The following is a 112,896-nucleotide window of genomic DNA, read 5'->3' as shown; positions in this document are numbered from 1 at the left end:
AGTCGCTGCCCGCGGGCGCCGCCCGCGAGGCGCTCGAGGAGCTCGGCGTCGAGGTCGCGCCCGACGCGCTCGAACTGCTGACGCTCATGCACCGCACCGACGGCTCCGGGCGACCGATCGAGCAGCGCTTCGACGTGTTCTTCCAGGTGCGCGAGTGGTCGGGCGAGGCCCGCATCATCGAGGCGCAGAAGGCCGCCGCCCTCGAGTGGTTCGCGCTCGACGCGCTGCCCGAGCCCGTCGTGCCGCACGAGCGCCAGGTGCTCGAGGCGCTGCGCGACGGACGGCTCGCGCCGGTCAGCCTCTTCGGCTTCACGGAGGCCTCGAATGCAGGGCAGTGACCTCGCCTTCATGGGCATCGTGGCAGGCGGCGCGATCGCGCTCTTCGCGGTCATCATCCTCGTCGGCGTGATCATGCGCGCCGTGAAGGCGCCGCGCGGGCAGCGGATGCGCGAGGCCTTCGGCCCGTTCGCAGGCGCCGGCGAGAAGTACCAGGAGCTGCACACCGGCCAGGAGGGCCTGCGCGACTCGATGATGCGCACGATCCAGGAGCAGAGCCAGCAGGGCGGCGAGCGCGGCGACTCGGGCGACCCCGGCACCGGCACCGGCACCGGCAGCAGCCCCACGGCGAACGATGAGGATGCCTCCGGCGCGGCCGGGGATCCCGATCGTCCATCCGACGCCCCCAGGGCCTAGCACCCCGACCTCGGCGGCTCATCGTCCACCACGTGGCCCCGCCCACATGCCGACCCACTCTTCCGGCCCCAGATCCCTCGGCCGTCGGCGTCCGAGCGCGCGGGTCCGGCCGCCGAAGACGTCGGCGACCCACGCCTGGTAGTCACGCCGGCGGGCGACCGGCACGAGCGGCCGCCGGCGCCGGCGGATCGTGAACAGGCCGCCGTCGACCGAGGGCGCCGGCCGGAACGCCGCGCGCGGCACTCGCCCGTCGAGGTCGAACTCGTACCACGGCGCCCACTGCACGGTCAGCTGGCTCGTACCGCCGACGCCGCACCGGCGACGGGCTGCCTCCCACTGCGTCAGCAGCACGGCCTCGGTCCAGCGATGCCGGGCGAGCAGCATCCGCAGCATCGCCGTCGTGACGTGGAATGGGATGTTGCCGACGACGACGTGCGGCTCGGCGGGGTAGCGCCAGTCGAGGGCGTCGGCGGTGACGATGCGGGCGCGGCGGCCGAGGCGCACCCGCAGCGCCTCGGCCCGCGCGGGATCGATCTCGATCGCCGTCAGCGGGCGATCGAGCGCTGCGAGCCGGTGCGTGAGCGCACCGCCGCCGGCGCCGAGTTCGACGATGGGTCCGTGAGTCGCCGCGACGAGCGCGACGATCCGGCCGACGACCTGCCGGTCGACGAGGAAGTTCTGGCCGAGTTCGTGCCGGCCGCCGACCGGCGCGGTGTCGCCGGATGGACGGCGCGACGGACGAGACGGTGTCCCGCCCGACGAACGACGTGATGAATGAGACGACGATCGAGGGGTGTGCACTGCAGCTCCGCTGGCGAGAGATCCGAGCGGCCGGGCACGACGAAGGTGCGCCGGCCAGGGTCACTTGGCTGGCTGAGGCGAAGGGTCTCGGAAATCGGTCGACGCTCCGCCTCAGGCGGTGCGGGGCCGAATCACCATCGTGGAGAACATGCAGGACACGGTCGAGCAGCCTAGCAGCGGCTCGCGCCCCACGGCCAATGCCCGAGCGCGCCGACGACGCGGGGCTGGCGGGGAGCGGGCGGCGCGGACTACCGTGAACCCGACGACCTCGTCACGGTGCGTCGCAGAGGAGCGCCCAATGGGCAAGGTGGTCATGTACGGCTCGGTCTCGGTCGACGGCTTCATCGCGGACGACGACGACCAGCCGGGTCCCCTGTTCGACTGGTTGACCAACGGCGACGTCCCGTTGGACGAGAGCGGCGTGCTGAAGGTGTCGCAGATCTCCTTCGACTACACCCGGCCGTACTGGGACCAGGTCGGCACGACGGTCGCCGGCCGCCGCGTCTTCGACCTGACCGACGGCTGGGGCGGGCAGCCCCCGAGTGGAATCGAACACGTGGTCGTCGTGACCCACCGGCCGGCGCCCGAGGGCTGGGACGCCGAGGCGCCGTTCCACTTCGTCGACGGCGTCGAGGCCGCCGTCGCCGAGGCCCAGCGGCTCGCGGGTGACCGCATCGTCGAGGTCGCCGCCGGCGACGTCGGCGGCCAGGCGCTCGCCGCAGGCCTGGTCGACGAGGTGCGAATGGACGTCGCACCCGTCGTGTTCGGATCAGGCAAGCGGTACTTCGGGTCGGTCGACGCGCAGCAGCTGTTGGAGGATCCGGATGCGGTGATCCAGGGCGACCGGGTGCTGCACCTGCGCTTTCCGGTGCGACGTCGTTCGATCTGAGCGCACCCCTTCGGTCTCGCTCCGGCGTGATTTCTTCCGCCGATCGCTCAGGTACCCGTCGGCGGCGACGCCAGCAGCTCCACACGATCGGCGAGGTAGCTCGCGGCGTCGGCGAGCGCGTCGGGCTGCGTCGGGTTCCAGCGCACGAAGGCGGTGTCGCCCCGCAGCACCAGCGGCCCGGCCGCCCCCTCGCGCGCGAGCGCGTCGAGGTCGACGGCTGCGGCATCGAAGTCGACGGTCTCCCCCGGGGTGATGCCGCCCTTGACCGCCGCGGCCTGCCATCCACGGTGCTCGGCGACACTGTCGGCGAGGACGCTGCGCCGCGCGGGCAGCTCGGCCCGCACGACGTGCCCAGTGGCGTACGCCGATCCGTCGGGCGCGACGAGCAGCACTCCGAGCCGCCACACGCGGCCGAGCTGCGCCATCCGCGGTGCCCGCGCGACCCCGAGCACCCGCCGCGGCTCGACGAGCTCCGCGAGCACCTCGGTCCGCGCCCCCGCCTCGGCGAGCCGGGCCGACGCGGCCTCGAGGTCGCGGCGCAGTCGTGCGACCGCGGCGCCGGCGAGCTCCCGCTCCGTGGCATCCGTCATGGCTCAATGCTGCCGCGCCCGCGCCGCGAACGGTAGTCGGCCGCGCCCGCCGCTCAGGCGCGCTCGGCGGGGTGGGGCACGACGCGACGTCCGGGTGCGACGCCGACCCGCACGTACTCCCCCGTCGACGCCTCGGCGAGCGCCACGTCGAGCTCCTCGAGCCCGTGGGTGATGCCCACGAGCTCGTCGAGCGGCAGCGACATCCACGACCGCTCGAGAAAGGCCACGGCCCGCTCGAGCTGCGCGCCCGTGTAGTTGTGCACCCCCGTGATCGTGACGAGCCCGCGCACCAGCCGCTCCGGGTCGAGCCGCAGCTCGGTACCGGGCGACACGCTGCCGACGAGCACCACGACACCGCCGACGCCCACGGCGCCGATGGCGCCCAGCACGGCGGGCGGCGCCCCGGAGGCTTCGATCGCGACGAGCAACTCGGGGATGCCTCGGGCGGCGAGCCGCTCGAGCACGGAATCGAGGTGCTCCTCCGCGCCGCGGGCGGCTCCCGGGTCGACCGCGATCGCCCCGAGCCGTCGCGCGAGCGCCCGCCGCGAGGCATCCGGTTCGGAGACGACGACCTCGGCGCCCGCCTCGCGTGCGATCGCCGCGACGCTGAGCCCGATCATGCCGCCGCCCGTGACGAGCACGGCCGCTCCCGCGAGCGGCACGCGCTCGGCGGCCGCGTCGAGCGCCGCGACCGCGGTCGCGGTCGCGCACGAGGCCGGTGCGGCGACGAGTGCCGGCACCTGCTCGCCCACCCGCACGACGGCGGTGCCCGCCCTGAGCTGCACGTGGGTCGCGAAGCCGCCCGAGAGCTCCCATCCGCGATGCACCTTCTCATGCCCGTACTTGGCGAGCGATCGGCACTTCTGCTCGAGTCCGCGCCGGCAGCGGTCGCAGTCGCCGCAGCTCACCGCGACCGACCAGACGACCCGGTCGCCGAGCTCGAGCGCCGAGCCGTCGGCGCGCACGGCGCCGTCGCCGACCGCGACGACCCGGCCGACCTGCTCGTGTCCGAGCACGAGCGGCGCGGGTGCGGGCCGGTCGCCGCGCACCGTGTGCACGTCGGAGCCGCAGACGGTCGCGAGTTCGACCTCGACGAGCGCCTCGCCCTGCGAGAGCCGTACGCCGGGGGCCGCGAGCGCCTCGTGCGGTCGGCCCGGTTCGTACCAGACCATCGCGACCGGAGCGGGTCGTAGCAGCAGGTCGGGCCCCGCGGCCCGCACGACGGTGTGCACCCGTCCGCCCTACTCGCCGTGCAGGCCGAGCAGCGCCGGCAGTTCGGCGACGCTGGCGATGACCGCGTCGGCGCCGGCTGCTTCGAGCGAGTTCCGGTCGTGCGCCCCGCTCAGCACCCCGACGACGAGCCCGGCCCCTGCGGCGACACCCGACTCGATGTCGCTCACGGTGTCACCGACGACGACCATCGCGTCGACCGCGCTCGTCGCGGTGCGCAGCAGCGCGGTGAGCGGCAGGTCGGGGTGCGGGCGCCCGCGGCCCGCGTCGACGGGCGAGAGCGCGAGGTCGGCGAGCCCGTTCCAGTCGAGTGCGTCGAGGAGGGCGTCGCGGGTCGCCGGCGAGAACCCGGTGGTGAGCACGACGGAGGCGCCCGCGTCCCGCAACCGCTCGATCACGCGCGCGGCGCCGGGGATCTCGGCGACGCCCTCGCTCGCGACGAGTTCGGCGTAGGCGCCCTCGAACTCGGCGTTCGCATGCTGGGCGGCGTCCTCGTCGCCGCCCGAGAGCACGCGGAAGACCTCGATCTTCGACTGGCCCATCGTGTCGCGCACGTACTGCAGCGCCTCGTCGAGATCGTCGCCCGCGGCGATGATGCCGCTGCGCTCGGCGGCGAGCACGAACGCCCGCTCGACGATGCCGTCGTCGACGACGGTCGTGCCGGCCATGTCGAGCACGATGAGCTCGATCTCGCCGTCCTCGTCGTCGAGGTCGTCGGGATCGGCGAGCTCCGCCGCCTCGTCGAGCTCGGCGAGCCCGTCGTCGGTCTCGTCGCGGAGATCGCGGACGTCGTCGGTCTCGATACGGGTCTCGATGGTCATGGTCGGCCTTCCTGGGAGGTGGTCTGGGTCGCGGGATGCCTCGGCGCCGGCGCGCTCGGCAGGGTCGCCGCGGCGGCGAGCGGTGCACCGGCATCGTCCGGCTCGCCGTCGAGCGCACGGCTGACGACGTGCTCGGCGAGACCGAGCCCGCACGTCATGCCGATGCCGGTCGTCGCGGCGACGAGGTGCACGCCCGGCTCGACGCGCTCGACGAGGAACTCGTCCGGTGCCGATGCGTAGACACCCTGCCAGCGCTCGATGACGCGCGGCCGACCCGTGCCGAAGAGCTCGGCCGTCACCTCGAGCAGCGCCTCGAACGCCGCCTCGCCCTGGAACGGCTCGATCGACTCGCCGCGGTAGTGCGTGTCGCCGACGATGAGCGACCCGTCGGGCAGTTGCGTGTACATCTGGTTGAGGTCGAGAGCGGCGAGATCGGGTCGCTCGGCATGCAGGCGCGCACGGAGGCGGGTCGCGGCATCCGTCGCCGCGAAGGCGCCGTACCGCACGAGCGACCAGCCCGTGAGCAGCGGTGCCGCGAGGGGTGCACGAAGGCCGGCGGACACCCGAAGCATGTCGAGCCCGCACCGCACGATGCCGCGCGCCTCGGCGAGCTCGGGGTAGAGCAGGTCGACGTCGTGGTTGACCGCCACGACGACCTCGCCCGCGTCGATCGGCCCCCGGCCGGTCTCGACTCGGGCGGCACCGCCCAAGGAGTCCGCGCCCCGCACGCGGGCGACGTTGGTGCGTCGACGGAACTCGACCCCCGCCGCCTCGAGGTGCGCCGCGATCGCTCGCAGAGCCTGCCGCGGGTTCGCCTGCAGGTCGTGCGGCAGGAACGCCCCGCCGGCGAGCACGCCGGGCGCGACCGGCATGCGGCGCCCCGCCTCTGCGGCGTCGAGCAGCTCGACCTCGTCACCGCGGAGTGCCGCGAGCTCGGCCAGCACGGCCGTCTCGTCGTCGCTCCGGGCGGCGACGAGGGTGCCCGAATCGCGCACCCAGACACCCGCGTCGCGCGCGAGCCCGAGCCAGAGCTCGCGCGAGGCGAGCGCGAACTCGCGCGCGCGGCCGTGCTGCGGCGTGAAGCAGAGATGGCCGAAGTTGCGGATCGACGCGCCCGTCGGCTCGCTGCCCCGCTCGATCACGACCACGCGCCGCCCGCGCCGGTGCGCGGCGAGTGCGGCCCCGAGGCCGACGACCCCCGACCCGACGACGGCGACGTCGAACGCGCGGCCGCGCCCGGCGCCGTCGCGCTGAACGCCCTGCGCCGCCCCGCCGGTCACCGTCCCGCGCGTCATCGGAACACCCGCCGCATCCACATCGCGACGCCCTCGACGACGAGCACGGTCACGAGCAGCATGAGCACGATGGCGGTGACCGCCTGGTAGTTCGAGCCCTGGCCCGCATTGAGCAGGTAGTAGCCGATGCCGCCGCCGCCGACGATGCCGAGGATCGTCGCCGCGCGCACGTTCGTGTCGAGCAGGTAGAACCCGTGGCCGAGGAGCGCCGGCGTGCCCTGGGGCAGGGTGGCCGAGGCGTACACCTGCGTGCGGGAGGCGCCGGTGGCCGCGAGCGCCCGCTCGGGCCCCGCCTTCACCTCCTCGAACGAGTCGGCGATGAGCTTGCCGGCGAGGCCGATGCCGCCGAAGGCGAGCGCGAGCGTGCCGGCCTGCGCCCCGAGTCCGGTGATCACGATCAGCACGATCGCGAGGATCACCTCGGGCACGCCCCGGATCACGACGAGCAGGAACCGCATCGACGTGCGGACGGTGCCGTTCGGGGCGACGTTGCGGGCGGCGAGCGAGCCGACGACGACCGAGACGACGAGGGCGAGCAGGGTCGCGGCGAGCGCGATGCCGATCGTCTGGCCCATCGCACCGAACATGGTGGCGGCGTCGTAGTTGCCGAAGCTGGGCGGCCAGAACTGCACGGCGACCGCGGGCATCTTCGCCCACACCGTGACGAGGTCGCCCCACTGGATGTCGCAGATGAGGATGCTGCCGACGACGACGGCCGCGGCGATCCACCCCCACGCGGTGCTGCGCACCCGCGACGCGGTCCAGGGGCGTCGGAGCGCGGCATCCGGGGTGGTCGCCCGAAGCGGCCCGCCCGAGGCGCGGCCGCCCGTGAGCATCGCCTTGCGCACCGCGCTCGAGACGACCTCCATCGCGACGCACAGCGCGAACATGACGATCGCGATGCCGATGCCGAGCGAGTAGTTCAGCGACTTGAACGCGAACGACATCTCGAGGCCGAGGCCGGCGACGCCGACGTAGCCGAGCACGACCGAGCCGCGCAGGTTGATGTCGTTGCGGTGCAGCACGGTGGCGACCCACGACGGCAGCACCTGCGGCAGGATGCCGCTCGTGAACTCCTGCCACCTCGAGCCGCCCGCCGCACGGATGGCGAGCCTCGGCCCCTCGTCGATCTGCTCGATGGCGTCGGCGAAGAGCTTCGAGATCATGCCGATCGAGTGGATGCCGATCGCGAGGATGCCGGGAAGCGTGCCGAGCGAGAACATCAGCACGAACACCATCGCGAGCACGACGTCGGGCACGGCACGGGTGAAGACGCCGACGAAGCGCCCGAACGCCCGCCAGCCGGGCCCGGGCGTCGTGTTCGCCGCCGAGAGGTAGGCGACGGGCACCGAGATCACGGCGGCGAGCAGGGTGCCGCAGAGCACGAGCCCGACGGTGAGCGCGGTGAGGTATGCGAGCTCGGCCGGCTCGGGGAAGGTGATCGGGCCGACGCGGGCGAAGAACCGCTCGGCGTTGTCCCAGCTCTCCACCATGCCGGTGATCGAGATGCCCGACTGGGCGACGGCGACGACGGCCATGCCGACGAGCGCGACGAGCGTCAGGGCGGCCGCGACGCGCTCGGGCGACACGATGCGGCGCGGTGCGCGCTCGGCGATCGAACCCGGCGGGGATGCCTCGGCCGGACGTTGCCCGGAGGCGAGGAGCGCGGTCATCAGCGGGCCGGCTCCGGCTCGGCCGCGACATCCGCGAGCTCGCGTTCGATCGCCTCGAGCTCGGCGGTCGCGGTCGCGACCCGGCCGTAGATCTCCATGACCTCGGCCTTGGCGAGCCCCGATGCCGGGGTGTCGAGCACGACCTCGCCGTGGCGGAGCCCGACGATGCGGTCGCCCCACGAGAGCGCGAGGTCGACCTGGTGCAGGCTGCAGACGACGGTGAGCCCGGCGTCCATCGCGATCTCGCGGATGAGGGCCATGACCTGCTCGCTCGACTCGGGGTCGAGCGAGGCGACCGGCTCGTCGGCGAGCAGGATCTCCGGATCCTGCATGAGCGCCCTCGCGATCGCGACGCGCTGCTGCTGCCCGCCCGACAGGGTGTCGGCGCGCTGGTAGGCGCGGTCGAGCAGGCCCACCCGGTCGAGGTGGGCGAGGGCGGCGAGCTTCAGCCGCCTCGGGTAGCTCCAGAGGCCGAGACGCGGCCCGCGGAGCTCGGCGAGCGCGCCCGTGAGCACGTTCTCGAGCACGGTCAGCGAGGGCACGAGCTCGAACTGCTGGAAGACGAAGCCGATGCGGCTGCGCAGGGCCCGGAGGCGCCGGCCGGACAGGCGCGGCACCTCCCGGCCGAGCACGCGCACGGATCCGGACGTCGGGATCTCGAGGCCGTCGAGGTGCCTGAGCAGCGTCGACTTGCCCGAGCCCGACAGTCCGAGCAGCACGACGATCTCGCCGCGGGCGACCTCCAGCGAGGCATCCCGCAGTGCGACCGTGGTGCCGAACCGCTTGGTGAGGCCATCGACCTCGATGAGGGCGCTGCCCTCGGTGACGGCGGTCTCGCTCATGTCCTCGTCCGTTCCGTGTCCGTGCGCATCGGTGACGGGCGTCAGCCCTGGCACTGCTCCGCTTCGGTCTTCTCGCAGATGTCGCGGATCGTGTCGTAGTACTCGTCGTCGACGGGCACCGTCGCGTAGAACACGCTGCGGAAGGCGTCGCTGTCGGCCGACTCGACGCCCGAGGCGATGATGTCGTCGATCGTGACCTCGCCGAGGATGTCGGTGAGCTGCGACTTCAGCTCCTCCGGGAGCGTGTCCGAGACGACGATCGGGGCGCCCGGCACCATGGTCTCGGCGATGACCTCGACCTTGTCGCTCTTGGCGACCTCGCTGTCCTCGGCGAAGCCCGCCTCGCACTCGACGCCCTCGCCGGTCTTCGTGACCGAGACGTCGTGCTTGCCCGCGAACACCGGGGTGACGTCGGTCTCGGGGTCGATGCCCTCCTCGAGCAGGTTGTAGCTCGGGAAGAGGTAGCCCGACGTCGACGACGGGTCGACGAAGCAGACCTTCTTGCCCGCGAACCCGGCGAGGTCGGTGATGTCCGAGCCCTTGGGCACGATCGCCTGCGAGTAGTAGCCGGGCTCCTGGCCCTCCGCGGTGACGATCGACGAGATCGGGGTGATCGCGGCGCCGTTGTTGGTCGCGGTGACGTAGGTGAAGCCCGAGAAGCTCGCGACGTCGATCTTGCCGGCGACGGCGGCCTCGATGAGTGCCGCGTAGTCGGTCGACTCGTGGTACTCGACGGTCTTGCCGGTCTCGGCGGCGATGTAGTCCATGAGCGGCTGGTAGTTCGTCTCGGTGTCGACCGAGTCGGGCACGACGCCGAAGACGAGCGTGTTCTCGTCGACCGCGAACGTCGCGTCGCCCGAGCCCGACGCCGCGTCGCCCGACCCCTCGGAGGCGTTCGCCGAGGTGCAGGCCGCGAGGCCGACGGTGAGGAGGGCCGCTGCTGCGACGGCCGTCCAGCTCTTGGTGGTGAGTTGCATCGGAGACCTTTCGTGAACCCCGGCCCGGATCTCGGGCGCAGGCGGTGCGTGTTCCGATGCCTCACGGTAGGCAGCGGGCGCCAACGGCACGGGGCGCCGCGGTTACCGGCCGGTGAACCCGGTGGGGCGGGTCGGCGACGGGAGGTCGTGGGCGGCGGATGCCCCGGCTCAGCGCCGCAGGCGCGAAGGGCCCGACGCGGCGCCCAGGCCGACGACGACGATGCCCGCGAAGAGCCAGCCGTACCGCCCCGAGACGACCCCGATGACGCCGAGCACGAGCCCGACGGCGACGAGCACCCGCGAGACGACGAGGCGCACCCGCGGCCTCGCGAAGAACCGCGGGCGGGCGCCGCCGTCGCCGTTCATGCGCCGAGGGCGAACGTCGTGCCCGTCGCCCCTTCGGCGAACGTCCAGAACCGTGCCGCGATCGCGGCGTCGGTCGAGGTGCGCGTCGGCGTCTGCAGGGTCGGCGGGCCCTTCACCGCGTAGCGCGGCCCCCAGAACTGCCCGCCCTGCGCCTCGGGTGCGGTGAGCGCGTGCAGTGTGATCTCCGCGCCGCGATGCTTGCCCTGCGCCCACGCCGCCTGCAGGGCGTCGGCGAAGCGTGCGCCCGCGGTCGGCTCGTTGACCCCGGGCACGCGTGGCGTGCGCCCGCTGATGGAGTAGCCGGGGTGCGCGACGAGGCTCGAGATCGGCAGCCCGGCCGCGCGCAACCGCCGGTCGAGCTCGAAGGCGAACACCTGCGTCGCGATCTTCGACTGCGCGTAGGCGCGCCAGAAGTCGTAGCCGCGTTCGAGCTGCAGGTCGTCGACGCGGAAGGTCGACAGCCGGCTCGACAGCGAGCCCAGCGAGACGATGCGGGCGCCGTCGGCCAGGTGCGGCACGAGGTCGGCGAGCAGTGCGAAATGCCCGAGCACGTTCGTCGCGAGCACGAGCTCGTTGCCGTCGGGCGAGGTCAGTCGTTCGCCCGGGGTGTGCACCATGCCCGCGTTCGCGACGACGCCGTCGAGCGGCGGGCGGTGCGCGAGCCGTCGCGCGGCGACGCGCACCGAGGCGAGCGAGGCGACGTCGACGACGAGCGGTTCGACGGATGCCTCGGGTCGCGCCGTCCGGATCGCGGCCATGGCCGCCTCGAGGCGCTCGGGGCTGCGCCCGGCGAGGAGCACGTGCGCACCGGCGCCGGCCAGGCGTGCGGCGGTGAAGAAGCCGAGGCCCGCGTTCGCGCCCGTGACGAGGTACCGCCTGCCGGCCTGCGGCGGCAGTGCGGTCGGGTACCAGTTCACCGGTCGCCCGCGATCACAGGTCGCGCTCGCCGCCGCCGTTCGCGAGCTCCTCGTGGTGCTGGATCACTTCGGCGACGACGAAGTTGAACCATTTCTCGGCGAAGGCCGGGTCGAGGTGCGCGTCGATCGCGAGCGCCCGCAGGCGGGCGATCTGGCGCTGCTCGCGGGCGGGGTCGCTCGGCGGCAGGCCGTGGGTCGCCTTCAGCCGGCCGACCTGCTGCGTGAACTTGAAGCGCTCGGCCAGCAGGTGGATGAGCGCCGCGTCGATGTTGTCGATGCTCGAGCGGATGCCGAGCAGCTCGCTCATCGCGGCGTCCCGGTCGTCGAATGCGGCATCGTCAGTCATGCTTCGAGCGTACTTCGCGTCGGTCGGGTCGCGCGAAGTCGCGGGACGCACGATGTCGTTGGAACCGGACATGGCGCAGCCGGGTGCCGCAGGCGTAGCGTCGGGCGTGGAGGTGGTCGTGATGGGTGATCGGAGCGGCAGCGGTGCGGTGGTCGGCGGGGGCGCGATCTACGGCCTCGGCATCTTCGGGGCGTGGTTCTACTTCTTCGGCCAGGCCGACGAGTTCTGGGAGTTCGTCTGGGCGTTCTTCCAAGGGCTGTTGTGGCCGGCGTTCATGGTCTTCGACCTGTTCACGGCCCTGAACTCCTGACCGCCCGGGCCACCGGCCCGAGCGATCAGGACCAGGTCAGGATGCCGCGGCCGAGGTGCGCGCGAGCATCGGCCGCGTCGCGGCGAGGCCGAGCCAGACCACGCCGATGCCCGCCGCGAGCACGGCGGCGATCACGACGAGCGCGAGCGGCTGCACGATCAGTGCGGCGCCCGTGAGCGGCAGCATGACGAAGGCGGCGATCAGCGCCGACCCGATCGCGGTGATGCGCAGCGGCGACATGACGGCTCGCCGCCGGGCGGCGTCCATCGTCGCCTCCGGCATGCCGAGCATGTCGAGCGAGCGATACAGGTCGCGCCGGTCGAGGATGCCGGCCGCCTGGTTGACGCCCACCGAGCAGGCGACCATGAGGAACGACCCGACCACGGTGATGAGGATGCCGGTGCGGATGTCGGTGAACAGCTCGAGCGACTCGCGGTCGACGCCGGCGCCCGCGAGGTCGACGATCGCGAGGCCGACCCCGGCGAAGACCGCCATGAAGCTCGTCATCGCGACGCCCGACACCTGGCGCCAGGCCGCCTTCGGCGACTCGAGCACGGTGCGTGCCGCGAGCAGTTGCGCGGGGCGCTTGGCGCGCCTGGCCTGGCCCTTCGCCACGAGCCGGATGACCCACGGCCCCACGAGGTTCAGCACCGCGAGCGTTCCGCCGAAGCCCGCGGCGAGGATGGCGATGAGCACGATGGCCGAGCCCGCGACCTGCAGCGCACCCATGAGCGCGAACGAGACGAGCACGACGACCGCGCCGATCGCGAAGCGCAGCCACGAGAGCTTCGGCGCGTCCTGCCTGGTGCGCACGCCGAGCGGCGAGATGACCACCCTGCGGAGGCCGAGCACGGCGCTCACCGCGGCGAGGGCGACGATGCCGGCCGTCACGCCGGCGAGCACGGGCCACCCGAGCAGCACGCCGTCGATGCCGAGCGGCTCGCCGCGGAACGGCACGAGGGCGAGCAGCGGCACGATCAGGAAGTAGAGCACCACTCCGCCGACCGCGCCGGCGAGCGCGAGCACCGCCGACTCGACGACGGCGAGGGCCGACACGGTCGCGGGGGTCGCGCCGAGCAGGCGCAGCGTCGAGAGGCGGTCGTCGCGCCGGCGCGCCGACAACCGTGCGGCCGCCCCGCCGAGCGAGGCGAGCGGCACGACGAGCAGCACGAGCGCGACGACCGCGAGCAGCTGGTAGGTGAAGGCGATGTCGTCGGTCCACGTCCAGAACGTCTGCGCGCCGCCGAGCACGGTGAGCAGCAGGCCCGTCACGATCGCGAACGCCGTGACGGGCAGCGCGAGCGTCGCGACGCCCGCCGAGCCGGGGCGGGCGAACAGCCAGGCGACTCGCGCGATCACGCCCGCACCTCCGATGCGGCGCCGGTCGAGGCATCCGCCCCGGTCGCAGCCGCCGCCTGCGGAACCGAGCCCGCGGCGCCGGCGGGCACCCGCTCGCCGACGATCCGCCCGTCGCGCATGTCGACGATGCGCGAGCATCGCCCCGCGACATCCGCATCGTGGGTGACGACCACGAGGGTGCGCCCCTGGCCGGTCGTCGAGTCGAGGAGCGCCTGCATCACCTCGGCGGAGGTCGCCGAGTCGAGCGCTCCGGTCGGCTCGTCGGCGAAGACGACGGTCGCGCCGGTCACCTGCGCCCGCGCGATCGCCACGCGCTGGGCCTGTCCGCCCGACAGCTGCCCGATGCGGCGCTCTTCGAGACCGCCGAGTCCGAGGGCGGCGAGCCAGCCCCGGCCGTACTCCTCGGCGCGGGCCCGAGGCATCCCGTTCAGCATGAGGGCCAGCGCGACGTTCTCGACCGCCGTGAGCTCGGGGATCAGCAGGCCCTGCTGGAACACGAAGCCGAACGCCTCGCGACGCAGCCGCGAGCGTTCGCGCTCGCCGAGCGCGGTGACCTCGACGCGTCCCGCGCCCGAGAGGAACGACACCGAGCCGGTGTCGGCCGGCACGATGCCCGCGAGGCAGTGCAGCAGGGTCGTCTTGCCCGATCCCGAGGCGCCCATGATGGCGAGCGACTCGCCCGTGCGAACGCGCAGGTCGACGCCCCCGAGGGCGCGGGTCTGGCCGTAGGTCTTGACGAGGCCGGATGCCTCGAGCACGAAGGAACTCATACCCTCGAGCCTGCCCGGCACGGCCGCGGGGGCGCGTCGGGCGCGAGTCGCATCTCGCGCCCGACCCGTCATCCCTCCGGATGATCTGCGACGGTCCGCAGCACGCCGAGGACCAGGCGGCGCATTCGCGCCTGAGCGACATCTTCCGAGATTCGGCCGCCGTCTCGCAGCAGGCTCCAGGTGCGCACGTCGAGCGCCGTCGCGAGGAGCTCGGCGGTGTCCTCGCGATCCGACTCCGCGGCCGCGGCGAGTTGAGCCGCGAAGGCGCGACAGACCCACTCCCGGTGGTATCGGCCACCGCCTTCGAGACCTTCGGCGATGAGCGGATTCCGATCGGCGATGGCGATTCCGCGCATCACCGCGGCCCCGGCCACCTCGTATTCGGCGAACACCGCGGCCACGGCGGCGTCGATGTCGCCGTGCGGCGGGACTCCGCGGAGTCCTGCCACCCAGGGCAGGAACCGCTCCCGAGCGACGGCGGCGAACAAGCCGCTCTTCGAGCCGAAGTGGTTCACGACGGTCTGGGTGGAGACGCCGGCCTGCTCGGCCGCGGCCGCAAGCGTGACCGCGTCGAAGCTCTTCTCGTTGAGCGCCATGACGGCGTCCAGGATGGCCTCGCGAGTGCGGGCGAGCCCATCCTCTCGAACCCGAGACCGGTACGACCGCTTCGGAGCAACAGATTCTCTTGCACGAGCCACAAATCAATTGTACGCTATTCAAACGACCCGAACATCGACGCTCCTCCGGGAGGCCTCATGTTCTCGATACTGCTCGCGGCGCATGCCCTCGACGGCCACACCGGACCGATGCTTCCGCTCGCGCAACACCTCGCCGATGCCGGACATCGCGTGCGGTTCCTCTCCGGCGAGCGGTTCGCGGAGCGCATTCGGCGCGCAGGGGCGGAATTCGTGCCCTGGCCGCGCGACGCGTGCGCCGACCACGAAGGACACCTGCGCACCATCGAAGCCGAGGGCCGTCGCAACAGGGGCGTGCGACAGCTCGCGCGCGACGTGGAGGTCGAGTTCCTCGCGCCCGGTCCAGGGCAGTACCGGGCCATCCGCTCCGCCATCGCCGCCGAGCCCGTGGACGCCGTGATCGCGGAGAACATGGTCGTCGGAGCGACCCTCCTCGCCAGAGACCCGAAGCCGCATCCACCCGTCATCATGTGCGGCATCTCGGTGCTCGGCTTCACCAGCCCCGATGCTCCGCCGGTCTTCCTCGGCCTGCAACCGCGCGACGACTGGTTGGGCCGGGCGCGCAACCGACTGCTGTACACGCTGATCCAGAAGGTGCTCCTGCGCCACCCGCAACGGGTCGCGGAACGCATCCGCCACGACGTCATCGGGCTCGACACCGGCGTGTTCTTCATGGACTCGGCGCGCTTCGCGGATCGATACGCGCAGTTCACCGTTCCCGGGTTCGAATACCCTCGCCACGACCTTCCGCCGAACGTGGTCTTCACCGGCCCGATGCTCGGTCTTCCTGCCCGGGCAGGCGAGCTGCCGCCCTGGTGGGGCGACCTGGACGGTCGAACCGTCGTCCACGTGAGTCAGGGCACGCTGGCGAACACGAATCCCGAAGAACTGCTCGGCCCGACCCTGCGGGCGCTCGCGGACCGCGATCTGCTCGTGGTCGCGACGACGGGCGGGCTCCCGGTCGAGTCGCTCGGTACGCTGCCCCGGAACGCCCGTGCCGCCGAGTTCATCCCGCACGACGCACTGATGCCGAGAACGTCGGTGTTCGTGACCAACGGCGGGTATGGCGGCGTCCATGCGGCGCTCGCACGCGGCGTGCCCCTCGTCGTCGCCGGCGACACCGAGGACAAGAAGGACGTCGCTGCGAGAATCGCGTGGTCCGGTGTCGGCATCAACCTGCGCACCGGCCTGCCCGGGGAGTCGTCGATCGCGGATGCGGTGGAGACCGTGCTGCAGACCCCGTCGTACCGGGAGCGGGCGGAGGCCATCGCGGCCGAGATCGCGGCGTCGCCCGGCGCGGCCGGAGTCGAACGCATGATCGCCGAGACGGCCGCCGCCGGGCGCGGGCCTGAGGATGCGATCACCTCGCTCGACGAGCCGTGATGTCAGCGCGGCGTCGCCCGGCGCACCACGAAGTACCCGGCGATGCCGACCACGACGGCCAGCACGAGCACGATCCCGAAGAGTCCGCCGAGGCCGATGGCGGCGAACCATGAGGCGACCGCGGGGCCCGACCCGGTCAGCGTGATCGCCGCGACGGCCGCGAGCACGAGCGCGAGCACGCTGAAGAGCAGGGTCATCATGCCCTTCATCCGCCACCGCATGTACACCGTGGTGACGGCGGCGCCGATGAACAGCACGAACAGCTGCAGCGAGAAGGTCGTGTAGAAGTCGAACAGCCAGCCCGACTGGCCGTACCAGAGGGCATCGAACATGCCCGCGCCGATCCACCAGCCGTCGGTCGCCTGCTCGATCTGCACGAGGGTCGCGATCGCGACCGCCATCTCGGTCGAGACGAACAGGAACATGATGCTCATGCCAAGCCAGTAGTCGCGTCGAGTCGACCCGAAGCCGAGCGCGAACGAGAGGGTGTAGGCGACGGCCTGCACGCCGACGACGACGAGGTACCACTGCGGTGAGAGCACCGCCCAGCTGTAGCGCATCCCCTCCTGCATCTCGTCGACGGGTGCCCCTGCCGCGTGGGCGATGAGGGCGATCAGCATCGTGACGACCCAGGCGCCGCCGAGGATCATCCACGGAACGCCGAAGAAGACGGTGGGATTGACGGCGAGCAGGCGCACGATGCGCCAGATCTCGCCTGGCCGCACCCGGTCGGCCACGAGGGCTCCTCGCTCGGCGGCGGCGGTGGCGACGGCGGTCATGCTGCGGCCTCCTGTTCGGTCGTACCGGCGAGATCGGTGCCGGTGAGGTGGACGATGAGCTGCTGGAGCGAGACCGGCGCGAGCTCGAGCCCGAGTTCGGCGGCACGCACGCGTTCGGCCTGGTCGAGCCGTTCGTCGATGGTGACCGATGCGAGCCCGCCGAGGCGCTCACGCCCGATCACGAGGCGGTCGGCGACGAACTGCTCGACGACGGCGCTCGCGCCGGCGATCGTGGTCGCCGATCCGCGCACCTCCTCGGCGTCGCGGTCGAGCAGGATGCGGCCCTGGTCGATGAGGATGATGTGCTCGAGGAGGTTCGCGACCTCGTCGATCAGGTGCGTCGAGAGCACGATCGTGCGCGGGTGCTCGGCGTAGTCCTCGAGCAGCCGGTCGTAGAAGATGTGCCGGGCCACCGCGTCGAGGCCGAGGTACGGCTCGTCGAAGAAGGTGAGCGGTGCGCGCGAGGCGAGGCCGACGATGACACCCACGGCGCTCAGCTGGCCGCGGCTCAGCTTCTTGATGCGGCGCTTCACCGGCAGCCGGAAGTCGGCGATGAGCCGCTCGGCGAAGTCCTGGTCCCAGTTCTCGAAGAACCACGGGGCGGCCCTGAAGACGTGCTTCGGCGCGAAGTCCTCGGGGTAGCGCTGCGCCTCGGCGATGAAGCAGAGTCGGCGCAGCACGTCGGCGTGCTCGGCGGGCGTTCGGCCGAACACCTCGATCTCGCCCCCGTTCGGGAAGAGCTGCCCGGTGAGCAACTGCATGATCGTCGTCTTGCCGGCGCCGTTGCGACCGAGCAAGCCGTAGATGCGATGCTCATGCAGCTCGAAGTCGACGCCGTCGATGGCGGTGAAGTCGCCGTAGCGCTTGGTGAGGCCGGTGGCGCGGGCCACGGTGGCGGTCATGATGCGGTCCTCTCGGATCGGAGTGCGGCGAGCATGCCCGCCAGGTCGTCGACGTCGATGCCGAGCTTCTCGGCCTCGACGAGGAGGGGTTTCAGGTACTGGGCGCTGAACTCGGCCCGCCGTCGCACGACGAGGCGCTCGCGGGCACCGGCGGTCACGAACATGCCGATCCCCCGTCGCTTCTCCACGAATCCGTCGTCGACAAGACGACCCACCCCCTTCAGTGCAGTGGCCGGATTCACCCGCAGGAAGCTCGCGAACTCGTTGATCGACGGGATCTGCGACCCTTCGGGCAGCGCCCCGTCGATGATGTCGTTCTCGAGCTGTTCGGCGATCTGGATGAAGATCGGACGCGAGTCGTCCATTCCGGCCCATCTGGTGCGTCTGCGAACATCGATTCGCATGTTGGTTAGTTACTACAGTAACTAACCAATCATCCTCACCGGGATCTGTCAACCCCCGGTCGGCCGAGGAGGCGTGCAGCGCCATCCATATCGAGACCACACGACGCACCCCGTCGGTCGAGGAAGCGCGCAGCGCCATATCGAGACCACACCCTGCGACCGCGATCGCACGGGGCGGTGTTCCCCTGCAAGACGTGTGCACAAGTGGACTTGTCGACAACCAAGGTGTGCACAAGTGGACTTGTCGACAACCAAGGTGTGCACAAGTGGACTTGTCGACAACCGCCCAGGAGAGTTCCCTCCCGGTCGAGTACCGCGCACCGCCGCCGCCCCTTCGCCCGCGCAGCGCGCAGCGCGCAGCGCCGTATCGAGACCACGCCCCTGCCGGAGGTCTCGATACGCGCTCTGCGCTACTCGACCGACCGGCGCCGTCCCAGGCGCAGCCGCCCCGGCGCGAGCAGGATGCCGACGAGCACGAGCAGCGCCCCGAGCGGCTCGTGCCAGCTGAACCGCTCGCCGAGGAGCAGCACCCCGAGTGCCACCCCGACGACCGGGGTCACGTACGTCACCGTCGAGGTGCCGGTCGGCCCCCAGGCGCGCAGCACGTTGATGTTCCAGATGTAGGCGAGGCCCGTGCCGAGCACGCCGAGGGCGACGAGCGAGAGGCCGACCGCCCAGTCGAGCTCGATCGGGCCGATCGCGAGCCATGGGGTGAGCGCGAGCATCACGACCGCCGAGACCCCGATCGACAGGAAGGCGAACGTCGCCGGCGCGATCGGCCGATGGCTCAGGAACTTGCGCTGGTACCCGAACGTGAAGCCGTAGCAGGCGGTCGCGACGAGGCAGGCGAGCTGCCCCGCGAGGCTGCCGGTGAGCGCGTGGTACTGCCACGGCCCGATCACGACGACGACGCCGAGGATGCCGACGCCCACGCCGACCCACCGGCTGAGCCCGAGCCGCTCGACGCGGAAGACGAGCGTCGCCATGAGCGCCGTCATGATCGGCGTGGTCGCGTTGTAGATCGACGCGAGGCTCGACGACACGTACTGCTCGGCCCACGCGAAGCAGAGGTACGGGATCACGCACGTCGTGAACGACACGACGAGGAAGTGCACCCACACGATCGGTTCGCGCGGCAGCACCGGACCGGCCGCGCCGTCGACGCCGGGCACCCGCGGCCTCGTCACGGCCACGATGACGCCGAGTGCGAGCGCGCCGAGCACCACGCGCGACCACGCGACCTGCCCGAACGAGACCCCGCCGAGCGCGACCTTCATGAACAGGAAGCTGGCACCCCACACGAGCCCCATCGCGAGGAACTGCAGCCATGTCGACAGCCGGTTCGGCTTCGACGGCGCGGATGCCTCGGCGGCGGCTTCGACGGACGCGGTGGTGCTCACCCGACGAGGCTACGGCGGCCGGAAGGCCGCCGGAACCGCTGCGGAACGCGCTGTCCGGAATCCGCCGAAGAACGGCAGCCCCGAGGCATCCGGCACCCCTCGTCACCGAGCGCGCGCGGGCATAGGCTGGCGCCCATGAGCGAATACGACGTCGTCCTCCTCGGCGCGGGCCCCGGCGGCTACGTGGCCGCGATCCGTGCCGCACAGCTCGGCCTGAGCGTGGCCGTCATCGAAGAGCGGTATTGGGGCGGCGTGTGCCTCAACGTGGGCTGCATCCCCTCGAAGGCGCTGCTGCGCAACGCCGAGCTCGCGCACATCTTCCACGACCAGGCCGCGACCTTCGGCATCTCGGGCGACGTGCAGTTCGACTTCGGCGCCGCGTTCGACCGCAGCCGCCAGGTGTCGGAGAAGCACGTCAAGGGCGTGCACTTCCTGATGAAGAAGAACGGCATCACCGAGATCGACGGCCGCGGCGTCTTCCGCGACGCGAACACGATCGACGTGACGAAGGCCGACGGCTCGGTCGAGACGGTCTCGTTCCGCGACGCGATCATCGCGACCGGCTCGCAGGTGCGGCTCCTGCCCGGCGTTCAGCTCTCGCAGAACGTCGTCACCTACGAGACGCAGATCCTCACGCGCGAACTCCCCCGCTCGATCGCGATCGTCGGCGCGGGCGCGATCGGCATGGAGTTCGCCTACGTGCTGCGCAACTACGGCGTGCAGGTCACCGTCATCGAGTTCCTCGACCGCGCCCTCCCGAACGAGGACGCCGAGGTCTCGAAGGAGATCACGCGGCAGTACCGCAACCTCGGCATCCCGATCCTCGCGTCGACCAAGGTCGAGAGCGTCGTCGACAACGGGTCGTCGGTCACCGTCGCGTACACCGGCTCCGACGGACAGCCGGGATCGATCGAGGCCGACAAGGCCCTCATCTCGGTCGGCTTCGCACCGAACGTCGACGGGATCGGGCTCGAGAACGCCGGCGTGCAGCTCACCGAGCGCGGCGCGATCGCCATCGACGAGCGCATGCGCACGAACGTGCCGCACATCTACGCGATCGGCGACGTCACGGCGAAGCTCATGCTCGCCCACGTCGCGGAGGCGCAGGGCGTCGTCGCCGCCGAGACGATCGGCGACGCCGAGACGATGGAGCTCGGCGACTACCGGATGATGCCGAGAGCGACCTTCTGCTCGCCGCAGGTCGCGAGCTTCGGGCTCACCGAGCAGCAAGCCCGCGACGAGGGCTACGACGTGGTCGTCGCGAAGTTCCCGTTCTCGGCGAACGGCAAGGCGAACGGCCTCGGCGACCCGGTCGGCTTCGTGAAGCTCGTCGCCGACAGGCAGCACCTCGAACTGCTCGGCGGACACCTGATCGGCCCCGACGTCTCGGAGCTGCTGCCCGAGCTCACGCTCGCCCAGAAGTGGGACCTCGGCGCGCTCGAGCTCGCCCGCAACGTGCACACCCACCCGACCCTGTCGGAGGCGCTGCAGGAGGCGTTCCACGGCCTCGCCGGCCACATGATCAACATGTAGCGCGGTCGGTCGGGCAGGCGCGAAGCACCGTATCGACACCACCGCACCTCACCAGAACGAGAGGCATCTCCATGAACTGGGTACTCATCATCGTCGGCGCGCTGCTCACCCTCACCGGCGGTGTCTGGCTGTTCCAGGGGATCGGCCTGCTGCCGGGTTCCGTCATGACCGGGGCGACGCTCTGGGTGATCCTCGGCGCGCTCGTCGCGGCCGTGGGCCTCGGCCTCATGGGGTGGGCCATCGCCCGCCAGCGCCGCCCCTGATCGAAACGAGCGGGGCGGATGTCTCGGCACTCGGCCGAGGCATCCGCCCCTGTTCCATCGACGCGACCGGGCAGGCGGGCGGGGTCGCGCCGAGCTGTTCCGGCGGCGGGCCCCCACCCGCCGCCGGGGTCTCTAGTGCTGCGTCGCCTTCTCGGCGCCGACGCCCGTGAGCGAGCGCACCTCCATCTCGCTCTGCTTGAGCGGGTCCTCGGTGCCCTTGTCGAGCACGGTGCCGAGCCAGCCGAGGAAGAACGCGAGCGGGATCGAGACGATGCCGGGGTTCGACAGCGGGAAGATCGCGAAGTCGATCGCCTCGGTCTTCAGCATCGAGGTCTCGGAGCCCGAGACGACCGGCGAGAAGATGATGAGGATGATCGCCGACGCGAGGCCGCCGTACATGCTCCACAGGGCGCCCTTCGTGGTGAAGCGCTTCCAGTAGAGCGAGTAGACGATCGTCGGCAGGTTCGCCGACGCCGCGACCGCGAACGCGAGCGCCACGAGGAACGCGACGTTCTGCCCGTTCGCCCCGATGCCGCCGATGATCGCGACGATGCCGATGATGACGACCGTGCGGCGCGCCACCTTCACCTCGGCACCCGGCTCGGGCTTGCCCTTCTTCACGACCGACGCGTAGATGTCGTGCGCGAACGAGGCGGCCGCCGTGATCGTGAGGCCCGCGACGACCGCGAGGATCGTCGCGAACGCGATCGCCGAGATGAGGCCGAGCAGCAGCGGTCCGCCGAGCTCGAACGCGAGCAGCGGGGCCGCCGAGTTCGGGCCGCCGGGGGCACCGGCGATGACGGCCGGGCCGACGAGGGCGGCGGCGCCGTAGCCGAGCACGAGCGTGAACACGTAGAAGATGCCGATGAGCCAGATCGCCCAGACGACCGACTTGCGGGCCTCCTTCGCGGTGGGCACCGTGTAGAAGCGCATGAGCACGTGCGGCAGGGCCGCGGTGCCGAGCACGAGGGCGAGACCGAGCGAGAGGAAGTCGATCTTCGAGACATCCGAGACGCCGTACTTGAGGCCCGGGTCGAGGATCGCCGGGTTCTCGGCCACCTCGACCGCGTTCTCGAGCAGCGCCGAGAAGTCGAAGCCGTTGAGCGCGAGCACCCACACGGTCATGACGCCGGCGCCCGCGATGAGCAGCACCGCCTTGATGATCTGCACCCAGGTGGTGCCCTTCATGCCGCCGATGAGCACGTAGAGGATCATGAGCGCGCCCACGACGGTGATGACGACGGCCTGGCCCAGCTGGTCGCCGACGCCGAGCAGCAGCGAGACGAGCCCGCCGGCGCCGGCCATCTGCGCGAGCAGGTAGAAGAAGCAGACCACGAGGGTCGTCGTCGCCGCGGCGATGCGCACGGGCTTCTGCCTGAGCCGGAACGAGAGCACGTCGGCCATCGTGAACTTGCCGGTGTTGCGCAGCAGCTCGGCGACGAGCAGCAGCGCGACGAGCCACGCCACGAGGAAGCCGATCGAGTAGAGGAACCCGTCGTACCCGGTCATCGCGATCGCGCCGACGATGCCGAGGAACGACGCCGCCGACAGGTAGTCGCCCGCGATCGCCGAGCCGTTCTGCCCGCCCGTGAACGAGCGGCCGGCGGCGTAGTAGTCGGCGGCGGTCTTGTTGTTCCGGCTCGCGCGGAACACGATGATCATCGTGATCGCGACGAAGGCGCCGAAGATCGCGATGTTGAGCCAGGGCTCGCCCGGCGAGGCGGCGGGTGCGGCCTCGGCGGCGACGCCGGTCGAGGCGGATGCCGCGGCGGATGCGGTCAGTGCGGTGAAGCTCATCGTGCCGTCTCCTCGGTGGCCGGGGCGAAGTCCGCGTGCTCGATCTCGTCGCGCAGCTTCTCGGCGCGCGGGTCGAGCTTGCGGTTGGCGTAGCTGACGTACCAGGTCGTGACCGCGAAGGTCGTGACGACCTGCGCGAGGCCGAGCAGCATCGCGACGTTCACGTGCCCGAACACGGGCGTCGACATGAAGTCGTGCGCGTAGCTCGCGAGCAGCACGTAGCCGAAGTACCAGACGAGGCAGGCGCCGAGCACCGGGAAGACGAACTTCCGGTGCGTGGAGCGCAGCTCTTGGAACTCGGGGGATCGTTGGACTGCGGGGTAGTCGACGGGAGGGGCCGTCTCCTGCTCCGCGCTCAGGGCGTCGTTGCCCATGGCGTCTCCTTCATCGGGGTGGTGTTCTCAGGTGTTGCCGTGGCCGAGTCTCGCGCGACGTCGGTGCCGCGTGGGGCGCCCGCCGTTCGTCGTCGACGAACGGCGCCGACGGTGCGACGAACGGCGCCGGCCGCGACGACGAGCGCACGACGAGGCGATTACGCTGGCCGCATGCCCGAGTCGATGCTGCTCGCCGCCGCCGTCGGCGTCGCCGCGGGCGCGCTCGCGGTCGGGCTCGTGATCTTCCTGCGGCGCATCGTGCTCGCCTCGAAGGAGCTCGGCACCGACGCCGAGCAGGCCACCTACCAGACCCTGCATCTCGCCTCGCGGGCGGCCGAGCACCTGCGCGGCGGGCTCGAGGGGCCCGACGCCCAGCGCGCGGGGAGGCACCTGCGCGCCCTCCTCGGCTGCGACAGCCTCGCCCTCGCCGACCGCACCGGCGCGATCGCGATCGACGGCGACGACGCCGTGCGCCCCGCCGCCGAGCGGCTCGTCGCCGAGGCGCTCGCGAGCGGCCGCCCGGCAGTGCAGCGGCGCATCCCGGTGGGCGCCTGGGAGACCGACGCGGTCGCGGCGCCCGTGGTCGGCGGCGCCGGCACGGTCGGCGCGATCGTCGCATTCGCCTCGCCCGTGCGGGCGGGGCTCGTGCGCGCCACCGGCGAGGTCGCAGACTGGGTCGCCGCACAGGTCGAGCTGGGCGAGCTGGATGCCTCGCGCGCGGCCCTCGCGGAGGCCGAGGTGAAGGCGCTCCGAGCCCAGATCAGCCCGCACTTCATCTACAACTCGCTCAACGCCATCGCCTCGTTCATCAACACCGACCCGCAGAAGGCGCGCGACCTCGTGCTCGAGTTCGCCGACTTCACCCGGTACTCGTTCCGCCGCCACGGCGACTTCACGACCGTCGCCGAGGAGCTGCGCTCGATCGACGGCTACCTCAAGCTCGAACGCGCGCGGTTCGGCGATCGGCTCAAGGTCACGCTGCAGATCGCACCCGAGGTGCTCTCGACGGTGGTGCCGTTCCTCTCGATCCAGCCGCTCGTCGAGAACGCCGTGCGGCACGGGCTCGAATCGAAGGAGGGCGGCGGGCGCATCACGATCGAGGCCTCCGACTCGGGCGCCTACGCCGAGATCACCGTCGAGGACGACGGCGTCGGCATCGACCCCGCGCAGCTCGCGGCGGTGCTCGCGGGCGGACCGGCCGACGGCGAGCACGTGGGTCTGCGCAACGTCGACGCCCGGTTGCGGCAGGTCTACGGCGACGAGCACGGGCTCGTCGTCGAGACGAACCTCGGCGCCGGAACCCTCGTGCGCATGCGGGTGCCGAAGGCCGGCCCGCGCCGTGATGGGAGGATCGCACCATGATCTCCGTGCTCATCGCCGACGACGAGCAGCCCGCGATCGACGAGCTCGCCTTCCTGCTGCGCCAGGACCCGCGGATCGGCACGATCCACCAGGCCTCCTCGGGGTCCGAGGCGATCCGGCTGCTCGCGCGCGAGCCGGTCGACGCCGCGTTCCTCGACATCCACATGCCCGGGCTCACGGGGTTCGACCTGGCCCGGGCGCTCGCCCGGTTCGAGCAGCGCCCGGTGCTCGTCTTCGTCACGGCCGACGAGGAGGGCGCGCTCGAGGCGTTCGACCTCGAGGCCGTCGACTACCTGCTGAAGCCCGTGCGCACCGAGCGGCTGCACCGGTCGGTCGGGCGCGTGGTCGAGGCCATCACCGCCGCCGGCGCCCGCACCGCGGGCCGGCCCGCGCCCGAGGCATCCGCCCCGCCCGAGATGATCGCCGTCACGCTCGGCGGCACGACGCGCATGATCCGCCGCGACGACGTGCGCTACGTGCAGGCGCAGGGCGACTACGCCCGGCTGCACACCGAGGAGGCGAGCTACCTCGTGCGGGTGCCGATGGCCGATCTCGAACGGCAGTGGGCCGACGCGGGCTTCGTGCGGGTGCACCGCTCGTATCTCGTCGCACTCGCGCACGTGAGCCGGGTGCGGCTCGGCGCCGACCATCCGAGCGTCGTGGTCGGCCAGGCCGAACTGCCGGTGAGCCGCCGGCTGCTGCCCGGCCTGCGCGACCGGCTCGAGCAGGCGACCCTGCGAGCGCGGCCGTGAGCGACGGGGGGTCGGAGACGGCCGCACCGCTCCCTCCCCGACCTGCGGGGCGCGCGCGGGTGCGCGTCACCGCGCCGCACACCGGGGGTCCCGCGGCGCAGCCGGCCGGCCGCGGCGCGCGCCCGGGCACGAGCGACGTGCAGGGCGTGTACGTGCGGTCGCTCATCCGCTCGCAGCTGCGCCTCGCGCTCGTCGTCGCAGCGGGCTTCGTCATCGCGACCGGGCTGTTCGTCGTCGCGATCGCCCTCGTGCCCGACCTCGACCGCACGTTCGTCGTCGGCGTGCCCGTCTCATGGCTGCTGCTCGGATTCGGCCTCTACCCGCTCGTGATCACCGTCGGGGTGCTCTACGTGCGGGCGGCCGCACGCAACGAGGCACGGTACCGGGCACTCGCGGAGGACGACTCGTGAACCCCGCGATCGGCTACGTCTCGATCGCCGCGGTCGCGCTCGTCTCGGCGCTCATCGGCTTCTACGGGCTCCGGGTGTCGCGCACGACGAGCGACTTCTACGTCGCGAGCCGCACGGTGCGGCCGTGGTGGAACGCGTCGGCCATCGGCGGCGAGTACCTGTCGGCGGCCTCGTTCCTCGGCATCGCGGGGCTCATCCTGCTCACGGGGGCGTCGGCGCTGTGGTTCCCGATCGGCTACACCGCGGGGTACCTCATGCTGCTGCTCTTCGTCGCGGCGCCGCTTCGGCGCAGCGGCGCCTACACGATCCCCGACTTCACCGAGGCGCGGCTCGAGTCGCGCTGGGCGCGCCGGGTGACGAGCCTGCTCGTGATCGTCGTCGGCTGGTTCTACATCGTGCCGCAGCTGCAGGGCGCCGCCCTGACCGTGCGCATCACGACCGGCCTGCCCGCCTGGGCGGGCTCGGTCGCCGTCGCGGTGATCGTCGCCGTCGTGGTCGCGGCGGGCGGCATGCGCGCCATCACCTTCGTGCAGGCGTTCCAGTTCTGGCTCAAGCTCACGGCGCTCGCGCTGCCGGTCGTCGTGCTGCTGCTCGCGGTCGGCGGCGGAACCGCCGCCGCGCCCGCGCTCGATGCGGCGCTCGCACCGGCTGTGGCGTTCCCGACCGCGGCCGGGCCAGCCGACCTCGACGTCTACCGCACCGTGTCGCTCATGGTCGCGCTGCTGTTCGGCACCCTCGGCCTGCCGCACGTGCTCGTGCGGTTCTACACGAACCCCGACGGCGTCGCCGCCCGTCGCACGACCGTCATCGTGCTCGTGCTGCTCAGCGTGTTCTACCTCTTCCCGACGGCGTTCGGGCTGCTCGGGCGGGTGTTCGCGCCCGACCTCGCCGCACCGGGCAGCGCCGACGCGCTCATCCTGCTGCTGCCCGACCGGCTCGTGCCCGGGCCGCTCGGCGACCTGCTCACCGCGCTCGTCATCGCGGGGGCGTTCGGCGCGTTCCTCTCGACGTCGTCGGGACTCGTGGTCTCGCTCGCGGGCGTCATCAGCCAGGACCTGCTCGGCGGCCGGGTGCGCGGCTTCCGCATCGCCGCGATCGTCTCGACGGCGGTGCCGCTCGCGGTCGCTCTCGTGACCGAGTCGACGGGGCTCGCGGGCAGCGTCGGGCTCGTGTTCGCGTTCACCGCGTCGACGCTCTGCCCGATGCTCATCCTCGGCATCTGGTGGCGCGGGCTCACCGCGCGCGGCGCCATCGCGGGCATGCTCACGGGCGCCGTGCTGTCTGCTGCGGCCATCCTCGCCGGGGCGCCGCTCGGCGCCGCCGTGCCCGCGCTGCGCCCGTTCCTCGAACAGCCCGCCGCATGGACGGTGCCCCTCGCGGTCGTCGTGACGGTGTTCGTCTCCCGCGCCGATCGCCGAGGCATCCCCCGCGGGGTCGACGGGTACCTGACCCGGCTGCACGTGCCCGAGCGCCGCTGACGCCCGCCTAGACTTGCCCGGTGCTCCTGCCCGTCGCCCTCTCCGTGCTCGTCGGCGCGGCGTCGCAGCGCATCACCGGCATGGGGTTCGCGCTCATCGCCGCGCCCGCGCTCGTCGTGCTGCTCGGGCCGTTCGACGGCGTCGTCGTCGTGAACCTCTGCGCGGTGCTGTCGTCGCTGCTCATCCTTCCCCGGGTGTGGCGCCTGGTCGAAGGGCGGCGCCTGGCATGGCTGCTGCCGCCCGCGATCCTCGGCACGGTCGCCGGCGCGATCGTCGCCGCGAACGTGCCCGGCCCCGTGCTGCAGGTCGGCGTCGGGCTGCTCGTCGTCGTCGCGCTCACCGTCACGCTCGTCGTGACCCGCACGGCGGCCGCGCCGTCCGACGATGCGGCCACCGGCCCCGCGCCAGCGATCATCGCGGGCGCCGCCTCGGGCTTCATGAACGCCTCGGCCGGCGTGGGCGGCCCCGCGCTCAGCGTGTACGCCGTCGCGACGCGCTGGCCGCAGGCGGGGTTCGCCGCGACCGCGCAGGCGTACTTCATCGTGATCGGCTCGGCGGCGCTCCTCGGCAAGTTCGTCGCGACCGGGTGGAGCTGGCCGTCGCTCGACCCTGCGGCGTGGCCCTTCGTGATCGGCGCGCTCCTCGTCGGGCTGCTCATCGGCGAATGGCTCGCGCCCAGGGTCAGCCACCGGGCGGCACGGCTCGCGGTCGTCGTGATCGCCTACGTCGGGGGCGCCGCGGCGCTCGTCGACGGCGTGCTCGAGCTGCTGGGGTGACGCGCCAGGTGCCCGCCCGGACGGGCGGTCACCCGAAGGTCGCGAGCCGGGCCTCGAGCCCGGCGCGCACCTCGGGCCATTCGTCGATGACGACCGAGTAGACGGCGCTCGAGCGCCACGTGCCGTCGGCCCGGCGCTTGTCGCGGCGCATGACGCCGTCGAGCTTGGCGCCGAGCTTCTCGATGGCCGCGCGCGAGCGCCCGTTCGCCGAGTCGGCCTGGATCTTCACCCGCCCGAATCCGTGCGAGAACGCGTGGTCGAGCAGCAGCAGCTTCGCCTCGGGGTTCACCGCGCTGCCCCACACCCGCGGGTGGTACGCCGTCCAGCCGATGTGCGTCGACTCGTTCACGACGTCGAAGTCGGCGAGCTTCGTGGCGCCGACGACCGTGCCGTCGTCGATGCCGCCTTGGATGCGCACCACGAACGGCCGTGCGTCGCCCCCGCCGTCACCGCCGCCGAGGTAGTAGCGGCGCGCCCAGTCGACGAACGCGTCGCGGCCGTCGGGCAGACCCGCCGGTCCGCCGCCGTAGCCGCCGGCGAAGACCTCGGGCCGCGCGAGCGGCTCGACGAGGTCGGGCAGGTCGGTCTCGGTCAGCGGGGTGAGGCGCACGAAGCGCCCTCGCAGTTCGGTCGGGGCGGGCACGGTCGCGGCGGGCGGGGCGGCGGTCACCCGATCGAGTCTGCCACGCCGAGTCGACCGGCGTGCCGCCCGGCGAGGCGGCTGCGACGGGGTCTTCCCAGCGGACCCGAGGGCGTGCGACGATGACCGGGTCCGATCACCGAACGAAAGGCGCACCCATGGGGGCCATCGACGACGCGGCCAAGCAGGCCGGCGAGTTCTACGAGAAGAACAAGGACAAGATCGACGACGCGCTGAAGAGCGAGCAGGCCGAGGGCATCAGCGACTCGGTGCTCGACGGCGTGGCCGACTTCGCGAAGAAGGTCACGGGCGGCAAGTTCGACGAGCACATCGAGGGTGCCCGCGACGCCGCCGACGGCGCCGTCGGCAACGAGTAACCGGCTCAGCCGGAACGGCGCGCCCCGCACGGCGCGGTGACCACGAGGGGGCGGATGCCTCGCCGCACGCCGGAGGGCGCGGGGAGGCATCCGCCCCCTTCCGCGCCCGACGCGGGACGAATGGCGCTGCGCGGTCGCGAGGCCCGACCGACCGGCGGATGCTGGAGGAAGCCACACTCGGGAACGCGGGAATCGAGGCAACCGATGGGCGCGCTCGGCAAGGCGCTTGCACTCGCCGTCGTCGCGGCGAGCGCGCTGCTCATGTCCGGCTGCGTCGCTCCGCCGATCGCCCTGCCGCCGTCGATGCCCCTGCATCACCACCGGTCGCTGCCCGTCGGCGACGAACCGGTCGACCTCGATCCTGACGAGTTCACGACCGACATCGACAACCCCTACTGGCCGATGAAGCCCGGCACGCAGTGGGTGTACCGGGAGAGCGACCCCGACGGCGACCTCACCGTCCGGGTGACCGTGACCTCCGAGACGAAGGTCGTCGCGAACGGCGTCGAGGCGCGGGTCGTGCGCGACACCGTGAGTCGGGGCGGCGAGCTCGTCGAGGACACCTTCGACTGGTACGCGCAGGACAGGGCGGGGAACATCTGGTACCTCGGCGAGCAGACCGCCGAGTTCGAGCACGGCGAGATGGTCTCGACCGAGGGCAGCTTCGAGGCGGGCGTCGACGGGGCGCAGCCGGGCATCGCACTCCCCGCCCGGCCGCGGCCCGGCATGGCCTACCGGCAGGAGTACCTCGAGGGCGAGGCGGAGGACGCTGGCGCGGTGCTCGGCGTCGACGAGCTCGTCGAGGTGCCGTACGGCGCCTACGACGGCGCGCTGCTCACGCGCGACACGACGCCGCTCGAGCCCGATGTCGAGGAGCTGAAGTTCTACGCCCGCGGGGTCGGGCCCGTGCTGACGGTCGCGGTCTCGGGCGGCAGCGGCCGGGAGGAACTGCTCGACGTGCGCACGGTGCCCGACGGCACGGGCACCGGGCCGCTCGGTTCACCCGAGTAAGGGTCGGCCGGCCCGTCACGCCCGGCGCCTGCGACGACGGATCACGACGAAGGCGATCGCCGCCAGCCCGCCCCCGACGAGCAGCAGCGCGAGCGTCAGCCGCGCCTCGATCCCGTCGACACCGGTCGACGGGATCGGTGCGTCGAACCGGTTGTCGACCGTGATCGTCAGCGCCTCGTCGGAGCCGACGACGACGGGGTTCGCCTCGGTGGCGCTCACCGTCACCTCGACGGCCCCTCCCGCGTCGGTCTCCTCGGCCCAGCAGTCGGCACCGACCGGCAGGTCGTCGAAGGTCTTCGTCTCGCCGGCCGTGATCGACACCGCCTCGTCGAGCGCGACGTAGTCGGGGTCGCCGTCGCCGCGGTCGAACACGCACATGACGGCGATCTCGAACGTCTTGCCGTCGGCCTGCCCGGTCGTGCCCGACACCGTCTTCTCAAGCGCGAGCGTGCCGGTCTCGAAGGTGTTGGTCGCCGTGATCGTGAGGCGCTGGGCGGTGCCCTGCTCGACGACGATCGCCGCGTTGTCGTACGAGTCGAAGTCGACGCTCGACGCGGTCGCGCCGCCCGAATCGGTCTCGACACCGAAGCAGTGCGTGTCGAGCGGCAGTTGCACCGGGGCGCCCTCGGCGTCGACGATCTCGACCGTCTCACCGGCGGTGAGCTCGACCGGCGCGTCGTAGAGCGTCACGAGCTGGCCGGCCACCTCGACCTGGCAGGTCACCTGCACGGTGAAGACCGTGTCGGCCACCCACTCGGCCTCGGCGGCCTCGCCGTCGACCTCCTTCGCAAGTTCGACCGTTCCCTGCGAGAACTCGTTCACGAACCCGGCGGTGACGACGGTCTCGACGCCCTCCTCCGCCTGGTCGGCGATCGTGACGGTCACGGGCGCGGCCGGTTCGTCGGCGGCTCCTGCGTCGGTCTCGGTCACCACGCACTCGGCGCCGACGGGGATGCCGGCGATCGTGTCGCTCGTGAACGGGCCCTCGCCGCCGTCGCTCTCGACGACGAGCTCCTGGTCGACGACCGTCTGCTCCTCGTAGGTGCAGACCACCTGGAACCTGTACTCGCCCTCTGAGAACGCCGGGGCGCCTGGGCCCGCGACGTGCTTGAGCACGTTCAGCGCGCCCGTTCGGAAGTCGTTCACGATGTCGACCTCGATCGGCCCCTGCTCGTCCGCGTCGTCGCCGACGATGAAGGTGTCGGGGGTCACCGTCGACTCGGTCGCGCCGCCGTCGTCGACCTCGGCGACGGAGCACTCGGCGCCCGTCACGAGGTTCTCGACGAGCCAGACGTCGCCCGGGGCGTCCTTCGTGAGGGTGTGCGTGGCGTCGTAGACGACGTCGGGCACCGCTTGCGGGTGGGTGCAGATCATGCGCACGTCGAAGTCGCCGAAGGTACCACCCCATGCGTCGGCCCCGGAGCCGGTCACCGTCTTCACGACCTCGACCGAGCCGACCGGGTAGCGGTTCGTCACGGCGACGACCGTCACGAGTTCGTCGTCGACGTCGGGCTGCAGCGTGAAGTCGGCGCTCGTCACCGCCCCGAGGTCGTCATCGACGCCGTTCTGGGTCACCACGATCGTCGTGTCGGCGCCGCGCGACGCGGTCTCCTCGACGGTGCACTCGGAGCCGGCGGGCAGGCCGCTGAAGGTCTTCTCCTCGCCCGTGCGCAGCAGGAACTCCTCGTCGAGCACGGTGTCGCCGTCGAAGGTGCAGACGGCGGAGAAGCGGAACAGCAGGTCGGTCGTGATCGGGTCGCCGTTCTGGTCGACGGCGGCGGTCTCGACGGTCTTCGTGACCGTGAATCCGGCGTCGGGGAAGACGTTCGTCACCGTGATCGTGATGGGCGTCTCACCGCCGTCGACGACGACGGGGTCGTCGGCGGTCGCGCTGATCTCGATGGCCCAGGCGCCCTGCCCGTCGGGCTCTTCGGCGAAGCAGTCCGACCCGATCGGGATGTCGCCGAGCGTCGCCTGCTCACCGCCCTGCAGCTCGACCGGCTCCTGATCGTAGGTCACGATCGGGTCGTTCGCGGGCCCCCGGTCGAGCGTGCAGGTCACGAGGATCTCGAACGTCTTGCCCTCGGCGTACGAGGCCGCGTCGCCGTCGAGCTCCTTCTCGATCACGAGGTCGGCGAGGTCGAAGGTGTTCGTCGCGGTGATCGCGAGCTCCTGCACCTCGTCGCCCTCCTCGGCGACGACGATGACCGCGTCGTCGAACGAGTCGAAGTCGACGCTCGAGTCGGTCGCTCCGCCGTCGTCGGTCTCCTCGCCCCAGCAGTGCGTGCCGACCGGCAGCAGCAGCGGGTCGCCCGTCGCCGCGTCGGTGACCGTGACGGTCTCGCCGCTTCCCGTCACCTCGACGTCGCCGTCGAAGAGCGGGTCGCCGCCGTCGGTGAGCGCGCAGGTGACATGCACCGTGTAGGTCGCGTCGACGAAGTCGGGGTCGTCGGATGCCTCGCCGGCGAGCTCCTTCGTCACCGAGACCGTGCCCGCCGAGAAGTGGTTGTCGAGTTCAGCGGTCGCGACCTGCGCCACCCCGTCGGCCTCGTCGGGGATCGTCACCGCCACCGGTTCGGGCAGCGCGTCGGCGCCGCCGCCGTCGGTCTCGGTGACGACGCACTCGGTGCCGACGGGCAGTCCGGTGACGGGGTCGCTCGTGAGGGGCCCGGCCGTTCCGTCGCCCGTGACCGCGAGCGTGCCCTCGCCGACCGTCTCTCCGTCGTACGTGCACACGTAGCCGAACGCGAAGTCGACGCCCTCGCTGAAGCCAGCACCCGGGCCCGACACCGTCTTCTCGACGTCGAAGCCGCCCACGCGGTAGTCGTTCGCGACCGTGACCTCGACGGGGTCGCCCTCGTCGCCGGCGACACCGATCACGACCGGTTGGGACGGAGTGATCGTCACCTCGGTCGCGCCGCCGGCGTCGGGCTCGGTCACGGTGCACTCGGCGCCCGTCGGCAGGTTTCCGACCGTCCAGGTCTCGCCGTCGGCGATCGTGCGGGTGTCGTCGTAGACCGGGTTCGCGGTCGCCTCGTCCCAGGTGCAGACGAGCCGCACCTCGAACACGTCGGCGGCCCAGGCCTCGGCGCCCGCGCCGGTGACGTCCTTCGTGATCGCGATCGAGCCCACCGTGTAGGTGTTCGTCACTGCGACGAGCGTCGCGTGCATGTTGTCGCCGTCGGGCTGGATCGCGAAGTCGACCAGGTACCCGTCGACGCTCTGCGTCTCCTCGCCGTACTCGGTCACGACGATCGTCGTGCCGGTCGAGCCGCCCGCGTCGGTCTCGACGACGGTGCAGTCGGCACCGACCGGGAGGGCGGCGAACTCCTTCGCCTCCCCCTCGTGCAGCGTGAACGTGCGGTCGGCCTCGGGCACGACCTCCTCGCCGAGGAAGGTGCAGCTCGCGGTGAATGCGAACTCGGGGTCGTACGCGATCGGGTTGCCGTCCTGGTCGACGGCACCGCCGTCGACCACCGCCTTCTCGACCGAGAACCCGCCCAGCTGGTAGGTGTTCGTGACCGTCACCTGCGCGAGGTCGCCGTCGGCGGGGGCCCCGTGGTGCACGTTCTCGAGCCCGCTGAGGTCCCGCTTCGCCTCGACGGCGCCCGACCGCGTCGGGTCGCCCGCATCGGCGGGGTCGTACGTCACGGTCGAACCCTGCGAAGGCACCTCCTGCACGCTGCACTCGGAGTAGAGGGGCAGGTTCGTGCCCGTGCCGTAGTCGACGACGGTGCCGTCGGCCGGCACGGTCGCCGGGGGCACCGGCTGCCCGTCGGCGCCGACGAGGTTCACCGTCTCGCCGCCCGAGGTGCACTGCACCGTGAAGTCGTACGAGTCGGGCAGCGGAGCGGTGTCCGGCCAGTCCGCCGGCACGTCGACCGCCTTCTCGAGCGCGATCTCGCCCGTCGGCACCGCGATGCCCGAACGCACCGGCTCGACCGGACCCTGGTAGATCTCCGCCCCGTTGAAGTCGGCGCGCGAGCCCGCCGCGACCGCGTTCCAGGCGATCGGCAGGCCGCTGTCGACCGCGGCCGGGGTGGAGTACGGCGTCCGGGTGTCGAAGGCGAGCTGGCCGGTGGCGCCCGGGGCGAGCCCTTCGCCTTCGGGCCAGGTCACGACCGCCTTCATCGCCTTCGCCTGGGCCAGCTCGGCCGCCGGCGTCGCGCTGTCGAACGCGATCCAGTCGCGGGTGCTGACATCGGGGTAGCACGGGTCGCTCGTCGGCATGGCGCCGGCGCGAGCGCTCCACTCGATGTCCTTGGCATTGCAGGCGCGGTTCGGCACCGTCGTCAGGTAGTACGTGGTCAGCACCGCGCCTGCCGTGGGACCGGCCGGCGGGATCTGCACGTTGCCGAGGAAGATCGGCGACCACTGCGACCCGCGGGCCGTTCCGACCGTGACGCCCGTGTCGCCCGGCGCCGGCAGCACATCGATGCCCGCGACCGACTCGGCGGCGATGTTGCCGAGGTTGCGGAAGGTGAGCAACCACGTCGCGACACCGCCGGGGCGGGTGATCGGCACGCAGTTGTTGCGGTAGTAGCCGGCCACCGTGGAGTTGGGCTCGGCGCAGCCCTCGGCCGGGCCGGTGTTGTTGAGCACCCCGAGGTCGTCGTAGTTCGCATCGCCGGAAGCGGCCCCCGGCACGCCCGCGGCGGTGCCCTTCACCGACTTGAGGAGCGTGATCGGCGCGGCCGCGGTCGGGTTCACGGTGGTGTTCGACGCGCAGCTCTCGACCTCGGTCGCCTGCGGATTCGTGATCGTGCCGAGGCTCGTCGAGTCGCACGTGTCGAAGATGCGGTCGCTCGTCGCGGTGACGGTGTTCCCGACGGGCGTGCCCGGGGGGAGACCAGGGCGGAACTGCAGCGCAGCGGAGATCAGGAGCCGGTCGCCCGGGTTGAAGACGAACCCGTCGGGCACCGTGATCGTGACGAGTCCGGTCGTGGTGTCGAGGTCGCCGGCGAACCCGGATGCGTCGAGAACCGTGCCGTCGGCGGCGGTCAGCGTGAACCCGAACGTCGGGGTGACGGTCGGGCTCGGCACGAGCAGCGAGCCGCCAGCGTCGGTCGCGACCTGGTCGGTGAGCTCGAGCCCCGTGATCGGCCACTGCCCGGTGTTCGTGACCGTCATCTTGTACGGGATCGTGCCCGATGGCGGGAACTGCTGCGAGGCGGAACCGTCGCTTCCGTTGCCCGGCGTCTTGACGACACTGATGCCGTTCGCGAGGTGCTTCAGCACGGTCTCGTCGGTCGCGTCGGCGTCGGCCGACCACTGCGTGCCGCCGTCGGTCGTCCACGATCCTTCGCCGTGCACATCGACCGTGTCGGTCGTGGTGCCTGGCGCGGTCTCGCCCGGGGCGACCGGCACGTCGATACCCGGTTGGGTCGTCGGGACGGGCACATCGGTCTCGCCGCCGGGCCCGTACCGCAGATCGACGAGCTGGTTCGCCGTGAACGCGATCGGCACGATCGGGTTGATCGGGTTCTCCCAGTTCGAGGCCGCGTCGTCGACGCGGAACTCGAAGCGCAGGCCGAGCACCTCGCCCTCGGCGACCCCGCTGGGCAGCACGGGCAGGACGCTGCCGCCCGAGTCGGCCGTCTGCCACTCGCCGACGGTCCAGCAGGCTGTCAGGTCGGTCGAACCCTCGCAGGCCTGGCTCAGCACGTTCGTGCCCGTGTCGAAGGCGTAGTCGACGCCGGTGAGCGCGGAGACCCGGACCTGGCGGACCGGACTCGGAAGGGTCGCCTGCGGGAACGACGCGAACTCGAACTGGTTCCAGAACGTCGGGTCGTCGTCGGTGATCGTGAGCACGGTCGTGCGCACGTTGCCGGTCGGCTGGCCCGTGAGCGTGATCGTGTAGCCCTCGCGCGGCTCGTTCTCGGCCCGGTCGTTCGGGTCGGCCGAGGTCGACGGCGTCACGATGTCCTTCGTCGCCACCACGCCGTAGCTCGCGGCGGCGAACGGCAGCGTGTCGGTGGCCGTGCCGGCAGCGGTGTCGATGTCGGCGTCGTCGCCCGGCCGCTGCACCTCGGCGCCCGCGACGTTCGTCGCGATGTCGGCCGTCGTCACCGGGTTCGCCGGATTGCTGCGCTCCGTCTTGCGCAGCTGGAAGGTGAGCACGACCGACGCGGTCGCCTTGGACTCGATCGCGACGTCGTCGGCGTCGGTGTGCACGACCGAGAAGCCGATCACGTCGGCGAGGTCGGCCGGCGCGAGGGCGAGGGCGTCGGCGATCGTGTAGTCGGTGGTGGCTCCCCCTTCCCGGGTGAGGGTCACCGTCGATTCGGTCGCAGCCTCGGGCACCGAGATCGTGTCGATCGCGAAGAGGTTCAGGAACTCGTACGCGTTCGTCGCGCCCCCGGGGGCCGGGTCGGTGATGGTGAGGGTCTGCACCTCGGCTTCGGTCTCGTTCCGCGCGGTGATCGTCGCGTTCACGAGCGGGTAGGTGTCGGCGGGCGTCGTGACCGGCGGGATGGGCAGGTTGTCCTGGTCGAACTGCTTCGTGACCGACACGTTCACCGTGGAGTCGAGGATCGTGATGAGGTCGGAGTCCGTCTGGGTGATCGGCTGCGGCCCCTCCCCTTCGATCTCGGCCGTGTTGTCGACCACTCCGGGCTGACCGGAGTTGAAGTCCTCGGCGTGGAGGGTGCCCGTCACCGGGCCGCCGTCGCTGCGCTTGAAGTCGCGCAGCTCGAAGACGAGGTCGAGGTCGCGATCGTGGTCGTAGGAGGTTGCGACGCCCGAGCCCGAGGTGGGCTGCCCGGCGCCGCCGCGGGCCGAGCCCTCGGCGTAGGTGAGGCGCACGGCCCTCGTCGAGGCGACCTCACCGTCGTCGAGCGTGTAGCCGGGGAACGCACCGTCGCAGTCGGCCGCCGTCGCGCACGCCTTGCTCGTGATGTCGACCCACTCGCCGGTGCCGGCGGCGTCGTCGAACTCGAACAGCTCGACCTTCGACACCCGGTCGTACTGCATCGAGGGGTCGAGGCTCGCGTCGATCGGTGCGATCTCGACCAGGTTCCATGCATCGAAGGCCGAGCTCGCGATCGCCGCATCGTCGTAGCCGGGCCCGGCGGTCGGGTCGTCGGTGATCGCGACGGTGTCGAACGGCAGGCCCTCGGTCGACCACGAGATGCGGGCGGTGCGCCGGTCGCCGCTGAACGCGAAGAGCGGATCGGCCGGGTCGACGATCCAGTGCTTCTCGAAGAGATCGGGGCCTTCGCCGCCGTCGATCGGGTTGAGGTCGATCGCGTCGCCGTCGGTCGCGGTGTTGTCGTCGGGCGTGACGTCGTTGTCGTTGTGCACCTCGGAGCCGGCCAGGTTCGGCACCGTCAGCGGGTCGGCCTCCGCCGCGGCATCCGCGACCGAGCCGGAACCGTCGCGGAACTGGTCGCGCGTCTCCACCGTGATCGAGGGCGCCACCTCGAAGCCGGGCGGCAGCAGCTCGCCCTCTTTCGGCGTGTAGACGAACTGGATGCCCTGGATCTGGTCCTGCGTGACCGGGGCGGTTCCGCCCGGCACCGCGAGCACGAGCGTCCCCTCGCCGTCGAGCTGGCCGCCGGGCAGCGGCAGCCATTCGCTGCCGTTCCAGTAGTTCACCTGGAGGTCCGCGTTCGCCGGCACCCCGGCCACGATCTGGGTGAGGTCGAACGTGTTCCAGAACGGATCGACGACGCCCGCCTGCGGGTCGGCCGGGTCGCTCACCACGAGCACGTCGGAGCCGACCGTCGATGCGTTCGCGCCCTGGTCGTTCACGTGCGCGATGAAGCTGACGTCGGTCGTCGAGCCCGGCACGGCCCACTGCGAGTCGCGGGCGATGTTCTTGTCGATCGTCGTCGAGACCCGCCCCGGCTGCCGGGTGACGTCATCGCTCGCCGAGTCGTCGCCGCTCTTGCCCGTCTGGTCGGTGACGATCGAGGTCGTCTCGTTGGTGGTCGTGACGTCCTCGCCGTCGACGGGCTGCGCGACGACGTCGAACGGCACGGTCGCCGTGCCGTTCTGGATGATCGGTCCCGTGAAGGTGACGGTGAAGCCGACCACCTCGCTCGCGCCTTCGAGCTCGGGGTCGGGCAGCGTGTTCGCGGTGTCGGCCGTGAGCGTCTCGGTCTGCCCGTCGGCGTACACGTACGTCACCGTCGCACCGGTCGCGTTCGGCGGCCACACGACACCGCTCGTGAAGCCGGCGAACGTGAGCCCCTGGTCGGCGAGATCGGGCTGCCCCGGCGTGGGCTCCTGGATGACCATCTCGGTCACCGGCCGGAAGCCGTTGGTCGCCTCGATCGTCGCGGTGGTCTGCTGCCCGGCGAGCAGGTTCGGATTGGCGAAGTTCTTCGTGACCTCGACGAACGGGCCGGTGTTCGAGATGACGACATCGCCGGGCGCCGTCTTCGGCGGGCTCGCGGTGTCGTGCACCACGACGTTCGACGACGCCGTGTTCGGCACGTCGACCGACTGGTCGATCGGGATGTCGAGCACGGCGTCGTTCGTCACGGCGCCGATGCCGATCTCGGCGGGCTCGTCGCCCGACGGCGGCAGTTGGTCGCCCGTCGACGAGCTGAACGTGAAGCGGAGTCCCTTCACGTCTTCCTGCGGCACCCCCACCGGGATGCCGGAGGGATCGGCCGGGATCGGCCCCGGCCCGTACGCCGACGTCCAGTTGCCGTCGGCGTCGAGCCATTCGATCTCGACCTGGTCGGCGCCGGCGGGCGGGGTGATCGAGGCGATGCCGGTGAAGTCGAAGTAGCCGTCGAACGGGCTCGCGACGCCGTCGGCCGGGTCCTGCACGACGATCTCGTCGACCGACCGGTTCGAGGCGTTGCCGCCGCCGATCGTGTAGTCGACCGGCTGGCCGGGCAGCGCGGGCACGCCGGGGGTGCCGTCGGGCTGGTGATCGTCGACCGATTTCGTGACGGTCGAATCGAGCACCTCGGGCACCTCGATGGTGATGGCCTCGCCGTCCTCGACGGTGAGCGCGTTGTCGGCGGTCGCCGTCGCGGTGTTGACGATCTCGGCGTCGTTGTAGTCGGCGCTGATGTCGGCGGGGATCTGCACGAAGACCGTGACCGTCGCCTTCGACCCGGCGGGCTGGCCGGTACCCGCCGATCCGTCGGTCGTGAAGTCGACGGTGAAGTCGGAGCCGTCGACGGCGACCGTCGAGCTGCCGCCGCCGAAGACCTCGACGGGCGGCTCGATCGACGGGTCGAAGACGAGCGGGGCGGGCAGCGTGTCGTTCAGTTCGGCGTTGACGCACGTGTCGACGAGGTTGCTGTTGCAGGTCAGCTCGATCGTGTAGCTGAACTGGTCACCCGGCGCGTAGGGCGAGTTGTTCGGGTTGATCGACTTCGTGACGATGAACTCGGCATCGTCGGGTGCCGCGAACGCCGGCGCGGCCGCCGGTGCCGCGAGCCCAACCGCCATGAGTATCGCGGCGACCCCCGCGAGCGTACGACGGACGATCGACATCTACTCCCCCTGCCCGCGGCCGTCGGGACCGCTTCGGGCGCACGGTAGAGCGCGTGCACCCGAATCCGACCCTATCGGCGGGAGAAGTCCCGGGGAACCCCGGGGCGATCAGCCGAGCAGGTCGTGCAGCTGCACGATCTCGTCGCGCCCCGGGCCGACGCCGATGGCCGAGATGCGCGACCCGCTCATCGCCTCGAGCTCGCGCACGTAGGCCTGCGCGTTCGCGGGGAGGTCGGCGAACTCGCGCGCGCCCGAGATGTCCTCGCTCCAGCCGGGGAACTCCTCGTAGACCGGCTTCGCGTGGTGGAAGTCGCTCTGCGAAACGGGCACCTCGTCGAACCGCTCGCCGTCGACGTCGTAGGCGACGCAGACGGGGATCTTCTCGACGCCGGTGAGCACGTCGAGCTTCGTGAGCACGAAGTCGGTGACGCCGTTGATGCGCGAGGCGTAGCGCGCGATCGGCGCGTCGTACCAGCCGGTGCGGCGCTTGCGGCCCGTGGTCGTGCCGAACTCGTGCCCCTGCTCGGTGAGGAAGTCGCCCCACTCGTCGAAGAGCTCGGTCGGGAAGGGACCCGCGCCGACGCGCGTCGTGTAGGCCTTCACGACCGCGATGACGCGGTCGATGCGGTTCGGGGCGATGCCCGACCCGGTCACGGCCCCACCGCTCGTCGCGTTCGACGAGGTGACGAACGGGTAGGTGCCGTGGTCGACGTCGAGCATCGTCGCCTGGCCGCCCTCGAAGAGCACGGTCTCGCCCGCCTCGAGCGCACGGTGCAGCAGCAGAGACGTGTCGGTGACCATGGGACGGAGCCGGTCGACGTAGGAGAGCAGTTCGTCGACGATCTCGTCGACGCCGATCGCCCGCCGGTTGTAGACCTTCACGAGCAGGTGGTTCTTCTGGTCGAGCGCGCCCTCGACCTTCTGCCGCAGGATGTTCTCGTCGAACAGGTCTTGCATGCGGATGCCGACGCGGTTGATCTTGTCGGCGTACGACGGCCCGATGCCGCGCCCGGTCGTGCCGATCTGGCGCTTGCCGAGGAAGCGCTCGGTGACCTTGTCGAGGGTGCGGTGGTACTGGGTGATGAGGTGCGCGTTGGCCGAGACCCGCAGCTTCGAGACATCCACCCCGCGGGCCTCGAGGCCCTCGAGCTCTTCGAACAGCACCTCGACGTCGACCACGACGCCGTTGCCGATGACCGGCGTCACGCCGGGCGTCAGGATGCCGGACGGCAGCAGGTGCAGCGCGTACTTCTCTTCGCCGACGACCACGGTGTGACCCGCGTTGTTGCCGCCGTTGAACTTGACGACGTAGTCGAGGCGCGAGCCGAGCAGGTCGGTCGCCTTGCCCTTGCCCTCGTCGCCCCACTGTGCACCGATGAGTACGGCTGCGGGCATGTCAGCGCTCCCCTTCTGCCGGCTGCTCGGCCGGAACGATCGTGATGAGCTGGGTCGGCGTGAACTCGCTCGCGATGCGAGCGGGCGCCTCGGCGTCGGCGCTGCGCAGCTCGTCGGCGAGCCGGGCGGCCTGGTCGGCGAGACCGAGCGCCTCGGCGGCGCGGCGCTGCGTGTCGAGGGCGCGCAGGTACGCGCGGTTCGGCTCGTCGGCCCACGGCACGGCGGTGCCGGGCTGCCAGCCGGCGGTCGCGAGCTGCGCGCGGGCGAGCTCGGCGGATGCCGCGGCGAAGGCGTAGGCCTCGAGCGGGCGACCCTCGGAGTCGGCGAGATCGGCGAGCTCGGCCCAGGCGAGGGGCGATGCGGGATGCTCCGAGACGACGCCGGCCACGGCGGCGCGATCGGCCTCCGCCAGCGCTTGGCGGACCTCGGGCTCATCGGCGAGCGCCGCGGCAGGCCCGGGTGCTGTTTTCTTGGGAGTCACACTCCACCTTATCGCGGGGCCCATTTCGACCATTCGAAGCCGGTCGAGTAGGCGCGAAGCGCCGTATCGAGACCCTCAGCCGGTGGTCGAGTAGCGAAGCGTATCGAGACCCCGTCGCGAGGCTTCGACACGAGCCACGCAATACCTACTTCACTGCAATGCGGAAGCCGCCCTCGCCATACGTGGCGGCGAGTTCACCCTCGCGGGGCAGTTCAAGTTCAGAGCAGCCGGACACGCCGCCACCGATCCGCTGCATCCAATAACAGACGGCATACTCGCCCGGTGGCGCGGTGATCCGGAAGTCGCCGTCTTCTTCAATGGGGGACACCGTGCCACCGAGTTCTGAAACGTCCGACTCGCTCAGCGTCCCCACGACGGAGACCCATTGCTGGGAGTCCGAGATCGGTTCCTCGCCCGTGAGTTCCCAAAATGACCCATCCATCACCTCGATGGGGAGGACCGCCAGCCCGCCACCACCGACGGCGTACTTACCCCCGACTCCCACATCGTCGAGACCATACATCCGGCCGACCAGACCACCCGTGCCGGCTGGCGTGGGTCCGCACGCCGTGAGCAGCCCGATGGCAAGCGCCAGCATCACGATCGAGAAGGCTGCGCGGCCTCCGGCGGACGTCATCGGAGGATCACGTTGAACTCGTATATTGAGAAGTCGTCGAGGACGACTCGGAATGTCTTGGTGGTGCCGGCCCAAGATTTCGGTGTTGCCGCGTTGACGTGCCAGGTTCCCCCGGAGCGCACCATGTCATACGTCGCGCCGGAAACAGTGAACGCGCCGGAAAGGACCGTCGAGCCGCTCACGTCAGCGCCGGTAATCGTCCACTTGATCGGAATCGTGCGCCCGGCATTGACGCTCCCTCCGGGGGCGACCGGCGGCTCGAACCCAGCGAACACGTAGTCGGATCCGGGGGGCTCCGGCGCCGCGACCCGTTGGATCGTGATCGTTACGCTCGCGGTCGCGGTAGCACCGGTGGTGTCGGTCGCGGTCGCGGTGATCTGGTGGGTACCTTCGCTGAGCAGGTCAGCACGTTGCACCAGGTCAGAGCCAGTTCCGAGTTGCCCATCGAGATCCGAATTCCACATGATGGTGCCGTCCAGCGGACCGTCTTCGGCATCGGTCGCAGTCGCGGTGAGCGGAATGCTCTGTGCGCCGGTGGCGACGAACCCGTTCGTCGGACTGTCGATATTCAGTATCGGCACGAGGTTCGGGAGGGTGAACGTCGAGGATGTTGCAACGGCGCTTCGCAGGCCGTCGCTGGCGATCACGCGGATCCGAGCGGTGCTGCTTCCCGGCAGCGACCATCGTGCGACCGACATCGAGGCTCCCGGAAGGTCAATGCCGATCGGGTTCCACGTTGCGCCGTCATCCGTGCTGTAGAGGACGGTGTGACGGAGTGCGTCGCTGTCGGCGTCCGATGATGTCCAAGTGAACGTGACGCGATCTGACGTTCCACCGGTTGGCGGCGAAACCATTACCTGTGGCGAGTTGGATGAGACGGTGCCGCTGGCCAAGGTCGCGTTCGCGGAAACGACCTCAACGAGCGTCGCACTCATCAGGCCCTGCGGAACCACGACATTGAAGGTCGACGGCGCAGCCGCGACGTCACCACCAATCCCCGAATCACCATGGTTGCTAATCGGCGTGAACCTGGTCCGCCACAACTCTGCCCCGGAGTCGTCGCGGAGCACCACCGCGTGTGTGCCCGTCGGATCGTCCGCGGTGGGGGCGAAGTCAACGCTGAGCGCGGGCGCGAGTTCGGCGCTCAGCCCATCAGCAGCGATCACCCCACGAATGGTTTCCCCGGCACCCGCGTCGAGATCACCGATGATCGGTGCACGGTCGTCGGTGAGCAACTGCAGGTAGTCGCGCTTCCCGATCCATCGCGCCTGCTCACCCTGGTCATCCGACCTGCAATACGACATCAGAGAAGTGTTCGTTTGGGGGGCGGAGAGGAACAGATCATCGTCCGAGTCGAGGTAGCGCGGGTCGATACCCCAGACCTCACTCCGCGGATCGCCGATCGGGCCAAGCGCCGCGACGGTGTCACCATTGGTCTTCGTGGTCCAATGGGGGTAGTCATCGGCACTGGCGTCGGCAACCTCCGTGCACCAGCCCTTCTTCATTTCGTTGAAGACCCAGAGGATCTTCGTCCAGCCGTTCTCCGCGGCGTTGACACTATGGTGCAGGCCATACGAATGACCGAGTTCGTGGACGACTCGGTTGCGCGCATGGCCGCTGTCGAACTCGCCCTCGAGGAATTCATTGGACAACCGATACCGCCACCGAATTGTCGAGCGGCACGTTCACCCGATCCTGCAGTGCGGCCGCATACCCGTCCAGCTGCAGGTCCCAGTCGGTTGCGCTGATCGAACCGGAGCCGTCGAGCAGCAGGACCAGGTCAGTCTGCTCGACGATTGGCAGCTCCTCGTCAGGCTCCACATGCATGTCGGCCACAGCGACCTGGCCGGCCGCTGTGAGGAGCAGGGCTGTGACGCCGAGAACTGCGACTACACGGGCTGCAAAGTGTCGAATCACTGTGACTTTCCTTTCGGGCAATTCGGAAAGGTTCGATACAGTCGCGTGAGCACAATAACGCCGCCTGGCAAATACACCGGTCTTGTCGCCAATGCCGACCGTAGTGGCAACTTCTCGGCCGAAGGCACCCCCTGTTCGGGGGTCCTCTCCCGCCGGCACGAAAACGCGACGAGCCCAGACCCCATCGCAGAAGTGGTAGGGGGAGCGAGAGGTTCAACGGCTCCGCCGTCGCTACTCGACCGCCGGAAGGCCACCGGCCGCGGCATCCGCCCCGATGTCACGCACCCGGACGCCCAAGTAGGCTGGAGGGCATGTCGAAGGTCCTCACCTCCCTGCCCGTCGGCGAGCGCGTCGGCATCGCCTTCTCCGGAGGTCTCGACACCTCCGTCGCCGTCGCGTGGATGCGCGAGAAGGGCGCCGTGCCGTGCACGTACACGGCCGACCTCGGCCAGCCCGACGAGCCCGACGTCGAGGCCGTTCCCGGCCGCGCGCTCGAGTACGGCGCCGAGCTCTCGCGACTCGTCGACTGCCGCGCCGCACTCGTCGAAGAGGGCCTCGTCGCCCTCGCCTGCGGCGCGTTCCACATCCGCTCGGGCGGCAAGACGTACTTCAACACGACCCCGCTCGGTCGCGCGGTCACCGGCACGCTGCTCGTGCGCGCCATGATGGAGGACGGCGTCGACATCTGGGGCGACGGCTCGACCTACAAGGGCAACGACATCGAGCGGTTCTACCGCTACGGCCTCATGGCCAACCCGCGCCTGCGCATCTACAAGCCGTGGCTCGACTCGGCGTTCGTCACCGAGCTCGGCGGCCGCCAGGAGATGAGCGAGTGGCTGCAGGAGCGCGACCTGCCGTACCGCGCGAGCGCCGAGAAGGCCTACTCGACCGACGCGAACATCTGGGGCGCGACGCACGAGGCGAAGGTGCTCGAAGAGCTCAGCGCCGGCATCACGACCGTCGAGCCGATCATGGGCGTCAAGTTCTGGGACGAGTCGGTCGAGATCCCCGCCGAAGACGTCACCGTGCGCTTCGAGGAGGGCCGCCCGGTCGCGATCAACGGCGTGCGTTTCGACGACGCCGTCGAGCTCGTGCTCGAGGCGAACCGCATCGGCGGCCGCCACGGGCTCGGCATGAGCGACCAGATCGAGAACCGCATCATCGAGGCGAAGTCGCGCGGCATCTACGAGGCGCCGGGCATGGCGCTGCTGCACCTCGTGTACGAGCGCCTGCTCAACGCGATCCACAACGAGGACACGATCGCGAACTACCACAACGAGGGCCGCCGCCTCGGCCGCCTCATGTACGAGGGGCGCTGGCTCGACCCCCAGTCGCTCATGCTGCGCGAGTCGATCGTGCGCTGGGTCGCCTCGGCCGTCACGGGCGAGGTCACGGTGCGCCTGCGCCGCGGCGACGACTACACGATCCTGAACACCGAGGGCCCGGCGTTCAGCTACCAGCCCGAGAAGCTCTCGATGGAGCGTGTGGGCGATGCGGCCTTCGGCCCCGAAGATCGCATCGGCCAGCTCACGATGCGCAACCTCGACATCGCCGACTCGCGCTCGCGCCTCGAGCAGTACGCGCACCTCGGCATCGTCGGCGGCACGACGGCCGCCCTCGTCGGCGACCTGGCCGAGGGCAGCGCCGCCGAGATCGCCGCCCCGGCCGACGACGCCGCGGATGCCGCGACCGACGCCGCGAACGAGGCGGCCGCGTTCGACCTCGGCACCGACTGACGCCCGGCCGTTCGAGCCGGTCGCTCCGACGAGGCCCGATTCGCGAGACGCGCACCGCCGAGTGCGTTCCGCGAGTCGGGCCTCGTCTGTGAAGCCCCTGAACTAACTTGCACACTCGTGTGCAAGTTCAGTAGGCTCGAAGCATGCCGTCCGTCACCGACGCGGAGCGCCGCGCGCCCCGCAGGGACGCGGCCGAGAACCGCGAAGCCCTCCTCACCGCCGCATCCGCCGCGCTCGCGGCCGACCCCGAGGCATCCCTCGCGGCGATCGCCGCAGCCGCCGGCCTCACCCGCCGCTCCGTCTACGGCCACTTCGCCGGCCGCGACGAACTCGTGCTCGCCCTCGTCGAACGCGGCACCGCACGACTCAACGCCGTCGCCGCGACGGTCGAGCACGACCGGGCCCCCGTCGCGATCGCCCTGCTCGGGTCGCGTCTCTGGGGCGTGGTCGAACACGTGCGACTGCTCGCCGGCATGGCGCTCACCGCCCCGTACGTCGAACGGGTCGCTCGAGCCCTCGCCCCCGTGCGCGAACGCCTCGCCGCCCTCGTCGCCCGCGGCGTCGCCGACGGGAGCGTGCGCGACGACCTGCGCCCCGCGCTGCTCGCCCGCCTGATCGAGGAGGCGGCGCTCGCCGTGCTGCTCGAGGCCGGTCGCACCCGCCTGCCCGACGCCGAGGGACGACGCGCCGTGATGCTCGCCGTGCTCGGCATCGCCGGACTCTCGTGGCGCGAGGCGGGCACCCTCATCGACACCACCCCCGAGCTCGCCATGGAGGAGCCGGCATGAGAATCGAACTCAGAGACGTCTCGAAGGGCCGCGCCGGCCAGGCGCTCGGCCCCACGTCGGTCGGCTTCGAATCGGGCCGGGCGACGCTCGCCCGCGCCGAGACCGAGCAGCGACCCACCGTGCTCGGCCTCATCGCCTCCGGTCGCATGCGGCCCGACGCCGGCGCCGTCACGATCGACGGCCGGGCGGATGCCTCGGCGATCCGCCGTCGCATCGCCCTCGTCGACGCACCCGAGGTGAGCGACCCTGCGCCGAACGTCACCGTCGCGGGCGTCGCCGCCGAAGAGCTCATGTTCGCGGGGGTCCCGTCGAACCCCGTGTCGGTCGCCCGCTGGCTCACCCAGCTCGGCCTCGACGACGTCGCCCGCACGCCGATCGCGAACGTCGACCCGCACGCGCGACTGCGCCTCCTGACCGAGCTCGCGCTGCTGCGCGACGGCGTCGAGGGTCTCGTCATCGTGTCGCCCGACCGCCACGGCGGCGACCCGATCGAGTGGTGGGGCCTCGCGAAGCAGCTCGCCGACCGCGGCTTCGCCGTGCTCGTCATCGCCGGCCACGCCTCGGCCGCCGCGATCGGGGCCGCCGCGATGATCGCCCGCATGCACGGGCCCGACTCGCCCGACGAGTTCGACGACTCCGACACCCTGCCGCTCGCCGAGGGAGGCATCGCGTGAAGATCCCCCAGATGATCGCCGCCGAGTTCCGCAGGCTCACCTCCACCAAGATGTCGGTGCTCGCGCTCCTCGCCCTCATCGCCGTGCCCGTGCTCTACGGGGGCCTCTACCTCTGGGCGAACCAGGACCCGTACGCGAAGTTCGCCGAGGTGCCCGTCGCCCTCGTCGTCGAGGACGAGGGCGTGGCCGCATCGACGAGCGCCACCGGCGAGGCCACCGAGGCGCGCAACGTCGGCGAGGAGATCGCCGACGAGCTCATCGCCGACGGTGCGTTCGACTGGCAGCGGGTCTCGGCCGAGGAGGCCGCGACCGGGCTCGACGAGTCGCGCTACGACTTCGCGATCACCTTCCCCGCCGACTTCTCCGACGCGCTCGCCTCGGTGCAGACCGACGCGCCCCGGCAGGCCGAGATCGTGCTGTCGACGAACGACGCGAACAGCTACCTCGCCGGCACGATCGGCAAGCAGGCGGTCGAGAAGATCCGCACGACCATCGCCGAGAAGGTCGGCGACGAGGCGGCCTCGACGCTGCTCGACTCCATCTCGACCATCCGCGGCAAGCTCGTCGACGCCGCCGACGGCGCGTCGCAGCTCACCGACGGCGCGGGGCGCGCGGTCGACGGGGCGGCGCAGCTCGCGACCGGCGCGACGCAGCTCGCCGACGGCAACGCGCAGCTCGCGACCGGTTCGGCCCAGCTCGAGACGGGAACGCAGCAACTGGCCGACGGCACCGCCCGGCTCGCCGACGGTTCGGCGACGCTCGCCGACGGCGCCGCCCAGGTGGCCGACGGCAACGCGCAGCTCGCGGCCTCGGCCGATCGGGTCGGCACCGCGGTCGCCGATGCCGCGGCGGCCGTGCCGCAGGCCCGCGCCGACATCGAGGCCGCGCTCGAGGCCCAGGGCCTCGACCAGGCGACGATCGACACCGTGCTCGCGAAGCTCGACGTGGTCGGCGATCGCATCACGACGGGCAACGAGAAGGTGCAGTCCGTCGTCGGCGACATCGACCGGCTCGCCGACGGCAGCGCGCAGGTCGCCGCGGGCTCCGCCGACCTCGCGGCGGGTGCGAGCACCGCCGCCGACGGCGCAGCCAGGGCGGCGAGCGGCGCATCGCAGCTCGCCGACGGCGCGGCTCGGGCCGCCACCGGATCGGCGCAGCTGCGCGACGGCGTCGGCACGCTGCAGTCGGGCCTCGGCGAGCTCGCCGACGGCGCGGGGCAGCTGCGCGACGGGCTCGACGCCGGGGTCGACCAGATCCCCGACTCGAGCCAGTCGACCCGCGACGCGCAGGCCGCGACGATCGCCGACCCGATCACGCTCGAGACGAGCTCGATGGCCCAGGCGGGCAACTACGGCGCCGGGCTCGCCCCGTTCTTCGCGGCGCTCGCCGGCTGGATCGGCATCTACGCGCTCTTCCTCATCGTGAAGCCGATCTCGCGCCGGGCCGTCACCGCGCTCCACTCGCCGATCCGCATCACGCTCGCCGGCTGGCTCACGCCGGGCCTGCTCGGCGCGGTGCAGATGGCGGCGCTCTACCTCGTGCTCGCGTTCACCCTCGGGTTCCAGATGCACCATCCGCTCGGCGTCGTCGGCACGATGGTCTTCGCATCGGTGACGTACGCGGCGATCATCCTCGCGCTCAACGTCTGGCTCGGCTCGGTCGGCCAGTTCCTCGGCCTCGTGCTCATGGTGCTGCAGCTCGTGACGGCGGGCGGCACGTTCCCGTGGCAGACGCTGCCCGCACCCCTCGCGGCCCTGCACCACGTACTGCCCATGGGCTACGTCGTCGACGCGATGCGCCAGTTCATGTACGGCGGCGACCTGTCGCGAGCGGCGGGCGACTTCGGGGTGCTCGCGATCTGGCTCGTCGGCGCGCTCGTCGTCTCGGCGATCGGCGTCACCCGCATGACGCACTTCCGCACGCTGCGCGACCTGCAGCCGAGCCTCATCGGCTGAGTCCGGTCGAGCACGGATGCCTCGGGGCCGGCGTCGGCCCCGAGGCATCCACGTCTCACAACCAGTGCCGGGACTTGAAGATCAGGTACAGCACGTAGCCCGACACGAACATGAGCAGCAGGGCGAACGGGTAGCCGAAGACCCAGTGCAGCTCGGGAATGTGGTCGAAGTTCATGCCGTAGATGCCGGCGACGAGCGAGGGTGCGAAGAAGATGGCCGCCCAGCTCGAGATCTTCTTCGTCTGCTCGCTCTGCGCGATGCTCGCCTCGTTCTGCCGCTGCGCGACGAGCGTGGCGTGCACGCTCAACGCGTTGCGCAGCGTCTCGCGGTACTCGTCGACGCGCTCGGTGATGCGGATGACGTGGTCGAGCACGTCGCGGAACGCACGCCGAAGCTCGAGCTCGTCGCCCTCGGGATCGGCCGCCGCGTCGTCGCTCAGCTCCTCGCGGATCGCCTCGATCATCTCCCGCAGCGGCTTCACCGCGCGCTGGAACTCCATGACCTCGCCCGACAGGTCGTAGATGCGCTTCGCAACCGCAGCATCGCCGCTGAAGAGCTGCTCCTCGATCTCGTCGATGTCGTTCTCGAGGCCCGCGACGACGGGGGCGTACTCGTCGACGATCTGGTCGACGATCGCGTAGAGCACGCCGAGCGGGCCGCGGGCGAGCAGTTCGGGCGCGGCCTCGAGGCGTGCGCGCACGCGCCCCAGGTCGGGCTTCTCGGCGTGGCGGATCGCGACGACGAAGTCCCCGCCGACGAAGACGTGCACCTCGCCGAACTCGACCCGCTCATCGGCGTCGAGGTAGCGCGCGGGCCGCAGCACGACGAACCGGGTGTCGCCGTAGCGCTCGAGCTTCGCGCGCTGGTGGCCGGCGAGCGCGTCTTCGACCGCGAGCTCGTGCAGGCCGAATTCCTCGGCGACGACGCCGAGCTCGGCGGCATCGGGCCGGTAGAGGCCGATCCACGCGAAGCCGCCCGGGTGCCGCTCGAGCTCGTCGAACGTGTCGGCGAGCACCGCCGGCGAGACGGCGCGCCGACCGTCGACATAGACCGCGTTGTCGATGACCGTCACGGGTCAACCGTAGGTCACCCGTAGATGCGATCGGCGTAACTCGGGCCGTAGTACTCGTCGAGCGTCTCGAGCGATTCGTCGGGTCGTTCGAGCGCCTGCGCGATGACCGCCCGCCGCGGCGCGGCCTCGGGCCGCCACGCGTCGGGCTGCCAGGCCTTCGAACGCAGGAACGCCTTGGAGCAGTGGAAGAAGACCTGCTCGATGTCGACCACGGTCGCGAGCACCGGTCGGTTGCCGCGCACGATCATGTCGTCGAGGAACGGCGCGTCGCGCACGATCGTCGCCCGCCCGTTGATGCGCAGCGTGTCGCCGCGACCGGGGATCGCGAAGAGCAGCCCGACGCGCGGGTTCCGCAGCAGGTTGTGGAACCCGTCTGCGCGGCGGTTGCCGGGACGCTCGGGGATCGCGATCGTGCGGTCGTCGAGCACGAGCGCGAACCCCGCCGGGTCGCCCTTCGGCGAGACGTCGAGCCGCCCCTCGTCGTCGCTCGTCGCGACGAACGCGAGCGGGGCGGCCGCGAGCCACGCGCGGTCGATCGCGTGCAGGTGCGTGCGCTCCTTGCGCACGACCGCCGGCAGCGGCGCGCCGACGATCTCCTCGAGCTCGTCGGCGGTGGTCACGGGTATGCCGCGGGAACGATCGGTCATGCCCGCCACGCTACTCCGAGGGCGCGGCCGGCCCGAACGCGTGCGTCAGCACCCACGAGTGCATCGCGATCGCGGCGGCGGCGCTCGCGTTGAGCGAGCGGGTCGACCCGAACTGGGTGATCTCGACGATCGCGTCGGCGGCGGCGGTCGCCTCCGGCGAGAGCCCCGGGCCCTCCTGACCGAAGAGCAGCACGCACCGCTCGGGCCACGCGAACGCCTCGATCGGCACGGCGCCCTCGACGTTGTCGACCGCGATGACGGGCAGCGATTCGCCGCGCGCCCAGTCGGCGAATGCCGCGACATCCGGGTGGTAGTCGACGTGCTGGTAGCGGTCGGTGACCATGGCGCCGCGCTTGTTCCAGCGTCGGCGGCCGATGATGTGCACGGTGTCGGCGGCGAAGGCGTTGGCGCTGCGCACGATCGAGCCGATGTTCATGTCGTGCTGCCAGTTCTCGATCGCGACGTGGAACGGGTGCCGGTGCTCGTCGAGGTCGGCGACGATCGCGTCCATGCGCCAGTAGCGGTAACGGTCGATGACGTTGCGGGTGTCGCCCGCCGCGAGCAGTTCGCGGTCGTAGCGCGGGTCGTCGGGCCACTCGGCCTCACCGCCGGGCCACGGGCCGACGCCGTGCTGCGGCATCGTCGCCTCGGGTTCGGATGCCTCGTGCCGGTCGTCGTCCACACGCCAACGCTACCCGCGCCGGGTGCGCGCGGCGCGCGCACCCGGCGCGCACGGCTCGTGATCGCGGGGTTTTCGGTACGCCGAAATATTGCTATGTTTTAGGCATGCCGAAAATGCTCGACGACGAGACCGAGCCCACGACCACCGTCCGCCCCGAGCGCCCCCATCGGGGCGGGCGGCGCCGGGCCGAGGCATCCCTGCCGCGCGTCGCCTGGCTCATCGGTCCCGCTCTCGTCGCGGGCGTCGCCTACCTCGACCCCGGCAACGTCGCGAGCAACATGACCGCCGGCGCCCAGTACGGCTACCTGCTCGTCTGGGTCGTCGTGCTCGGCAACGTGATGGCCTGGCTCATCCAGTACCTGTCGGCGAAGCTCGGCATCGTCACCGGACGCAGCCTGCCCGAGGTGCTCGGCGGACGCATCCGCAACCGGTGGGGGCGGCGCGCGTACTGGCTGCAGGCCGAGCTCGTCGCCATGGCGACCGACCTGGCCGAGGTGATCGGCGGCGCCGTCGCCCTCAACCTGCTGTTCGGGGTGCCGCTCGTCTGGGGCGGACTCATCACGGGGGCCGTCTCGATCGTGCTGCTGGTGCTGCAGTCCAAGCGAGGGCCGCGCACCTTCGAGTTCGTGATCATGGGGCTGCTCGCGATCATCACGATCGGGTTCACGGTGGGCGTCTTCATCGCCCCGCCCGACCCCGCCGGCCTCCTCGCCGGGCTCGTGCCGCGCTTCGCCGACGCGAACTCGGTGCTGCTCGCCGCCTCGATCCTGGGCGCGACGATCATGCCGCACGCGATCTACGCGCACTCGGCGCTCTCGCGCGATCGCTTCGCGACGCGCGGCGAGCAGGCGGGCGGTCGGCGGACGACCTCCGACTCCCCCGCGCTCCTCCCCGGCACCGCGACCGACGTCCCGACCGACGTCCTCGTGCGCGCCACCCGGTGGGATGTCTCGATCGCGATGGCCATCGCCGGCACCGTGAACCTCTGCATCCTGCTGCTCGCCGCCGTGAACCTCGCGGGCGTCGAGGGCACCGACAGCCTCGAGGGCGCCTACGCCGCACTCGGCGCGGCGCTCGGCCCCGTCATCGCGACGCTCTTCGCCGTCGGCCTGCTCGCCTCGGGCCTCGCGTCGACGTCGGTCGGCGCGTACGCGGGCGCCGAGATCATGCACGGACTGCTGCACGTGCGGGTACCGCTGCTCGCGCGCCGGCTCGTGACCCTCATCCCGGCGCTCGTGATCCTCTGGCTGGGGTTCGACCCGACGCTCTCGCTCGTGCTGAGCCAGGTCGTGCTGTCGTTCGGCATCCCCTTCGCGCTCATCCCGCTCGTCTCGCTGACCGCGAAGTCCGGCGTCCTCGGCCGGTGGCGCAACCACTGGGCCACGACCGCGGCGGGCATCGCCGCCTCGGTCTTCCTCATCACGCTCAACGGGGTGCTGCTCTGGCTCGTGTTCACGGGCGCATGACGGAGCGGGGCGATGCTCCGGGCGCGCGCGGGCGGGCCGCCCGGCGCACCTCGCAGAACTGATGCAGAACTTTCCGTGACGGCAACACTCGAAAGTCTTTCGTCCGCGCGCGACGTCATACGGCCCGCCGGCACCCGGGCGGTCGCCTACGCTGCTGGGACCCACGGATGGAGGACATCATGCCCGGCTGGCGTCTGCGCGAGTTCCACAACGACGATCTCGACGGCATCCTGCACCTCTGGGAGGCGCAGCGGCAGTCGTCGCACGAGCCGGTCTACGACCTCAGCGAGGTGATCGCCTCGTGCCAGATGGACCACGCGATCGTCGCGGTGCACGCCGACCAGGTGATCGGCGCCGCCGTCGGCCGTGCCGCGCACGACCAGGGCTGGGTCGTGTTCTTCGCGATCGCCGACGACTGGCGGCACCAGGGCATCGGCTCGGCGATGCTCGCGGCCCTCGAGAAGCGCATGGCGCCGCACGGCCTCACGAAACTCTCGGCGCTCATCCCCGAGAACGAGAGCCGGGTCGACGCCTTCGCCAACCAGGGCTTCGAGCTCAAGCACCAGCTGCGCTACTTCGAGCGCCGCATCCCCGTGCAGCGGCAGGAGCTGAGCTCGCTCGCCGAGCTCGGCGGCCGACTGCTGCCACGCACGCTCTGGGAGTCGGTGGCGGGCATGCGCCGTGAGAAGGAGATCCTCGAGCAGCGCCTCGTGCTGCCGCTCGCCGAGCCCGACCTCGCCGACCGCTACGGCGTGGTGCCGCCGCGCGCGGTCGTGCTGTTCGGCCCGCCAGGCACTGGCAAGACGACGTTCGCGAAGGCGATCGCCTCACGGCTCGAGTGGTCGTTCGTCGAGGTGTTCCCGTCGCGGCTCGCCGCCGAGCCCGGCGGCCTCGCCGGGGCGCTGCGCGACACGTTCACGAAGATCGCCGAGCTCGAGCACGCGGTCGTGTTCATCGACGAGGTCGAGGAGATCGCCGCACAGCGATCGGGCGAGCCGCCGTCGCCGCTGCAGGGCGTCACGAACGAGCTGCTCAAGATCATCCCGGCGTTCCGCGAGCAGCCCGGGCGGCTCCTCGTGTGCGCGACGAACTTCATCCGCGCGCTCGACAGCGCGTTCCTCCGGCACGGACGATTCGACTACGTGATCCCGATCGGCCTGCCCGACGAGGCGGCGAGGCAGGCGATCTGGCAGCGGTACGTGCCCGAGCAGGTGGCCGCCGCCGTCGACGTCGCCCTGCTCGTCGAACGCTCCGCCGGGTTCTCGCCCGCCGACATCGAGTTCGCCGCCCGCAGCGCGTCGCAGCGGGCGTTCGAGGCCGCGGTGCGCAACGGCGCGACGGGTGACGACCGGGATGCCTCGGCGCACGGCGCCGCACCGCGCCCCGCCGGTCCGAGCACCGCCGACTACCTCGACGCGATCGCCGGCACCCGCACCACGGTGTCGGCCGAGACCGCCGGCGCGTTCCTCGAGGACATCGAACGGCTCGCGCGGGTCTGACGGGCCTCGCGGCTAGGCTGGGCGCGATGCCCGCCAGCAAGAACCCCGCGATCGAGGACTACCTCAAGACGGTGTACGCCCACACCGAGTGGCAGCCCGACCCCATCACGCCCTCGCAGCTCGCGGCGAAGCTCGGCGTCGCCCCGTCGAGCGTCACCGAGATGGTGAAGAAGATGGCGGCGCAGGGCCTCGTCGCCCACGTGCCGTACGGGCCGCTGCGGCTCACCGACGCGGGCCGCGAGCGCGCCCTCTCGGTGGTGCGGCGGCACCGGCTCATTGAGACCTGGCTCGTGCGCGAGATGGGCTACGCGTGGGACGAGGTGCACGACGAGGCCGAGGTGCTCGAGCACGCGCTGAGCGACCGGCTGCTCGAGCAGATCGACCTGCGGCTCGGCCGCCCATCGCGCGACCCGCACGGCGATGCGATCCCCGCCGCCGACGGTGCGATCGCGACCGAGCCCTTCCTGCGGCTCGACGGAGCGCCCGCCGGCCACACCGGTCGCGTGCTGCGCATCAGCGACCGCGACCCCGAGGTGCTGCGCGCCCTCGCCGCCGCGGGCATCGCCCCCGGGGTGGCCATCGAGGTCGGGAACGCCGATGCCTCCGGCGAGCGCGTGCTCGTCGAGCTCGTGGCGGTCGACGCCGATGACGACGGTGCGGCGGCCGCGGCATCCCCCGTCGAACTGACGGCCGGCGCGGCCGCTGAGATCTGGGTCACCGGCTGAGCCGGCCCCGACCGACGGCCCCTCCCGTCCGTGGGCTTCCCACAAACGCGTATGGGAATGACCGCCCGGCTGTTAGCATCCGGCGGTGCGCATTCTCCGCCGGACACTGGTCGTCCTCCTCGTCATCGTGCTCGTACTCGTGGCGGGGGCCGTCGCCGTCTACTGGTGGCAGCGCCCGATGCTGCGCACCGGCACCGGCTACGCCGCGCACAACGCCTGCGCCGTGACCGAGGTGGCCGGGCGCGACGACCCGGCGAGCGACCTGCCGCCGAACCCGCTCGTGCCGTACCTCTCGGTCGACGTCGACCGTGACGAGGCCGTCACGACGGGCTCGCTCCTCGGCCTGCTCGCCGCCCAGAAGGCGTGGTTCGCGCCCGGCTTCGGCTGCACCCTCGCGGGCGACGCCCCCGACTTCGGCGAGGCGACCGCCGTGACGAGCGACGGCAACCCCTTCGCGGATGCCTCGGCGCCGTCGCCGTCGCCGGAGCTCGACGCCGCCCTCGCCGCGGCGTTCGGCGACGACCTGCCCGCCGCAGACGCCGAGGCGCTCGGCACCCGCGCGGTCGTCGTCGCCAAGGGCGGCGAACTCGTCGCCGAGCGCTACGCCGACGGGTTCGACGCTGAGACCCCGCAGCTCGGCTGGTCGATGTCGAAGAGCGCGACCGACCTCATGACCGGCATGCTCGTGCAGCAGGGCGAGGTCGCGCTCGACGACGACGGCCTGCGCCCCGAATGGACCGACGGGCGCGCCGACATCACGATCGAGCAGCTGCTGCGCATGACGAGCGGCCTCGAGTGGGACGAGACGTACGACCTCGGCACCCCGATCACGCAGATGCTCTACAACGAGGAGGACATGGGCGGCTACGTCGCGAGCCTCCCCCTCGAGCACGAGCCCGGCACGTTCCAGGAGTACTCGAGCGGCTCGACGACGCTGCTCTGCTCGGTGCTCGCCGAGCGCACCGGCCTCGGCGCCGACCTGCCCCGACAGACCCTGCTCGGCGCGCTCGGCCTCGAGTCGGCGACCTTCGAACCCGACGCAGCCGGCACGCCGGTCTGCTCGTCGTACCTCTGGGCGACCCCGCGCGACTGGGCCGCGATCGGCCAGTTCGCCCTGCAGAACGGCGAGTGGAACGGCGAGCAGCTGCTGCCCACCGACTGGATGGCACGCTCGCTCGAGGTGACGCCGGTCGACGAGACCGACGACCCCGGCTACGGCATGGGGTGGCGCGTGAACACCCTCGCCGACGGCAGCCTGCGCTGGCCCGGCCTGCCGGCCGACACGTACTACGCGTCGGGCCACGACGGGCAGAAGGTCATCGTGGTGCCCTCGGAGGACCTCGTCGTCGTGCGCATGGGCTTCACGCCGGCGGCCGACGACGAGCCGAGCGAGGTGCAGCTCGTCGAAGACGTGGTCGCGGCGCTCGCCTCGCCCGGGGGCGAGTAGCGACGGCCACGAGGCATCCCGCCCGTCACACGCTCGTCATCGGCCCGTGACCCGCGCGGCCTAGGCTTGGGCGCATGGGACGACGCGACGAAGTCGAGTGCTGGCTGACCGACATGGACGGCGTGCTCGTGCACGAGAACCACGCCCTGCCGGGCGCCGCCGAGCTGCTGCAGCAGTGGGAGGACGCCGGCACCCCGTACCTCGTGCTCACGAACAATTCGATCTTCACGGCCCGCGACCTGTCGGCGCGGCTGCGGGCGTCGGGCCTCAACGTGCCCGAGCAGCGCATCTGGACCTCGGCGCTCGCGACCGCCGACTTCCTCAAGCAGCAGTTGCCCGGCGGCTCGGCGTTCGTCATCGGCGAGGCGGGCATCCTCACGGCGCTGCACGAAGCCGGCTACATCATGACCGAGACGGCCCCCGACTTCGTCGTCGTCGGCGAGACCCGCAACTACTCGTTCGAGGCGATCACGAAGGCGATCCGGCTCATCAACGACGGCGCCCGGTTCATCGTCACCAACCCCGACGCGACCGGCCCGAGCGCCGACGGCCCGCTGCCCGCGACCGGCGCGATCGCCGCGCTCATCACGAAGGCGACCGGCAAGGAGCCCTACGTCGTCGGCAAGCCGAACCCGATGATGTTCCGCTCGGCGCTCAACAAGATCGGCGCCCACTCCGAGAACACGGCGATGATCGGCGACCGCATGGACACCGACATCGTCGCGGGCATCGAGGCCGGCCTGCACACGGTGCTCGTGCTCACGGGCATCAGCGACCGGGCCGAGATCGAGAAGTACCCGTTCCGCCCCGACGAGGTGCTGAAGGGCGTCTTCGAGCTCGTCGGCGACCCGGCCGAGACCGAACTCTGATCCCGCAGGCGCCGCACGCGAGCCGCATCTCTGAAAGGGTTGGCACCATGATCGAACTCACCGACATCGACCTCGACGAGGACGGCGAGCTCAGCGCCGTCGTCTCGCTGCCGGGTGACCGGCAGGTCGCCGTGCTCTTCGCACTCGACGACGACGAGCAGCTCGAGGCCCCTGAGATGCTCGCCATCGCCCAGCGCGCGCTCGCCCCGCTCACGGCTGAGGAGCTCGACCGCCTCGACGACGAGATCGTGCACGAACTCGTCGACTCCGACTTCGAGGGCGCTGAACGCTCGCACGAGGCGGCCGACTACGCCGCGCTCGACGAGGAGCTCGACCTGCAGGGTGCCATCGTGTCGAGCGACGCCACGCTCGTGCTCGTCTACGAGGCGCCGACGCAGTACGCGGGCCTCGTCATCTACGCCGAGCTCGACGAGTCGCTCCTCATCGAGGTGCTGAGCGTGGCCGAGCCCGACCTCGACGATGAAGACGACGAGCCCGACGCCGACGCTGACGACACCGACGAAGAGGTCGAGCAGGGCGACTGACGCCGACCCGGCGCACCCGAGGCCGCCCAGTGTGGCCGTTCCCACCCGTCGTTGCCCGGTCTGCGGCAACACTCGGTGCGAACGGCCGCACTCGGCGATCGAGTGAGCCCCGCCGCACGGCTCACGCCGCGAGCGGCGCCTCCTCGGGGTCGGCGTCGAGCCGCGCGCGCACCTCGGGGTCGAGGTCGAGCTCGGCGGCGCCGAGCACCTCCTCGAGCTGGGCGACGCTCGACGGCCCCGCGACGGGGATGACCGGCACCTCGCGACCGAGCAGCCACGCGAGCGCGACCTGGTTCGGCGTCGCACCGACCTCGCGCGCGACCTCGTGCAGCAACTCGATGCGCGCGTACGTCGTCGGGTGGTTCACACCGCCCCAGAGCGGCTTGTCGCGACGCGTGTACGCGCCCTGGTGCAGCGGCGAGTAGGCGGTGACGGCGAGCGGCGCGCGGCCGTCGACCCCGGTGGATGCCGCATACGAGAGCAGCTCGGGCGTCACGAAGTTCTGCCGGCCGAGCTTCGGGACGGGGTAGATGTAGCTGTACTGCTGCTGCACGAGGCCGTACGGCGAGACGCCCTGGCGGATCGCCTCCTCGCGCGCCTCGACGATGCGCCACAGCGCCACGTTCGAGATGCCCGAGACGCCCACGAGCCCCTCGTCCTGCAGTGCGCCGAAGGCGCCGACGGTCTCGGCGAGCGGCGTCTCGAGGTCGTCGACGTGGCCGTAGACGGCGTCGATGCGGTCGACGCCGAGGTGCTTGGCGCTCTCGCGAACCTCCCAGTCGACGATGTCGGCGCCGAGCCCCTGGAAGTTCGTCGGCGGCACGTTCGAGAGCGGCAGCGCCGGGTCCTTCTTCGCCGCGCCGACCTTCGTCGCGATGCGCACCCGGTCGCGCACGCCGCGGCTCTCGAGCCAGCGGCCGATCAGGTCTTCGCTGTCGCGGCCGTACCCGCCGTCCCAGAAGCTGTAGTTGTTCGCCGTGTCGATGAACGTGCCGCCGGCCTCGACGAAGCGGTCGAGGATCGCGAACGAGGTGGCCTCGTCGATCTTCGTGCCCATCTGCATGGTGCCGAGGCAGATCGTCGAGACGTCGAAGCTCGTGCGGCCGTTGCCGATCGTGCGGTATCGCATGGGGTTCTCCTCCATCGGTGGGGTTGACGGTTTCGAGCGTACGAACCGATCGGCTCGGGCATACACTCCAATCAGTACTCGTTCGACCAGACCAATCGAGAGACCGGATGCCTCGCCCCACTGCCGCCCGCACACCGGCCCTCGCGTGGGAGACCATGCTCGACCTCGGCCCGGGCCCCGCTCCCCTGCGCGACCGGCTCGAACGCGCGATCCGCGAGGCGGTCGCGAGCGGGCGGGCCCCCGCGGGCGCCGCGCTGCCGCCGAGCCGCGCCCTCGCCGAGACGCTCGGCGTCTCGCGCTGGGTGGTGACCGAGGCCTACGGGCAGCTCGTCGCCGAGGGGTTCCTCGAGGCGACGGTCGGCTCGGGCACGCGCGTCCCGGCGCGCGCCGCGACATCCCCACTGGTCGAACCCGCTGCGGCCATCCGTGCTCGGGTCGTGGCGAGCGACGAAGGAGCACGCGTCTCGAGACCTGATGACGAGGCCTCGACACCGGCCTTCGTCACGACTCGACCACCGGCCGCAGCCGGGGCGACGAGACGACCGTCGGGGTTGCGCGGCGAGTACCGGCGCCCGCGGTTCGACCTGGGGCCCGGCGTGCCCGACCTCAGGCACGTGCCGCGCACGCGGTGGGCGGCTGCCGTGCGGCGCGCGCTCGAGGTGCTGCCCGACGCCGAGCTCACGGTCGTCGACCGGCTCGGCCATCCCTCGGCACGCACCGCCGTCGCCGCGTACCTCGAACGGTCGCGCCACGCGGTCGCCGCGCCCGACGACGTCGTCATCACGCACAGCGCGACCGACGGCATGACGGCGGTCGTCGCGAGCCTCAAGGCCGCCGGGCACTCGGCGATCGTCGTCGAGGACCCGAGCTGGTCGAAGCTGCGCGAGGTCGCCGCGGCCGCCGGCCTCACCCCGGTGCCCGTGCCGGTCGACGGCGACGGCATCGACGTCGAGGCGCTCGAGCGGGCGGCCCGGCGCACGGGCGCCCGTGCCGCGCTCATCACGCCCGCGCACCAGTTCCCGATGGGTGCCGCCCTCTCGCCCTCACGGCGCGACGCGATCGTGCGCTGGGCGCGGAGCGTCGACGGCGTGCTCATCGAGGACGACTACGACGCCGAGTTCCGCTACGACCGCCGACCGATCGCCGCGCTCCAGGGGCTCGCCCCCGACCGGGTCGTGCTCGTCGGATCGCTCTCGAAGTCGATGGCGCAGGTGTTCGGGCTCGGCTGGGCGCTCATGCCGCCCGCGCTCCGCGAGCGGGTGCGGCTGGCCGAGCGCCCCCGCCCGTCGACGCTCGAACAGGCGGCGCTCGCCCAGTTCATCGAAGGGGGCGACCTCGAGCGGCACCTGCGCGCCGCGCGCGGGCGGTTCCGGCGGCGGCGCGCCGCCCTGCTCACCGCCCTCGGGCGCGAGCTCCCCGAACTCGCGGTGTCGGGCATCGCCGCGGGCATGCACGCCGTGCTCGCACTGCCGGCGGGCGTTCGTGCGAGCGACGTCTCGGCGGCGGCGGCACGCGCCGAGCTCGCGGTCGCCGACCTCACCCGCTACCGTGCGTCGAGCGCGCACTCGATGCCGGAGGCGCTCGTCGTCGGCTACGGCAACCTCTCCGACGCGGTCGTCGACGAGGCGGTCGCGCGCCTCGCGCGAGTCATCCGGTCGTTCGCCTGAGCCGCCGCACGCTCGCCGACGCGTCTCGTCGCGTCGCGTCGCGTCGCGTCGCGTCGCCGAGCGTGACCGTTGCCACCCGTCGTTGCCCGTTCAGCGGCAACATCCGGTGCGAACGGTCACGCTCGGCGATCGAGTGGGCCCGGCCGCACGGCCTACGCCGCGAGCGGCGACCCCACGACCGATGGTCGCCGCACGGCATCAGGGCTCGAGGTCGAGCTCGTGCCCCTCGTCCCACGGCTCGGCCCAGCCGAGCCGGTCGAGCATCTTGTCGAGCACGAGCGCGGTGAATCCCCAGACGAGGTGCTGCCGCCCGGCGACCGTCGGCAGGAAGGCGGGCCCGCGCCACTCCTGCCCGTCGCGGCGCAGCACCGTGGTGTAGCGGTTCGCCGGGTCGACGAGGTCGGCGACCGGGGTTCGGAAGACCGCCGACGACTCGGCGACGTCGACGACGCCGACCGGCGACGGCGACCGCCACCAGCCGAGCACCGGGGTCACCATGTGGCCCGAGTAGGGAACCGACAACGGCGTCAGCGTGCCGAGCACGTCGACGCCCGCGGTGTCGAGCCCCGTCTCTTCCCGAGCCTCGCGCAGCGCCGCGTCGACCACGTCGCGGTCGCCCGGATCGACGCGCCCGCCGGGGAACGCGACCTGGCCGGCGTGCGAGCGCAGGGTCTCGGCCCGGGCGAGCAGCAGGACGTCGAGGTCGCGCGAGACCGCGCGATCGTGCGCGGTATGCTCGCTCGGCAGTTCGTCGAGCACGCCGAACAGGATGAGCACGGCGGCGTCGCGGTACTCGATCTCGCCGAACTCGGCGCCGTCGCGCCAGTCGTCGAGGAACGTCGCGTCGCCGACGAGCGCGGCCAGCTCGTCGCGAGCGGCTCCAGTTGCGGTCACCCTCCCGAGGCTACCCCGCCCCGCCGACGCCGCGCCCGTCAGCCGAGACGAGCGAGGGATGCCTCGACGAGACCCCAGAATCGGTCGACGTCGAGCTCGACCGCGACGAACGCGTTCGGCTCGCGGCGGAGCATCCCGTCGAAGTCGACGCTCGTCGCGCCGAGCGTCTCCGTGCCCTGCAGCTCGACGTCGAGGCGGGTGCGCCGCAGGGCGACGCAATCGGGGTCGGCGAGCACCGCGACGGCGACCGGGTCGTGCAGCGGCCCGTCGGGCATGCCGAACACCTCGTCGTTCGTGCGGCAGAAGAAGTCGAGCAGTTCCCCCGCGAACGACGCGGTGCGGTTGCCCGCGCCGGCCAGCCGCTCGCGCACGGCGGGGGTGACGAGCGCGCGATGCGTCACGTTGAGCCCGACCATCGTGAACCGCACGCCGCTGCGCACCACGAGGTCGAGCGCCTCGGGATCGACGAGCGCATTGAACTCCGCGTACGGGGTCGCGTTGCCGCGCTCGGTGGAGCCGCCCATCCAGACGACCTCGCGGATGCGGTCGGCGACCTCGGGCCGGTCGCGCAGCAGCACGGCGACGTTCGTGATCGGACCCGTCGCGACGATCGCGACGGGCTCGTCTGCGGCGAGCAGGGTGTCGGCCATGAGCTCGGTCGCGGTGCGCTCGTCGAGCGGCACGGTCGGCTCGGGCAGCACCGGGCCGCCGAGCCCGTTCTCGCCGTGGATCCACTCGGCGGTCTGCAGCACCCGGGCGATCGGCCCCGCAGCGCCGGCGGCGACCGGCACGCCGTCGATACCCGCGACCGTGAGCGCGACGCGCGCGTTCCGGCTCGTGTGCTCGAGGGGCACGTTGCCGCCGACGGTCGTCACGGCGCGCAGGTCGAGGGCCGGATGCCCCGCCGCGAGCCAGAGCGCGAAGACGTCGTCGTGCCCGGGGTCGCAGTCGACGATGACGGGCAGGCTCATGCGGCACCGCCCGGGTCGCCGAGGCCCGCGGCGGCGAGCACCTCGGCGCGCGGGGCGTACGAGTCGACCGTGCCACGCCGCTGCACCGCGAGCGCGCCCGCCGCCACGGCGATGCGCACGGCCTCGGGCATCGGACGTCCCTCCGCGAGGAAGGCGCTCAGCGTGCCGGTGAAGCAGTCGCCGGCACCGGTCGTGTCGACGGCCTCGACGGCGGGCGCGGCCAGGGCCCAGCTGCCGGCGCGCGTCGCGGCGACGGCGCCGGCGGCACCGAGCGTGATGACGACCGACCGGGCGACCCGGCCGACCGCCGCGGCCGCGAGGTCGCGCCAGTCGTCGAGGGACGGCGGCTCCGGGACATCCGGCCGGATGCCCACGGCACGCGCCTCGTGCTCGTTCACGACGAGCGGATCGCACACGGCGAGCGTCGCTGCCGTGGTCGGCACGGGCGGCGCGAGGTTGAGCACGAAGCGCACGCCGAGCTCGTCGCAGACCGCCGCGAGGTGCTCGATCGTCGCGACCGGCAGCTCGCCCTGCGTGAGCACGAGGCCCGCGCCCGCGATGCGCTCACGTGCGGAGTCGACGACGTCGGGGCCCAGCTCGTGGTTCGCGCCGGCGGCGACGATCACGGTGTTCTCGCCCGAGTCGGCAACGGTGATCTGGGCGATGCCGGTCGGCAACCCGGCGGTGCGCTCGACGCCGCGCGTCGGCAGGCCGAAGCCGTCGAGCACGGTCAGGGCGAGTCCGCCGTTCGCGTCGTCGCCGATGCGGGCGACGAGCTCGACGTCGGCGCCGGCGAGGTGCGCAGCGACGGCCTGGTTCGATCCCTTGCCGCCGAGCGCCGTCTGGAACGCGTGTGCGGCGATCGTCTCGCCGGGCTCGGGGAATCGTTCGACGTACGTCGTCGCGTCGACGTTGAGCGAGCCCACGACGAGCACGCGCGAACCTCCCTCGGCCATGTCGACCTCGCCCCGGCTCAGACGGCCGGGCCGGGGCCGGCGATGCTGGCGGTCAGCTTCTCGCCGCTCGAGCGGCTCGCGAAGCAGTAGTAGTACCGTGCACCCGCGTCCCACTGCGCGGCGTCGGCCGGGTACGCGCCCTGAACCTGCAGGTCGGTCATGCCCGACACGGCCGCGACGTCGATGACGCCGTCTGCGGTGCACAACAGGTTCATCTGCGACGCGAGCTCGGTCTCACCGGGATACGCGGCGGCCGCGTCGCCCGGCAGCGTGCCGCGGTAGACGAGCTGCGCCGCGTGCGGCGTCGCGCAGTCGACCACGGTGAACTCCTGCTGCCAGGCGTCGGTGTACGGCTCGAGGCACTCGCCGCCGAAGAGCGTGTCCCACGCGTGCACCCCCGCGGGCTGCGCCGCGGTCGGCTCGGGCGTGGGCGTCTCGCTCGTCTCGGCGGTCGGCGTGCCGGATGCCGCAGCCCCGCCGCCCTTCGACATCTGCGTGCCGAGCCAGAAGAGGCCGGCGATCACGAGGAGGGCGACGAGGGCGCCGGCGATCCAGACCAGGGGGCGGATGCCTCGCTTTCCGTCTCCACCGGTGGGGTCGGAGGAGCCCGATCCGCCGCGGCCCCCACCCCCGCCCGAGGGGGAGCCCGCACCGCCCGTGCCGGAGCCGCCCGCACCGGGGCCGGAGGCGCCGCGGATCGGTCCGCCGCCGCCCGTCGCACCGCCCGCACCGGCGCTGCCGCCGGCGAACGCGAACAGGCCGGCGCCCGCAGTCGAGCCGGCGGACGGCGCAGACGCGGCGCCGACCGGAACAGTCGGCATGAGCGCCGTCGCCGCAGGCTGGGTGGCGGCCGGCGCGAACGCACCCACCATCGGCTGCGGCGCGGTCGCGGGCGAGAATCCGAAGAGCACCTGGATTCCGTCGGTCACGGGCTTGACGGCGCCGTGCGGCGCCTCCGCGGACGACGGGTCGACGGGCGTCGCGGCGAAGGGATCATCGTCGAAGGCGACGGCGCCGAAGTGCGACGCGGCGTCGGCTGCGGTCGAGGTCGGGTCGAACTCGTCGGGTTCGGGCTCGCCGCGACCGGCAGGGTCGCCCCAGCCGGCGGGTTCGTCCCACGCGGGCACGTCGGCCGGCTCGAGGTCGCCCGGCTCGAGGTCGCCCGGCTCGTCGAGGGCGGCGAAGGCCACGGGAGCCGCGAGGCCGGCGAGGCTCGCGGAGGAGGGGTCGAAGCCGACCGACGACTCCACGTCGCCCGCGCCACGGTCGTCCCAGCCGGGCGATGGGGCGTCGAACGGCGATGCCGCAGGAACGCCCGCCGCCGCGCCGGCGACCGCCGGCGTCGAGACCTGGGCTCCCGTCGCCGCGGCGTCGTTCGCGGCTGCGAGGATCGCCGAGACCGATCCCGTCGCCTCGGCACGCGGGTCCTCCGCCGACGGATCGGGCGTGAGGTTCCAGAAGTATCCGGTCTCGGCGAGCTCGCGTGCGATCGGCGAGTCGACCTCGTCCTCGTCATCCGCCTCATCGGTACGGCGCCGGCCGAAGAGACGCAGGCGGCCACGGGGCTCGTCGCCATCCGTGTCGTCGTCTGCGAGGTCGGCACCGTCGGCGTCGTCGCCGAACGACAATCCGAGCTCGCCGAGCCCACCCGACGGACCGGGCGAAGCCGGCGCGGCCGGTGCGGGCGCGCCGAACGGCGTCGCGACCGCGGCCGAGCTCGCCGCAGCCTCGGCTGCGGCCGCCGCGGCCGCGGCGAAGGCCGCGGTGCCGACGATCGGGATGGCGCCGGCGGGCGGGTCGACCTCGGTCCGGGGCGTCGAGGCTCCGCCGAGCGCGGCGAGCAGGTCGTCGACGGGCTCGGCCGCAGGCGTCGGTGCCGGCCGCCGCGGCTCGGCGGCGAACGCCGGGAAGGGCTGTCGCGTGGGCGGCACCGGCGCGAAGGGGGCATCGAGGATCGAGGCGGCGACGGTCGGGGTGTCTGCGGTCGACGCGTCGTCGGCCGGCGGTTCGGGCCGCACGCCCGGTGCGGCCGGCGCGATCGCCGGGAACATCGCGGTCCGCGTGTCGGCCGAGGCGTCGCGGACGTACGGCTGCTCGAGCTGCTCGGCGAACGCGTCGAAGCGGCTCCTCGCCGGAGGGGCCGCCTGTTCCGCCGCGGTCGCGTCGGGCATCGGTGCGGACGTCTCGGGTGCAGGCGCAGGCGCAGGCGCGAACAGGTCGGGTGCGGGAGCCGGCGCAGGCGTCTCGGCCACGGGGACGAACGACGCGGGTGCGGATGCGGACGCGGATGCGGATGCGGATGCGGCCGGTTGATTCCCGTCGGGATCGTTGAGCGCCGCCCAGAGTTCGGCGTCGTAGCTCGCGGCGGCCCGCGGCGCGGGTTGCTCGCCCCACCCTGCGGGCGCCTCGGGCGGTGCCGTCGGGTGCTGCACCGGGATGCCGCCGACCGGGGTGAACGAGCTGCGGGCGACCGGGGGCGCGGAGTAGCCGGCGAACGGGTCGTCCGCCTCGGCGGTCGGCACCGGCCCCGGCTCGGGGAGCTCGGTCGGCTGCGCTGGAGCGCCGGCCTCGGGGGCGGAAGTCTCGCCGGGCCGGGATGCCGCGACGGTCGCGGACTCCTGGGACAGGCGCTGGAACGCCTCACGGAGCTCCGCCTCGGAACGCGCCTCCTGCTCACCCCAGGTCAGGGCGAACGGTGCGGTCGGGGTGACCGGACCGGGCGGCACCGGCGGGCGCTGCGGTTCGACCGGTGCTGACGCCGGACCGGGCGCGACCGGCGCAGCGACACCCCACGCGGTCTCGGCCACCGGCGCGTCCCAGGCGGGCGCAGCGGGCAGGGCCGGCTGCGCTGGGGGGGTGTTCCACGCGGTGGGTGCGACGGAACCGGTGGTGGGCACCGTCGGGTCGACTGCAGCAGCCGGCACGGCAGGCACATCCCAGGCGGGCGCGGTCGGCGCGGCAGGCGCATCCCATGCGGGCGCGGTCGGCGCGGCAGGCGCATCCCATGCGGGCGCGGTCGGCGCGGCAGGCGCGTCCCACGCGGGCGCGGCAGGCGCATCCCACGCGGGCGCAGCCGGCGCGGCTGAGGCGGCGGGGTCCACCGGGAGCGCAGGCGCGTCCCACGCCGGCGCGACCGGCGCGACAGGCGGGGTCGCCGGAGCGCTCCCGACCGGCGGTTCGACCTCGGTCAGATGGACGGTGGGCGTCGGCGGGGCGACCGAGAACGGCGGCGTCCACGTCGGCGGCGCCGAAGCGGCGGCAGGCGAGGGGGCGAGGCCCTGGGGTGCGGCCTCGGCGGGCGACCCGACGACGGGCAGCGCTCGGGTCGCGGTGTCGGACGCCGGCGGCTCGGCGAGCGAGAACCAGTCGAGCACCTCGTCGTGTCGCGAGGGCACGGTCGGCGTCGGCGGTGCGACCTGTGCGGCGGGGGTGGTGGGCGGCGTCGGAGCTGCCGACGCGTGCGGCACCCGACCGACGGGCGAAGGCGGCGGTGCGAACGCCGAACGCGCGCCCGACGTCACCTGCGGCGCGCCGTGCACCGGCGGTGCGGCCTGCGGCATGGGCGCCGTCGGCGTCGCGGGCGCATCGGCTGCCCCGCCCGCGAGCTGCGCGAGCAGCCAGTCGGCGCCGTCGTCGAAACCCTGCCGCTCGTTCATCAGGCCAGGCCCAGGTCTTCCAGGCCGATCGCGTACAGGTAGGGCACGCCCTCGGCCTCGATGACCTCGCGGGCGCCCGTGGCACGGTCGACGACGACGGCGACGGCGACGACCTCGGCGCCGACCTTGCGCAGCGCCTCGATGGCCTTGAGCGGCGAGCCGCCGGTGGTCGACGTGTCCTCGAGCACGATCACGCGCTTGCCGGCGAGCTCGGGGCCCTCGACCTGCTTGCCGCGGCCGTGGTCCTTCGGCTCCTTGCGCACGACGAACGCGTCGTACGCGAGTCCGCGCGCGGCACCCTGGTGCAGGATCGCCGACGCGATCGGGTCGGCGCCCATCGTCATGCCGCCCACGGCGGCCACGTCGGGGATGTCGGCGATCAGGTCGAGCATGACCTGCCCGATGAGCGGGGCGACGCGGTGGTCGAGGCTCACCTTGCGCAGGTCGACGTAGTACGTCGCCTTCTTGCCGCTCGTGAGCGTGAAGTCGCCGTGGAACACGGCATCGGCCGAGATGTGCTCGATGAGCTTGCGGCGGGTGTCGGAGTCGTGCGTGGTCACCCGCAATACTTTACGGCCCGCCTGCCTGAGAGGAAGGGGTGGAATCGGACGACCCCTCCGAACGCTCCCGGCCCGAGGCATCCGCTGACGGCCCCTCGCCATGGCGGCGCGAACGCCGCCCGCCCCACAGCGAGCGCGGCGTGCCCGGCACGAGTCGCGCCCAGAACGGCGGTTCCCGCTCCTCGGCGAGCGCAGCGGGCACGTCGATGTGGAACTCGGCGAGCTCCTCCGCGCCGTGATGCACGACCCGGTACAGGGCGGTGCCGATGAGCACGCCGAGCGCGATCGACATGATCGCGGTGAGCGCATCGGCGAAGTCCTCGAGGCCGTGCGCGGTGCCGACCGCCTCGGTGAGGCCGACGAGTCCGGCCGCTCCGGGCACGAGCAGCCAGAACGCTGGCAGGAACGTCAGCTGCGACGGCGCGCCGTTGCGCAGTGACGCGATCCAGAGCACGACGGGCGTCATCGCCACCGCCCCGATGAAGCCGCTGACGGTCGAACCGATCAACGCGGTGCCGACCGCCTGCCCCGCGTAGGCGACCACGAGCACGAGCAGCACCCAGCCGAAGGTGCGGCGCGGCGCCGAGAAGTGCAGGTAGTTGCCCACCGCGAACAGCAGGACGCCCAGGATCGCGGTCCACCACGGGAACGGCGCGGATGCCTCGAGCGGCGAGTAGCTCGTGCTGGCCACGCCGACCACGGTGCCGGCGGCCAGGATGCCGAACGCGAGCAGCGCGAGCTGCACCATGCCGAAGACGAGACGCGAGGCTCCCGAGAGCATCTGCCCGACCGCGAGCTCCGCGACCGCCGTCGTCAGCACGCCGCCCGGCAGGAACGTCGCGAGCGGCGCGATGAGCAGCCGGATCGGATCGCCGATCTCGACGTACGGCGCGATCAGGAACACGACCAGCGCGCACGCGAAAGCGGCGAAGACCGGGAACACGAGCTGCAGGGTCGGCGAGCGCACGAGCTTCGCCAGACCGACGAACGCCCCGAGGCCGAACGCGATGATCGCGCCCTGCCAGGTCGGCGCCAGCAGCAGCGCCAGGCCGGTCACGAGGACGGCATGCCCGAACGTGCGCACGAGCCAGCCGTGCGCCGGCTTCATGGCACCGATCTCGTTGAGGCGGTGGATGCCGTCGAGCGGATCGATCTCGGCCCGCTCCGCCTCGCCCACGAGCCGGTACAGCTCGGCGATCTGGTCGAACCGGAACGAGGCGTTGACGGCCGAGCGGAGCGCGACGTGGCCCTCCTCGCCGTGACCCGTCTGCACGATGATCACCGTCGGCATGACGACGACGTCGGTGTCGTCGCGACCGTACGCGCGAGCGACGCGCACGAGCGCCTCGTGGATGTGGTCGACCGAATCGGCGGCCGCGTTCATCCCCTCCGCGAGTCCGAGCAGGAAGGTGCGGAGGATGGTGCGGTCTGCGGCCTCGACCATCGGATGCCTCCCCGGCGCCTCAGACCACGACGAACGAGAGCAGCACGCCGATGATCATCGCCGATACGACGTAGACGAGGTTCGGCAGCTGGAACGAGTGGTCGAACACGAACTTGCCGAGCTTCGTTGTGCCCGTCTGGTCGAAGGCCGCCGTTGCGACCTGCGACCCGTTCGCGGGCAGCGTGTACATGCCCATCGCGGAGGGCCAGAGGCCGACGATGAGCGAGGCCGGCAGCCCGATCGCGAGGCCGATCGGCACGATCGCGTTCGTCGCGCTCGACTGGCTCGTCGTGAGCATCGCGACGAGGAACAGCGCGAGCGCGAACAGGAGCGCTCCGACGAACGCCGTCGACCCTGCGACGAGCGAGCCGAGCCCCTCGACGATGAGGTCGTTGTTGTACGCGACGAAGGTGTTCGCGAGCCACGCGATGCCGAAGAGCGCGAACGCGCCGACCATTCCCGCCGGGAAGGTCGACTGCTTCGGCACATCGGCCGACTTGACCTTGCAGAAGACGAAGATGAGCGCGGCGATGACGCCCATCGTGACCTCGATGATGACCGTCACCGAGACGCGCACCGGGTCGCCGCTGTCGTCGGTGCCGATGATCGGGCGGAGCCCCTCGAAGAGGCCCATGAGCACGATGAACCCGACGCCGGCGAGGAAGATCGACGCCGAGAGCACGGCGGTCATCGGCAGCTTGCGCTCGGTGGTGTCCTCGGCCGGGGGCTTGATGAGGTGTTCGGCGAGGCGCCGCTGGTACTCGGGGTCGTCCTCGAGGTTCTTGCCGTGCCGCACCATGACGAGCGACGCGAGGAAGAGCCCGACGATCGACGCGGGCCACATGATCAGCAGCACCTGGCCCAGGTCGACGCCGCTCGGCGCGAGGAGCACGACGAGCGACGCGGTCGCCGCCGAGACGGGGCTGCAGAGGATGCCGACCTGCGAGGCCACGGCCGAGACCGACAGCGCCCGCTCGGGGCGGATCTTCTGGTCGTAGGAGACGTCGTAGATGACCGGCAGCAGCGGGTAGAAGATGTTGCCCGTGCCCGCCCCGACGGTGAAGAGGAACGACATCGCGGGCGCGAGGAAGACGACGCTCTTCGGCCTCGACTTGATCGCCTTCGCCGCGACCGACACCATCCAGTCGATGCCGCCCGCGGCCTGCATGACCGAGGCCGCGGTGATGACCGTGAGCACGATGAACACCGCGTCGACCGGCGCGTTGCCCGGTGGCGTCTGGAACCCGAAGACGAGCACCGCGACGCCGACGAGACCCCAGACGCCGAGTCCGATCCCGCTCGTGCGGGTGCCCATGAAGATCGCGAGGACGACGACGAGCAGCTGGGCGACGAGGATCCAGACGTTGTCGTTCACGCGCTCGGCCCCTTCGTGATCGGCCCGGTGGGCGCCAGCACCCGCACCGGGAGCGGAGTCTCGACGATCTCGCCGTCGACCGCCTCGACCCTGAGGGCGAGCGGCGGGTCGACGGGGCTGATCGCGGTCACGAACTCCTGGTTCTCGAAATGCAGCGACTGCAGGTTGCCGACCGCGTAGCCGGTGGCGAGCTCACCGCTCTTGAGCGCCGCATGGAAGAGCGGCTGCCGCTGGTCCTCCGCGTCGTAGTGCGGGCAGAAGCTGCCGTGCAGGAACCCGAGCCCCTCGGGCAGCACCTGCAGGGTCGGACCGTAGCTGTCGGTCGTGCCGCCCTCGAACCAGCAGATGCCGCCGGCCGAGCCACCCGTGAAGACGACGTTCGAGGCCGGATCCTGCCACATCTCGCGCATGATGTCGTCGAGGCCCTGGCGCTTCCACACGTCGAGCATGTTCGCCGTGTTGCCACCGCCCACGTGGATGACGTCGAAGCCCTTCACGAATTCCGCGAGGTCGTCGAGATCGCGGTGGAAGAGCGTCAGGTGGTGCGGGGCGCACCGGTCGGAGTCGTAGGTCTTGTAGAAGCTCAGCGTGTACGCCTGCTCGTCACCCGTCGCGGTGCCGACGAACAGCACCCGCGGGCGCTCCTTGCCGGTGAGCCCCAGGATGTAGTCGTGCGTCGGATCGTTGCGCCGCTCCATCATGGCCTTGCCGGCCCCGGTCGCCACCACATGCGCCATCGCGTCCCCCCTCGTGCGCCAGCCCTGCGGTCACGCTATCGGGCGGCGGCGAGCGGTGTCGAGAGGCGCGGCGGGAGCGTCCGTCGAAGCAGAAGGGCCGCCCCGCGGGGTGTCCCTCCCCCGCGCGGCGGCCCTGCTGTCGGGCCGCACTCGCTTCACAGGGGGTGTCCCTCCCCCGCGCGGCGGCCCTGCTGTCGGGCCGCACTCGCTTCACAGGGGGTGTCCCTCCCCCGCGCGGCGGCCCTGCTGTCGGGCCGCACTCGCTTCACAGGGGGTGTCCCTCCCCCGCGCGGCGGCCCTGCTGTCGGGCCGCACTCGCTTCACAGGGGGTGTCCCTCCCCCGCGCGGCGGCCCTGCTGTCGGGCCGCACTCGCTTCACAGGGGGTGTCCCTCCCCCGCGCGGCGGCCCTGCTGTCGGGCCGCACTCGCTTCACAGGGGGTGTCCCTCCCCCGCGCGGCGGCCCTGCATGCCCCGGAGAACGGACCTCCGGGATTCGCGGCACTCAGACGGTGCGCGCGAACGTCTCTCGCGGCTGGCGGCGGTAGCCGTCGCGCGCGGTGACGACGATCGAGCCGGCGATGGCGGCGACCGAGACGACGCTGAGCAGAACGATGACGCTGATCACGATGGATCCCTTCGGGTGGAACGATGCGGTTGAGTCGAGCGACCGTGCACCGTTGCATCCGTTCGACGTCACAATTCTCTCGCCTCGAACTATTCAGCACAAGCTCACAGTGCTACATCAACGTTGTAGTATTGCTTCATGGATGTGCGACGCCTCGACCTGCTCCGCGAACTCGCCGAACGCGGCAGCGTCACGGCCGTGGCCGAGGCGACCGGCCGCACCCCCTCGGCGGTCTCGCAGCAGCTCAAGGTGCTCGAACGCGAAGCCGGCATGCCGCTCACCGCACGCAGCGGCCGCGGCGTCGTGCTCACGAGCGCCGGGCACGCACTCGCGCGCAGCGCGGCCGATGTCGCGATCGCGATCGAGCACGCGACCGCCCTGTGGGACGAGTTCCGCAACGACCCCTCGGGCGAGGTCACGCTGATGACGTTCCCGACGATCGGTGCGACCCTGCTGCCCTCGGTGCTCATCGAGCTCTCCGAGGTGGCGGGGCTCGTCGTCCACGCCACCGACCTCGATCCCGAGCTCGCCGAGTTCGGCGACCTCACGGCCGACCACGACATCGTGCTCGCGCACACGATGCCGGGCATGCTGCCATGGGGCGGCCGCGGCCTCACCGTCGTGCCGCTCCTCACCGAGCCGCTCGACATCGGCCTGCCCGCGGATCACCGGCTCGCCGGCCGCGCCCAGGTCACCCCGGCCGACCTCGTCGACGAGAACTGGCTCGGCGTGCCGCCGGGGTTCCCGTTCGAACGCATCCTGCACGCGATCGAGCAGCAGGCCGGCCGTCGTGCCGTCGTGAGCCAGCGGTTCAGCGACATGCGCATCATGGAGGCGTTCATCGAGGCCGGCCTCGGCATCGCCTTCGTTCCGAGGTACACCTCGGGTGCCGTGCCCGACTCGATCGTGCTGAAGCCGCTTCGCGGTGTCGCGAGCGCCCGGCAGATCGTCGCGCTCGTGCGACCCGACGTCGCCGAGCGGCTCGCGGTGCGCACCGTGCTCGACGTGCTCGTCTCCCAGTCGGCACGGCTCGAGCGACAGCACCTCGAGAACGACCGGTAGCCGCGGGCGCCCGTCGCGGTCGCGACGCGCCACGAGGCATCCGCTCGCCGTTCAGGGCTCGTCGTCGTGCTCGACGTCGTATTCGAGCACGAGGCTTCCCATGGGGGTGGTGTCGCAGCCGGTCAGCGCGAGCGCGCGCGGGCTCTCGAGGTCGCCGAAGAGTCGCTTGCCCGACCCGAGGATCAGCGGGTGCACGAACAGTCGCAGCCCGTCGATCAGCCCGGCCTCGAGCAGCGCGCGCACGAGCACGCCGCTGCCGAGGATCGCGATGGCACCGTCGCCGGCTCGCTTCAGCGCTTCGACGCCGTCGACGAGGTCGCCGCTCAGTGCCCTCGTGTTGTGCCAGCCGAACTCGGTAATGGTGCCCGTCGCGACGTGCTTCTCGGTGGCGTTCATGTGGGCGGCGATCGGGTTGCCGTCGGGGACCGACGGCCAGAAGGCCGCCATCTTCTCGTAGGTCCTCCGCCCGAAGAGGTAGGCGGTCGTGCCCCCGAGCCCGCCTGAGGCGCTGGAGGCATGGATCGCTTCGGCGTAGGGTGCTCCCCATCCGCCGTGCTCGAAGCCGCCCTCGCGGTCTTCGTCGGGCGACCCGAGTCCTTGCATGACTCCATCGACCGAGAGGAATTCGATCGCGATCAGTCTGCGCATCATGTTCTCCTTCCATGACCCATGCTGCGCGGCAGCGGCCGCCGACGGCTTGAAGAAAATCGACCGACGATGACGAACGACGGGGTGATCGAGACGACCGCACCGGGCCCGGTCCTGGTGCGACATCGCGTGCGCCCCGAGTTCGCCGGACTCGTGGCCGGCATCGTGGGCCATCACGAACGCGTCGACCGTCCCGTCGTACGCCGCCAGGTGGCGGGAACCCTGATACCGCTGGTGCTGTCGTTCGGACGGCCCCTCGACGTGGTCGACCTCTCGGCCGGCGAGGGCACGGGTCGCCACATGTCGTTCGTCGCCGGCATCATGCCCGGCCACGCGACGACGAAGTTCGACGCGGAGCAGCACTGCCTGCAGGTCTACCTGACCCCGCTCGGCGTCACCCGACTGCTCGGCCTGCCGGGCCGCGAGCTCGCGGCCCGCGTGGTGGAACTCGCCGATGCGGTCCCGGTCTTCGACGACCGGCTGGTCGAGCAGCTGTGGGCCGCTCGGACCTGGCCGCGCCGATTCGCGCTCATCGACCGCGTGTTGCTCGACGTGCTCGACCTCGGCCGGCCGGTCGAGCCCTTCGTCGGCTGGATGTGGCGGCAGATCGACCGTTCCGGCGGGCGGGTCAGGGTCGGCGACCTGGTCGAGCAGACGGGGTGGAGCCAGCGCCACGTGACCTCGCGCTTCACCGAGCAGGTCGGCATCGGGCCGAAGGCCGCCGCGAGTCTCGTGCGATTCGAGCGCGCTGCGGTCGCCCTCCGGTCGCTGCCCGCCGCCGACGTGGCGGCCCGTCTCGGATTCTCCGACCAGAGCCACTTGGTGCGCGAAGTCCGGAGGTACGCGGGGTGGACCCCGACCGCGCTCGTCGGCAGCGCCCTGACGACCGCGCAGGCCGCCATCGGGTGGCCCGGTTATCAGGGCACGCCCTGATATCGGTGCGCCCCCGCCGACCGCTAGGCTCCAGCCATGTCGCGCCCAGCCGCACGCGTAGCCGTGCTCGCCGCCACCGCACTCCTCGCCGTCGTCGCGCTCAGTGCGTGCGCGCCGGCGTCGTCGCCCGACTCGCCGAGCGGCCCGTCGACCGGGAGCGCGAGCGCACCGCCCACCGAGAGCACGGCTCCCGCTGCGGCATCCATCGATATCTCAGCCGAGGCGATCACCGTTCGCGACGCAGGCGGCGCGATCATCGAGAGTTACGACTACTTCCAGCCGACCGACGAGGTCGTCGCGGGCCTCACCGCCGTGCTCGGGGCGCCGGTCGACACACCGCACCCCGGCGGGCTCGAGTCCCCGCCGGGGGTCGAGCACGTCTGGGACGGCCTGCGGCTCTACGACTCCGACACGCCCGGCACCGTGCCCGACATCCCGAACCACTGGGTCTTCGTCGACGCCGCGACCGCGGGCGGCCTGCCGATCGGCTCGGCACCCGGCATCGGCTCGGCCGACGGCGTGCAGGTCGGCGACCTGCTGTCGACGGTGACGATCGGCGTCACCTCCGGGTCCCCGTACGTCGATCCGTCGTCCGGGCTCAACACCGTCGTCTCGCAGATCGGCACGGTGTCGATCCCGCCGAACCCGGCCGCGAGCGGCGAGCGGCATTACTCGGTCAACGTGCTGAGCGACGGTGACACGGGCGAGATCGCCCGCCTCAACGCACCGGCTCCGGACTTCGGCGTCTGACACCGGTCGGCCGCCCCCGGGTTGGCGATCCGCCACTGCCCGTGCGGCCCGGTCGGGGTGCTCGCGTCAGGAGGTCGCCAACGCCCGCGCGCGCAGCCGACGAGACGAGTAGGCTCCGGCGTCATGGCCGATGACGCGATCCTCCTCGACGTGACCGACGGGCTCGCCCGCGTCACCCTCAACCGCCCCGCCAGGCTCAACGCCGTCGACCCCGGCGCGATCGCGCGCTGGCAGGAGATCGCGCACGAGATCGCGGAGCGCGACGACGTCGGCGCGGTGCTGCTGGATGCCTCGGGCCGGGCGTTCTGCGCGGGCGGCGACGTCGTCGCGATGTCGGAGCTCGCCGCCGCGGGCGGCGACGCCGCGAGCGTGATCACGGGCCTCGCCGACCGCATCCACGACGGCCACCTGACGCTGCGCGAGAGCGCGAAGCCGATCGTCGCGGCCGTGCAGGGGCCGGTCGCCGGCGGCGGGCTCGGCTTCATGCTCGTCGCCGACTTCATCGTCGCGAGCGAGCAGGCGACGTTCGCGAGCCGGTACAGCGACGTCGGGCTGACGCCCGACTGCGGGGTGAGCACGCTGCTGCCCGAGGCGATCGGCACGCGTCGCGCGCTCGAGCTCACCCTCACCCCGCGCACGATCACCGCCGCCGAGGCGCTCGACTGGGGTCTCGTCACCGAGGTCGTCGCGCCCGATGAGGTCGCGCCGCGTGCGCTCGACGTCGCGCGGTCCTGGCTCGACGGGGCGACCGCCGCGTTCGGGCAGGCGAAACGGCTCGTGCGATCGGGGCTCGTCCGCCCGTTCGGCGACGCGCTCGACGACGAGGCGCGCACGATCGGCGCCGCGTTCGCGACGCCCGAGGCGCAGGCACGCATCGCGGCGTTCACCGCACGAAGGGGCTGACATGAAGGATCCGGCCGAGAAGTTCATGCGCATCGCCGAGGAGGTCGCCGACCGCGCACAGGCGGCGGGTCTCACCGTGGCCGCCGCCGAATCGCTCACGAGCGGCGCGCTCTCGAACGCGCTGGGCGCGGGGCACGAGGCATCCGACTGGTTCCGCGGCGGGATCATCGCCTACGCCGAGGGCGTCAAGCGCGAGGTGCTCGGCGTCACCGCCGAATCGGTCGCATCGGCGCAGTGCGCACGTGAACTCGCGACGGGTGCCGCCCGGCTCCTCGACGCCGACGCCGCGATCGCGGTGACGGGAGTGGGCGGCCCCGACCCGGCCGACGGCGAACCGGCGGGGAGCGTCTTCGCGGCGGTCGCCGTGCGCGGCGAGATCCACGACGTGCACTTCCAGTTCGAAGGCGACCCGTCCGAGGTCGTGCACCAGACGGTGGGCGCCGCGCTGCGCCTGCTTCGCGACGCCCTGCCCCCGGCGTCCTGACTCGACCGGACGCTGAACTCGTCAGGACCACTAGAGTCGACGCCATGTTGCGACGGAAGATCATGGTGCCGGTCATCGCCCTCGCCGTCCTTGCACTCACCACCGCGTGCAGTTCGCCGACCCCGTCGCCCACCGAGCAGCCGACTCCGGCCTCGACGCCGGCCCCCAACCCCACCCCCACCCCGGAGACACCGGTCGCCGAAGGCATCACCATCACCACCGAGCGCATCGTCGTCGTCGACGCCGCGGGAGACGAGCTCGCGAGCTTCGACTACTTCCAACCGACCGACACGGTCGTCGCCGGCCTCTCGGCGTACCTCGGCGCACCCGTCGACACTCCGTTCGAGGGTCGCAACGACGCCCCGGCAGCGACGTATCACGACTGGGGCGACCTCCGGCTCGTCGACACCGTGCCCGACGGCGAGCCCCCGTACACGCCCGAGCATTGGGTGCGCGCCACCGGTATCGATGCGAACGGCTTGGCGATTCGCGCGGTCGACGGCACCCTGGTGGGCGACCCGATCGACGCGATCTCGGGCGAGTACTCCGATTTCACGAACCCATCCTCAGGACTCACCACGCGCTACATCCGGATGGACCTCGTCGACCTGCCGCCGATGAACGGCAGCGACGAGCTGAACTTCGCGACCGCGGTCTACGGCAGCGTCGACGACAACCGCGTCGACGCGATCATCGCGCCGTCGGCCAACTTCGGCGCCTGACGTCGCACGCGCTCCGATCGCCTGAGGCGCGCCCGCGGCTACTCGTGCTGCGGGAAGCCCAGGTTGATCCCGCCGTGGCTCGGGTCGAGCCAGCGGGAGGTGATCGCCTTCTCCTGCGTGAAGAAGTCGAAGCCGCGAGCGCCGTAGGCCTTCGCGTCGCCGAAGAACGAGTCCTTCCAGCCGCCGAACGAGTGGTACGCCACCGGCACGGGGATCGGCACGTTGATGCCGACCATGCCGACCGTCACCTCGCGCTGGAACCGGCGGGCGGCCCCGCCGTCGTTCGTGAAGATCGCGGTGCCGTTGCCGTAGGGCGACGCGTTGATGATCCCGAGCCCCTCCTCGTAGCCCGAGACCCGCACGACCGAGAGCACGGGGCCGAAGATCTCGTCGCGGTACACCGCCGACGATGTCGGCACCCGGTCGACGAGGGTCGGGCCCATCCAGAAGCCGTTCGGGTCGCCGTCGACCTGCGGGTCGCGCCCGTCGACGACGACGCTCGCGCCGTCGGTCGCCGCCACGTCGAGGTAGCCGGCGACCTTGTCGCGGTGCTCGCGGGTGATCAGCGGGCCCATGTCGCAGCCGCGCCGACCGTCGCCGGTCGTGAGCCGCGACATCCGCTCGGCGACCTTCGCCACGAACTCGTCGGCGACCTGCTCGACCGCGAGCACCGCGGAGATCGCCATGCACCGCTCGCCCGCGGAGCCGAAGCCGGCGTTCACCGCGGCGTCGGCCGCGAGGTCGAGGTCGGCGTCGGGCAGCACGAGCATGTGGTTCTTCGCGCCGCCGAGGGCCTGCACCCGCTTGCCGTTCGCGGTGGCCGTCGCGTAGATGTACCGTGCGATCGGCGTCGAGCCGACGAACGAGATCGAGCGCACGGTCGGGTGCTCGAGCAAGGCGTCGACGGCGACCTTGTCGCCGTGCACGACGTTGAGCACGCCGTCGGGCAGCCCCGCCTCCTGCATGAGCCGGGCGAGCCAGACCGCAGCCGACGGGTCCTTCTCGGAGGGCTTCAGCACGACCGTGTTGCCGGTCGCGATCGCGAGCGGGAAGAACCACAGCGGCACCATCGCCGGGAAGTTGAACGGCGAGATGATGCCGACCACGCCGACGGGCTGGCGCAGCGTGTACACGTCGACGCCGGTCGACACGTTCTCGGAGTACTCGCCCTTCGTCGCGAACGGCATCGCGCAGGCGAGCTCGACGACCTCGAGGCCGCGCGAGATCTCGCCCTGCGCGTCGCCGAGCACCTTGCCGTGCTCGCTCGTGAGGATCTCGGCGAGCTCGCCCGACCGCTCGTTCAGCAGTTCGCGGAACCGGAACATCACCTGCTGGCGCTTCGCGATCGAGGTGTCGCGCCAGGCGGGGAAGGCGCCGGCCGCGGCTTCCACCGCGGCATCGACGTCGGATGCCTCGGCGAACGCCACCCGCTTCTGCTCGACGCCGAGCGCGGGGTTGTAGACGGGTCCGGTGCGGGCGGCGTCGCCGCCCGCAGGCGCCCCGCCGATCCAGTGCTGGATGGTGTCGGTCATGATCGTCCTCCTCTCGCCGGTCGAGTGGTGACGAAGGAGCGCATCGAGACCAGCATGCCGGTGTGACCTCGATACGGCGCTGCGCGCCTCCTCGACCGACCTCCTTCTCCGCTAGTCGGCGACCAGTGCGGTCGCCAGCACGTCGTCGTAGATCGCGGCCGCCTCGGCGACCTCGTCGGCCGTGACGACGCAGGGCGGCACGACGTGGATGCGGTTGTCCTGGATGAATGGCAGCAGCCCGCGCCCGATGAGCGCGGACTTGATGCGGCCCATGGCCGCGGCCGGCAGCGGCTCGCGGGTCTTGCGGTCGGCGACCAGCTCGACGGCCCAGAACACGCCCTCGCCGCGCACCTCGCCGATGACGTCGTGCCGGTCGGCGAGGTCTCCGAGGGCCGGGGCGATCGCCTCGGCGCCGATCTCGCGGGCGTGCTCCACGATGCGCTCCGACGACATGGCGTCGAGGGTTGCGACGATCGACGCCATCGCGAGCGGATGGCCCGAGTAGGTGAGCCCGCCCGGGAACACCCGGTCGTCGAAGGTCGCCGCGATCGGGTCGGAGATCACGACGCCGCCGGCGGGCACGTAGCCCGAGTTCACGCCCTTCGCGAAGGTGATGAGGTCGGGGCGCACGTCGTAGCCGTCGAACGCGAACCAGCGGCCGGTGCGACCGAACCCCGCCATCACTTCGTCGAGGATGAGCAGGATGCCGTGCGCGTCGCACAGCGCACGCACCCCGGCGAGGTAGCCGGGCGGCGGCACGAGGACGCCTGCGGTGCCGGGGATCGTCTCGAGGAGCACCGCCGCGATCGTCTGCGGCCCCTCCGACTCGATCACCCGGGAGAGGTGACGCAGGGCGCGCTCCGACTCCTCTTCGGGCGTCGACGCCCAGAACTCCGAGCGGTACAGGTAGGGACCGAAGAAGTGCACGTGGCCGCGGGCGAACTCGTTCGGCATGCGCCGCCAGTCGCCCGTCGCGACGATCGCCGCACCGGTGTTGCCGTGGTAGGAGCGGTACGTCGAGAGCACCTTGTCGCGGCCGGTGTGCAGGCGTGCCATACGCACCGCGTTCTCGTTCGCGTCGGCGCCGCCGTTCGTGAAGAACACCTTCGAGAAGCCGTCGGGCGCTCGGTCGACGATACGCTTGGCCGCCTCGCCGCGGGCGAGGTTGACGGTCGACGGTGCGATCGTCGTGAGCAGCTCGGCCTGCTCGCGGATGGCGGCGACGACGGCCGGGTGCTCGTGCCCGATGTTGACGTTCACGAGCTGGCTCGAGAAGTCGAGGTACTCGCGTCCGGCGTGGTCCCACACCCGCGAGCCGCGACCGCTCGCGACGACGAGTCCCGGCGGCGCCGCCTGCGCCGACCAGGAGTGGAACACGTGCGCCTGGTCGAGCTCTCGCGCGAGTTCGTCGAGCCCGTCGGTGAGGCTGTCGGTCATGGGGTGCCCTTCGTCGAACGGATCAGCGCTTCGCGGTGACGTGGTCGGCGAGCGCCGGGATGACGGTCTCGCCGTAGACGCGAAGCGTCTCCTCCTTGTTGTCGTGCTGCAGGTAGCCGGCGAACTGGTCGACGCCGAGCGCCTTCAGCTGCTCGAGCTTCTCGATGTGCTCGTCGGCGTTGCCGAGCAGGCAGAAGCGGTCGATGATCTCGTCGGGCACGAAGTCGGTGTGCGTGTTGCCGGCGCGGCCGTGCTCGTTGTAGTCGTAGCCCTTGCGACCGGCGATGTACGACGACAGCGCCTCGGGGACGGCCCCGCCCGCGGCCTCCGACTTCGAGCCGTACTTCTCCACGATGTCGGCGATGTGGTTGCCGACCATCCCGCCGAACCAGCGGCACTGGTCGCGCATGTGCGCGCGGTCGTCGCCGATGTAGAAGGGGGCGGCCACGCAGATCTTCACCGACATGGGGTCGCGGCCCGCGGCCTCGGCGGCCTCGCGCACGTGCCGGATCATCCACGCCGCGATGTCGACGTCGGCCAGCTGCAGGATGAAGCCGTCGCCGACCTCGCCGGCGGCCTTGAGCGCGAGCGGACCGTACGCGGCGACCCACACCTCGAGCTTCGACCCCTCGCTCCACGGGAACTGCAGGGTCGAGCCGTGGTACTCGACCGGCCGCGAGTTCGCGAGTTCGCGGATGACGTGGATCGACTCCCGCAGCTCGGCGATCGTGGTCGGCTTGCCGTTCGTCACCCGCACCGCCGAGTCGCCGCGACCGATCCCGCAGATCGTGCGGTTGCCGTACATCTCGTTGAGCGTGGCGAACACGCTCGCGGTGACCGTCCAGTCGCGGGTGGCGGGGTTCGTCACGAACGGGCCGACCGTGATCTTGCGCGTCTCGGCGAGGATCTGGGAGTGGATCACGTACGGCTCCTGCCAGAGCAGGTGCGAGTCGAACGTCCACACATGGCTGAAGCCGTGGTCCTCCGCGAGCTTGGCGAGCTGGATCGCCCGCGCCGACGGCGGGTTGGTCTGCAGCACTGCGCCGAAGTCCATTTCGTCTCCTTCCATGCCGTGGTCTCGATACGCGCTTCGCGCTCCTCGACCGACGACGTCAGCTCAAGTACTGGCTCAGGCCGCGCTTCAGGAACCGGCCGTCGCCCTTGGCGCCGAGGTACTCGCCGCCGTCGACGACGACCTTGCCCCGCGAGAGCACCGTGTCGACGTGCCCGTCGATCTCGAAGCCCTCCCACGCGGAGTGGTCCATGTTCATGTGGTGCGTGCGTCCCTCGCCGTAGCCGATCGAGGTGCGCCCGTTCGGGTCGTAGACCACGACGTCGGCATCGGCGCCGGGCTGGATGACGCCCTTGCGGCCGTACAGCCCGAACATGCGCGCCGGCGTCGTCGACGTGAGCTCGACCCAGCGTTCGAGGGTGATCTCGCCGGTCACGACGCCCTGGTACATGAGGTCCATGCGGTGCTCGACGCCGCCGATGCCGTTCGGGATCTTGCGGAAGTCGCCGAGCCCGAGCTCTTTCTGGTCTTTCATGCAGAAGGGGCAGTGGTCGGTCGAGACCATCTGCAGGTCGTTCGTGCGCAGCGCCTGCCACATCGCCTGCTGGTGCCCCTCTTCTCGCGAGCGCAGCGGGGTCGAGCACACCCACTTGGCGCCTTCGAAGGCACCCCATTGGTCGCTGGATGCGGCGAGCTGGTCTTCGAGCGAGAGGTAGAGGTACTGGGGACAGGTCTCGCCGAACACGTTCTGCCCCTTGTCGCGCGCCCACGCGAGCTGCTCGACCGCCTGCTTCGCCGACACGTGCACCACGTAGAGCGGGGCGCCCGTGAGCTTCGCGAGCATGATCGCGCGGTGCGTCGCCTCCTCCTCCATCTCCCAGGCTCGGGCGATGCCGTGGAAGTACGGGTCGGTCTTGCCCGCTGCGACGAGCTGCTCGGCGAGCACGTCGATCGCCGGCCCGTTCTCGGCGTGCATCATCGTGAGCATGCCGGTGTCGCGCGAGACCTGCATCGCCTTCAGCACCTGGGCGTCGTCGGAGTAGAAGACGCCCGGATAGGCCATGAAGAGCTTGAAGCTCGAGATGCCCTCGTCGGGCAGCGCGCGCATCGCGGCGAGGGCGTCGTCGTCGACGCCGCCGACGATCTGGTGGAAGCCGTAGTCGATCGCGCAGTTGCCCGCGGCCTTCTCGTGCCAGGCGGCGAGGCCGTCTTGCACGCGCTCGCCGTAGCGCTGCACGGCGAAGTCGATGATCGACGTCGTGCCGCCGTGCGCGGCGGCACGCGTTCCCGTCTCGAACGTGTCGCTCGCCTCGGTGCCGCCGAACGGCAGCTGCATGTGCGTGTGCGCGTCGATGCCGCCGGGGATCACGTACTTGCCGGTGGCGTCGATGACGCGATCGGCGCTCGCCGCGACATCCGTGCCGAGCAGTTCGGAACCCGGTTCGAGGAGGGCGACGATGCGCTCGCCGCCGATGAGCACGTCGGCCGCGGCGCGACCGGTCGCGCTGACGACCGTGCCGCCGGTGATGAGGGTCGTGGTCATTGATGCTCCAATCTCCGCCGGTCGAGTAGGCCGGTGGCCGTATCGAGAACCTGCGTGATCTCGATCCGCTTCGCTACTCGATCGACGACTTCACGGCTTCGCGATCTTCGTGTAGGAGTCGGGCCGGCGGTCGCGGTAGAACTGCCAGTCGTCGCGCATCTGCCGCACCATGTCGAGGTCGAGGTCGCGCACGAGCAGCTCCTCGTGCTCGCTCGAGCCGCGCTCGCCGACGAAGTTGCCGCGCGGGTCGATGACCTGGCTCGTGCCGTAGAAGTCGACGGCGAGCTCGCCGTACTCGTTGTCCTCGCGGCCGACGCGGTTCGGCTGCAGCACGAAGTAGCCGTTGGCGACCGCGGCGCACGGGCCCTCGACCTCCCACAGGCGGTTCGAGAGGCCGGGCTTCGTCGCGTTCGGGTTGAACACCATGTGCGCATCGTTCAGGCCGAGCTCGCGCCACCCTTCGGGGAAGTGCCGGTCGTAGCAGATGTACATGCCGACCCGGCCGACCGCGGTGTCGAAGACGGGGTAGCCGAGGTTGCCGGGGCGGAAGTAGAACTTCTCCCAGAACCGGTCGAGGTGCGGCAGGTGGTGCTTGCGGTACTTGCCGAGGATCTCGCCGTCGGCGTCGACCAGCACCGAGGTGTTGTAGTAGACCCCGGTCTCGGCCTCTTCGTAGATCGGCAGCACCATGACGGTGCCGAGTTCCTTCGCGACCGCGGCGAAGCGCTGCACGATCGGCCCGTCGGCCGCCTCGGCGAAGCGGTAGTACCTCTGATCCTGCGTGATGCCGAAGTACGGGCCGTAGAACAGCTCTTGGAAGCAGACGACCTGCGCGCCCTGCGCTGCGGCGTCTCGGGCGAACTGCTCGTGCTTGTCGAGCATCGATGCCTTGTCGCCGGTCCAGGTCGTCTGGGTGATGGCCGCTCGGACGGTGGTCATGCTGCCTCCTGCCGCACTTCGAGGTGCTCTCGTGGCTCATGGTGCCTGTCGACCCATACTCTCGCCGGGGCGCGGATGGGGCAATGGGCTGCTCGGATGAGCACGCGAGGGAGGGTCGGGTCAGGCCACCTCTCGCTGCGGCTGCGACTGCTGCAGCGGCTCGAGGTGCTCGGGCACGAGCTGGATGCCGCCGGTGCTGTTCGCCGAACGCATGAGCTGCTCGAGCCACTCGCGGTTGAGCTCGGGCGCCTCCGGCTCGTCGAAGACGAAGCGCAGCGGGATCGCGGGGTGCAGCCAGAGAGTGCTCCGACCCTCGGGGTGGTCCTCGGGATGCGCCCACGACAGCGTGAAGCTCTCGTTGCGGCGCAGCTTCGCGATGATCGCGACCTTGAGGTGCGCGAGCGCGCGGTCCTCGATGCGGGTGCTCAAGCCGCTGCCGTAGTAGATGGTGCCCATGCGATCGAGCGTAGGAGCGCGGTCGCCCCCGGGGCGCTGCGGAAGCAGCCGGTATGCGAACGACTCGCTGCAGATGACGAACGACGTCAGGAACGCGCGCGGCGGAGCTGCTCGCTCGGCGTGCAGCCGTACTGCTCGCGGTAGTAGCGCGCGAAGCGCGACGAGTGCCCGAACCCCCAGCGCCGGGCGACGACCGCGACCGCCTCGACGCCGAGGACGAGCTCGTCGTGGGCGCCGGCGAGGCGCACGCGTCGCAGGTACTGCATCGGCGACTCGCCCGTCGACCGCAGGAACGCGTACTGCAGCCCGCGCGTCGAGATGTGCACGGCTTCGGCGACCTCGTCGACCGTGATCGGCTCGCGCGCATGCTGGTCGATGTAGGCCATCGCACGGCGCACGGTGGCGTCGGCCGGGCCGCGCTGCGGCGACCGCTCGATCGTGTCGAGGTAGGTCGTCGGGATCGCGGCGAGCGTGATCCGCAGCGCGTGGGCGGCGAGCTCGGCCGCGATGAGCGGCTCGTCGTGCCCGCCGTCGTCGACGAGCGAACGACGAACGTGGTCGAACGCGCTGAGCCAGGCGCGTCCGGCGGCCGCCGATCTCGGCTGCGGGTCGAGCACCCGCAGCCGCAGCGCGTCGTCGCCGCTCATGCGCCGCGCCAGGCGCTCGGCGCCGGCGAGGTCGAAGATGAACGCCCGCACCTGCGCCTCGCCCCGCCAGCTCGCCTCCACCGGCCTGCGGCTGCAGGCCCACGGCATCGCCGCGTCGAACGCGGTGCGTGCGGTGCCCACGCCGCCGCCGGGGGTCGTCAACTGGCAGACGAAGAGCTGGTCGGCGGCGTCGACCACGGAGTCCACGTCGGCGTCGAGCCGGTACTCGACGACCGAGAAGCCGTCGAGCGAGGCCGAATCCCACTCGAACCGGAATCGTGCGGGCTCGACCCGCTTGATGCGCGCGCTCGGGGCGAACTGCTGCCAGATCGGCTCGACCACGCCGACGTCTCCGGATCGGAGCCTCATCACCTCGCCCATCGGACCATCCTGCCTCGTTTTCGAGGGGCCGCGGCCGATGGGACGATGTCAGGGTGAAGATCACCGTGCTGGCCGGCGGCGTCGGCGGTTCCCGTTTCGTGCTCGGGCTGCGAGAGGCCGTGCGGCGTCGTGCCGACGCGCAGGCGGGGGCGGCGGTCGGCGAGCGGCCCGGCGGCGCCTCCCCCGACGAGATCACCGTCGTCGTGAACACCGGCGACGACGTGTGGCTCGCGGGCGTGCGGCTCATGCCCGACTTCGACTCGCTGCTCTACGCCCTCGCCGGCGTCAACGACACCGAGCGCGGCTGGGGTCGCGCCGGCGAGACCGAACGCGTCGCCGCGGAGCTGCGCGAGTGGGGCGTCGGCTGGCCGTGGTTCACCCTCGGCGACCTCGACCTCGGCACGCACCTCGCCCGCACCGCGTGGCTGCGCGAGGGCCTCACCCCGTCGCAGGTCGGCGACCGCCTGCAGCGGCGCTGGCCGCTCGGGGCGCGACTCGTCCCCGCGACCGACACCGAGGTCGACACCTGGGTCACGGTGGATGCCGCCGCACTGGGCGATTCGGTCGCCGGGGCGCCGGCCGACGCACCGCCGCCTGACGGCGCGCCGACGAGGGCGGCGATGCACTTCCAGGAGTGGTGGACCAGGCACCGCGCCGCCGTCCCCGCGCTCGCCTTCACGCAGCGGAACCTCGCCTCGGCCCGGCCGGCCCCCGGCGTCGTCGAGGCGATCGAGGGCGCCGACGTGGTGCTCGTCGCCCCGTCGAACCCCGTCGTGTCGATCGGCACGATCGTCGCGGTGCCCGGCATCCGCGAGGCACTCGCCGCGACATCCGCACCGGTCGTCGGCGTCTCGCCGATCATCGGCGGCCGCGTCGTGCGCGGCATGGCCGATGCGTGCCTGCCGGTCATCGGCGTCGAGACGAGCGCGGAGGCGGTCGGCCGGCACTACGGCGCGCGATCCGGTGGCGGCATCATCGACGGTTGGCTCGTCGACGAGACGGATGCCTCGGCGCTGGGCCCGCTCGCCGAGGCCGGGCTGGTCGCGGCCGCGGTGCCGCTGTGGATGCGCGACGTCGACACCTCGGCGGCGCTCGCCGAGGCCGCGCTCGAGCTCGCGGGCGCCCTGCCGACCGTCGAGTAGCGCGTGGGCGAGCGATCGGTCGACCCGGTCGACCCGGTCGACCGACCGGATGTGCTCGACGGCAGGCAGTCGTGCGATGGCAGGGTGTCGGTCGGCCGCGGGAGGATTGGGCGATGATCGCAGTCGTGGCGCTCGCGCTCGGTGCGGCGCTCGCCTACGGCGTCGCCGACTTCCTCGGCGGCGTCGCGGCGCGGCGCGCGACCGTGTTCGCGTCGACGACGGTCAACTACGCGGTCGCCGCGCTCGTGCTCGTCGTCGTGGTGTCGGCGACCGGTGGGGTCTGGTCGCTGCCGGCGGTGACGAGCGGGCTCATCGCCGGGGTGCTCGCGCTCATCGGCTTCCTCGCGTTCTTCGCGGCACTGGCCGCCGGGCCGATCTCGCTCGTGACGCCCGTCATCGCCCTGCTGAGCTCGGCGGCGCCGGTCGCGGCGGCACTCGTCATCGGCGATCCGCTCGGCCCGCTGGTCTGGGTGGCCGTCGTCGCCGCGGTCGTCGGCTCGGTGCTGATCGGCATGGAGCATCGGCTGAGCGTCAGCGGCCTCAGCACCCGCACGGTCGTGTTCACGCTCGCGGCCGGCCTCGGCTTCGGCTTCGCGACGGTCGCCCTCGACCGGGTGCCCGACGACTCGGGGCTCATCCCGGTGCTGCTCGACTCGGTCACGGGCGCGGTCGTGCTGCTCGCCGTCGCACTGCTCGCGCCGATGAGCGCACCGATCCGCCGCCTGCTCGCGCTGCTCGACCCGCCCGCCGCGTCGCTCGAGTCCGCAGCTCCTGCTCGAGAATCCGACCGCTCCCCCGCCCGCACCGAGGATGGCGACGAATCTCCTGCAGAGGCCGGGACGCACGGTCTGGCCTCGACCGCGATGCTGTCCGCGGCAGCGGCCGGCCTGCTCACGGGCATCGCGAACGTGCTGCTCATGCTCGGGCTGCACGCGGGCAACGTCGCCGTCGTCGCCGTGCTCACGAACCTCTACCCGCTCGCGACGATGGCGCTCGCCTGGATCGTGCTGCGCGAGCACCTCTCACGCGTGCAGCTCGTCGGCGCGCTGCTCGCACTCGCGGCCTCGGTGCTGCTCGGCGTCGCCTGAGCCCTGTCAAGCCCGTTGCCCGACGGACCGCCTGCTGCGAGCGTGGTCGCGTACCCGGACGAGCGACCCTGGAGGGCGACATGACCTCGATGAACGATCCCGAGACCACCGCCGACACCGAGGCCCGGCGCGCGGGCGACCAGCGGGCGGAGCGCCTGGCCCGCGACGTCGAGGACCGCGAGCGCGCCTCCGACGAGCGAGGAACGACCGACGACGCCGAGCCGATGACCGACTCGACCGACGGCGGGCTCGACGGCGGCGACCCCGGCGTGGAGGAGTGAACCGACCGCCCTACGGAATGTAGTCGACGACCCCCTGCGGCGCCACGCCGGCACGATACCGCTCGACGAGCTCGCGCCATCCCTGCTCGGGAGTGAACTCGTGAGCATGCACCGCCTCGGTGAAGTGCCACAGCAGGTAGGGGTGGGCGCCGAGCGCGTAGAGCGCCGCGTAGTCCCGGGCGGCGAAGGCCGCGCGCTCCGCCTCGGTCAGCACGCGGTCGTCGGTCGCGCCCTCCGCGCCGGCGCCGGCGCCGAGCCATCCCTCGACGTAGGCCGCCGGATCGGCGACGTAGGCCGCCACGCGCGCGTCGCTCAGCTCGACGTACCGCATGAACTTGTCGACCATGTACTTCGTCATCAGCGGCTCCCCCACAGGAAGAACGGGCTCGACGCGAAGCGCGACTCGGCGACGTCGACGAAGTCGGCGGGGCGGCCCATCGCCGCGAGCGCGGTGATCGCGTTGAGGTACTGGTAGGTCATGCATCCGGCCTCGGTGATGCGCTCGAAGTCGCTGCACACCCGGATCGCCCCGTCGAGGTCGCCGTCGCGCATCCACGCGGCGGCCGCCTCGTCGAAGGCGGGGTCGGGCGAGCCCGCGAACGTGCGCGGACCGCCGACGTCGTTCGCCATGTGCCCCGAGGTGAGGATCGCGACGCGCGCGTCCGACTCCCACGACGAGATCGCCCGGCTCAGGTGCTCGCCGAGCGCGATGAAGCGTCGCACGCTCGGCACCGGCGGCATCGAGGCGTTCGTGTGGATCGGCACGACCGGCAGGTCGAGCTCGGGCCTGACGTACTGCAGCGGGATGACGAAGCTGTGGTCGAGCCGCCACTCGAGGCTCACTGCGAAGTCGATCGCCTCGGGCAGCACGGTGCGTCCCGAGATCTCGTCGGCGAGCTCCCGGTGGCCTGAGACCTCCACGGCGTCCATGCCGAACGTGCGCACCTCGTTCTCCCACGTGCCGTGGTACGAGTCGGCCTTGCCGACGACGAACGCCGGCGACGTGTCGTAGAAGAACTGCCGCAGGTGGTCGGTGCCGATGACGACGACGACGTCGACGTCGTGCTCGGCGAACGCGCGCCGGAAGCGCGCGAAGTTCGCCGCGACCCCCGCGAGGTCGTCGGGCATCGGGTCGCGCATCGCGCGCCAGAGCAGCGGGTTGTGCGGCGTCGCCGCCGCGAGCACGAGTTCGGCCATGTCTCGCCTCTCAGATTCCGAACAGCTTGCGGGCGTTGTCGAGCAGGATCTTCCGCCGCGACTCGGGCTTGAACGGCAGGTCGTCGAACTCGGTCAGCCACCGGTCGACGGTCATCACCGGCCAGTCCGAGCCGAACAGCACCCGGTCGGTGATGAGCGAGTCGGCGTAGCGCACGACCTCGGGCGGCAGGTACTTCGGCGCCCAGCCCGAGAGGTCGAGGTAGACGTTCGACTTGTGCCACACCATCGCGAGGTTCTCGAGGTGCCACGGCCAGGCCGGGTGGGCGCTGATGACCTTGAGCTCGGGGAACTCCGCCGCGACGTCGTCGAGGTACGGGATCGGGCGCGCGTTCTCGAGCCGGTACCCGCCCCCGCCGGGTGTGCCGGCGCCCGCCCCGGGGAAGCCCGAGTGGAACATCACCACGAGCCCGAGCTCGGCGCACGCCTCCCAGATCGGGAAGAAGCGGCGGTCGTTCGGCAGGAACTTCTGCCGCGAGGCGTTGAGCTCGCCCACGCCCTTGATGCCGTACTCGCCATGCATGCGACGGATCTCGGCGATCGCGGCCTCGCCCTTCCACGGGTCGATGCCCGCGAACGCGATGAACGCGTCGGGGTGGTCGACCTGCGCCCTGCCGAGCAGGTCGTTCGGCGCGCCCGGGATGCCCGAGGTCGTCTCCGAGTCGGAGTTCACGATCACCGCCATCATCCTGCGGTCGCGGTACTGGTCGGCCTGCTCGGCGAACGAGACGACCGGCCGCTCGCGCCCGAAGTGCTTCGCCATCTGCTGGTGGCGCTTGCCCATGGCGGCGAGGAACTCCTCGGTCTGCGGGTGGGTGTGCACGTCGATCGCGACGAGCTCGTCGGTGCGGGTCATGCGCGGGTCCCTTCTGCGACGGCGACGTCGTCGATGATCGTGGATGCCTCGCCGAGCAGTCGCCCGTCGTGCTCGCCGAGCCTCGGGGCGGCGCGCAGCGCCGGGCGACCGCTGCGGTGGAACCGGGTGCTCGGCACCGGCACCCGCAGCGGCCCCTCGTGCCCGGCGATCTCCTCGACGAGGCCCATCGACGCGACCTGCGGGTCGTCGAAGAGATCGGCGACGGTGTTGAGCGGCCCATGGGGGATGTCGTGCTCGACCAGGCGATCGAGCCAGTACTGCCGAGGCATCCGCGCCGTGATCTTCTTGAGCTCGACGTCGAGATCGTCGTAGTTGCGCACGCGAGCCTCGCGCGTCGCGAAACGCGGGTCCTCGGCGAGCTCGGGGTGCTCGAGCACGTCGACGAGGCCGGTCCAGAACTTCTCGGGCACCGACATGTGGATCACGAACGCCCGGCCGTCGGAGCCGCGGCACGCGTAGGCCTGCGCCCGCCGCGGGCGAGAGTCGGGCCCCGCGACCTGGCCGGTCTCGAGGTAGGTCGACGCCGCCTCGGTGAGGAAGTCGATGAGCGAGCCGACCATCGACACCTCGATGTGCTCGCCCTCACCGCTCGCGTTGCGGGCGTGCAGCGCCGCGAGCACCGCCTGGGCGGCCTGCATGCCCGAGAGCAGGTCGGAGAACGCCGGCCCCATCGGCCGCAGGATGTGCTCGGGCACCACCTGGCTGTACATGCCCCCGACCGCCGAGATCACGGTGTCGTAGGCGGGGCGCTTCGCGTACGGGCCCTCGGCCCCGAAGCCCGTGATCGAGCAGCTGACGAGGCGCGGGTTGCGCGCGCGCAGGACGTCGGGCCCGAAGCCGAGCCGCTCGGCGACCCCGGGGCGGAAGTTCTCGATGAGCACGTCGGCGTCACCCGCGAGCCGCAGCAGCTCGGCGAGTCCGCGCTCGCCCTTGAGGTCGAGCACTACCGCGCGCTTGCCGCGGTTGTAGGCGGCGAACTGCGGGCTCATGGCGCCGTGGCCCTCCCAGCGGCGCATCGGGTCGCCGTCGGGCGACTCGACCTTGATCACGTCGGCGCCGAGGTCGGCGAGCAGCTTCGCCGCGTACGGGCCCGAGATGTACTGGCCGAGCTCGACCACGCGGATGCCGGCGAGCGGGCCCGCCGCTCGAGGAGGCGACGAGGGAGCCGACTCGAAACCCTCACGTTCAGCTGACATCGATGATCACCTTTCCTGGCGGCGAGTCGGAGAAGTCGCGGTAGGCCCCGCGCACGTCGCCGAGGTCGTAGCGTGCGCCGATCGCGGGAGTCACCGCACCCGCGGCCACGAGGTCGAGCGCACGGCGCACCTGGGCGTAGTCGGCGCTCGCGACGCCGATGAGTCGCTTGCGCCTGAGGTAGAAGTCGCGGGAGTCGAGCTCGACGCCCGGGTCGACCGAGGCGGCGCAGAACACCGCTCGCCCCGCCCACGAGAGCGCCGCGACGCCCGCACCGAGCGTCGGCCCGTGGCCGCTGACGTCGATGACGACGTCGAAGCCGCCGGGCTGTTCTGCGGCGAGCGCGGCGCGCAGTCGGGCGGTCCCGTCGGCGCGGATCGCGCGCACGCCGGGCGGTGCCTCGTCGAGCGAGCCTCGCGAGGCTGCGACGACGTCGGCGCCGAGGTGCGCGGCGAGCGCGGTCGCCGCCCGGCCGAGCGTGCCGCCCGCGCCCGTGACGAGCACGCGCTCGCCCTCGGCGACCCCCGCCGTCTCGATGGCGTTGAGCACGATCGGCACGCTGTGCACGGCCGCCGTCGCGACAGCGGACGGCAGCGCGCCGCGCGGGAACGCGTTGCGCGCCGGCACGGCGACGAGGTCGGCGGCTCCGCCGTCGCGGTGCACGCCGACGACGACCTGCGCGGGGCAGTCGGCCTCGCGCCCCCGCGCGCAGGCCGGGCACCCGCCGCAGGCGATGTTGGGTTTCACGACGACGGCCTCGCCGAGGCGGGCCGGGTCGACGCCGTCGCCGACTGCGACGATCTCGCCGGCGGGGTCGATGCCGAGCACGCGGGGCAGCTTCGCCGCGACACCGGGGCCGACGCCCGCGATGACGTTGAGGTCGAGCTGGTTGACGCCCACGGTCTCGACGCGCACGAGCACCTCGCCGGCCGCGAGGCCCGGCGCCCCGCGCTCGGCGACGGCGAGACCGTCGAGGCCGTGGGCCGAGAGCACCGCTGCGCGCACCGTCGCCTCCTCGTCGAGCGCTCGAGGGCCGTTCGGCCCATTTCTGGATACGGTATCCAAACTGGCCACCGCCGTCCAGCGATGGACAGGATCGGCATCGATCCATGCTCGCCGAAGCAGGCTCCGAAGTCACGGATGACTCGGAGCTCGTCGGCGGGGGTCGAGGGCGCGCGCCGGCGCGCCGCCCTGACCCCGCCGTTACCTCACTTCTTCCGCGAGGTCACGTCGCTGATGTCGCTTCCGGCACGGCTGGCGGCCTTCGACTTCTTGTCGGCCCGCTTCTCCTTGAGCGTGCGGGTGGCTGCGGTCTTCGATGACGAATTCTTGGGGGACTTGCCGGACATGGTGACGACCTTTGATCGGGAGCTCGAACGGCCCCGTGCGCGCAACCCTACGCGGTCGACCTGTGCGCCCCTCGCTCGGACCGGACGAACGGTGGTCTCGCGATGACCATGGACAGTTCCCTCATTTTTGGATACCGTATCCACAACTTCGCGAGCGGCCTCCGTTTCTCGCCGGGCCGGCCGCGAGGCATCCCACTGAGAAATGGAGAGTCATGCGCACATCCATCCCCCGATCCGGCCGCGCCGCGATCGCCGCCCTGGCAGCACTGGCGCTGCTCGCGGGCTGCGCCGCCGCCGGCCCCGGCGCGTCATCCGACCCGGTCGAACTCGCCGACGGCGAGCCCGGTGCCGCCGAGGACACCGAGATCACGGTGGCCATCCCCTTCCCCGACATCACGATGTACTCGATGTACGTGCTCGCGAACGACCTCGGCTACTACGAGGAGGAGGGCCTCGACGTCGAGGTCATCACCGCCGACAACGTCACCGCGGCCGTCGCGTCGGGCAGCGCCGACATCGGCGTCGAGTCGACCGGCACCGTCATCGAGGCGATCCGCGGCGGGGTCGGCGTCGACCTCGTCGGAGGCCACTACTGCCGGCAGAACTTCGACTTCGCCGCCCAGCAGGGCGTGACGAAGGTCGACGACCTCGACGGTACGTCGATCGTGCTCGCGGGCACCCCCGGCGACCCCGCCGAGTTCCAGCGCAAGCGCGTGCTGAAGGAGGAGGGCTGGGACCTCGACACGGTGCAGACCGAGGTGGTCTACCCCGGCCCCGGCTCCGAGTCGTGGACCGAGTTCTTCGTGAACGACAAGATCTCGATGCAGCCGTTCTACGCCGACGACCGTCCCGCGCTCGAGGAGCACGGCGCGAACATCATCGTCGAGTCGCTGCGCAACTGGGCCAACGACGTGCAGGTCGCGGGCACCGGCTGGGCCGCCGAGAACCCGAACTCGCTCGTGCGGTTCCTGCGGGCGACGATCAAGGCGACCGACTACATGACCGCGCCGGCGCCCGGCGAGTTCCCCGAGAACGTCGACTCCGTGCTCGACATCTACGAGGCCAACGACTTCGACGTCGCCGACCTGCGCGACTCGGAGAGCCCCTGGGTGCTCGACGGCCACCTCGCGTGCCCGAACCTCTCCTTCGACACCGAGGCGTGGGACACGACGATCGAGACGCAGAACCTGCAGCCGCTCGAGTTCGACGAGTCGCAGCTCGTGTACCTGCTGAAGGCGCAGGAGCTGCTCGGCCTCACCAACGAGGGGCCGGCCGACCTCGTCTACCCGGGCGACGTGTCGAAGTGAGCTGATCGCTCAGCGACTCGCGCCACCTCGCGACTCGCACCTTCCACCGAGAGCCCCCGCCGCAGCGCATGACGGCGGGGGCTCTCGCGCGCGGGTGGGCCGTCGACGTCGACCGGGGGCGCGGACCGCGATGCGACACTCGTCGGATGACCGCAGTCCTGCCTCGCCCCGTCTCACTCGAGGGACCGGTCGTCTCCCTCGCGCCGATGACGCACGCCGACATCCCCGAGCTGTTCCATGCCATCGGGCGCAAGGAGGTCTTCACGAACGGATATGGCGGCGGGATCGCCGCGCTGCCGCGGGATCTGCCGTCGTTCGAGCGATTCATCGAGTCGTACTACCTCGAGGATCAGCCGTCGGTCGCGTGGACCGTGCGAGGGGCCGGACACCCAGCCGGTCGGGTCGTCGGCGCAACGTGGCTGGGAGAGTTCGACCTCCGCAATGAGTCGACGCACGTCGGCGCCACCGCGTTCGACCCCGAGGTCTGGGGCACCGCGGTCAACGCTGCGACGAAGCTGCTCGTGCTGGGGTTCGCGTTCGACCAAGGCTTCGGCCGAGTGAGGATTCAGGCCGACAGCGCGAACGCCCGCTCCAGGGGCGCGATCGAACGGTTGGGCGCTCGATTCGAGGGCGCACTCCGTCGGGATCAGAGGCGGGCCGACGGCACGTGGAGGGACACCGCTGTGTACTCGGTACTCGCCGACGAGTGGCCGGCTGTGAAGGCCGGCTTGGTGCAGCGGATCGCGAGCACGGGGTCGCAGGGCTGAGATCGGCGCCGGTCGCCCACACTATCGACCGGTGCCGATGAGCCCGCCGGCGTGCGCCAGAGCGATGAGCTCGCTCCGCGATGACGCGTCCATCTTGCCGAGGATGCTGCTCACATGACTCTTCACGGTGGTCTCGGCGATGAAGGCGCGCCGTGCGATCTCCGCATTGGTCATGCCGGCCGCGACGAGGACGAAGATCTCCCGCTCGCGAGGCGAGAGCAGATCGAGGCCTTCCGGCGGGGCGATCGACGGCGCTGCTGGAGCCGTCTTCACGAGCGGCGATGCCGACGTCGAATCTTCCCGCCGCGCACGTGCGCTGCGCGATCCGAGCGCCCACATCCCGAGCGCGGCGGCGACGCAGACGACCGTCCAGGTGGCGATATCGGGCCAGAGCGGCGGTGCATCCCACGGCTTTCCGTTGATCGTTCCCCACACCCCCGACATCGAGAGGCTCGGGAGTGTGAGGAGCGCCGCCACCGCGAGCGCTCCGGCGATCACCGACGCCAGGAGCCAGCGCCGATGACGGACCGGCGATGACTCGGCGAGCAGGTAGGGCACGGGAAGCAGGATCAGATACGCGACCCATCCCGTCTGACTGAACCGTGCCGGCCAGAACAGCAACTGGCAGACGAGGATGACGCCGAGCACGGCAACGGCGACCCAGGGCCGCGATCGGGCCGACGCGAACACCAGCCCCAGACCGATCACGGTGATCGTCGCGTACGGCGATCCGGTGAACGTGTCGGAGCGGAGCGGCACGGACGTGCTGAGACTGTGCCACTCGACCTGCAACCACCATGCGACGAGGACTCCCCCGACCGCGATCTCCAGAAGGAACCTGCCCCGACCCATTGCACGCATGCCGCAAAGCTACGCTGCTCGCTGGACGTTCAGGCGCCGGTTGACTGCCCTTCCTCCCGAAGGAGGAGGACGATTGCCCACAGGAGCAATGTCAGTTCCGCCTCAGCGTGAGGCGGAACTGGCAGAGGTCGATCGGGAGCCTGGCGGGTGGCCGGGTCGGCACCATGGTGCTCGGCCAGGCGACCCTGTCCGGCGCCCAGAAGCCGGCCACATCGTCGCGCACATGCGGCGGGGCTTCGCACGGATGGTGTTGCGCCTTCCCCTGGGGCAGCTCGTACGGTGGGAGCCATGTTCACGACCGGCCAGATCGCACGGCTCACTTCGGTATCGCAGAAGGCGATCCGCTTGTACGCGGACCGCGGCCTGCTGGTCTCACGGCGCGACGATGCCGACCGGCGGATCTTCGCCGAGGATCAGGTCGAGCGAGCGCGGCGGGTGGTGCTGCTTCGCAGCCTCGACGTGTCGCTCGCCGAGGTCGCGACCGTCCTCGATGCCGACGATTCCGCCGCCGCCTTCGACACGATGCGCGACCGGCATCGGCGACACGCGGTCGGTTCGGACGAGGCGCTCGACTACGTGCGGACTCTGCTGCGGGGAGAGGTCGCGCTCCCGGCCGGCCTCGAGGTGCGACGGCGCACGATCCCCGAACGGGCCGTGCTCGGCGTGCGGGGCGAGGCCTCGCTGGCCGACACGGGTGCGGTGCTCCGCGATCTGACGGGCCGCGTGTTCGCTGCGCTCACCGCGGCCGACGCACCGCTCGGCGGCCCGGTGTACGTCGAGTTCCGGTCTCGCGCCACCGAGACGTACCCCGCGGACCTCCGAGTGTGCGCGCCGTTCGAGGGAGCCATCCGACCGCCGGAGGGGATGGAGATCACGCTCGACCCCGCGCACGACGAGGTGTTCGTGAGCCTCGACCAGGTGCACGCGGACGATCAGGCGCTCCTGGTCGGCGTGCACGACTTCCTGACCGCTCATTGCGGGCCGCAGCGCGAGGGCCCGAACCGCGAGGTCTACCTGCCGTCCTTCGCCACCGGCGCGACGGGCGAGGTGATGAGCATCGCCGTCCCCGTCTCGCTCGCCGAACCGCCGGCCGGCGGCGCGGGCGAGCGAACCGCCGGCCGCGCGGCCTAGGCGGTGCGGCGTGCGAGGAGCCTCCGACGGAGCCTGTGGAGGGTGGGCATGACCGCGTAGATCACGATCGGAACGGCGATCGTGACGACGACGATCGTTCGCGGCACGACCGGCAGCACCGCGAGCACTGGGCCCAGCGCGAGATTGATGACGAGCAAGGTGGGGGTCACCGCGAGCCAGATCATGAGCGCGAGTTCGTGCTGGCTGGGCGGCTTCGGGGTGGACGCAGGAGTCTCGATGCTCAAGGGTGCCTCTCGGAGCGAGTGGAACGTGGGGACGAGAATCCACAGTGTCGAGTTCCCCTCCGCCGGCGCAACGAAGCTTGCCGAAACCGCAAACTCGGCGTTCGCGGCAGGTGCTGCGCCCACCGCAGGAAGTCCTGCTGCGCCGGCGGCGTGTCATGCGGCGGCACGCCGCGCACACCCCCGAAGCTCTGCACTCCGCATCTGCACCGCCCGCCACCGCGGCCGACGCGCGAGAGCCGGCCCCCGTCGTCGCGCATGAGGCGGGGGCCGGCGGCCTGCGGGTGGAGCGGTCTCGATGCGCTCCCCTTCGCTGCTCGATCGGCGGAAGACGCCTACTCGACCGGCGGCGACAGCGTCACGACGCCCCCGCGATCTTGCGGTCGTCGTACCAGGGCGCGAGCCGGCGGCGCAGCGTCGAGATGAGCAGCAGCGTCAGGTTCGCGATGATCACCATCACGATGACGAGCGCGATCGCCTCGGCCATCTCGAACTGGTACGCCGCGAACTCGAGCATGTGGCCGAGTCCGCCGGTACCGCCGAGGAACTCGCCCAGCACCTCGCCAGTGAAGGCGAGCGCCGCGCCGCGCTGGATGCCCGACAGGCTGTACGGCAGGGTCGCCGGGAAGATGACCTTCCAGCCGAGCGCGAGGCCGTTGACCCCGTACACGCGGCCGGCGTTCACGAGCGAGCCGCCGACCGTGACGGCGCCCTCCATCGTGTTGAGGATGATCGGGAACACCGCCAGCAGGAACACGAGCGCGATCTTCGACGCGCTGCCGAGCCCGAGCGCGAGGATGAACAGCGGCGCGAGCGCCACCTTCGGCGTCGAGTACAGCAGCCACAGGAACGGCGCGACCGTGAACCGCAGCGCCGCCGACCAGCCGACCGCGAGGCCGACCACCACGCCGACCACGATCGCCAGCACGAGCCCGATCACGACGTTCGTCAGGCTGTAGGCGAACGCCTGCCAGAACGCGGGGTCGACCATCAGCTGCGCGAAGGATGCCGCGACCGCCGTGGGCGGCGGCAGGAAGGCCTCGGGCACCAGGTGCAGCCAGCTGACCGCCGCCTCCCAGACGAGCAGGATCGCCGCGACCACGCCGATGAGGAGCCACGTCCACTTCGCCTCGTCTCGGCGCACGACCCGGCGGGGCCGCACGATGCGCATGGTTCCGGTCGCGCTGGTGACGCTCATCGCCGGCCCTTCCTCGTCCACGGGGCGACCCATCGCTCGACGAGGGTCACGAGCTGCGCCATCCCGACGCTCCACAGCATGACGATGGCGATCGCCGCGTACGCCTGGCCGGTCTGGTAGGTGTTGACCGACTTGATGATGAGGGCTCCCATGCCGATCGCCGAGCCCGACAGCTCGGCGACGACCATGCCGATCGTCGCGAGCACGACCGCCTGCCGGAGGCCGGCGAAGAGGAACGGCACGGTCGACGGCAGGTACACCGACCGGTAGAGCTGCATCCGGGTCGCGCCGTAGACGCGCCCCGCCCTGATGATCGAGGCGTTCGTCGTGCGCATGCCCGCCGCCACGTTCAGCAGGATCGGGAACAAGGCGCTGATCGCCACGAGGAAGACGACCGGCCCGATACCGAACCCGAACCACGCCTTCGCGAGCGGCTGGTAGGCGATCGACGGGGTCGCGTAGATCGTCCACGCGATCGGGCCGACGACCCGGTCGACCGGCAGCGAGGTGCCCATGAGCAGGCCGAGCGGAATCGCGATCACGGCGGCGATGACGAAGCCGATGAGCCACGCCTGCAACGAGATGAGCAGGTTCGGCCACAGCACGCCCGACGCGACGAGCTGCACGAAGCCCTGCCAGATCGCGGTCGGCGGCGGCAGGAAGACCGGGTTGATCCACCCGAGCACGCCGACGACGACCTGCCAGACGAGCAGCATGACGACCACCTCGGCCGCGAGCACGCCCGCCTTGCCGGCCGGGCTCAGCCCCGCCAGCCAGGCCGCGACGCCGCCACCGCGGCCGAGGTTCGGCCCGCTCGCGAGGAAGGCGCTCATTTCGAGACCGCCGCCGCCGTCGCCTCGCCCTGCAGGGCGTCCCAGAGATGGTCGCGCAGTTCGAGGAAGCGCGGGTCGTGCTGCACGCTGCGCTCCGAGCGCGGCCGCTCGAGCCCGGTCTCGATGACCTCCTTGATCGCACCCGGATGGCTCTTGAACACCACGATGCGATCGCCGAGCAGGATCGCCTCCTCGATCGAGTGCGTGATGAAGAGCACGGTCTTGCCGGTCTTCTGGATGAGCTTGTCGATCTCGTCGCGCATCACCTCGCGGGTGAGGGCGTCGACGGCGCCGAGCGGCTCGTCCATGAGCAGGATGCGGGGCTCGGCGACGAACGCGCGGGCGAGCCCGACGCGCTGCTGCATGCCGCCCGACAGCTCGCGCGGGTACGACGACTCGAAGCCGGCGAGGCCGACCAGCTCGATCGCCTCCTGCACCCGGTCGCGCCAGCCGTCGCCGCGCAGCTCCTTCTGCATCTCGAGCCCGAACTTCACATTGTCGAAGACGGTGCGCCAGGGCAGCAGCGCGTAGTCCTGGAACACGACGGCGCGATCGGGCCCGGGCCCGGTGACGGGCGAGCCGTCGACGAGCACGGTGCCCGTCGACGGCTTCACGAGCCCGGCGACGACGTTCATGAACGTCGTCTTGCCGCAGCCCGACGGCCCGAGCACCGTCACGAACTCGCCCTCGTGCACGTCGAGGTCGACGCCCTCGATCGCGATGAGGCGCTTTCCGGTGCGGGCCACGTCGTACGCGACCGAGAGGTCCCGCACTGAGATCAACGGTGCAGACGGGGATGCCTCCGGCACGCGTGGTTCGGTCGTCGTCGTCATTCGCTCCTCCTCGTTGAGGTTTCGTGTCGATGGCTTCATCGCCGGTCGAGGAGCGAAGCGTATCGAGACCCGTGTGATGGTCTCGATACGCTCGCTTCGCTCGCTACTCGACCGGCAGAGGCAGGGTCACGCCGCAGCCTGCCCCTGGCGGAACTTCGGCAGCACCTCCGTGCCGAGCAGCTCGATCTGCTCGAAGAAGCGGTCGAACTTGAACCGGAAGTCGAACACGAGGTGCTCGACGCCGAGCGCCTCGAACTTCCGGATCTCCTCGACGGCCTGGTCGGGGTCGCCCACGATGAGCTGGCCCTCGAGGTCCTCGACGGTCTGGAAGCTGCCCGACTCCGGCTTCACCGTGAACCGCGCCTTGTTCGCCCACGCGAGCAGGCCCGGGATGTTCACGTGCTTGAGCGCCTCCTCGCGGGTGTCCTCGATCGACGTCGGCGGGATCACGGCGACGGTCGGCATCGGCCGCCCCGAGGCATCCGTCATGCTCTTCATGACCTCGATGCGCTTCTCCATCGTGCGCAGCGAGATGCGTCCCGGCATCCAGCCGTCGGCGTACTCGGCCGCAAGTCGGGCCGACGCGGGCGTCGCGCCGCAGTACCAGAACGGCACCGGCCCGCCGACGGGCTTCGGCTCGATCGTCACGTTCTCGAACGAGAAGATGCCGTCGTCGTAGGTGACGTCGTTCTCGGTGAACACCCGCTTCAGGATCTCGGCGTTCGAGCGCACCATCTCGACGCGGTTGAGGTCGCCCCAGCCGACGGCCTCGAACTCGTGGTCGAAGGTGCCGGCGCCGAACCCGAGGATGAGCCGCGGCCCGACGAGCTGGGTGATCGTGCCGGCCATGAGCGCCGTCACGAGCGGGTGGCGGAACGGGATGAGCGAGCCCGTGCCGAGCTCGAGCTTCTCGGTCACGGCGCCGATCGCGGTGAGCGTCGTGAGCGCGTCGTAGAAGGTGCGGTTCGGCTTCTCCATCTCGCCGTGCGGCTCGAACACGAGGTGGTCGCGCACCCAGACCGAGTCGAAGCCCTTCTCCTCGGCGAGCTTCGAGCCCTCGAGCAACTTCTCGCGGCTCGCCTCCTCGCCGAAGTGCGGCAGCAGCAGTCCGAATTTCATGTCAGTTCCCTTCTGCGGCCGAGCCGGCCGCCACGGCGGCGTGCGCCGCTGGTCCTTCGGCCCGTGCGGCCGCGAGCTTCCCGTCGCCGGGCTTGCCGACGACGACGCCGTCGGCGTAGACCTCCCGGCCGCGCACGAGGGTGCGCTCGATCCGGGCGGAGATGGTGCGGCCGTCGTACGGGGTCCAGCCGATCTTCGACAGCACGTCGTCGTTCGTGATGGTCCACTCGTGGGCCGGGTCGGCGATCACGACGTCGGCGTCGGCGCCGACCTCGAGCGAGCCCTTGACGCCGGCGAGGCCGAACTTCTCGGCGGGGATGCGGGCGACCATGTCGACTGCGCGCTCGAGGGTGAGCTCGCCCCGGTTGACGGCGTCGAGCATGAGCTCGTAGTAGTACTGGATGCCCGGCGTGCCGGTGTGGGCGCTCCACATCTCGGTCCAGCCGATCTCCTTCTCCTCGCGCGTGTGCGGCGCGTGGTCGGAGCTCGCGATGTCGATCGTGCCGTCGCGCATGCCCTCCCACACGGCGGCGCGGTTGTCGTCGGGCACCCAGTAGCTCAGCGCGTACGGCCCGAGGGTCTCGACGTCGTGCCAGGTGGAGAGGAACGGCGCCCAGTGGTTCACCTCGCACGTCACGTCGACGCCGGCGGCCTTCGCGCGGCGCACCGCGTCGATCGAGCGGCGCGTCTGGATGTGCGCGATGTGCACGGGGCAGCCGGATGCCTCGGCGAGTCGCAGCACGACGTCGATCGCCGTGTCCCAGATGACGCCCTCGCGGGCGGCGTACGCCGAGGCGTAGCCCTGCGGCGTGTTCTCGCCGCGGGCGAGCACCTCGCCCTCGATGTAGTCCATGAGCGCCTGGTCGTGCGGGTGCACGATGAAGCGCTTGCCGGTCGTGGCGATGCGGTCCATGATCTGCAGCAGGTGGCCGTGGTCGTGGATGCCGGTGCCGGCCGGGTGCGGGTAGGTGCGGCCCGTGTCGACGACCATGTAGATCTTGTAGGCGCAGATGCCCATCTCGGCCATCGGCACGATGTCGTCGAACTTCGTCGGCGCCGGGTTGTGGTTCCAGTCGACGATCGAGCTCGCGGTGTAGCGGTCGAACACGTCGCGCAGCGTCGTCACGTCGACGGTCGGCGGGTTGAGGTTCGGCATGCCGAACATCGTCGTGACACCGCCCGCGGCGGCCTGCTGCGAGGTCGTGAGGATGTCGTCCTTGTGCTCGTAGCCGGGCTCGCGGGTGTGCACGTGCACGTCGACCATGCCGGGCAGCACGAGCCGGCCGGTCGCGTCGATCGTGCGGTCGGCCGGGGCCGCGACGTCGGCGCCGACGATGCCGGCCACGCGGCCGTCGTCGACGAGCAGGTCGGCGGCGACGGGCCCCGACGGGGTGACGACGATGCCGCCGGAGATCCTCAGGTCGATGCTCATCGCACGACCTCCGAACGCGTTGCCTCCACGGGCGCCTCCAGTCGTTCTGCGGTCTCGCCCTGGCCGGGCGAGCGGGTGGTGCGGACCTCGACGTCGCTCGGCCGCACGTAGCGGTCGAGCCAGTCGACGATCAGCGGGGTGGTCTCGGTCCAGTAGCGGTCGTACGCCGCGTAGTGGGTGGTGTGCCGCTGCATGATGAGCTGCTTCGGCCCCTTCGCCGCGGCGTAGAGGCGCTCGGCGTGATCGGTCGGGGTGGTCGCGTCGCCCTCGACGCCGATCACGAGGAGCGGGGTCTCGAGGCGGGATGCCGCGTCGATGGGCCGGTAGGCGAGGATCTCGTCGGCGCACGAGAGCGGGATCGCGCTCGGGATCCTGTCGTCGACGTCGGCCTTGATGGTCGTGGCGCGGCGCTCGGGGGTCGGCACCATGATCTCCTCGCGGGGGTGCACGAGGCGTCCGGCGCCGGTCGCGACGCGCAGCCGACGGTCCTCCTCGAGGCCGGCGAGGAAGGCCAGCCATTCGTGCTCCTGCCGCATGCGGTGCAGCCAGTCGGTGCCGTCGGCGACGGGGACCTGGCTGACGGCCGCCTTCACGCGCGGGTCGGCGTCGGCGAGCAGCACGGCGTTGCCGCCGCCCGTGCCGCCGGTGCCGAACGCACCGATCGCGTCGGCGTCCACATCGTCGCGCGTGGTCAGGTAGGTGACGGCGTTCACGAGGTCCTGCAGCTGGCGGGCGGGCGAGAGGATGCCGCGGTCGCCGGCCGAGTCGCCGAAGCCGCGGTAGTCGAAGACGAGCACGCCGAAGCCGGCGGCGGTGAGCGCCTCGTGGTAGCGCACGTAGAGCTTCGCGTCTTTCAGGCCGAGCCAGCCGGGGCCCTGCACGATCGCACGCAGCGGGCCGTCGACCTCGTCGGGCGTCCGCCAGATCGCGGCGATGCGATCGCCTTCGCTGTAGAACTCGACCTCGGTGCTCTTCATGCGGGTCCTCCCGGATCTCGACGCGGCATTGCGCGGGACCCGGACACGGCGGGCGAACCGTCGCCCCGGCCCTGATCGAATGCTCGATCGAGGCCCGCGAGGACATCATGACCCATTTTGGATCCAGAATCCAGTATTGATTCCGAAGTCCTCACGGCGTTAGGCTTCGAAGCGACCACCGGGCTGACTTGCCCGGTCGTGGTGGCCCGGGATTGGGCCGCGAGTCGCCGACCGTCGTCGGACACGCCTGCACGCCATCCCGGAGGAACTCTGCCCATGCACCGCCACGCCCGCCTGCCCCTCGCCCTCACCGCCGTCGCCGCCGTCGCCCTGCTCGCCGGTTGCGCGAGCCCCGCCGGCGCCTCGCAGAGCACCGCCGACGCCGCGAACGGCGCCGGCGGCGAGGCATCCGCCTACCCGCTCACGCTCGACAACTGCGGCACCGAGGTCACGTTCGACGCCGCCCCCGAGCGGGTCGTCACCATCAAGTCGTCGACGCTCGAGCTCATGCTCGCGCTCGGCCTCGAAGACAAGATCGTCGGCACCGCCTTCAGCGACGGGCCCGTGCCCGAGGCATCCGCGTCGCAGGCCGACGGCCTCGAGGTGCTGAGCGACAAGGTGCCCTCGCAGGAGGCGACCCTCGCCGTCGAGCCCGACCTCGTCTACGCCGGCTGGGAGTCGAACCTCTCGGCCGAGGGCGCCGGCGAGCGCGACGCCCTCGGCGCGCTCGGCGTCGCGACGTACGTCGCCCCAGCCGCCTGCAAGGGCGAGGGTTACATGCCCGACCCGCTCACCTTCGACGAGGTGTTCCGCGAGTTCGAGGAGGCCGGGGCGATCTTCGGCGTGCCCGACCGCGCGGCCGACCTCGTCGCGTCGCAGCGCGAGGCGCTCGAGGCGATCACCCCCTCGCAGGACGGGCTGAGCGCGCTCTGGTACTCGTCGGGCGACGACCAGCCGTTCGTGGGCGCCGGCATCGGCGCACCGCAGATGATCATGGATGCCTCGGGGCTCGAGAACGTCGCGGCCGACGTGCACGACACGTGGACGGCCATGTCGTGGGAGGCCGTGGTCGAGGCGAACCCCGACGTGATCGTGCTCGTCGACGCGCCGTGGAACACCGCCGACGCGAAGATCGCCGCGCTCGAGCAGAACCCGGCGACCGCGTCGCTTCCTGCGGTGCAGGGCGAGCGGTACGTCGTCGTCGACTTCCCCGCGACCGAGGCGGGCGTGCGCAACGTCGACGCCGTCGCCTCGATCGTCGACCAGCTGGACGCTTTGGAGGGCTGATGTCCGCGCCTGCCACCCGCGGCACCGATCGTCGAGTCGCCGAAAGCCGTCCTTCCCCCGCTCGGGAAGCGCAGAACTCGGCAACTCGATGGGGCGGCGCGTCTCGCACCCTCCTCTGGGGCGCCGGGCTCGCGGCGCTGCTGGTGGTGTCGATCGTGGTCGCGGTCACGATCGGCCCGGCGGCGCTGTCGCCGGCTGACGTGCTCGCGAGCGTCGGCGCCCACCTCGGGTTCGGCGAGTCGACGCTGTCACCGCTGCGCGACGGCATCGTCTGGCAGCTGCGCATGCCTCGCGTGCTCACCGCCGCCGCGGTGGGCGCGGGCCTCGCCCTCTGCGGCGCCGTCATGCAGGCGCTCACCCGCAACCCGCTCGCCGACCCGTACCTGCTCGGCCTCTCGTCGGGCGCCTCGGTGGGCGCGGTCGTCGTGCTCGTGCTCGGCTGGTCGCTCATGCTGCCGCTCGCCGCCTTCGCCGGCGCGATCGTCGCACTGCTCGCGACCCTCGGACTCGCGCTCGGGGCCGGCCGGGCCGGCCGCGCCGGCGGCTCGGCGGGCGCCCGGCTCTCGCCGACGGCGACCGTGCTCGCCGGCGTCGCGGTGACGAGCGTGTTCGGCGCGATCACGAGCCTCGTCATCTTCTGGAGCGCGACGAACGACAGCTACCGCGAGATCCTGAACTGGCTGCTCGGCTCGCTCGCGGGCACCGACTGGACGTCGGTCGCGATCTCGGGCGTCGCCCTCGTCGTCGTCGGCGTGCCGCTCGTCGCGAGCGCGCGCACGCTCGACGCCTTCGCGGTCGGCGAGACGGGCGCGGCCGCGCTCGGCGTGAACGTCGCACGCAGCCGGGTGCTGCTGCTCGGCGGCACCGCCATGCTCACGGGTGCGCTCGTCGCGGTGAGCGGCTCGATCGGCTTCGTCGGGCTCGTGCTGCCGCACGCCGTGCGCCTCGTCGTCGGCCCTGGCCACCGGGCGCTGCTGCCGCTGTCGATGCTGGCCGGCGCGATCTTCCTCGTGTGGGCCGACACGGCGGCCCGCACCATGTTCGACCCGCGGGAGCTGCCGGTCGGCATCCTCACCGCCCTGATCGGCGGCCCGGTGTTCGCCTGGCTGCTGCTGCGCAGAAGGAGCACGACATGAGCCTCGACCTGTCCCGCGTGCACTTCGACCGCGCCGGGCGCACCATCATCGACAGCATCGACGCGACGCTCCCGGGCGGCGCGCTCACGGCGCTCGTCGGGCCGAACGGCGCGGGCAAGTCGACGCTCCTGCACCTCGTCGCCGCGGTCGAACGCGCGACGGCGGGCGACCTCGCCCTCGACGGCCGTTCGCTGCCCGGCATGCGCCGCCGCGAGCGGGCGCGGCTCGTCGCCCTCGCCGAGCAGCAGGGCGAGGTCGACGCGCAGCTCGACGTCGAGGCATCCGTGCTGCTCGGACGAACGCCGCACCTCGGTGCGTTCGCCGCCGTCGGCGCCGGCGACCGGGAGATCGCGGCGCGGGCCCTCGACGCGGTCGGCGCGACCGCGTTCGCGGGGCGCTCCGTCGCCGAGCTCTCGGGCGGCGAGCGTCAGCGGGTCGTGCTCGCGCGCGCGCTCGCGCAGCAGCCCGAGCTGCTGCTCGTCGACGAGCCGACGAACCACCTCGACCTCTCGGCGCAGCTCACCGCCCTCGAGCTGCTCGCCGGACTCGCCCGTGAGGGACTCACGGTCGTCACGGCGCTGCACGACCTCTCGCACGCCGCCGCGTACGCCGACCACGTGATCGTGCTCGCCGACGGTCGCGTCGTCGCGGCGGGCGCGCCGGGCGAGGTGCTCACCGCCGAGCTCGTCGAGCGGGTGTACGGGGTGCGCGCGCAGGTCGTCGAGCACCCGATCACGGGCCGCCCGCTCATCGCCGTCGCGGCGCCGGGGTCGCATGCTGCGGCGCCGGGGTCGTCGCATGCTGCGACGCCTGTCGCTGCCGGCTCGGGCGCGCACGCCGGTCTCGGCTGAACCCACGAGCTCGCGCTGCACACGCGTTCGGACCACGCTCCCGGAGCCCAGGTCACGGAGCACGAAGCACGGAGCACGGGGCACAGAGCACAGATCACGAAGCACAGAGCGTCGAGCACGGGGCACGGAGCGTCGAGCACGGAGCCTCAAGCCTCGAGCCCAGAACCCGGACCTGCCGAGGGCGGGGCCTCACCTCCCGCAGTGCATGTCGACAAGTCCACAAATCCACACCGCGCACGTCCACAAGTCCACAAATCCACACCGCGCACGTCCACACATCCACAAATCCACACCGCGCACGTCCACACATCCACAAATCCACACCGCGCATGGAGCGACCACGCCTCAGCACGCCGAGGCGGAGACCGCTGCATCGCCGCTACCGGATCTCCGACCGCACGAATTCGGCGACCATCAGCCCGGGTCGAGCGAGGCCCCGCTGCACGTGCAGGAGCACGGCACGGCACAGCAATGCGGCGAACGACCGGCGTAGCCTTGGCGCATGAGCCCGATGCAGGTCGGCCCGCTGCCGACGATCGAGTGGATCGCCGACGAGTTCCTGCACAACGCCCGCCGCGGGCGCCGCCTCATCGCGGTCGACGGCGCCGACCCCGAGGCATCCGCTCGCCTGGCGGATGAGCTGGCGGCGGCGGTCGCCGCCCGCCTCGCCCTCGCACCCGGCCCGACCGACGCGAGCACGGCGGGCCACCGGCACGGCACGACCGTCGTGCGCAGCAGTGTCGGCACGGTCGACGAGGCGACCCTGCGGGCCGAACTCGTCGACCCCTTCCGTGCCCGCACGCTGGTAGGCGCCGAGGGCGACGACGTGGTGCTCGTCGTCGACGGCCGACACCTGCTCGACGACACGGTGCGCGGCGTCTGGCACTTCTCGGTGTGGACGCTCGCGGGCGACGAGCTGCCGCACTCCGGTGCGTCCGTCATCGTCGACGTGAGCGATCCGGCCGTGCCGACCCGGTACTACTACGACTACTGCGCGATCCCGCCGAGCGTGAACCGGCCCGGCCTGCACTGACCCCGCGAAGGCACAAAGGGGCTTGCCGCCCCCGCGCCCCGGGTCTAGCGTGAGGGCGAACGCGCAGATGTCACCACTTCGGGGGGTCCCCATGGTCAACGTCGATCGCGGCCGCTTCGCGGCCGGCCGCAGCATCATCGCCATCGCCGCGGCGCTCTCGCTCGCGGCGTTCGCCGCACCGACCGCTGCGACGGCCGACACCGCCGCAGCGGGGACCGCCGTAACCGGGCGGCCGGCACCACCGGCCCCGGCGACCTCGACCGGGTTCGGCGGTGCGGTCTCGTCGGTGGATGCCTCGGCGAGCGCCGTCGGCCTCGAGGTGCTGCGCGACGGAGGCAACGCGGTCGACGCGGCAGTGGCCACCGCTGCCGCGCTCGGGGTGACCGAGCCGTACAGCGCCGGCATCGGCGGCGGCGGGTACCTCGTCTACTTCGACGCCGAGACCGGCGAGGTGTCGACGATCGACGGTCGCGAGACCGCACCCGCCGCGATGCCGAGCGACGCCTTCATCGACCCGGTGACGGGCGCGCCCTACGCGTTCGCCGACGCGGTCTCTTCGGGGCTCTCCGTCGGGACGCCGGGCACCCTCGCGACCTGGGAGGCCGCGCTCGACGAGTTCGGCACGACTTCGCTGCGCGACGCACTCCAGCCGGCCATCCTGCTCGCGACGAAGGGGTTCGTCGTCGACCAGACGTTCCGCGACCAGACGCTCGCCAACCAGGCGAGGTTCGCGGCCTTCCCCGCCACGGCCGAGCTCTTCCTGCCGGGTGGCGACGCACCGAAGGTCGGCAGCGTCTTCAAGAACCTCGACCTCGCACGCACCATGCGCCAGATCGCGCTCGGCGGTACCGACGTGTTCTACGAGGGTGCACTCGCCGACGAGATGGCCGCCGTCGCGCAGGCGCCGACCACCACCCCCGATGCGACCCTGCCGGTCTACCCGGGATATCTGACCGCCGATGACCTCGCCGAGTACGAGGTGCTCGAGCAGGCGCCGACGCACGTCGAGTACCGGGGTCTCGACGTCTACGGCATGGCCCCCTCGTCGTCGGGCGGCACGACCGTCGGCGAGTCGCTGAACATCCTCGAGAACTTCGATCTCGCGGGCGCCGACCCCGTGCAGGCGCTGCACCTGTACCTCGAGGCCACGGCGCACGCCTTCGCCGACCGCAACGCCTACGTCGGCGACACCGCCTTCGTCGACGTGCCGACCGAGACGCTGCTGAACCAGTCGTTCGCCGACGCGCGGGCCTGCGTGATCGACCCGGATGCCGCGTCGGTGAAGCCCGTTCCCCCTGCACCGCTCGATGCGGCCGGTTGCGCGACGGCCGCGCTCGACGAGCCGCTCGACACCGAGAACATCTCGACCACGCACCTCTCGGTCGTCGACCAGTGGGGCAACGCGGTGGCGTACACGCTCACGATCGAGCAGACCGGTGGCTCGGGCATGACGGTGCCCGGGCGCGGGTTCCTGCTCAACAACGAGCTCACCGACTTCAGCTTCGTGCCGAGTCCGGCCGACCCGAACATCGTCGAACCGGGCAAGCGCCCGCGTTCGTCGATGTCGCCGACGATCGTGCTCGACGGCGGGGAGGTGCGCTACGTCGTCGGTTCGCCCGGCGGGTCGACGATCATCACGACCGTCGCGCAGGTGCTCGTGAACCGCATCGACCTCGGCATGACCCTGCCCGAGGCGGTCGCAGCCCCGCGCGCCTCGCAGCGCAACACCGCGGCGGTCGCGGCGGAGCCGGCGTTCCGGGCGGCCTACGAGGCGGCGCTCGCCGAGTACGGGCACACGTTCTCGACCTCGGCCGAGATCGGCGCCGTCGCGGCGATCGAGGTCGACGCCGACGGGCTCATGACGGCGGCAGCCGAACCCGTGCGCCGCGGCGGCGGCACGGGGCTGGTGGTCGAGCCGGCGGGGTGAGCGCGGGGGCTCGTCAGCGGACTCATCGCTGCGGTTCGTGCTGATTCAGCGCCGCTCGGACTCGTCGACCCCAGATCGCCCTCGTGAGGCGCTAAGGCACGTGACCCGACGAACCACGATCGCCACGGCGATGAAGACGAGCTCGAGCCCGATCCCGGCGGCCATCAGACCCCATCCGAACGGGTGCGCCGTCAGGGCGTTCACGAGTCCGCCGACGACGAGCACTCCGCACATGGCAATGTTGAACAGCGAACCGATCCGGCCGAATGGGCCGAGCCGGAGATCCCGTCGAACTTGTGTCGTCAGGGCCGGGATCACCGGGCGAGCGAGCTTGAACTCGGTTTCCGACCACTCCGACCCACCCCACCAACGCAGCATGTCGCCCGCGATGGGGTCCGCCTACCAACCCGGCTGAACGGAGTAGGGCGGCGGTGGGTGGCTGCTCATGCGAGGGATTCCTGCACGTCGTTCAGCCGAAGGCACGCTATCGTTGCTCCACCGCACTGCAGGGAGCACCGTTGCGCCGAATCCTCGATCTCAGGATCACCCACTGGGGCTGGAAGCTCGTGTATGTCGTCGCCGCGTACCTGCTGCCGATTCCGGCACCGGCCGCGACAGCGATCGGAATGAGCGATGCCTGGTTCATGACGGTCAGTACCGTCTGGACGATCGTCGCCGTGCTCTACGGCGCCCGCATCTTCCGTGGCCGCGGCGAGCCCATCGCGCCCCCTCGACCGTGGTGGCAAATGACCGCGCGACGGACACTCTCGCGAAACCTCGGCGTGTTGTTCGCCGTGGTCACCGTCTCCTCCCTGCTGGGTCTCGTGTTCGAACTCTCAGGCCCGACCGCCCCCAGGACCGCCCTGGTCGTCAGCGTCTTCAGCCTGGTCGAGTTCGGCGTGCTCGCGTTCCTCTATCTCAACTCCGCCGCCAGGCTGCCCCGGCGCGGCGCCCAGCCGACTGAGCCCACCTTCACGCCGAAGCGTCTGCCGATCAGCTGAGCTCGCCCCGGCCGAAATGTCGGAGAATCTGCCGCGAGCCGCTCAACTCAGCGCTGAACGAGCGAATCCTCCGACGTGTCGACCGGCGGGCGGGCCCGCGCAGCCCGCCTCAGCCGCGCGCCCGCAGCCGCGGCGCCAGGTCGCGCTCGAACAGCTCGAGGAAGCGGCGCTGGTCGTGCCCGGGCGCGTGGAACACGAGGTGGTTGAAGCCCCAGTCGATGTACTGCCCGATCTGCTCGGTCACCCGGTCGGGGTCGGTGCCCACGATCCAGCGCTTGGCGATCACGTCGATCGGCAGCGCATCGGCGGCGCGCTCCATCTCGACCGGGTCGGTGATGTCGTGCTTCTGCTCCTTCGAGAGCGACAGCGGCGACCAGAACCGGGTGTTGTCGAGCGCGGTGTCGAGGTCCTCCTCGTACGAGAGCTTGATCTCGATCATGCGGTCGTACTCGTCGAAGGTGCGACCGTCGTCGCGCGCCGCGAGGCCCTCGCGAACCGCCGGCATGAGCTGGTCGACGTAGAGCTCGGCGCCCTTGCCCGACGTGCAGATGAAGCCGTCGCCGGCACGCCCGGCGTACTTCGCGACCTGCGGTCCGCCTGCCGCGATGTACACCGGCACCGCGACATCCGGCCGGTCGTAGATGGAGGCGTCGTGCGTCGAGTAGTACTCGCCCTCGAAGCTGACCTGCCCCTCGTCCTTCCAGAGCGCGCGCATGAGGCGCACCGACTCGCGGAGCCGGGCGTAGCGCTCGCGGAACTCGGGCCAGTCCTGCTCGCCCGCGCCGCGGAAGCCGGTCGCGATCTCGTTGAGCGCCTCGCCCGAGCCGAAGCCCGCGATGATGCGGTCGGGGTAGAGCACGCCGAGCGACGCGAACGCCTGGGCGAGCACCGCCGGGTTGTAGCGGAACGTCGGCGTCATCACGCTCGTGCCGATCTTCACGGTCGAGGTGCGCTCGCCGACCGCGGCCATCCACGCGAGCGAGAACGGCGCGTGCCCGCCGGTGTGGCGCCACGGCTGGAAGTGGTCGCTCGTGAACACCGACTCCATGCCGTGCCCTTCGGCGGCGACGGCGATCTCGACGAGCTCGCGCGGGTCGAACTGCTCGGCGCTGGCCTTGTATCCGAGGGTGAGGGTCATGTCGTGCTCCTTCTTTCTGCTGGTTGAGCCGGTCGAAACCCGGTGTGCGGCAGCGATCCCTCGGCGAGCGCGGCGACCGCTTCGGCCGTGCGCCCGCCGACGCCGAGCTGCAGGGCGCGCTCGAGCGCCTCGACGGTGTCGACGTCGCGGCGGAGGCTCGCGAAGGGGGCGCTGCCCGCGAGGTCGGCGAAGCCGGCCTCGCGATGCCGTGCCGCCGACTGCTCGCCGAACGCGGGGCGCATGGGCACGCCCTCCGCGGCGGTCGCGAGGGTCGTGCCGGTTCCGTCGGCGTCGGCGACGAAGGCGAGTGGATGCCTGGCGGCGGCCTCGAGCGCGAACTCGAGCTCGCTCGTGCGGAGGGAGGGCAGGTCGCCGAGCAGCACCGCGACCGGTGCGAGCCCGTGGGTGCGGGCGTGGTCGACCCCCGCGTCGATCGCGGCGGTCAGCCCGGTCGGGGCGGGGCGGGCGGGCGAGCCCGCCTGGGCGCCGTCCGGTGGGGCGTGGCCTTCGGCCGGTGCCGATTGCGGTTCGCGCACGAGTTCGACGCCCTCGGGCAGCGGCGACCCGAGGTCGACCTCGCCGGTGACGACGACGATGCGACCGACGTTGCGAGCGGCGCGTGCCGCCGCGATCGTGTCGAGCGCGAACGCCCTGGCGAGGGCGGCACGCGCCTCGGCGGGTACGACGGGCCCGAGCCGGGTCTTCGCCGCGGCGAACGCCTTGACGGGGACGACGACGGTCCAGTCGGCCGATCGCGCCTGCGCGGTCGGCCCGGCCGACGGGAGCGACTCGGCCGAGGCATCCATGCCGGCGCCGCTCATGCGCGCAGCCCCGGAAGCACCTCGCGGCCGAAGACCTCGAGCCATTCGGCCTGGTTGCGCCCGACGTTGTGCAGGTAGATGCGATCGAAGCCGAGGTCGAGGTACCGCTGGATCTCGGCCCGGTGCCGGTCGGGGTCGGCCGACACGACCATACGGCCCTCGAAGTCCTCGGGGCGCACCGTG

109 protein-coding genes (2 of these 109 cut by a window edge) are annotated in these 112,896 nt (G+C 71.8%); 43 read left to right on the top strand and 66 right to left on the bottom strand.

Annotated elements, in window-relative coordinates:
- Both LR269_RS04975 and LR269_RS04970 read left to right on the top strand, forming a co-directional pair.
- Nucleotides 1–338: the 3' portion of an NUDIX domain-containing protein gene (locus tag LR269_RS04975; RefSeq protein WP_231429663.1), read on the top strand. The gene continues 181 nt to the left of window position 1, outside the view; only the last 338 of its 519 coding nucleotides appear in the window; the start codon falls outside the window, past its left edge; its stop codon occupies nt 336–338.
- Nucleotides 325–693, top strand: a complete 369-nt coding sequence (locus tag LR269_RS04970) for a hypothetical protein (protein ID WP_231429662.1) — start codon at nt 325–327, stop codon at nt 691–693. The genes LR269_RS04975 and LR269_RS04970 overlap by 14 nt, the downstream gene beginning before the upstream one ends.
- An 18-nt stretch (nt 694–711) precedes the next feature.
- On the opposite strand, the gene erm is transcribed toward LR269_RS04970, so the two are convergent.
- Nucleotides 712–1,494, bottom strand: coding sequence for a 23S ribosomal RNA methyltransferase Erm (erm, locus tag LR269_RS04965; RefSeq protein WP_231429661.1), 783 nt, complete (start codon nt 1,492–1,494; stop codon nt 712–714).
- A gap of 298 nt (nt 1,495–1,792) precedes the next feature.
- Between erm and LR269_RS04960 the strand changes: the two genes are divergently transcribed.
- Nucleotides 1,793–2,383 carry a dihydrofolate reductase family protein gene (locus tag LR269_RS04960; protein WP_231429660.1) on the top strand — a complete coding sequence of 197 codons (591 nt, stop codon included), beginning with the start codon at nt 1,793–1,795 and terminating at the stop codon, nt 2,381–2,383.
- Between the two features lie 47 nt (nt 2,384–2,430).
- On the opposite strand, the gene LR269_RS04955 is transcribed toward LR269_RS04960, so the two are convergent.
- The 10 genes from LR269_RS04955 to LR269_RS04910 form a co-directional block, all read right to left on the bottom strand.
- Entirely contained in the window at nt 2,431–2,973 is a 543-nt protein-coding gene (locus LR269_RS04955) for a hypothetical protein (RefSeq protein ID WP_231429659.1), read from the bottom strand.
- A gap of 53 nt (nt 2,974–3,026) precedes the next feature.
- On the bottom strand, nt 3,027–4,205 hold the full coding sequence (locus LR269_RS04950) for an alcohol dehydrogenase catalytic domain-containing protein (RefSeq protein ID WP_231429658.1): 1,179 nt from the start codon (nt 4,203–4,205) through the stop codon (nt 3,027–3,029).
- Nucleotides 4,206–4,214: 9 nt separating this feature from the next.
- Nucleotides 4,215–5,024 carry a phosphonatase-like hydrolase gene (locus LR269_RS04945; protein WP_231429657.1) on the bottom strand — a complete coding sequence of 270 codons (810 nt, stop codon included), beginning with the start codon at nt 5,022–5,024 and terminating at the stop codon, nt 4,215–4,217.
- Entirely contained in the window at nt 5,021–6,319 is a 1,299-nt protein-coding gene (locus LR269_RS04940) for a TIGR03364 family FAD-dependent oxidoreductase (protein ID WP_231429656.1), read from the bottom strand. Before LR269_RS04940 ends, LR269_RS04945 begins: the two co-directional genes overlap by 4 nt.
- Nucleotides 6,316–7,992: a phosphonate ABC transporter, permease protein PhnE gene (gene phnE / locus LR269_RS04935; RefSeq protein ID WP_231429655.1), complete on the bottom strand. Its 1,677-nt coding sequence runs from the start codon at nt 7,990–7,992 to the stop codon at nt 6,316–6,318. The genes LR269_RS04940 and phnE overlap by 4 nt, the downstream gene beginning before the upstream one ends.
- Nucleotides 7,992–8,834, bottom strand: coding sequence for a phosphonate ABC transporter ATP-binding protein (gene phnC / locus LR269_RS04930; RefSeq protein WP_231429654.1), 843 nt, complete (start codon nt 8,832–8,834; stop codon nt 7,992–7,994). Before phnC ends, phnE begins: the two co-directional genes overlap by 1 nt.
- A 41-nt stretch (nt 8,835–8,875) precedes the next feature.
- Nucleotides 8,876–9,811 carry a phosphate/phosphite/phosphonate ABC transporter substrate-binding protein gene (locus tag LR269_RS04925; protein ID WP_231429653.1) on the bottom strand — a complete coding sequence of 312 codons (936 nt, stop codon included), beginning with the start codon at nt 9,809–9,811 and terminating at the stop codon, nt 8,876–8,878.
- Nucleotides 9,812–9,979: 168 nt separating this feature from the next.
- Complete coding sequence (locus LR269_RS04920; RefSeq protein WP_231429652.1) at nt 9,980–10,177, bottom strand: hypothetical protein; 198 nt, start codon at nt 10,175–10,177, stop codon at nt 9,980–9,982.
- Nucleotides 10,174–11,094, bottom strand: a complete 921-nt coding sequence (locus LR269_RS04915) for an SDR family NAD(P)-dependent oxidoreductase (protein WP_231429651.1) — start codon at nt 11,092–11,094, stop codon at nt 10,174–10,176. Before LR269_RS04915 ends, LR269_RS04920 begins: the two co-directional genes overlap by 4 nt.
- A 13-nt stretch (nt 11,095–11,107) precedes the next feature.
- Nucleotides 11,108–11,440 (bottom strand): chorismate mutase, encoded by a 333-nt coding sequence (locus tag LR269_RS04910; RefSeq protein WP_231429650.1) that lies wholly within the window; start codon nt 11,438–11,440, stop codon nt 11,108–11,110.
- 121 nt (nt 11,441–11,561) lie between these two features.
- Between LR269_RS04910 and LR269_RS04905 the strand changes: the two genes are divergently transcribed.
- Nucleotides 11,562–11,750 (top strand): hypothetical protein, encoded by a 189-nt coding sequence (locus tag LR269_RS04905; RefSeq protein WP_231429649.1) that lies wholly within the window; start codon nt 11,562–11,564, stop codon nt 11,748–11,750.
- A 36-nt stretch (nt 11,751–11,786) separates the two neighbouring features.
- Here the strand turns inward: LR269_RS04905 and LR269_RS04900 are convergent, their stop codons facing one another.
- From LR269_RS04900 to LR269_RS19085, 3 genes are all read right to left on the bottom strand, one after another.
- Nucleotides 11,787–13,109, bottom strand: a complete 1,323-nt coding sequence (locus LR269_RS04900; RefSeq protein WP_231429648.1) for an FtsX-like permease family protein — start codon at nt 13,107–13,109, stop codon at nt 11,787–11,789.
- Nucleotides 13,106–13,879: an ABC transporter ATP-binding protein gene (locus LR269_RS04895; RefSeq protein ID WP_231429647.1), complete on the bottom strand. Its 774-nt coding sequence runs from the start codon at nt 13,877–13,879 to the stop codon at nt 13,106–13,108. Before LR269_RS04895 ends, LR269_RS04900 begins: the two co-directional genes overlap by 4 nt.
- Nucleotides 13,880–13,947: 68 nt before the next feature.
- The gene (locus LR269_RS19085; protein ID WP_374201081.1) at nt 13,948–14,475 is read right to left on the bottom strand and encodes a TetR/AcrR family transcriptional regulator; all 528 of its coding nucleotides are present in this window, start codon (nt 14,473–14,475) and stop codon (nt 13,948–13,950) included.
- 159 nt (nt 14,476–14,634) lie between these two features.
- Between LR269_RS19085 and LR269_RS04890 the strand changes: the two genes are divergently transcribed.
- Nucleotides 14,635–15,957: a nucleotide disphospho-sugar-binding domain-containing protein gene (locus LR269_RS04890; protein WP_374201080.1), complete on the top strand. Its 1,323-nt coding sequence runs from the start codon at nt 14,635–14,637 to the stop codon at nt 15,955–15,957.
- A gap of 2 nt (nt 15,958–15,959) precedes the next feature.
- Here the strand turns inward: LR269_RS04890 and LR269_RS04885 are convergent, their stop codons facing one another.
- The 4 genes from LR269_RS04885 to LR269_RS04870 form a co-directional block, all read right to left on the bottom strand.
- Nucleotides 15,960–16,736 (bottom strand): hypothetical protein, encoded by a 777-nt coding sequence (locus tag LR269_RS04885; protein ID WP_231429645.1) that lies wholly within the window; start codon nt 16,734–16,736, stop codon nt 15,960–15,962.
- Entirely contained in the window at nt 16,733–17,638 is a 906-nt protein-coding gene (locus tag LR269_RS04880) for an ABC transporter ATP-binding protein (protein WP_231429644.1), read from the bottom strand. Before LR269_RS04880 ends, LR269_RS04885 begins: the two co-directional genes overlap by 4 nt.
- Entirely contained in the window at nt 17,635–18,003 is a 369-nt protein-coding gene (locus LR269_RS04875; RefSeq protein ID WP_231429643.1) for a GntR family transcriptional regulator, read from the bottom strand. Before LR269_RS04875 ends, LR269_RS04880 begins: the two co-directional genes overlap by 4 nt.
- A 449-nt stretch (nt 18,004–18,452) precedes the next feature.
- Complete coding sequence (locus LR269_RS04870) at nt 18,453–19,379, bottom strand: DMT family transporter (RefSeq protein ID WP_255680163.1); 927 nt, start codon at nt 19,377–19,379, stop codon at nt 18,453–18,455.
- Between the two features lie 198 nt (nt 19,380–19,577).
- Between LR269_RS04870 and lpdA the strand changes: the two genes are divergently transcribed.
- Both lpdA and LR269_RS04860 read left to right on the top strand, forming a co-directional pair.
- Nucleotides 19,578–20,975 (top strand): dihydrolipoyl dehydrogenase, encoded by a 1,398-nt coding sequence (gene lpdA / locus LR269_RS04865; protein ID WP_231429642.1) that lies wholly within the window; start codon nt 19,578–19,580, stop codon nt 20,973–20,975.
- A gap of 71 nt (nt 20,976–21,046) precedes the next feature.
- Entirely contained in the window at nt 21,047–21,238 is a 192-nt protein-coding gene (locus LR269_RS04860) for a hypothetical protein (protein WP_231429641.1), read from the top strand.
- Between the two features lie 132 nt (nt 21,239–21,370).
- Here the strand turns inward: LR269_RS04860 and LR269_RS04855 are convergent, their stop codons facing one another.
- The gene (locus LR269_RS04855; RefSeq protein WP_231429640.1) at nt 21,371–23,035 is read right to left on the bottom strand and encodes a cation acetate symporter; all 1,665 of its coding nucleotides are present in this window, start codon (nt 23,033–23,035) and stop codon (nt 21,371–21,373) included.
- Nucleotides 23,032–23,409, bottom strand: coding sequence for a DUF485 domain-containing protein (locus LR269_RS04850; RefSeq protein WP_231429639.1), 378 nt, complete (start codon nt 23,407–23,409; stop codon nt 23,032–23,034). Before LR269_RS04850 ends, LR269_RS04855 begins: the two co-directional genes overlap by 4 nt.
- 171 nt (nt 23,410–23,580) lie before the next feature.
- Here LR269_RS04850 and LR269_RS04845 point away from each other — a divergent pair, with 171 nt between their 5' ends.
- From LR269_RS04845 to LR269_RS04825, 5 genes are read left to right on the top strand one after another with little or no spacing between them, the layout of a single operon-like run.
- On the top strand, nt 23,581–24,771 hold the full coding sequence (locus tag LR269_RS04845) for a sensor histidine kinase (RefSeq protein WP_231429638.1): 1,191 nt from the start codon (nt 23,581–23,583) through the stop codon (nt 24,769–24,771).
- Nucleotides 24,768–25,523, top strand: a complete 756-nt coding sequence (locus tag LR269_RS04840; RefSeq protein ID WP_231429637.1) for a LytTR family DNA-binding domain-containing protein — start codon at nt 24,768–24,770, stop codon at nt 25,521–25,523. Before LR269_RS04845 ends, LR269_RS04840 begins: the two co-directional genes overlap by 4 nt.
- Before the next feature lie 59 nt (nt 25,524–25,582).
- The gene (locus tag LR269_RS04835) at nt 25,583–25,933 is read left to right on the top strand and encodes a DUF485 domain-containing protein (protein WP_231429636.1); all 351 of its coding nucleotides are present in this window, start codon (nt 25,583–25,585) and stop codon (nt 25,931–25,933) included.
- Nucleotides 25,930–27,411: a cation acetate symporter gene (locus LR269_RS04830; protein WP_231429635.1), complete on the top strand. Its 1,482-nt coding sequence runs from the start codon at nt 25,930–25,932 to the stop codon at nt 27,409–27,411. The genes LR269_RS04835 and LR269_RS04830 overlap by 4 nt, the downstream gene beginning before the upstream one ends.
- 20 nt (nt 27,412–27,431) lie before the next feature.
- A complete protein-coding gene (locus LR269_RS04825; RefSeq protein ID WP_231429634.1) occupies nt 27,432–28,187 on the top strand; it encodes a sulfite exporter TauE/SafE family protein in 756 nt (251 codons plus the stop codon).
- 28 nt (nt 28,188–28,215) lie between these two features.
- On the opposite strand, the gene LR269_RS04820 is transcribed toward LR269_RS04825, so the two are convergent.
- Nucleotides 28,216–28,857: a GNAT family N-acetyltransferase gene (locus LR269_RS04820; RefSeq protein ID WP_231429633.1), complete on the bottom strand. Its 642-nt coding sequence runs from the start codon at nt 28,855–28,857 to the stop codon at nt 28,216–28,218.
- Between the two features lie 128 nt (nt 28,858–28,985).
- Between LR269_RS04820 and LR269_RS04815 the strand changes: the two genes are divergently transcribed.
- Both LR269_RS04815 and LR269_RS04810 read left to right on the top strand, forming a co-directional pair.
- Nucleotides 28,986–29,204: an antitoxin gene (locus LR269_RS04815; protein ID WP_231429632.1), complete on the top strand. Its 219-nt coding sequence runs from the start codon at nt 28,986–28,988 to the stop codon at nt 29,202–29,204.
- A gap of 204 nt (nt 29,205–29,408) precedes the next feature.
- Entirely contained in the window at nt 29,409–30,215 is an 807-nt protein-coding gene (locus LR269_RS04810) for a hypothetical protein (RefSeq protein WP_231429631.1), read from the top strand.
- 15 nt (nt 30,216–30,230) lie between these two features.
- Here LR269_RS04810 and LR269_RS04805 read toward each other — a convergent pair whose 3' ends face one another.
- The 6 genes from LR269_RS04805 to LR269_RS04780 form a co-directional block, all read right to left on the bottom strand.
- Nucleotides 30,231–39,674 carry a DUF5979 domain-containing protein gene (locus tag LR269_RS04805; protein WP_231429630.1) on the bottom strand — a complete coding sequence of 3,148 codons (9,444 nt, stop codon included), beginning with the start codon at nt 39,672–39,674 and terminating at the stop codon, nt 30,231–30,233.
- 108 nt (nt 39,675–39,782) lie between these two features.
- The gene (locus LR269_RS04800; protein ID WP_231429629.1) at nt 39,783–41,069 is read right to left on the bottom strand and encodes an adenylosuccinate synthase; all 1,287 of its coding nucleotides are present in this window, start codon (nt 41,067–41,069) and stop codon (nt 39,783–39,785) included.
- Nucleotide 41,070: 1 nt separating this feature from the next.
- Nucleotides 41,071–41,550 (bottom strand): DUF3151 family protein, encoded by a 480-nt coding sequence (locus LR269_RS04795; RefSeq protein WP_231429628.1) that lies wholly within the window; start codon nt 41,548–41,550, stop codon nt 41,071–41,073.
- 145 nt (nt 41,551–41,695) lie between these two features.
- Complete coding sequence (locus tag LR269_RS04790; RefSeq protein ID WP_231429627.1) at nt 41,696–42,187, bottom strand: hypothetical protein; 492 nt, start codon at nt 42,185–42,187, stop codon at nt 41,696–41,698.
- The gene (locus LR269_RS04785; protein WP_231429626.1) at nt 42,184–43,839 is read right to left on the bottom strand and encodes a hypothetical protein; all 1,656 of its coding nucleotides are present in this window, start codon (nt 43,837–43,839) and stop codon (nt 42,184–42,186) included. The genes LR269_RS04790 and LR269_RS04785 overlap by 4 nt, the downstream gene beginning before the upstream one ends.
- Nucleotides 43,829–44,104, bottom strand: coding sequence for a DUF1194 domain-containing protein (locus LR269_RS04780; RefSeq protein ID WP_231429625.1), 276 nt, complete (start codon nt 44,102–44,104; stop codon nt 43,829–43,831). The genes LR269_RS04785 and LR269_RS04780 overlap by 11 nt, the downstream gene beginning before the upstream one ends.
- Nucleotides 44,105–44,415: 311 nt before the next feature.
- Between LR269_RS04780 and argG the strand changes: the two genes are divergently transcribed.
- From argG to LR269_RS04760, 4 genes are all read left to right on the top strand, one after another.
- Nucleotides 44,416–45,840 (top strand): argininosuccinate synthase, encoded by a 1,425-nt coding sequence (gene argG / locus LR269_RS04775; protein ID WP_231429624.1) that lies wholly within the window; start codon nt 44,416–44,418, stop codon nt 45,838–45,840.
- A gap of 143 nt (nt 45,841–45,983) precedes the next feature.
- Nucleotides 45,984–46,628, top strand: a complete 645-nt coding sequence (locus LR269_RS04770; protein ID WP_231429623.1) for a TetR family transcriptional regulator — start codon at nt 45,984–45,986, stop codon at nt 46,626–46,628.
- A complete protein-coding gene (locus tag LR269_RS04765) occupies nt 46,625–47,302 on the top strand; it encodes a hypothetical protein (protein WP_231429622.1) in 678 nt (225 codons plus the stop codon). Before LR269_RS04770 ends, LR269_RS04765 begins: the two co-directional genes overlap by 4 nt.
- A complete protein-coding gene (locus LR269_RS04760; protein WP_231429621.1) occupies nt 47,299–49,257 on the top strand; it encodes a YhgE/Pip domain-containing protein in 1,959 nt (652 codons plus the stop codon). Before LR269_RS04765 ends, LR269_RS04760 begins: the two co-directional genes overlap by 4 nt.
- A gap of 55 nt (nt 49,258–49,312) precedes the next feature.
- Here the strand turns inward: LR269_RS04760 and LR269_RS04755 are convergent, their stop codons facing one another.
- The 3 genes from LR269_RS04755 to LR269_RS04745 are packed head-to-tail and all read right to left on the bottom strand — an operon-like array spanning nt 49,313 to nt 51,616.
- Nucleotides 49,313–50,329, bottom strand: a complete 1,017-nt coding sequence (locus tag LR269_RS04755; RefSeq protein ID WP_231429620.1) for a magnesium and cobalt transport protein CorA — start codon at nt 50,327–50,329, stop codon at nt 49,313–49,315.
- Between the two features lie 14 nt (nt 50,330–50,343).
- Nucleotides 50,344–50,976, bottom strand: coding sequence for an MSMEG_1061 family FMN-dependent PPOX-type flavoprotein (locus LR269_RS04750; RefSeq protein WP_231429619.1), 633 nt, complete (start codon nt 50,974–50,976; stop codon nt 50,344–50,346).
- A 10-nt stretch (nt 50,977–50,986) separates the two neighbouring features.
- Nucleotides 50,987–51,616 (bottom strand): TrmH family RNA methyltransferase, encoded by a 630-nt coding sequence (locus LR269_RS04745; protein WP_231432240.1) that lies wholly within the window; start codon nt 51,614–51,616, stop codon nt 50,987–50,989.
- A 146-nt stretch (nt 51,617–51,762) separates the two neighbouring features.
- On the opposite strand from LR269_RS04745, the gene LR269_RS04740 reads away from it, so the two are divergent.
- From LR269_RS04740 to LR269_RS04715, 6 genes are all read left to right on the top strand, one after another.
- Complete coding sequence (locus tag LR269_RS04740) at nt 51,763–53,124, top strand: Nramp family divalent metal transporter (RefSeq protein ID WP_231429618.1); 1,362 nt, start codon at nt 51,763–51,765, stop codon at nt 53,122–53,124.
- Nucleotides 53,125–53,303: 179 nt separating this feature from the next.
- On the top strand, nt 53,304–54,623 hold the full coding sequence (locus LR269_RS04735; protein ID WP_231429617.1) for an ATP-binding protein: 1,320 nt from the start codon (nt 53,304–53,306) through the stop codon (nt 54,621–54,623).
- A 26-nt stretch (nt 54,624–54,649) separates the two neighbouring features.
- On the top strand, nt 54,650–55,348 hold the full coding sequence (locus tag LR269_RS04730; protein WP_231429616.1) for a metal-dependent transcriptional regulator: 699 nt from the start codon (nt 54,650–54,652) through the stop codon (nt 55,346–55,348).
- Nucleotides 55,349–55,433: 85 nt separating this feature from the next.
- A complete protein-coding gene (locus LR269_RS04725; RefSeq protein WP_231429615.1) occupies nt 55,434–56,795 on the top strand; it encodes a serine hydrolase in 1,362 nt (453 codons plus the stop codon).
- 74 nt (nt 56,796–56,869) lie between these two features.
- Nucleotides 56,870–57,664, top strand: a complete 795-nt coding sequence (locus LR269_RS04720; protein ID WP_231429614.1) for an HAD-IIA family hydrolase — start codon at nt 56,870–56,872, stop codon at nt 57,662–57,664.
- 47 nt (nt 57,665–57,711) lie between these two features.
- A complete protein-coding gene (locus tag LR269_RS04715) occupies nt 57,712–58,209 on the top strand; it encodes a hypothetical protein (protein ID WP_231429613.1) in 498 nt (165 codons plus the stop codon).
- A 121-nt stretch (nt 58,210–58,330) separates the two neighbouring features.
- Here LR269_RS04715 and LR269_RS04710 read toward each other — a convergent pair whose 3' ends face one another.
- On the bottom strand, nt 58,331–59,338 hold the full coding sequence (locus tag LR269_RS04710) for an aldo/keto reductase (protein ID WP_231429612.1): 1,008 nt from the start codon (nt 59,336–59,338) through the stop codon (nt 58,331–58,333).
- 107 nt (nt 59,339–59,445) lie between these two features.
- Between LR269_RS04710 and LR269_RS04705 the strand changes: the two genes are divergently transcribed.
- The gene (locus LR269_RS04705) at nt 59,446–61,005 is read left to right on the top strand and encodes a PLP-dependent aminotransferase family protein (protein ID WP_231429611.1); all 1,560 of its coding nucleotides are present in this window, start codon (nt 59,446–59,448) and stop codon (nt 61,003–61,005) included.
- A gap of 198 nt (nt 61,006–61,203) precedes the next feature.
- Here the strand turns inward: LR269_RS04705 and LR269_RS04700 are convergent, their stop codons facing one another.
- The 9 genes from LR269_RS04700 to LR269_RS18740 all read right to left on the bottom strand — a co-directional run bounded on the left by LR269_RS04700 (nt 61,204) and on the right by LR269_RS18740 (nt 72,224).
- Nucleotides 61,204–61,899 carry a CoA pyrophosphatase gene (locus tag LR269_RS04700; protein ID WP_374201079.1) on the bottom strand — a complete coding sequence of 232 codons (696 nt, stop codon included), beginning with the start codon at nt 61,897–61,899 and terminating at the stop codon, nt 61,204–61,206.
- Between the two features lie 38 nt (nt 61,900–61,937).
- Nucleotides 61,938–62,870, bottom strand: a complete 933-nt coding sequence (locus tag LR269_RS04695; RefSeq protein ID WP_231429610.1) for a nucleoside hydrolase — start codon at nt 62,868–62,870, stop codon at nt 61,938–61,940.
- On the bottom strand, nt 62,867–63,826 hold the full coding sequence (locus LR269_RS04690; RefSeq protein WP_231429609.1) for a ribokinase: 960 nt from the start codon (nt 63,824–63,826) through the stop codon (nt 62,867–62,869). The genes LR269_RS04695 and LR269_RS04690 overlap by 4 nt, the downstream gene beginning before the upstream one ends.
- A 17-nt stretch (nt 63,827–63,843) precedes the next feature.
- The gene (locus LR269_RS04685; protein WP_231429608.1) at nt 63,844–67,482 is read right to left on the bottom strand and encodes a hypothetical protein; all 3,639 of its coding nucleotides are present in this window, start codon (nt 67,480–67,482) and stop codon (nt 63,844–63,846) included.
- Nucleotides 67,482–68,042, bottom strand: coding sequence for an orotate phosphoribosyltransferase (gene pyrE / locus LR269_RS04680; protein ID WP_231429607.1), 561 nt, complete (start codon nt 68,040–68,042; stop codon nt 67,482–67,484). The genes LR269_RS04685 and pyrE overlap by 1 nt, the downstream gene beginning before the upstream one ends.
- Nucleotides 68,043–68,052: 10 nt before the next feature.
- Nucleotides 68,053–69,486, bottom strand: a complete 1,434-nt coding sequence (locus LR269_RS04675) for a threonine/serine exporter ThrE family protein (protein WP_231429606.1) — start codon at nt 69,484–69,486, stop codon at nt 68,053–68,055.
- A 19-nt stretch (nt 69,487–69,505) separates the two neighbouring features.
- Nucleotides 69,506–70,861, bottom strand: a complete 1,356-nt coding sequence (locus LR269_RS04670) for an anaerobic C4-dicarboxylate transporter family protein (RefSeq protein WP_231429605.1) — start codon at nt 70,859–70,861, stop codon at nt 69,506–69,508.
- Complete coding sequence (locus tag LR269_RS04665; RefSeq protein WP_231429604.1) at nt 70,858–71,598, bottom strand: peptidase E; 741 nt, start codon at nt 71,596–71,598, stop codon at nt 70,858–70,860. The genes LR269_RS04670 and LR269_RS04665 overlap by 4 nt, the downstream gene beginning before the upstream one ends.
- A 503-nt stretch (nt 71,599–72,101) precedes the next feature.
- Complete coding sequence (locus LR269_RS18740) at nt 72,102–72,224, bottom strand: hypothetical protein (RefSeq protein WP_255679833.1); 123 nt, start codon at nt 72,222–72,224, stop codon at nt 72,102–72,104.
- Between the two features lie 138 nt (nt 72,225–72,362).
- Here LR269_RS18740 and LR269_RS04660 point away from each other — a divergent pair, with 138 nt between their 5' ends.
- Complete coding sequence (locus tag LR269_RS04660) at nt 72,363–73,286, top strand: LysR family transcriptional regulator (RefSeq protein WP_231429603.1); 924 nt, start codon at nt 72,363–72,365, stop codon at nt 73,284–73,286.
- 51 nt (nt 73,287–73,337) lie between these two features.
- Here LR269_RS04660 and LR269_RS04655 read toward each other — a convergent pair whose 3' ends face one another.
- Nucleotides 73,338–73,934: a dihydrofolate reductase family protein gene (locus tag LR269_RS04655; RefSeq protein WP_231429602.1), complete on the bottom strand. Its 597-nt coding sequence runs from the start codon at nt 73,932–73,934 to the stop codon at nt 73,338–73,340.
- A 69-nt stretch (nt 73,935–74,003) separates the two neighbouring features.
- On the opposite strand from LR269_RS04655, the gene LR269_RS04650 reads away from it, so the two are divergent.
- The 5 genes from LR269_RS04650 to LR269_RS04630 all read left to right on the top strand — a co-directional run bounded on the left by LR269_RS04650 (nt 74,004) and on the right by LR269_RS04630 (nt 77,726).
- Nucleotides 74,004–74,867, top strand: coding sequence for an AraC family transcriptional regulator (locus LR269_RS04650; RefSeq protein ID WP_231429601.1), 864 nt, complete (start codon nt 74,004–74,006; stop codon nt 74,865–74,867).
- A 36-nt stretch (nt 74,868–74,903) separates the two neighbouring features.
- Nucleotides 74,904–75,617, top strand: a complete 714-nt coding sequence (locus tag LR269_RS04645) for a hypothetical protein (protein WP_231429600.1) — start codon at nt 74,904–74,906, stop codon at nt 75,615–75,617.
- A 123-nt stretch (nt 75,618–75,740) separates the two neighbouring features.
- On the top strand, nt 75,741–76,520 hold the full coding sequence (locus LR269_RS04640; RefSeq protein WP_231429599.1) for an enoyl-CoA hydratase/isomerase family protein: 780 nt from the start codon (nt 75,741–75,743) through the stop codon (nt 76,518–76,520).
- 1 nt (nt 76,521) lies between these two features.
- Nucleotides 76,522–77,004, top strand: coding sequence for a CinA family protein (locus LR269_RS04635; RefSeq protein ID WP_231429598.1), 483 nt, complete (start codon nt 76,522–76,524; stop codon nt 77,002–77,004).
- Between the two features lie 44 nt (nt 77,005–77,048).
- Nucleotides 77,049–77,726, top strand: coding sequence for a hypothetical protein (locus LR269_RS04630; protein ID WP_231429597.1), 678 nt, complete (start codon nt 77,049–77,051; stop codon nt 77,724–77,726).
- A gap of 38 nt (nt 77,727–77,764) precedes the next feature.
- Here the strand turns inward: LR269_RS04630 and LR269_RS04625 are convergent, their stop codons facing one another.
- The 7 genes from LR269_RS04625 to LR269_RS04595 all read right to left on the bottom strand — a co-directional run bounded on the left by LR269_RS04625 (nt 77,765) and on the right by LR269_RS04595 (nt 85,673).
- Nucleotides 77,765–79,258, bottom strand: coding sequence for a CoA-acylating methylmalonate-semialdehyde dehydrogenase (locus LR269_RS04625; protein WP_231429596.1), 1,494 nt, complete (start codon nt 79,256–79,258; stop codon nt 77,765–77,767).
- Between the two features lie 111 nt (nt 79,259–79,369).
- Nucleotides 79,370–80,695, bottom strand: a complete 1,326-nt coding sequence (locus LR269_RS04620) for an aspartate aminotransferase family protein (protein ID WP_231429595.1) — start codon at nt 80,693–80,695, stop codon at nt 79,370–79,372.
- Nucleotides 80,696–80,717: 22 nt separating this feature from the next.
- A complete protein-coding gene (locus LR269_RS04615; protein ID WP_231429594.1) occupies nt 80,718–81,749 on the bottom strand; it encodes a TIGR03842 family LLM class F420-dependent oxidoreductase in 1,032 nt (343 codons plus the stop codon).
- Between the two features lie 58 nt (nt 81,750–81,807).
- Nucleotides 81,808–83,250: a dihydropyrimidinase gene (gene hydA, locus LR269_RS04610; RefSeq protein ID WP_231429593.1), complete on the bottom strand. Its 1,443-nt coding sequence runs from the start codon at nt 83,248–83,250 to the stop codon at nt 81,808–81,810.
- A gap of 90 nt (nt 83,251–83,340) precedes the next feature.
- Nucleotides 83,341–84,189: a nitrilase-related carbon-nitrogen hydrolase gene (locus LR269_RS04605; protein ID WP_231429592.1), complete on the bottom strand. Its 849-nt coding sequence runs from the start codon at nt 84,187–84,189 to the stop codon at nt 83,341–83,343.
- A 120-nt stretch (nt 84,190–84,309) separates the two neighbouring features.
- Nucleotides 84,310–84,645 carry a hypothetical protein gene (locus LR269_RS04600; protein ID WP_231429591.1) on the bottom strand — a complete coding sequence of 112 codons (336 nt, stop codon included), beginning with the start codon at nt 84,643–84,645 and terminating at the stop codon, nt 84,310–84,312.
- A gap of 86 nt (nt 84,646–84,731) precedes the next feature.
- Nucleotides 84,732–85,673 (bottom strand): AraC family transcriptional regulator, encoded by a 942-nt coding sequence (locus LR269_RS04595; protein ID WP_231429590.1) that lies wholly within the window; start codon nt 85,671–85,673, stop codon nt 84,732–84,734.
- A gap of 53 nt (nt 85,674–85,726) precedes the next feature.
- On the opposite strand from LR269_RS04595, the gene LR269_RS04590 reads away from it, so the two are divergent.
- The 3 genes from LR269_RS04590 (at nt 85,727) to LR269_RS04580 (ending at nt 88,184) form a co-directional block, all read left to right on the top strand.
- On the top strand, nt 85,727–86,815 hold the full coding sequence (locus LR269_RS04590) for a 2-phospho-L-lactate transferase CofD family protein (RefSeq protein WP_231429589.1): 1,089 nt from the start codon (nt 85,727–85,729) through the stop codon (nt 86,813–86,815).
- Between the two features lie 113 nt (nt 86,816–86,928).
- Nucleotides 86,929–87,903, top strand: a complete 975-nt coding sequence (locus LR269_RS04585) for an EamA family transporter (RefSeq protein ID WP_231429588.1) — start codon at nt 86,929–86,931, stop codon at nt 87,901–87,903.
- Nucleotides 87,904–87,983: 80 nt separating this feature from the next.
- Nucleotides 87,984–88,184, top strand: coding sequence for a hypothetical protein (locus LR269_RS04580; protein ID WP_231429587.1), 201 nt, complete (start codon nt 87,984–87,986; stop codon nt 88,182–88,184).
- A 10-nt stretch (nt 88,185–88,194) separates the two neighbouring features.
- Here LR269_RS04580 and LR269_RS04575 read toward each other — a convergent pair whose 3' ends face one another.
- The 6 genes from LR269_RS04575 to LR269_RS04550 all read right to left on the bottom strand — a co-directional run bounded on the left by LR269_RS04575 (nt 88,195) and on the right by LR269_RS04550 (nt 92,819).
- Nucleotides 88,195–88,542 carry a hypothetical protein gene (locus tag LR269_RS04575; RefSeq protein WP_231429586.1) on the bottom strand — a complete coding sequence of 116 codons (348 nt, stop codon included), beginning with the start codon at nt 88,540–88,542 and terminating at the stop codon, nt 88,195–88,197.
- A complete protein-coding gene (locus LR269_RS04570) occupies nt 88,542–89,381 on the bottom strand; it encodes a hypothetical protein (protein ID WP_231429585.1) in 840 nt (279 codons plus the stop codon). The genes LR269_RS04575 and LR269_RS04570 overlap by 1 nt, the downstream gene beginning before the upstream one ends.
- A gap of 10 nt (nt 89,382–89,391) precedes the next feature.
- On the bottom strand, nt 89,392–90,255 hold the full coding sequence (locus LR269_RS04565; RefSeq protein WP_231429584.1) for an amidohydrolase family protein: 864 nt from the start codon (nt 90,253–90,255) through the stop codon (nt 89,392–89,394).
- Nucleotides 90,252–91,472 carry a CaiB/BaiF CoA-transferase family protein gene (locus tag LR269_RS04560; protein ID WP_231429583.1) on the bottom strand — a complete coding sequence of 407 codons (1,221 nt, stop codon included), beginning with the start codon at nt 91,470–91,472 and terminating at the stop codon, nt 90,252–90,254. Before LR269_RS04560 ends, LR269_RS04565 begins: the two co-directional genes overlap by 4 nt.
- Nucleotides 91,462–92,475 carry an alcohol dehydrogenase catalytic domain-containing protein gene (locus LR269_RS04555; protein WP_231429582.1) on the bottom strand — a complete coding sequence of 338 codons (1,014 nt, stop codon included), beginning with the start codon at nt 92,473–92,475 and terminating at the stop codon, nt 91,462–91,464. The genes LR269_RS04560 and LR269_RS04555 overlap by 11 nt, the downstream gene beginning before the upstream one ends.
- A gap of 203 nt (nt 92,476–92,678) precedes the next feature.
- A complete protein-coding gene (locus LR269_RS04550; RefSeq protein ID WP_231429581.1) occupies nt 92,679–92,819 on the bottom strand; it encodes a hypothetical protein in 141 nt (46 codons plus the stop codon).
- Between the two features lie 212 nt (nt 92,820–93,031).
- Here LR269_RS04550 and LR269_RS04545 point away from each other — a divergent pair, with 212 nt between their 5' ends.
- Both LR269_RS04545 and LR269_RS04540 read left to right on the top strand, forming a co-directional pair.
- Nucleotides 93,032–94,126: an ABC transporter substrate-binding protein gene (locus LR269_RS04545; protein ID WP_231429580.1), complete on the top strand. Its 1,095-nt coding sequence runs from the start codon at nt 93,032–93,034 to the stop codon at nt 94,124–94,126.
- Nucleotides 94,127–94,272: 146 nt separating this feature from the next.
- Entirely contained in the window at nt 94,273–94,893 is a 621-nt protein-coding gene (locus LR269_RS04540) for a GNAT family N-acetyltransferase (protein ID WP_231429579.1), read from the top strand.
- A gap of 21 nt (nt 94,894–94,914) precedes the next feature.
- On the opposite strand, the gene LR269_RS04535 is transcribed toward LR269_RS04540, so the two are convergent.
- Nucleotides 94,915–95,754: a response regulator transcription factor gene (locus LR269_RS04535; protein ID WP_231429578.1), complete on the bottom strand. Its 840-nt coding sequence runs from the start codon at nt 95,752–95,754 to the stop codon at nt 94,915–94,917.
- A gap of 288 nt (nt 95,755–96,042) precedes the next feature.
- Between LR269_RS04535 and LR269_RS04530 the strand changes: the two genes are divergently transcribed.
- Entirely contained in the window at nt 96,043–96,885 is an 843-nt protein-coding gene (locus LR269_RS04530) for a MerR family transcriptional regulator (RefSeq protein ID WP_231429577.1), read from the top strand.
- On the opposite strand, the gene LR269_RS04525 is transcribed toward LR269_RS04530, so the two are convergent.
- The 7 genes from LR269_RS04525 to LR269_RS04495 form a co-directional block, all read right to left on the bottom strand.
- Complete coding sequence (locus LR269_RS04525; protein WP_231429576.1) at nt 96,882–97,130, bottom strand: hypothetical protein; 249 nt, start codon at nt 97,128–97,130, stop codon at nt 96,882–96,884. The genes LR269_RS04530 and LR269_RS04525 overlap by 4 nt on opposite strands.
- A gap of 355 nt (nt 97,131–97,485) precedes the next feature.
- A complete protein-coding gene (locus LR269_RS04520) occupies nt 97,486–98,325 on the bottom strand; it encodes an ABC transporter permease (RefSeq protein WP_231429575.1) in 840 nt (279 codons plus the stop codon).
- Nucleotides 98,322–99,158 (bottom strand): ABC transporter permease, encoded by an 837-nt coding sequence (locus LR269_RS04515; RefSeq protein WP_231429574.1) that lies wholly within the window; start codon nt 99,156–99,158, stop codon nt 98,322–98,324. Before LR269_RS04515 ends, LR269_RS04520 begins: the two co-directional genes overlap by 4 nt.
- Nucleotides 99,155–99,991: an ABC transporter ATP-binding protein gene (locus LR269_RS04510; protein ID WP_231429573.1), complete on the bottom strand. Its 837-nt coding sequence runs from the start codon at nt 99,989–99,991 to the stop codon at nt 99,155–99,157. Before LR269_RS04510 ends, LR269_RS04515 begins: the two co-directional genes overlap by 4 nt.
- Before the next feature lie 126 nt (nt 99,992–100,117).
- Nucleotides 100,118–101,110 carry an LLM class flavin-dependent oxidoreductase gene (locus LR269_RS04505; RefSeq protein WP_231429572.1) on the bottom strand — a complete coding sequence of 331 codons (993 nt, stop codon included), beginning with the start codon at nt 101,108–101,110 and terminating at the stop codon, nt 100,118–100,120.
- 1 nt (nt 101,111) lies between these two features.
- Nucleotides 101,112–102,542, bottom strand: a complete 1,431-nt coding sequence (locus LR269_RS04500; RefSeq protein WP_231429571.1) for a dihydroorotase family protein — start codon at nt 102,540–102,542, stop codon at nt 101,112–101,114.
- The gene (locus LR269_RS04495; RefSeq protein WP_231429570.1) at nt 102,539–103,519 is read right to left on the bottom strand and encodes an alpha/beta hydrolase; all 981 of its coding nucleotides are present in this window, start codon (nt 103,517–103,519) and stop codon (nt 102,539–102,541) included. Before LR269_RS04495 ends, LR269_RS04500 begins: the two co-directional genes overlap by 4 nt.
- Before the next feature lie 276 nt (nt 103,520–103,795).
- On the opposite strand from LR269_RS04495, the gene LR269_RS04490 reads away from it, so the two are divergent.
- The 5 genes from LR269_RS04490 to ggt all read left to right on the top strand — a co-directional run bounded on the left by LR269_RS04490 (nt 103,796) and on the right by ggt (nt 109,753).
- Entirely contained in the window at nt 103,796–104,806 is a 1,011-nt protein-coding gene (locus LR269_RS04490; RefSeq protein WP_231429569.1) for a putative F420-0 ABC transporter substrate-binding protein, read from the top strand.
- Entirely contained in the window at nt 104,806–105,942 is a 1,137-nt protein-coding gene (locus LR269_RS04485) for a putative F420-0 ABC transporter permease subunit (RefSeq protein ID WP_231429568.1), read from the top strand. Before LR269_RS04490 ends, LR269_RS04485 begins: the two co-directional genes overlap by 1 nt.
- Entirely contained in the window at nt 105,939–106,793 is an 855-nt protein-coding gene (locus LR269_RS04480; RefSeq protein WP_231429567.1) for an ABC transporter ATP-binding protein, read from the top strand. Before LR269_RS04485 ends, LR269_RS04480 begins: the two co-directional genes overlap by 4 nt.
- Before the next feature lie 502 nt (nt 106,794–107,295).
- Nucleotides 107,296–107,826 (top strand): hypothetical protein, encoded by a 531-nt coding sequence (locus tag LR269_RS04475; RefSeq protein ID WP_231429566.1) that lies wholly within the window; start codon nt 107,296–107,298, stop codon nt 107,824–107,826.
- A 91-nt stretch (nt 107,827–107,917) separates the two neighbouring features.
- Entirely contained in the window at nt 107,918–109,753 is a 1,836-nt protein-coding gene (gene ggt / locus LR269_RS04470; protein ID WP_231429565.1) for a gamma-glutamyltransferase, read from the top strand.
- A 45-nt stretch (nt 109,754–109,798) separates the two neighbouring features.
- Here the strand turns inward: ggt and LR269_RS04465 are convergent, their stop codons facing one another.
- Entirely contained in the window at nt 109,799–110,131 is a 333-nt protein-coding gene (locus LR269_RS04465; RefSeq protein ID WP_231429564.1) for a hypothetical protein, read from the bottom strand.
- Nucleotides 110,132–110,271: 140 nt separating this feature from the next.
- On the opposite strand from LR269_RS04465, the gene LR269_RS04460 reads away from it, so the two are divergent.
- Entirely contained in the window at nt 110,272–110,754 is a 483-nt protein-coding gene (locus LR269_RS04460; protein ID WP_231429563.1) for a hypothetical protein, read from the top strand.
- A 109-nt stretch (nt 110,755–110,863) separates the two neighbouring features.
- Here LR269_RS04460 and fgd read toward each other — a convergent pair whose 3' ends face one another.
- The 3 genes in view from fgd to LR269_RS04445 are tightly spaced (each overlapping or abutting the next) and all read right to left on the bottom strand, a layout consistent with a single transcriptional unit that may run on beyond the window.
- Nucleotides 110,864–111,892, bottom strand: a complete 1,029-nt coding sequence (fgd, locus tag LR269_RS04455; RefSeq protein ID WP_231429562.1) for a glucose-6-phosphate dehydrogenase (coenzyme-F420) — start codon at nt 111,890–111,892, stop codon at nt 110,864–110,866.
- On the bottom strand, nt 111,889–112,713 hold the full coding sequence (gene cofC, locus LR269_RS04450; RefSeq protein ID WP_231429561.1) for a 2-phospho-L-lactate guanylyltransferase: 825 nt from the start codon (nt 112,711–112,713) through the stop codon (nt 111,889–111,891). The genes fgd and cofC overlap by 4 nt, the downstream gene beginning before the upstream one ends.
- A protein-coding gene (locus LR269_RS04445; RefSeq protein WP_231429560.1) for a TIGR03557 family F420-dependent LLM class oxidoreductase crosses the window boundary here: on the bottom strand, nt 112,710–112,896 show its 3' portion. 812 nt of this gene lie beyond the right edge of the window; 187 of the gene's 999 nt are visible here — the last part of the coding sequence; its start codon lies off the right edge, out of view; its stop codon occupies nt 112,710–112,712. Before LR269_RS04445 ends, cofC begins: the two co-directional genes overlap by 4 nt.

The organism is Agromyces sp. S2-1-8 (assembly GCF_021129215.1).
Lineage (GTDB): Bacteria > Actinomycetota > Actinomycetes > Actinomycetales > Microbacteriaceae > Agromyces > Agromyces chromiiresistens.
This window is presented reverse-complemented; position numbering and strand designations above follow the sequence as displayed.

Coding starts and splice junctions, on each gene's coding strand:
- LR269_RS04660 (WP_231429603.1), top strand. CDS start 72,363: ATGGATGTGCGACGCCTCGACCTGCTCCGCGAACTCGCCGAACGCGGC.
- LR269_RS04695 (WP_231429610.1), bottom strand. CDS start 62,870: ATGAGCCTGCCCGTCATCGTCGACTGCGACCCCGGGCACGACGACGTC.
- LR269_RS04770 (WP_231429623.1), top strand. CDS start 45,984: ATGCCGTCCGTCACCGACGCGGAGCGCCGCGCGCCCCGCAGGGACGCG.
- LR269_RS04485 (WP_231429568.1), top strand. CDS start 104,806: ATGTCCGCGCCTGCCACCCGCGGCACCGATCGTCGAGTCGCCGAAAGC.
- LR269_RS04860 (WP_231429641.1), top strand. CDS start 21,047: ATGAACTGGGTACTCATCATCGTCGGCGCGCTGCTCACCCTCACCGGC.
- LR269_RS04845 (WP_231429638.1), top strand. CDS start 23,581: ATGCCCGAGTCGATGCTGCTCGCCGCCGCCGTCGGCGTCGCCGCGGGC.
- LR269_RS04580 (WP_231429587.1), top strand. CDS start 87,984: ATGACCTCGATGAACGATCCCGAGACCACCGCCGACACCGAGGCCCGG.
- LR269_RS04735 (WP_231429617.1), top strand. CDS start 53,304: ATGCCCGGCTGGCGTCTGCGCGAGTTCCACAACGACGATCTCGACGGC.
- LR269_RS04540 (WP_231429579.1), top strand. CDS start 94,273: ATGACCGCAGTCCTGCCTCGCCCCGTCTCACTCGAGGGACCGGTCGTC.
- LR269_RS04530 (WP_231429577.1), top strand. CDS start 96,043: ATGTTCACGACCGGCCAGATCGCACGGCTCACTTCGGTATCGCAGAAG.
- LR269_RS04615 (WP_231429594.1), bottom strand. CDS start 81,749: ATGGACTTCGGCGCAGTGCTGCAGACCAACCCGCCGTCGGCGCGGGCG.
- LR269_RS04520 (WP_231429575.1), bottom strand. CDS start 98,325: ATGAGCGTCACCAGCGCGACCGGAACCATGCGCATCGTGCGGCCCCGC.
- LR269_RS04640 (WP_231429599.1), top strand. CDS start 75,741: ATGGCCGATGACGCGATCCTCCTCGACGTGACCGACGGGCTCGCCCGC.
- LR269_RS04800 (WP_231429629.1), bottom strand. CDS start 41,069: ATGCCCGCAGCCGTACTCATCGGTGCACAGTGGGGCGACGAGGGCAAG.
- LR269_RS04850 (WP_231429639.1), bottom strand. CDS start 23,409: ATGGGCAACGACGCCCTGAGCGCGGAGCAGGAGACGGCCCCTCCCGTC.
- LR269_RS04790 (WP_231429627.1), bottom strand. CDS start 42,187: ATGACGTCCGCCGGAGGCCGCGCAGCCTTCTCGATCGTGATGCTGGCG.
- LR269_RS04885 (WP_231429645.1), bottom strand. CDS start 16,736: ATGACCGCCGTCGCCACCGCCGCCGCCGAGCGAGGAGCCCTCGTGGCC.
- LR269_RS04875 (WP_231429643.1), bottom strand. CDS start 18,003: ATGGACGACTCGCGTCCGATCTTCATCCAGATCGCCGAACAGCTCGAG.
- LR269_RS04890 (WP_374201080.1), top strand. CDS start 14,635: ATGTTCTCGATACTGCTCGCGGCGCATGCCCTCGACGGCCACACCGGA.
- LR269_RS04625 (WP_231429596.1), bottom strand. CDS start 79,258: ATGACCGACACCATCCAGCACTGGATCGGCGGGGCGCCTGCGGGCGGC.
- LR269_RS04855 (WP_231429640.1), bottom strand. CDS start 23,035: ATGAGCTTCACCGCACTGACCGCATCCGCCGCGGCATCCGCCTCGACC.
- ggt (WP_231429565.1), top strand. CDS start 107,918: ATGGTCAACGTCGATCGCGGCCGCTTCGCGGCCGGCCGCAGCATCATC.
- LR269_RS04925 (WP_231429653.1), bottom strand. CDS start 9,811: ATGCAACTCACCACCAAGAGCTGGACGGCCGTCGCAGCAGCGGCCCTC.
- LR269_RS04810 (WP_231429631.1), top strand. CDS start 29,409: ATGGGCGCGCTCGGCAAGGCGCTTGCACTCGCCGTCGTCGCGGCGAGC.
- LR269_RS04565 (WP_231429584.1), bottom strand. CDS start 90,255: ATGACCCGCACCGACGAGCTCGTCGCGATCGACGTGCACACCCACCCG.
- LR269_RS04970 (WP_231429662.1), top strand. CDS start 325: ATGCAGGGCAGTGACCTCGCCTTCATGGGCATCGTGGCAGGCGGCGCG.
- LR269_RS04595 (WP_231429590.1), bottom strand. CDS start 85,673: ATGGGCGAGGTGATGAGGCTCCGATCCGGAGACGTCGGCGTGGTCGAG.
- LR269_RS04605 (WP_231429592.1), bottom strand. CDS start 84,189: ATGACCACCGTCCGAGCGGCCATCACCCAGACGACCTGGACCGGCGAC.
- LR269_RS04490 (WP_231429569.1), top strand. CDS start 103,796: ATGCACCGCCACGCCCGCCTGCCCCTCGCCCTCACCGCCGTCGCCGCC.
- LR269_RS04575 (WP_231429586.1), bottom strand. CDS start 88,542: ATGACGAAGTACATGGTCGACAAGTTCATGCGGTACGTCGAGCTGAGC.
- LR269_RS04840 (WP_231429637.1), top strand. CDS start 24,768: ATGATCTCCGTGCTCATCGCCGACGACGAGCAGCCCGCGATCGACGAG.
- LR269_RS04750 (WP_231429619.1), bottom strand. CDS start 50,976: ATGACCGATCGTTCCCGCGGCATACCCGTGACCACCGCCGACGAGCTC.
- LR269_RS04945 (WP_231429657.1), bottom strand. CDS start 5,024: ATGACCATCGAGACCCGTATCGAGACCGACGACGTCCGCGATCTCCGC.
- LR269_RS04880 (WP_231429644.1), bottom strand. CDS start 17,638: ATGACCGCCACCGTGGCCCGCGCCACCGGCCTCACCAAGCGCTACGGC.
- LR269_RS04495 (WP_231429570.1), bottom strand. CDS start 103,519: ATGAAGAGCACCGAGGTCGAGTTCTACAGCGAAGGCGATCGCATCGCC.
- LR269_RS04685 (WP_231429608.1), bottom strand. CDS start 67,482: ATGAACGAGCGGCAGGGTTTCGACGACGGCGCCGACTGGCTGCTCGCG.
- LR269_RS04550 (WP_231429581.1), bottom strand. CDS start 92,819: ATGTCCGGCAAGTCCCCCAAGAATTCGTCATCGAAGACCGCAGCCACC.
- lpdA (WP_231429642.1), top strand. CDS start 19,578: ATGAGCGAATACGACGTCGTCCTCCTCGGCGCGGGCCCCGGCGGCTAC.
- LR269_RS04710 (WP_231429612.1), bottom strand. CDS start 59,338: ATGCGATACCGCACGATCGGCAACGGCCGCACGAGCTTCGACGTCTCG.
- LR269_RS04675 (WP_231429606.1), bottom strand. CDS start 69,486: ATGGTCGAGGCCGCAGACCGCACCATCCTCCGCACCTTCCTGCTCGGA.
- LR269_RS04655 (WP_231429602.1), bottom strand. CDS start 73,934: ATGCGCAGACTGATCGCGATCGAATTCCTCTCGGTCGATGGAGTCATG.
- LR269_RS04895 (WP_231429647.1), bottom strand. CDS start 13,879: ATGAGTTCCTTCGTGCTCGAGGCATCCGGCCTCGTCAAGACCTACGGC.
- LR269_RS04715 (WP_231429613.1), top strand. CDS start 57,712: ATGATCGAACTCACCGACATCGACCTCGACGAGGACGGCGAGCTCAGC.
- LR269_RS04505 (WP_231429572.1), bottom strand. CDS start 101,110: ATGAAATTCGGACTGCTGCTGCCGCACTTCGGCGAGGAGGCGAGCCGC.
- LR269_RS04500 (WP_231429571.1), bottom strand. CDS start 102,542: ATGAGCATCGACCTGAGGATCTCCGGCGGCATCGTCGTCACCCCGTCG.
- LR269_RS04570 (WP_231429585.1), bottom strand. CDS start 89,381: ATGGCCGAACTCGTGCTCGCGGCGGCGACGCCGCACAACCCGCTGCTC.
- LR269_RS04645 (WP_231429600.1), top strand. CDS start 74,904: ATGTCGCGCCCAGCCGCACGCGTAGCCGTGCTCGCCGCCACCGCACTC.
- LR269_RS04765 (WP_231429622.1), top strand. CDS start 46,625: ATGAGAATCGAACTCAGAGACGTCTCGAAGGGCCGCGCCGGCCAGGCG.
- LR269_RS04920 (WP_231429652.1), bottom strand. CDS start 10,177: ATGAACGGCGACGGCGGCGCCCGCCCGCGGTTCTTCGCGAGGCCGCGG.
- LR269_RS04600 (WP_231429591.1), bottom strand. CDS start 84,645: ATGGGCACCATCTACTACGGCAGCGGCTTGAGCACCCGCATCGAGGAC.
- LR269_RS04480 (WP_231429567.1), top strand. CDS start 105,939: ATGAGCCTCGACCTGTCCCGCGTGCACTTCGACCGCGCCGGGCGCACC.
- LR269_RS19085 (WP_374201081.1), bottom strand. CDS start 14,475: ATGGCGCTCAACGAGAAGAGCTTCGACGCGGTCACGCTTGCGGCCGCG.
- LR269_RS04510 (WP_231429573.1), bottom strand. CDS start 99,991: ATGACGACGACGACCGAACCACGCGTGCCGGAGGCATCCCCGTCTGCA.
- LR269_RS04690 (WP_231429609.1), bottom strand. CDS start 63,826: ATGGCCGAGGGAGGTTCGCGCGTGCTCGTCGTGGGCTCGCTCAACGTC.
- LR269_RS04545 (WP_231429580.1), top strand. CDS start 93,032: ATGCGCACATCCATCCCCCGATCCGGCCGCGCCGCGATCGCCGCCCTG.
- LR269_RS04905 (WP_231429649.1), top strand. CDS start 11,562: ATGGGTGATCGGAGCGGCAGCGGTGCGGTGGTCGGCGGGGGCGCGATC.
- LR269_RS04475 (WP_231429566.1), top strand. CDS start 107,296: ATGAGCCCGATGCAGGTCGGCCCGCTGCCGACGATCGAGTGGATCGCC.
- LR269_RS04705 (WP_231429611.1), top strand. CDS start 59,446: ATGCCTCGCCCCACTGCCGCCCGCACACCGGCCCTCGCGTGGGAGACC.
- LR269_RS04515 (WP_231429574.1), bottom strand. CDS start 99,158: ATGAGCGCCTTCCTCGCGAGCGGGCCGAACCTCGGCCGCGGTGGCGGC.
- LR269_RS04620 (WP_231429595.1), bottom strand. CDS start 80,695: ATGACCGACAGCCTCACCGACGGGCTCGACGAACTCGCGCGAGAGCTC.
- LR269_RS04740 (WP_231429618.1), top strand. CDS start 51,763: ATGCCGAAAATGCTCGACGACGAGACCGAGCCCACGACCACCGTCCGC.
- LR269_RS04560 (WP_231429583.1), bottom strand. CDS start 91,472: ATGTCAGCTGAACGTGAGGGTTTCGAGTCGGCTCCCTCGTCGCCTCCT.
- LR269_RS04635 (WP_231429598.1), top strand. CDS start 76,522: ATGAAGGATCCGGCCGAGAAGTTCATGCGCATCGCCGAGGAGGTCGCC.
- LR269_RS04650 (WP_231429601.1), top strand. CDS start 74,004: ATGACGAACGACGGGGTGATCGAGACGACCGCACCGGGCCCGGTCCTG.
- argG (WP_231429624.1), top strand. CDS start 44,416: ATGTCGAAGGTCCTCACCTCCCTGCCCGTCGGCGAGCGCGTCGGCATC.
- LR269_RS04665 (WP_231429604.1), bottom strand. CDS start 71,598: ATGGCGCATGTGGTGGCGACCGGGGCCGGCAAGGCCATGATGGAGCGG.
- LR269_RS04465 (WP_231429564.1), bottom strand. CDS start 110,131: ATGCTGCGTTGGTGGGGTGGGTCGGAGTGGTCGGAAACCGAGTTCAAG.
- phnC (WP_231429654.1), bottom strand. CDS start 8,834: ATGAGCGAGACCGCCGTCACCGAGGGCAGCGCCCTCATCGAGGTCGAT.
- LR269_RS04630 (WP_231429597.1), top strand. CDS start 77,049: ATGTTGCGACGGAAGATCATGGTGCCGGTCATCGCCCTCGCCGTCCTT.
- LR269_RS04535 (WP_231429578.1), bottom strand. CDS start 95,754: ATGCGTGCAATGGGTCGGGGCAGGTTCCTTCTGGAGATCGCGGTCGGG.
- LR269_RS04745 (WP_231432240.1), bottom strand. CDS start 51,616: ATGCCGCAGCACGGCGTCGGCCCGTGGCCCGGCGGTGAGGCCGAGTGG.
- LR269_RS04955 (WP_231429659.1), bottom strand. CDS start 2,973: ATGACGGATGCCACGGAGCGGGAGCTCGCCGGCGCCGCGGTCGCACGA.
- hydA (WP_231429593.1), bottom strand. CDS start 83,250: ATGACCACGACCCTCATCACCGGCGGCACGGTCGTCAGCGCGACCGGT.
- LR269_RS04720 (WP_231429614.1), top strand. CDS start 56,870: ATGGGACGACGCGACGAAGTCGAGTGCTGGCTGACCGACATGGACGGC.
- LR269_RS04585 (WP_231429588.1), top strand. CDS start 86,929: ATGATCGCAGTCGTGGCGCTCGCGCTCGGTGCGGCGCTCGCCTACGGC.
- LR269_RS04960 (WP_231429660.1), top strand. CDS start 1,793: ATGGGCAAGGTGGTCATGTACGGCTCGGTCTCGGTCGACGGCTTCATC.
- LR269_RS04815 (WP_231429632.1), top strand. CDS start 28,986: ATGGGGGCCATCGACGACGCGGCCAAGCAGGCCGGCGAGTTCTACGAG.
- LR269_RS04805 (WP_231429630.1), bottom strand. CDS start 39,674: ATGTCGATCGTCCGTCGTACGCTCGCGGGGGTCGCCGCGATACTCATG.
- phnE (WP_231429655.1), bottom strand. CDS start 7,992: ATGACCGCGCTCCTCGCCTCCGGGCAACGTCCGGCCGAGGCATCCCCG.
- fgd (WP_231429562.1), bottom strand. CDS start 111,892: ATGACCCTCACCCTCGGATACAAGGCCAGCGCCGAGCAGTTCGACCCG.
- LR269_RS04940 (WP_231429656.1), bottom strand. CDS start 6,319: ATGACGCGCGGGACGGTGACCGGCGGGGCGGCGCAGGGCGTTCAGCGC.
- LR269_RS04910 (WP_231429650.1), bottom strand. CDS start 11,440: ATGACTGACGATGCCGCATTCGACGACCGGGACGCCGCGATGAGCGAG.
- cofC (WP_231429561.1), bottom strand. CDS start 112,713: ATGAGCGGCGCCGGCATGGATGCCTCGGCCGAGTCGCTCCCGTCGGCC.
- LR269_RS04730 (WP_231429616.1), top strand. CDS start 54,650: ATGCCCGCCAGCAAGAACCCCGCGATCGAGGACTACCTCAAGACGGTG.